The following is a 115,343-nucleotide window of genomic DNA, read 5'->3' as shown; positions in this document are numbered from 1 at the left end:
CTTTTCCATAAACTCAGACATGTCGATACGCACCATGGCATCCTCAGTATCAAACATGAAATTCGCCAATGCTTTTGTCAGCTCTGTTTTACCCACTCCGGTTGGGCCTAAAAATAGAAACGAACCAATTGGTCGATTCGGATCCGCAAGACCTGCCCGTGAGCGACGGATTGCATTGGCAATCGCATTCACAGCTTCGTCTTGCCCTATCACTTTTTGATGTAATTCATCTTCCATATGAAGGAGTTTTTCACGCTCCCCTTGAAGCATCTTCGCAACCGGAATACCTGTCCAGCGAGACAGAATTTCCGCAATTTCATCTTCTGACACTTGGTTTTTAAGCAAACTCATTTCTTGCATTTCTGCCTGAGATGCCAAGTCTAATTTACGCTCAAGTGCTGGAATGCGACCATATTGTAATTCAGACATGCGCTGTAGGTCGCTTGCCCTACGTGCCACTTCAAGATCTAAACGAGCTTGCTCTAGTTCAGCTTTGATGACTTGCGTCCCCTGTAAGGACGCTTTTTCAGCATTCCAAACTTCATCCAGCTCTGTGTATTCAGACTCTAATTGCGCGATAAGTGACTGCATTTCGGTACGGCGCTTTTGACTGGCTTCGTCTTTCTCCTTTGCCAAAGCATTGTCTTCTAATTTTAACTGGATAATACGCCTTTCAAGTTTATCCAGCTGTTCGGGCTTCGAGTCAATTTGCAAACGAATAGATGAACCAGCTTCATCAATAAGGTCAATGGCTTTATCTGGTAACTGGCGGTCACTTATGTAACGATGCGATAAGTTTGCCGCAGCAACAATCGCCGGATCAGTAATATCCACAGAATGGTGCAATTCGTAACGCTCTTTTAAGCCACGCAAAATAGCGATGGTGTCTTCCACTGTCGGTTCTGAAACAAAGACTTTTTGAAAACGTCTTTCCAAGGCTGCGTCTTTTTCAATATACTGACGATATTCATCCAGTGTCGTTGCACCAACACAATGTAGCTCACCACGTGCAAGTGCTGGCTTCAACATGTTGCCCGCATCCATTGCACCATCCGTTTTACCTGCACCAACCATGGTATGGATCTCGTCAATGAATAAAATTACACTGCCTTCTTCTTTGGCCAGCTCATTTAACACTGATTTCAGTCGCTCCTCGAATTCGCCACGGTATTTAGCGCCTGCAACCAATGCCCCTAAATCTAGAGACAAAACACGTTTATGCTTAAGGCCTTCAGGTACTTCGCCATTGATAATGCGTTGCGCTAACCCCTCTACGATGGCTGTCTTACCAACGCCAGGTTCACCGATTAGCACAGGGTTATTTTTAGTTCGACGCTGCAAAACTTGTATCGTGCGCCTAATTTCATCATCACGCCCAATAACAGGGTCGAGTTTGCCTTGCTCTGCACGCTCAGTGAGGTCAATGGTATACTTTTCTAGTGCCTGACGCGTTTCTTCCGCATTTGGATCATCTACCTTTTGCCCTCCCCGTATCGCTTTGATGGCCTTTTCAACTTTATCTTGCGTAATATTAAGGGTGCGGAATATATCTCCAAGCTCACCTTTGTCTTCACAGGCTGAAAAAACAAATACTTCGCTAGAGATGTATTTATCTTTACGCTTTTGAGCATATTTATCACATAAATTAATTAAGGAAATTAGGTTGTTAGACAGCTGTACATCACCGCCTACCCCCTCGACTTTAAACAGCCGCTCGATAGACTGAGATAACTTGGTATTGAGCTCATCTGCACTGACACCAGCTTGAGCAAACAGCGCTCTGACACTTGAGCCGGTTTGTTGTAACAATGCATACATTAAATGTACAGGTTCAATGAATTGATGATCTCTGCCTAAAGCAAGAGATTGAGCATCTGACAACGCACTTTGGAATTTGCTGGTAAATCTATCTAAACGCATGAGGCTCCACACCTAAGTAATCTTAACTACTTCTTTAAGTGGGTCCTTTAGCGAATTTGTTCAAGTAGCGGATGTAATTTATTTGCGCCAGATCACAGTTGCCATCCGACCACACTGACCATCACGTCGGTATGAATAGAAGTGTTTTTCGTGCTGATATGTGCAGTGTTCGCCGCCATAAATGCTATTGATATTGAGTGCATTCAACTGAATGCGAGCCAATAAGAAAATATCTGCGAGAAACTTATTCTCGCCGCTTGGCATAAATGCCTGAGCTTGCGACGGCATATTTGATGTAAAAGCCTCTTTGACCTCAGCACCGACTTCAAATGCAGTAGGCCCAATTGCAGGCCCAAACCAAGCCACAACCTCATTTGGTTGCGCACGAAAACACTTTAATGTATTCGCGATAATACCTCCAGCCAGTGGACGCCACCCCGCATGAATAGCAGCAACCTCATCACCTTGACGACTCGCCAATAAAATGGGCAAACAATCCGCCGTCATAATCGCTAAAGGCTGCTTTCTTAGCCGTGTATATAACGCATCTGCACTGAACGTATCCTCAATGGGTGTTTCTGAGTCAACCACCAATACGTCCGTCCCATGTACTTGGTTGACCCAAGTTGGTAGCGCAGGAAGAAACTCCGCCAACCGCCTACGATTACTATTAACATCACTTGCCCTATCACCTACGTGAAGTGCCAGGTTAAATTCATCAAAAGGCGCTTTAGAATAACCATCTAAGCGGGTGCTCGACAAAGCACCTACTTGATTATATACAGGCCATCGAGGCAATAACATAAGCTAGTATTCGATTTGTGGATTAGCTTTTGTATCAGCTCTTAATATCTCAGTCAGCGCTTGCATATCGTCAGGAATTGGCGCTTCCCAAGTCATTTTTTCACCAGTAATTGGGTGAGCGATACTGAGCTTAACAGCATGTAGTGCCTGCCTTTTGAAGCCACGTAATGTCTCCAAAAACTCTGCCGAAGCATTTTTAGGAGGACATGGACGACCGTTATATAGTTGATCCCCGATTAATGGGTGTTTTAAGTAGGCCATATGTACACGGATCTGGTGTGTTCTACCTGTTTCCAGACGTAACCTAAGTCGCGTATGTGCTCTGAACTTTTCAGCAACACGATAATGTGTAATAGCCGGCTTACCCATTTCATGAACAGCCATATGGGTACGTTTTGTAGCGTGGCGACCAATTGGCTTCTCAATAACACCACCGGCGGTCATTGTGCCATTACAAATTGCTTCGTACTCACGGGTGAAATTAGTACGCGCCTGCAAGTTTTTAACCAAGTGCGTTTGCGCCTGAATAGTTTTCGCCACTACCATCAAGCCAGTCGTGTCTTTATCTAGACGATGCACGATACCAGCACGTGGCACATTGATAATATCTGGGTGATGATACAATAACGCGTTTAAAACGGTACCATTAGGGTTGCCTGCACCCGGGTGCACCACCAAACCCATAGGCTTATTAATGACCAGAATATCGTCATCTTCATAAACAATATCCAATGCAATATCCTGCGCTTCGTATTCACGCTCTGCTTCTATTTGTGTTTCAATCTCTACGACTTCACCACCAAACAGCTTTTCTTTGGGCGTGCTCAATGTTTGACCATTTACAGTCACTTTTTCATCCAAAATCCACGTTTTTATTCTAGAACGTGAAAAATCAGGGAACAATTGCGCTAATATTTGGTCTAGACGTTTACCGCCTAACTCGATTGGCACTTCGGCTTGTAGAGAAATTTGCTCTGACATGTGTAACTTTACCTAAATTACCAGTGCAAGCCTCGCTCGACTGGGTTAGAATCGCATAAATGCATAGTTTACTCGGTTTTACCGACTTGGCCTAGCCGAAGACAACGAAGGTAGTAAAATAAAATGATAATGAAGTTGGGAAAACGCGCTGCAGCAGTATTTATTAGCGCATCTATACTAGGATTAGCCGCATGTTCTTCAGCACCAGAACAAGAAGAAATTGAACGTGTACCAAACAAATCTGTTCAAGCTTTGTATGAAGATGCCAAACGCACATTAGACTCAGGCCTATATGCCAGAGCCATTCAATTATTAGGTGCCATTAACGCACGTTACCCGTTTGGACCATACTCTAGACAAGTACAAATGGATTTGGTTTACGCACACTACCAAACAGGCAATATCGACCAAGCACTTGCCACGGTTGATCGCTTCATTCGATTAAATCCAAATCATAAAAACTTAGATTACATGTATTATATGCGCGGCTTGATCAACATTAAAGCTGATGAAAATGCGTTTCAGGAGTACTTTGGTGTAGATAGAGCTGACCGTGATGTAAGTAAAACACGCGTTGCTTTTCAAGACTTATCAACTTTGGTCAAAAGCTACCCGGACAGCGAATATACCCCTGAAGCAAAGAAACGATTAGCGTGGCTACTCAACAAAATGGCACGTTATGAACTGAAAATTGCCAACTATTACTTCGAACGTGAAGCATACTTAGCCGCTGCGAATCGTGGCAAGTATGTTGTGGAGCATTATTCACAAAGCAGTTATTTACTTGAAGCTTTGGATATGATGGAAAAAAGCTACGAAAAGCTTGGTTTAACTGAATTAAGTGAAAACGTCAGGAAGACTAAGGCGCTTAACCAACGTTAAATGCATCGGATCAGGCATCTTTGATGTGATGCCTGATCAAACTGACTGGCTTTAAATTGCTTCTTCGTCTTCTTCGCCAGTACGGATCCTTACCACACGCTCTACTTCAGTGACAAAAATCTTACCATCACCGATTTTTCCAGTTTGAGCTGTTTTTAAAATAACATCGATTGCGCGATCAACATCTTCTTCAGCAAGCACAATATCTAGTTTTACTTTAGGTAGGAAGTCAACCATGTACTCCGCACCACGATATAACTCAGTATGGCCCTTCTGGCGCCCAAAGCCTTTCACTTCACACACCGTCATGCCAGTAATACCGATATCAGACAGGGCTTCCCTTACATCATCCAACTTAAATGGTTTAATTATTGCTTCAATCTTCTTCATGATTATCATGCTTCCTCTGGTAATGGGTCGATTTTAGACAATAGGGGCAAGCATGGCAAACATAGCTGTTGAATAATATATTGAAAAAGCGCAAAATAAACTATCGACACCTGCCTATTTTGGGAGCTGATTATGCGACATCAACAGGGCATGAGCTTAATAGAATTGCTAATCACAGTGGCAATCTTAGGCACCTTAGCTAGCCTAACGTTTTTCTTTACGAGCTCTACATATCAAGAGAATCGTGCGCAAAGTTTTTTACTCGAGCTAAAGCGCAGTGTCACATTCGCTAGAGCGAAAGCAACAGCCAGTGATGAAATCGTCATTGTCTGCCCAGCTTTAGAGACCCAGCTGCTACAAAATCAAGACTTCACTTGTAGAACCGATTGGAAAAGCAATCGCATTGCGATATTTGTAGACCGTGATAACAATGGTGCATATACGGTCAATACCGATGATTTACTTAGGGTTATGGAGAAGGTTACAGATATTGATGATTTAGAATACCCTGTTGCATCTCTAAAGTTTGACTCTAGTGGTCGATTAGGCAATGGACAAAATGGCGTATTTGTATATTGCCCTGAAGGCGCAGCAACAAAAAATCAAAGCTTAAGCATCACACAAGCGGGTACGGCATTATTCACTGGTAATACAACACAAACATGCACTGGGTAATAAATAATTAGGTATAAATTAACTTTTTCATCCCACACTCCTTTAGAGTGTTTTCAAAGCAAAAGCATAATTATAACCAGCTAAAAGACGGCCTATTTAGTTAGACTTCCCCTCAAAATCACCCCTGTCACCTACTGTAGTCATTTTATAAAGGACTGGGGATAATGAACAAAAGGAAACGGTTCACGTTCGGATTTTCGCTATTCGAATTCATCATTACACTCTCAATTTGTGCCATTGTGGCCACGCTATCCATACCCTCGATGACGGAGATCTCCACCACAAATAGAGCAAAACATGCGCTTATGTACCTAGACAGGCTCGTCAGTTATGCGCGACTAAAAGCCGTATACTCAGGTGAACGCATTACTTTATGCCCATTGGTCGCTAATTGCTGCGCACGAAACTTTTGGCATCAAGAATTGACTTTATTTATCGATAGGGGCGCTTTAAAGTGCTTCGATAACAAAGACACCATTTTAACTGTGAGCCATAAAATACACGTGCTAGACGAGTTGACTTATCAAAGAAGTGCCCTGACCTTTATTCATACGGGCACACTTTGGGGGCTTGGTAATGGGACCTTTACATACTGTGTTAAACGCAAAGATGGACGCAAGTTCGGTAAAGCACTTTCAGTCAGTACCACAGGGCGAACACGGCTTAAAGACACTTCAAAATGTGACTAACCGCTAGCGCTCCCAGCAATGATCTGCAGTCGCAGTGCCAGTCACCGTTTTTATGCCCAAATTGTTAACCGATAGAGAGGTGCATTCTAAGTCACCTTTCACGGGGCCATTTGCAGCAGTTGCTGTCAAAGTATAGCCCCCATTACTTAAAGCAACTGTAATGTTGAAATACCCATTTTCACTTGTAGATGGTACGCCAATATCACTTAAGTTACTGGCATACTCTCGATTATCTACAAAATACTGTTCCTGCTTATTCGCTGCATCAAGCAAAATGGTCATTGCATCCGCCCTAGCACCCCGTTTGATATAACTTGAGTAATTAGGATACGCTAGGGATGCGAGCACCCCAACAATAGCAACCACTATCACCAACTCTATCAATGAAAAGCCAGCGACTGAGCGAATTCTATTTTTCATCATTATCCTCTTTTTTATAAATATACAGCTGTCTCGTTTCATACGTAATCGTCAATGGCGAAACACCAGGCACATTCGCAGAGCCATCTTTGTTTTTGTATACATTGGGTGGCTCAAGCTTTTGTGGGTCAATTCCATCAGCAGGATTTCCGCCAAACATCTCGTCCACAGCATCTTCTTTTATCACCGTTGGGCTGATAATCTTCGCCTTCACTGTTTTTTTCTTGGTAATAGGGTCTTCATATACATCGTAATGCGTTCGCGGCGTATCCGGCAATGTCGCAGTAGTACGATAACGGCGTTTTTGGAATACTTGCATGCCATAATGTAAGTGTACGATATATAAATAACCTGTCCCTTCCCCAATCGCACACTGGTTTTCTGAGACAGTTGTCGGTGAGAAAGACGTAAAATAGGCTAATCCCCCAATCGCGGTCGCTGCTGAGAGCGATTTTTCACCAGATTGCAGCTTAATTTTCCACCCTTTCGCTTGGCCCAATTCGGCTTCTTTATCCGTAAAATCTTCATAACTGTCTAAATTCGCCTTAAATGGGTCGTTTGTGACATTAAATAAATTACTTGCCCGTATCACGCTTGGCGTATTTTGTGAGGTGAAGGTCTGAGTTTTGGTATTTTCATCCCTCACCATAAATAAGAAGTTTTTAACATGAGTTGAAGTCGGCTTAGCTCGATTACCACTGCCAATCAAAATTCCCTCGTAGGGTACATCCCTTCTTACCTTGGTGGGGATACCATCAATTATTTCCACAGTGACCTTACTAAAGTAAGTCCTTGCTATCATTGGGCGGTAGAAAAACCTGCGTTTCGCGTCATCATTGCCACCGCTTAAGTTTGCTAACATAAAGTGTGACCAAGGGGCATCTTCATCATTGGGTGAACTACTTGGTAAGTCTACACGCCAGATCCCTCCTCCGGTGTCCGCAGCATAAATCCTATCGACAAAGCCATCGTAATCGGAGTCCAATACACTGACATCAGCAGCAATACTATGCTCGCCTTTAAAGCCCGTATCCGGTGTCAACGTCCATACCGGCTTACCACTTTCTAAGTCAACAATGTAAATGCCCCTGCCCTTATTGTCATTTGAAAATAAGGCACTGTCTTTGTTGGTATCATAGCCCGCACCAAATATGAGAACTGGTTTATCCGGTTGCGCAGTGATAAAAGAAACCACAGGCTTTGACCATGACTGACCTAATTCTTTATAGTCCCCTACTCCACCTTGAATTGGGCCACCCCATAGCATTCTGGGCTGATCAGGCGACGTGATATCAAAGGCAAAATATTCATTTCCCCCTCTACGCATGCCCGCTATTAACCAGACCTTTTCACCTGAATCGACAACCCCGCTGTCATTTTTATCCCAAAAATAAACGGTGATTGGCCCATCCATACCATATAATTTTGTGTCCTGTCTGCGGTCTCTCAGCGGCTTAATAATATCTAGCAGTGAATTGGGAATAAACGCCCAGCTTTCTTCAACCGTATCGCCTTTATCTTTGAACATATGTAAAAAGCCAGCATTGGTGCCCACAATCACTCTCAAATCATTGTTACCATAATCAATCGTAACCGGTCTTGAGTGAAGTGGATCACCAAAGATATCTTTGCGCCTCTCGATGGTATTGCGGTTACCATTTTGGTCATCAACATCCTGACCTCTTGCCCAAAGCATGGTTTTTTCTACTTCAGCGGTTGAAGTACCAAATTTCGCCGCTAAGTTAGTCAATGAACCTTGATGCGCCGTTAGTGCGGTTGAGTAGTCAAAATTGTATAAAGCGCCTTTACCAAAATCAGAGAACAGTCGACGAGTAGTCTGTCGCTCTGTCAATTGATAGTTGATCCCGCCCTCTAAAACAACATTGCCATCTTTGCTGCTAGGGGCAGACCAATAGGTTGTTACTGACTTATCAATTTGGCCTTGGTCATTGATTGCATTGGCAGTGCTGTTCGAACCATGTACTATGCCACCTGTCACTTTTAACTTTTTAAGGTTTCCCGCCCAGCGCGTATGCGTCTCCGGATAAAACATCGTAAAGTAAACCGAGTCGCCGCTGCGGCTTAAATCTGAGCTACTGGTCGATACTGACGGAGAAGAAAAGCTATCGCTTTGTTCTCTAATTTTAGAGATGGTTAATTTCAGTGCTTCTGAAAGTTGAGAAGCGGTATTGGCATGAAGGTATGCGCCCCCGCCATCAATCTCACCTGTTTGTTTCAGTAGCGCCTTACCGGCATTAGACATACCCGTACCAAAGCCGATGGTGTATACGCGTGCAAAATCTTGTTTATCTGACGTTGTAGGGTATAAATCGACTTGGGTTTCCGCCGTGCCACGCATTAATTTAGCCAGCGAATTTAGGTAACTATTGGATACGGTCGTAGGGTATGAGCCAAATTTATTGTAGTGCTCCGTGGCAATTGCTGAGTTCTTACCACTATCACTTGTCGGGTCACCATCTGTCATTAATATGATGTTGGTTGATGTGTCGCAGCGCTCAGGATCGCCAGAGACTGGCGCAAATGGCGACTTATAACGCCCGTTTGACTCAATGGTCTTATCGCGGTTATTACCACCGTTGTAACCATAATCAATTGCCCTACCGGTCAGGTATAAATAAGCTTCCCAAAGCGTTTCCGCAAGCGGCGTACTGCCACTTGCTCGCAAACTGTTTATTTTACTTATCACCACACTCGGGTCAGCACCGATGCCATTAAGTACATAACCACCAGAGCTGGAATACAAACGCATTAAACCGAAGTCAAAATCTGGGTTATCATTGACCAAAGAGACCATCGCATCTTGCGCGACTTTCAATCGGCTATCACCGCAATTTACCGAACGATAGCGTCCATTTATGTACTTATAACATGTTTTAGAAGTTTTCGAGGTGTCAAAACAATCTACAGAACGTAATCGCCAATTTTTGTATTCATAGCATCGTCTCCCATCATTAACATCCCAAGCCATACTGCCTGAGGTATCAAAAATTACAATCACGCGGGACTTTTCCGAGCCACTCACATCATGTTTAACATAGAGCTCGATGTCCTCAGCATATACGGCACCGCTTATTAGCAGACAAAAGCATAGTAGTCGTTTAAAATACATCATTGATTTGCCTTAACATCTTGAATTTCTTGACCAATACCAATAACTACTGTCACTTTGTGACGACCTTGATCGCCATATTCGACAGAGCTAGTCAGCTCAGTCATGTTACAGACAACACCCTCGGTATAGCCATATATACGAGGGCACGGTACTTCTAACTGTCCTTTGTTTAAATTTCTTAACTCATAATCAACAGGGCTTTCTTGGTTTTCATTATCAAACTTATGCACACCATTGTCGTTCGCATCAATTTTGCCATTGGTTAAGTGGAATTTACTCGCGCCAAACAACTGCTTTTGTTCTTTTACTAAGCGTTGCACTTCACCCATTAGGTAGGCTTCAGCTGTCTCTCGTTCTTGAGCTGCATTGGTGATCTTAATATCCAATGTGCTGCTGCTCATCAAAGTAACTGCGATACTCGTCACAGCCACAATGAGTACCATTGATACGATTAATACCATACCTTGCTGCTTCGATTGCCCTACCATGCTGACGACCCCATGTTGTATAGCTGTACTGTTGTAGAAAATACGGTTCTACGGTAACTATCAGAAAATGAATGAATCACTTTATCGGTATCATTTCCTAAGGTATATGTTTGATTATTTAATTTGATGCCAGGATCTGGCTCCAATGACCGAACCAACACAATCACTTGAACAGTCAGGACACCTTCAGACCTTTCCCAATCTGCTGCCGTCATTTTCTTCACACTACGGTAACCATCAACTCGGCTATCACCATCAATATCAATACCAAATAAAAACCGTATATCCTCAACCCCTTCAATGACGGTTTCAGTCGTCATTTGCCCATTGACGGTTAACCTTTTCCTCATCAATACCGGGATCGTGATCGGGGTGCTATCAATGGTGATTTGTTGATCAGCGATATAGTAAACGTGATGACTATAAGGCCACAGTGTTGAGTTTACATTGGGCAAAGCGACAATATTGGGGCCTGCAATGAATTCCGCTTGTTCCTGCTGAGCGATAAAATAATACTTGTTTGCGTTCACGGCACCCACGGCAATTTGTTCACCCTCTAGGAACTTAAGCTGCAAAACCTCAGTATTCTTTTTCGCACCAGTGATACACCCTAGCGCATTGCCATTGGTAGTAAAGTCTGCATAAATTGGACGAAAGTTGGTCGGTGTGACATCTGGAAAGCTGCCATTATTCAAGCCGCCAAAGCAATCTCCAGCGGGGTTTGCAGGGCCCGTTGAGTTGTCACTGCTAAAACTCTTATCATAAAACGTGCCCCAAAACCCTATTTGCTCCAAATCTCTGCGCAGCAAAGTTAATGACAAACGACCAATTTCTTGAAGTTCACCAATGGCCATAGTGTCTTTTGTCGTAACGCGCATACTGACATAAGTAGCTACAACACCACCTAGCAAAATTGCACCAATAAATAGTGAGATTAATATTTCGATTAAAGTAAATCCACGCTGGCGCATCCTTAACTCCTTACAAGCACAAAACTAGATAAAGACACCAGCCTTCTGTAATCATCTTTTGTACCACAGTTAATATTGGACGTAGCGCTATTCGCTTTTATTGCTTGCCTGCCAACCCAAGTAACGGTAACAGTGACTTCAAACCCATCCCCATCTCTGACCGGGGTAATGCACACCGTTGTGTCATCTAATGATCCCGTATTTTCTTTTGCTCTAATCGCTTGCTTCCATTGTTCTTTGTCTAAATTAGCAATAGCTTGATTATTACAAAAGTTCGAAAAACACGTTGTATCTGTATTAAGTTGAGTTTGGCTTGTAAACGACCCGCCATACAGGTCTATCATCGCAGACGTGTCGTTAGAGCGGATCCGTTGAATAATATCGCCAGCAAGTGCCACAGCTGCCGCTCGTTGCATTGAGTCAAAGCTAGCCTGCTTTGCCTTAGCTTGCAAAGCAACTGCACCAAGAAGCCCAAAGCTCAGCACCATAAAGGCGACGACCACCTCTAATAAAGTGAACCCTGACTGGACTTTTTTTGGAAACACATTACCCATGAAAAAAACTCAATGTATACTCTAATCTACATCTTATCGCTTTTTCGGTGTAACCAAATAGTCAAATGACTAAACGGTCAATCAATGTGGGTCAGTGGTTAAAACACAGATTTTAGGCTCGCATATGCACGTCGACTCACCATCACAGGGTCGTTTATCCCATCTAAAATAACTTTATGAGTTCCTTCATGACTCTCCAGCCTGACAATACTTGCTTTTTTAACAATCGTATTTCTGTGTACTTGTATAAAGTGATGTGGAAAGTCAGCCAACAGTTTCTTAAGTGGGGTATCAATCAATGCATCCCCTCCTTCGAAGTAGATATGTGTATACCTATCATCCGTTTGAGCAATTAAAATATCAGGCACATTTACCCATCTAATATCATGGCCAACTTGATACTGTATTTTCGCCAATGTATCCGGAAAAAGGTGATTCATTAACTCAGATATTTGTGTATTATCGATGGGTTTCACTAAATAGCCAGAAGCATAGATTTGATATGCTTCCAATGCGTGTTCAGGGTAAGCCGTCACATAAATAAGCTTAATGTTCACGTTACTATCACGTAGTTTTTTTCCCAGTTCAATACCGTCCATCCCAGGCATTGAAATATCCAAAAAAATGAGCTCGGGCTGCAGGGAGTCAACTAACTGTAATGCATGTTGCCCATCTTGCGCTTCTCCAACACATTCTAGTACTTCGAACTCTTTCAATAGCCTTTGTATACGTCGACGGGCAATCGGTTCGTCATCTACTACCAGATATTTCATTCAAAGCTCCTAGCGGCAACATCAATGTCAGGAAGAATCTACCACTTTTTTGCGATGTCTTCAAAGATGCTTTGTCTCCATAGTAAATAACTAATCGACGACGAATATTTGCCAAAGCAATACCTTGCCCAGAGCGAGATTGTGACCCTTGGATATATGGGTTATCGACTTTAAGCACCAACAGGCCTTCGACACAGCGTATATCTATATTAATTTTGCCGCCCCTCAAGGCAGGCTCAATACCATGAACCACGGCATTTTCTACCAACGGCTGTAGAAGTAAAGCAGGTACTCGTATATCTAAGTTGATGTTATCTGCAGACCAATCCACATTAAGGCGATGTTCAAATCGATACTTCTCAATAGCCAAATAGCCTTTTGTCAAAGATAATTCCTGACCTAAGCTGTGCGTTTTCCCGCTTGAAAAAGCAACTTGCATCAATTTAGCCATGGTCAAAGCAGCTTCTTCAGCATCATCAGGGTTTTCATGACACAGCTCAGCTAACGTGTTCAAAGCATTGTGTAAAAAATGAGGGCGAATTCTCGCTTGCAAGGCTTCTAATTCAGCATTGGCAGCGTGCGCAATGGTATTCAAATTGTCGATATAAATGGCCATGAAATGCATCAGCAAGATAACAACAAAGCCACATATGGCATTATTGTTGAATACAAATGCCCAATCTATCGGCTCAACGGGGGAAAAAAGAGAATACTGTACTAATAAACTAGAGAAAATACAGACTGACTGAAAAAAAATAAGCACAATGGTCAGTTCGGTTCTAAACGCCAATGCTTTAGCGTACTTCACGACAGCTGCAATCAAAGCAAGAGTAATAAACGCGTTCGCATGAGTAAAAAGGCTAACTAAACCCAAACTCAACCAGAAGTCTTTGCCGCTGGATAAGGTATAAATAAAGGCGACTGCCTGTGAAGCAATAATCATCGCGAGGATGCCACGCTCGGAAAGCATCGCCTTAAACAAACCACGGTCAATCGAAGCCGAATTAACCCATGGAGTCATGTATTATCTCAGCTCAACAGGCACTGCAAACACCACATTCTCTTCTTGACCTGGATTTTCTACAACCGTTCGGCCACCTAACTCTTTCAAGCGGGCAATCACCTGCTGAACAAGCACTTCAGGAGCAGACGCGCCAGCAGTCACACCTACACGCTCAACCTGTGCAAACCACTCTGAAGAGATGTTTTTTTCATCATCGATAAGATGCGCAGGTGTGCCCATTTTATCAGCAAGTTCACGTAAACGATTTGAGTTAGAGCTATTTTTAGCACCCACCACTAATAACAAATCAACCTTATCGGCCAAATCTCGCACCGCATCTTGACGGTTCTGGGTTGCATAGCAAATATCATCTTTTCGTGGTCCATGGATATCAGGGAACTTTTCACGAAGCGCATCTATCACATCAGCCGTGTCATCAACAGACAAGGTTGTTTGGCTGCAATAGAATAAATTGCTGGCATCTTTCACTTCTAAAGAAGCCACATCTTCAGGCGTTTCGACCAGATATATCCCACCATTGGCATTGTCATATTGCCCCATCGTGCCTTCGACTTCAGGGTGCCCATTGTGGCCAATTAATATGCATTCAGTGCCTTTTCTGCTCGCTCTGGTCACTTCCATATGTACTTTAGTCACCAAAGGGCATGTTGCATCAAAGACTTTTAACTCACGTCTTTTAGCTTCCTGTCTCACTTGTTGTGACACACCATGTGCACTAAAGATAACAATACTGTCGTCCGGAACTTGATGCAGCTCTTCAACAAATACAGCGCCTCTATCTCTTAGACCATTAACAACGTATTTGTTGTGTACTACTTCATGACGAACATAAATTGGTTTTTCAAAGATATCTAATGCGCGTTCTACAATGCTAATTGCTCTGTCAACACCAGCACAAAAGCCACGCGGATTAGCTAACAAGATTTCCATTAACTATGAACCTCTAAGATATCTACTTCAAATGTAACGATTTGACCTGCCAGAGGATGATTGAAATCAACCGTCACAGAGTCACCTGCCACTTCCCTAATTAACCCTGGTAATTCGGTGCCGTCAGGCTGTGTAAAGGCAATAATACTACCGACTTCAGCAGGCGTTTCGCTACCAAACTTAGTGCGATCTAAGTAATAAATGTTATCTGGGTTTGGCATCCCGAATGCGTCTTCAGGTTGCAGTTTGAAGGTTTTGTTATCACCCTCTTTTAACCCCAACAAACAGTTTTCAAAATTTTCGGTGAGGCTTCCATCTCCCATAAACAACTTCGCAGGCTTATTATCCACCTTTGTCGAGTCAGCAGCAGATCCGTCTTCTAGCTTGATAGAATAATGAAACAGAACTTCTGATTTTGGGCCTATGACTTGTTCACTCACGCCTCTGTCTCCCGAGAATTGGTTTTATCACCAAAAAATGCATCAAAAAGCAGTAAACCAGCACCACCGACAATCGCCATGTCGGCAACATTAAAAGCAGGGTAATGCCAATCTTGATAATAAAAATGTAAAAAATCAACAACGTAACCTAATGTCACGCGGTCATATAAATTTCCAATAGCGCCTGCTAGCACTAAAGAGTATGCGCCGCAAAGTACCCAATTATTAGCACGTAGGTTTTTAAGCCAAACCACTAATAACACGCTGATCACGACAGCAATACCACTGAGAAACCACCTTTGCCAACCACCTGCTTCACTTAAAAAACTAAATGCAGCACCGTAGTTATGCATATATGTGAAATTAAAAAATGGCAGCAGCTCGATAGATTCATACAGTTTCATATTCGCGACAACTAATGCTTTTGTGACATAGTCTACTGCAAAAAGCAGTAGACTGAGCCATAACCACACTAGACCACTTCGTTCGGTCATTTTGGTCACTTGCAACTCCCTTATGCAAACTTACGTTGTTCGCCTTCACCGTCAACATTGGTAATACAACGTCCACATAATTCTGGATGCGCTTCACTTGTACCAACATCTTCACTGTGATGCCAACAACGATCACATTTTGCAGCGTCAGTTGCAGCCACTTTGATGAATAAGCCATCTACTTCAGACGCGACAGATCCTTCAGGCTGACTTGATACCACTTCAACATGCGCTTTTGACGTAAGTAATACAAAGCGTAGTTCATCTTCTAAACCTTGTAGTTTTTCAGCTAATTCACCGCCTGTATATAACGTCACTTCAGCCTGTAGTGTTGCACCAATCACTTCTTCTTTACGTGCATTCTCTAGTACTCGGTTCACTTCATCACGAACGGTAAGTAGCTCTTGCCAGAACGCATTATCAAGTTGACCACACGTTGCGCCAGTAATTCCGTCATACCACACGTCTGTAAATACAAACTCATCACGTTCGCCTGGCAGTGCCTCCCAAAGCTCTTGGGCTGTAAAACTTAAGATAGGCGCCATCCAACGTGTCATCGCTTCTGCGATGTGGTACAACGCGGTTTGACATGAACGGCGTGCATGGCTGTCACTCTTTGCTGTGTACTGTCTATCTTTGATGACGTCCAGGTAGAATGAACCTAACTCACCTGTACAGAAGTTCATCAGCTTTTGTGTTACCACCAACATTTGATAGTTATCGTAGGCGTCTACAATTTCATTTTGCAGCTCTGCCGCACGAGATACAATCCAACGATCTAGTTCTACCATATCTTCAATGGCAACCGAGTCCGTTGCTGGATTGAAACCGCTTAAGTTAGACAATAAGTAACGGCTGGTATTACGAATACGACGGTAACGATCAGCTGAACGTTTGAAGATCTCGTCAGACACTGTCATCTCAGCTGTGTAATCGGTTGAAGCAACCCATAAACGTAGGATGTCAGCACCAAGCTTATTCATAATATCCTGTGGTGAAATTACGTTGCCCAAAGACTTTGACATCTTGCGGCCGTTTTCATCTACAGTGAAACCATGCGTAAGCACCTGCTTGTATGGTGCATGGCCGTTAATAGCCACAGATGTCATCATAGATGACATAAACCAACCACGGTGTTGATCTGAACCTTCAAGGTATAAATCAGCAGGGCCTGTCAGCTCTTCTCTTGCATCAACAACACAGGCATGTGTAACACCAGAGTCAAACCATACATCCAATGTATCTTGCACTTTAACATACTGCTGAGCGTCTGCTTCATTTAACAATGTGCTTGGCTCTAAGTCATACCAAGCTTGAATGCCTGCTTGATCAACTAAGTCAGCTACTTTTTCGATTAGGGTTTCAGTATCTGGGTGAAGTGCACCCGTGTCTTTATCAACAAATAGTGCAATTGGCACGCCCCAAGTACGTTGACGTGAAATACACCAATCTGGGCGACCCTCTACCATGTTAGCAATACGGTTTTCACCCCAAGCTGGGATCCACTGCGTTTTCTCGATTTCTTTCATCGAGTCTTTACGTAAATCAGCTTGATCCATGCTGACAAACCATTGTGGTGTTGCACGGAAGATAATTGGCGTTTTGTGTCTCCAACAATGTGGATAGCTGTGCGTTAATGCATGATGATGCATTAACATGCCTTTTTCAGTCAGAAGCTCGATCACATTTGCGTTCGCTTTGAACACATGCTGACCTGCAAAAATCGGCGTATCTGGTAAATATACACCGTTCGCACCTACAGGGTTTGCAACCTCTAGGTTATACGCTTGTCCTGCCACGAAATCTTCTTGACCGTGACCTGGGGCTGTATGCACGATACCAGTACCTGAGTCTGTAGTAACGTGATCACCAAGAATAACCGGTACATTAAAGTCATAGAACGGGTGCGCAACTTCAAGGTTTTCTAATGTGTCACCTTTACAGTAGCCTAATACGTGATATTGCTTGAAGCCAAAGCGGTCTACTGCATCTTTTACTAGCTCAGAGCCTAATACAAGACGCTGCTCTTGGCCTTCGTCTTCAATTTGGACTAACGCATACTCGAGGCCGCCGTGTACTGCAACAGCTCGGTTTGCAGGTAAAGTCCATGGTGTTGTTGTCCAAATTACAGTGCTGATGTCACCTTTGCCTTCATGGCCTTCAGCCAAAGAGAATGCTTTTTCTACCGCGGCAGCTTGAGTAAATACAAAGCGTACATCAATTGCAGGAGATTGCTTGTCTTGATATTCAACTTCTGCCTCAGCAAGCGCTGAACCACAGTCGGTACACCAGTGAACAGGTTTCGCACCTTTGTGTAAATGGCCGTTTTTAATGATACGACCAAGGACACGAATCGCATTCGCTTCAAAGTCGAAGTTCATTGTCAGGTAAGGCTTGTCCCAATCACCAAATACGCCCAAGCGTTTGAAATCAGTCTTTTGACCATCTACTTGCTTGCGTGCATACTCCCGGCATTTTTCTCTAAACTCAGCCACTGACACTTTTTTGCCAGGCTTGCCGACTTTTTTCTCTACCATTAATTCAATTGGTAAACCGTGACAGTCCCAACCTGGTACATATGGCGCATCAAAGTCAGACAATGTTTTTGACTTGATAATGATGTCTTTTAAAATCTTATTGACTGAGTGGCCAAGGTGAATATTACCATTGGCATAAGGAGGGCCATCGTGCAGTATAAATGGCTTTTTACCTTTTTTCGCATTACGAATTTGACCATATAGGTCTTGCTCATACCATTTTTTAAGCATTTTGGGTTCGCGTTGCGCCAAATTGCCACGCATCGGAAACGATGTTTCCGGTAAATTCAAAGTATGTTTGTAATCGCTCATTTAACTTACTTTCCGTTCGGCTACCTAATTTTAGAAAATACTGCTCTTGCTGCATCGACGTCTGCCGATATTTGCTTTGTCAGATGCGTCAGTGACTCAAATTTTTGTTCATTGCGAAGCTTATGAATAAGCTCCACCTTAATAAATTGACCGTAAATATCTTGGTCAAAATCAAATAGGTGTACTTCCAGTAAAGCACGCTTGCCATTTAGCGTCGGCTTGGTACCAACATTAGCTACACCCTGAAAAATCTTACTATTTATATAAACATTGACCGCAAATACACCTTGAACTGGACTAACTTGCCTTTTCAGTGCGACATTTGCGGTACGAAAACCCAGCTCACGGCCTTTTTTCCAACCATGGATCACACGGCCAGAAATAGCATAAGTATGCCCCAGCATCTCATGCGCTTTGTGAAGGTCTCCCTCTGCCAAAGCGTTGCGGATAAGCGTGCTACTTACCCGGCTGTTTTGTTGCCTAAAACTGAGCGTGTCTTTAACATGCACCCCAAGCTCTTGGCCAATACTCGAAAGCATTGCAAAATCGCCCTTGCGGCCTTTACCAAAACGAAAGTCATCGCCCACCGTTAATGCCTTCACACCTAGTCTCTGGCAAAGTACTTCTCTTATGAAATACTCTGCCTCTAAGTTTGAAAACTTGTCATTAAAACTCACACAAATGACACGCTCTATGCCATTTTCTGCCAACAATGCTAACTTATCGCGTAAACGTGTCAAACGCGCCGGCGCTTTGTTTTTGATAAAAAACTCTTGTGGCTGAGGCTCAAACAACATTACAGTACTAGGCAAGTTGTATTTCTCAGCGTCAGCTTTGAGCCCCTTTAATACTTCGGTGTGACCCAAGTGAACACCATCAAAGTTTCCTATAGTCAATACACATCCATAATGATGTGGACGAATATTATGGATACCCCTGATTAATTGCATACAACGCGTGCCTTTTGCTCGAGCCTTCAAAAAGCTCGATTATACCCAAGTTAGTTAGAAATGCGAGCTATGAAGCTCCCCATTCACGCCTATTTATTCTTCTATTGTCTTTATTTCTTTTATTGTTGACACCCTGACCCCCAAAATGAACAACACAAAAAAGTATAAAACAATTGCACTTGTTAAAAGACAACCCAAAACCCAAAGCTGAGTCGCGATGCTTTCACCTTGCCAAACCAAATATTCTGACAACAAATGTACACCTATAGCCATTATTAACGCGGCCACTAACGCTTTTGCTGCAAACCATAAAGTAAAGCGAGACAATGAATAAACTTGCTCTTTCTTCAACGCGCGATATAACAAAAACGCATTGCATGTTGCCGATAAAGACGTTGCCAAAGCGAGGCCAAGGTAGCCTATAAATGGCGCAAGCGCTAAATTAAATACCATGTTCAACACCAGTGCTATTATGCCAATTTTAACTGGTGTTTTCGTATCTTGGCGCGCATAAAAACCTGGCGCGAGCACCTTAATCAACATAAAGCTCACTAACCCGACACTATATGCCGTGACCCCAGCACTCACAGCAGCAATATTATCCACGTCACTGTTTGCAAACTCACCATGACCAAATAACACCGAAATAATAAGCGGGCTAATCACCATTAAACCGCCCATTGCAGGAATACCCAGCAAAAGAACAAACCGCACCCCCCAATCCATGGTGTGTTGAAATTTGCCTGCTTGTTCGTTGGCATGTAATTTCGACAACGTTGGTAAAATCACGGTTGCTATGGCGATACCAAATAATCCCAGCGGGAATTCAATCAAACGATCTGAGTAGTACAACCAAGCAATTGAGCCTGTCATCAAAGCGGCTGCAATGATGGTGTCGAGTAATAAATTAATTTGGCTAACTGAAACACCAAATATGGCGGGCAGCATTAACTTACGCACCTTAGTTACATGTGGTGCTCGCCAAGCAAATGTCGGCTTTGAGAGCATACCTAATTTGCCTAAAAAAGGGATTTGAAAAGCCAATTGAGCCGCGCCGCCAATAAATACACCGATCGCAAGCGCATACGCCCCTTGCTCAAAGTTGTCATGTAAAAAAATCGCACAGCTAATTAAACTGACATTGAGTAATACCGGTGTAAATGCGGCTACAGAAAAGCGATTGTATACGTTCATCACCGCGCCACACAAGGCGACCAAAGATACAAAAAATAAATAAGGGATGGTAAATTTTAATAAAGCGCTGGCCAGCACAAACTTTTCTGCACTCTCGCCACCATGCCACCAGTCCAAAAACCAAGTTGCACCAAACAGCGCCGCAACCACTGGAGAACCAATCACACCAAGCAGTGTAACACACAACAAAATAGTACCCAGTGTGCCCGCAGCCTGTGCGACAAAAACCCTTACTTCATCGTCCCCATGTTTCTCTTTGATTTCGGATAGCACGGGCACAAAGGCCTGTGCAAACGCCCCTTCGGCAAATAATCGTCTGAAAAAGTTTGGAATTCGATTTGCGAACAAAAATACATCAGCAGCAAGCCCTGCACCGAGAAGATTTGCCACCACGGCATCACGCACTAAACCGAGGATACGAGATAACATAGTCATGGCACTCACTATCATACCTGACTTGAATAACCCTTTTGCCACTAAACTTACCCTAACAAATAAAAATCAGCGCCAAGTATGCCATAGACCAGGCAGAACCATAACCACAAAACACGGCCATCAATTAGAAACTGTCATGTAACATTAAAGCTAGGCTTGGGTTCTGTGTTTTGCTACAATGCTTGCATTAATCATTAGTCTATTGGCTTTTGATTCATAGTCTGCTTATACCGTTAACAAGGACCTAAGGTTTTGGAAATGGTTTTAACAGACATAAAAAGGCAGCGCATCATACGTCTAACCCAATTTGTAGTCATGTCTGATGTGCCAGAGCCGTACTGAAATACTTAGGCCGGACAGGTTATTTTTTATTGACATTGGATCATAAAACAGGCATAGTCCTCGGCCTTTAAACTAAGCTTATTTTTAAAAGATTGTTAGGAGCATACCTTGGCTAACATCAAGTCTGCAAAAAAACGCGCTATCACTAGCGAAAAGCGTCGTCAGCACAACGCAAGCCGTCGTTCAATGATGCGTACTTACTTCAAAAAAGTTATCGCTGCTATTGAAGCTGGTGATAAAGAAGCTGCACAGCAAGCATTTGCTGTTGCAACTCCAATCCTTGACCGCTACGCAACTAAAGGTCTAATCCACAAAAACAAAGCTGCTCGTCACAAGAGCCGCCTAGCTGCTAAAATCAAAGCGCTATAATCTGTGGAAATGGATATAAAAAAACCGACGTAAGTCGGTTTTTTTATGCCTATCTTTCAGTTAAATTGCAAAACGCCCTACCGCGTTAAGCAATTTCCAACTTCGGGTAGAACTTTTTTAACATCGCTGCGATTTTTTTCGGTGAGAAAGGCTTAACGACAAACCCTTTAGCCCCACGTTCAATAGCATCTTTGACATTATCAACAGTTGAATGCGCCGAAACCATGACAACATTAATATCTGGATTAATTTGAGCTAATTCTGCAATTAACTCTTTCCCATCTCCATCTGGTAATTCAATATCCAAAAAGACAATATCAAAATGACGCTCTTCACAGGCTGCTATGCACTGCTTCGCAGTTGAGGCTTCTTTTACATTGTCAATTCCCAAGTGCATCAATGTCTGATGCAAAAAGCTTCTAACAGTTCCTACATCATCAACAATGAGAATAGAGATTTGTTGTTCCATATCCTTTCCCGTGGGCTAGTAATTAGAAATGCGCTATCATCTATAGCATAGAACTATTATAGAGTCCTGCAACCAAAAGGCTACACCTAAGCATGGCAATTAATCCAAAAAAACAAACACTACTGAATAAAAGTGACTTTCAAAAGCAACAAGCAAACAAAAATAAGAAGCGCCGCCTCTCTGCTCAACAAATAAAGCGACAACAAGAGATTGCACAACAACATGGCCACCAAGGAGTACAAACAGAACCCCCTAAGAAAAGCCTGACACCTCTGATTATAATTGGGGTGGTAACGCTCATTGCGATATTATTCCCGAAACCTCAGCTCATCACATACCAAAAACTCAATATGGTCACTCAGAGTGTCTATTGGCCCGGTTTGCCTGGCGTAAAACCTGTTTTATTTGACTCTCTTTTACAGCCCATCAAAGCATCAGAACGCAGTACACTTTATTTGTGTCAAGATGTGTCAAAACCATCAACATGCCAAAAATATGCAATATTAGAAAACCACGGCTTTATTGCCGCTCTAAAGTACCTAATCTTTAATTAAAAAAACTAATCCGAAAGAAGCAAAATTACTCGTTTGAGATGACTAAAAAAGCGGCGCATAATGGCGCCCCTTTTTAATCATATACGGAGTTAATGTAAGATCATGGCTAATGAGTTTGACTGGTTACTAAATAGTTTATTACTGGTACTAGGTTTTGGAGCTCTTTTTATTAATCACAAAACACTACTAAGAGTCTCGGCAGCTCTAGCTTGTAGCCTACTTTTCGTTTTGTTTAGTCTAGATCTTATGGATACTTCAGTGATTTCCAACTTAGGCCTTATCCTAATAAATTCATTTTACCTATTCAAAGTGTTCACACTTGAGCACTACGATACTAACTAACTTATTCAGCGGCTGAGGTGTTAATCACCTCGGCATGAACCATAAATAATATCTATTAAATAAAAGTTAATAACTATTCATAACAAAACACGTATAAGCTCCCCCCGTTACGTCCCATCATATAAATCGGATCACTCAAATATTCACTGACGACAGGCTATTCATTATCGTGTTGATAGGCTAAAATCGTGAAAATTGTCCCTGATTGGAGAATCATCATGGCGATGACAGATGAAGAACTATTTTTAGCTTCAATGGGCGATGTTGTACCGTTAGCACAAGACAATCGCGCACAACTTAAACAACAAAAAAATCAACCCACGGATGCGCAACTCGCTCGGCGAGAAGCTGCGCAAAAGGAACTCGATTTTGATCCCAATTTTTTATCTACTGAATATGTAGACTTACTAGATCCATACGATCAGCTTGGCTATAAAAAAGATGGCGTGCAAGAAGGCGTGTACAAGAACTTAAGATTGGGTAAGTATCAAATTGACGCCACATTAGACTTGCATGGCAAATCATTTGTTGAAGCACGTCAAGCGATGTTTGAGTTTGTTACAGACTGCCAAAAACGCAATATTCGTGTTTTGTTAATCCGCCACGGCATCGGGCTGAAAAGTAAACCATTCCCAGCCATTCTAAAAAGTTACTGCAATAAGTGGCTACAAGAAATGCCTAACGTGTTAGCTTTTCATTCAGCTTTAACATGTCATGGGGGAAGTGGATCTACATATACATTACTTAAGAAAAGTGATGAGAAAAAGCTAGAAAACAGAGAGATTCACGCAAAAAGATAATGCATCGATGGGGCATTCACGCCCCACAATGAACCTTGACGTACATTATTCTTGTTGATAAATGTACGTGTCTGTCAAGGTATCGGCAGCTTGGGCTTGATTAAACCAAGCAGAGACACCTAACGCGAGTACAGAAATAACGACAAAAGAGAGCTTTACACCACCTTGACCGTTTTTCATTTTAATTTCCCGTCTTATTATTGTTTTTTTCCTAACATACTGAATATAAAAAGATGTCTCAATATGTTTTTATATACAGTAATTTTGTAAGCGAGAATAACTATTACTTACATTTACTTACAAATCATGAAGTTACTTTGTTCCCCCCTCAATCTGCCACGGTCCCCTGCAACATGAGAGAATTTCAGCTAAAAGCCATTCTTTTCTCGTATCCTTTACTTTTAATATCCTTGGGTTACATCCACACCATTTTTAATTGGTGTCCCTGTGATACAAGCTCGAATATTATCTGCAATTTGTGCAACAACAGTGTCGAGGTTGGTAACTGCTGCAATATGGGGGGTCACAGTCACTTTCGGGTGAGACCAAAATACGTGTGTTTCAGGCAGTGGTTCAGTGGTAAACACATCTAACACTGCACCACCTAACTCTTGTTCATTTAAAGCGTCAATTAAGTCTTGCTCATTCAAATGCTGACCCCGCGCCACATTGATCAACAGACAATCATTGGATACATATTGGAATAACTGTCGATTCAACACCCCGTGCGTCGAATCAGTGAGAGGCAGTAAACAGACTAAATAATCAAGCCCTGACGCAAAAGAAGCCAGTTGCGCTTCACCACTATAACACGCAATATTATCCAACTGTTTCGCGCTTCTAGACCAACCTCTTACCGCGAAGCCGTTATTTGACAAACGCTGTGCTACCGCTTTACCAAGCTCACCTAAACCCAACACCCCAGCAGTCACCCCCTTTCTCGCTCGTCTTGGTTTCCAGTTCTTTATCGCCTGTTCAGCACAATAATTTTGATGCCTGAGTTTGTGGGCAAGCGCGTGAGAAAGTACATATTCCGCCATATCATCACTTAACTGCGGATCAACAATTCTCGCAACCACTGTGCCTGACGGCAATATACTCATTGGGATACCGTCTACACCGGCCCCAAAAGATTGCACCACTTTTAGATTCGGTAGATTGTGCCACAATTCTTGCGGCGCTTTCCAAGCTAAAACAAACTCCACACTCTCTAAATTAGCGCAATGCGGCCAAAGCTTTAACTCCACATCAGGCAAAGCATCTTGTAGTTTAGCCATGAGTTTTTCATTATTCCGCCCAGTAATACAAACCAATACAGACATGCTCTATCCCTACTTAAAATTAACGATTTTCATCTAACAGTATACCGTCTAGTGACAACGTGTTGATAGTGCACGATCACCATAAAACTGACATACCAACGCAACAAGATTGTCACACTACCTTTTTAATCTGCTATAAACACAGCCGTAGAGAAAAATTATGATCAGCGTTGATAAAGTGATCGAAGCCAACTTACCACAATTAGAAAACTCACCTAAAGTGAAAGGGTTAGTAAAAAAAGGGTTAGGTTACTTATTACATGAGCAGGAATTTGTCGCATTCGCTGACACTTACCCGCATTTAGAGGGACTTGAGTTTGTCGAGCAGGTACTTGAAGAGTTAGATTTTGACGCCCGGTTTAAGCCAAAACAAATTGAGCATATTCCCAGCGAAGGAAGTGCAGTGATTGTCGCCAATCACCCTATCGGCTCTCTGGATGCCCTCGCGCTCATAAAAGTGCTCGCTAAAGCAAGACCGGACTTGAAGGTGGTCGCCAATCGAATGTTAATGTCAATTACGCCTATGCATTCACTCTTGCTACCCGTGGACAACCTATCAAACGCAAGCCGAAAACAAGAACTTGCTAATATCCAACAACACCTTAAAGCTGAGGGTGCCTTACTTATTTTTCCTGCTGGAGAAGTCTCACGCCTGGGCCCTACAGGGATCAAAGACTGTAAGTGGAATACGGGCTTTTTACGTATGGCAAAAAAAGCAAACTGCCCCATCTTACCCATTTATATCAAGGCCAAAAATAGCCCTTTATTTTACGGTACATCAATGATTTATAAACCTTTAGCAAGCTTGTTATTGGTTAAAGAAATGTTTAAGCAACGCCAAAAGTCTTTAGAGTTTGAAATCGGTGCTAGTATCCCTCCGGAGTCATACCGCTTAGACAACCTAAAAGATAAAGAAATTGTTGCACTTATCCGCAAACAACTGTACCGATTAAACAGTAAGAAAGCGCTCCCGTTAAAAACACAAACCCCCATTGCCGTTCCTGAATGCAAAAAAGAGCTGAAAAGTGCGATTGAACAATGTGAGCGCCTAGGTGAAACCGCAGATGGCATGCAAATATACTTGTATCAATATGCTGGCAGCTCCCCAATCTTTAGAGAACTCGGTCGCCTACGTGAAATTGCATTCAGAGCCGTCGGTGAAGGCAGCGGTAAAAGACGAGACACTGACAAATATGATATGTACTATCAGCAGTTAGTGCTATGGGATGCCAAGCAACTTGAACTGGTGGGCGCTTACCGCTTGGCCAGTGCTCAGCAAGTTATTCAGCAACATGGTACCAATGGTTTATATACCAGTAGCTTGTTCTCATATACGGATGATATGGCCCCCTATTTTAATCAAGGTTTAGAATTGGGTCGAAGTTTCGTCCAACCTAAATATTGGGGCCGTAAAAGCCTAGATTACCTTTGGTATGGCATAGGTGCTTTTATTCAGCGCTACCCTGAACACCGCTATTTATTTGGCCCCGTCAGTTTATCAAATGCATTACCTGACAAAGCAAAAGCCATGTTGGTATATCATTATCAACATTACTTCTCGAAGCTGGATAATTTAGCTCACCCTAACAACGAATTTAAGCTGTCCCAATCTCAACTCGATACCTGTCGAGACCTATTTTGCGGTGGCAATATAAAAGAAGACTTTGCTGAACTTAAACACATACTGGCAAATATGGGTGCACAGGTGCCAACACTGTTTAAGCAATATACCGAATTATGTGAGCAAAGTGGCGTGAACTTTTTGAGCTTCAGTATTGACCCTGACTTCAACAATTGTATTGACGGACTAGTGCTTGTAGATCTAACTAAGTTAAAAGCAAATAAAGCCAAACGTTATCTTGGTGAAAATATATATCAGTCATAAACATTTTATGCCTGTTAAGGGCAAAGAGTTGACAACAAACTCCTTGCAACCCTGTTGCAATTTTTTATACTGGCGCTCGGTCTTCATATATATCAACGCAGATTAAGCGCCAGTAATGATTAAATCTCTCTTTAATATCATCGTTTTTATTGTCATTTTTGCTGCGGTTTTAACGTATCAAGAGCTTGGTATGTTGGAAGATGATGGCAAGCAGTCCGCCCCCTACTTCTCATTACCTTTATTAGAGAATACATCTCAAAGATATGATATTAGTCAGCTTCAAGGAGAACGTTCCGTCATTTATTTCTTCGCACCTTGGTGTAACATTTGTCGCTACAGTATGCCTAATATCGATAAACTCCACCGCCAAGGAAAAGTAAATGCGGTGGCCATCGCCTTAGACTTTCAAAGTACTGAGGAAGTGAAAGCTTTTAGTAAAGACTTAAACTTATCTATGCCAGTATTATTGGGCAATCAAAAAACGGCGCAAGATTACAAAGTAAAAGCCTACCCAACCTATTATGTCATGGATCCTAAACTTAAAGTCATTGAACGTTCTATCGGTTACTCGAGCGAACTTGGGATCCGACTTCGCCTGTAAGAAAGTGTATAGCTGAGATACACTTTCTTACCCAAATCCGCAATAAATCAACGCTTTTAGTCCGTACACTGTCAGCAAATTCGAAGTTAATCACTGCCAAAGGGACTCGATGATGTTTGCACTTACTGCGACCAAACGCTTTATTTTATCTCCAATCATGTTGTGTATGGCGATGTCTGCACATGCTCAAACCAAAAAAGATGACATTGAGCATATAGAAGTCATTTACAAACGCAGCTCTATTACTTCAGAAATTACGGAAGATACCGAAAAACTCATAGAAATGCCAGGCGCACTGGGCGACCCACTACGTGCTGTTTTTGCACTACCCGGTGTGGTCGCTGCTGGCGGTTCAATGAGCGAACCCGCGGTGAGAGGCTCATCACCTAGCGACAATATGTTTGAAGTCGACTTCATGCCAGCAGGGTATATTTTCCATGACTTTGGCAGCTCCATTTTTAATCGTCATATTATTCAAGATTTTCAGTTGTACTCAGCAGGCTACGGCGCAGGATACAGTAATGCCACCGGTGCGGTATTTGATGTCACATTAAGAAATCCAAAGTACCAACCTATCACCACCACTTTAGACTTCTCGATGTTTAATGCTGGTTTTTTTGTGGAAGGTCAGGCAACTGAAAATACGGCGTTTTATGTCTCCGGCAGAAAAAGCACACTCCCCCTGTTTTTCAGTGAAGGAGAAGAGCTTGATGACGACGATGGCGAGCCGTCGGGTGTAACCATTAACGATGCCCCTGATGACCATGACTACCAAGGTAAATTCTTGTGGGATCTCAATAACAATAATACCCTCACCTTTAATTTTACCGGTGCTGAAGACTCTGCCGCTGCAGGGTTTAGTGAGCGTGCTGAAATTGCACAAAAAACGCCTGAGTTTCAAGGTGACGCACGATTTATCAGAGACTTTAATAGCCAGAGTATTCTGTGGGATCACTACAACAAAAAGTTTCACTTAAGAGTCGGCATTGGTGCACTAGATCATTCTGGACGACTCGAATTTGGCAAACAACCCAACAATCTGGCGGGCTTTTTTGAACAAGAAGGTGAAAAGCAACTGACCTATAAAGCACGCTTAAACTATACCGTTAACCCACAGCATCGATTTGTATTTGACGCAGCCTACTTTGATAATGAAACGTCTTATGAATATGACACATTTCAATATTTGTGTACTGAGATTGATCCAGACTGTGACTTGAAAAAAGGTGATCGTATTTCGGGTAAACGTACCATAGATCTGGATTCAGGCTTTGTTGGAATCACACATATCTGGCAACCGCATGCAGACTGGCAAACCGAAGTGGGTGTACAAAGCCAGCATAACCGCTACACCGACGAAACATTCACTTCGCCCCGTGTCGCCGTAAATTACTATGTGACACCTAATAGCGTGATAAGCGCGAAAGTCGGTCGTTACAGCCGCATGCAAGATGTTGAGTACATTCTTCCTGAGATAGGTAACCCAGCGCTCAAATCACAAGTTGCAACACACAGCACCCTAGGATTTAAACAAGTGCTTGAAAACGAGTGGTCTTGGTCGATCGAAGGCTACTATAAAACCATGGAAGATTTACCTCTGGCAATCGATGCGGGTAGTAATGCACATCTTTTATACAGCAACCAAGTAGAAGGACGTGCATACGGTGTTGACCTGTTGGTGAATAAGAACAAAACCGATAACTGGTATGGCTGGGTAGCACTGAGCTACGCCAAAAGTGAACGGACTGACTTGAGCCGAAATGTCACGCGAGATTATTATGCAGATACACCGCTCGTATTTAATGCGGTCTTAAACTACGACATTAATGAACTCTGGCAAGGTGGATTTAACTTTACCGCACGCAGTGGGCAAGCTTATACCCCTATTGTCGGTGTAAGAGAGAACCCTGATCACGCTGGGCGCTTTTTGCCTGTTTATGGCGACCCGTTCTCTGAGCGCTTTAAGACTTACCACAGACTGGATGTGCGATTTGAAAGAAAAACCACCGTATTTGGTCTAGAGGGCAAATTAATACTTGAACTCATGAATGCCTATGGTCAGGACAACGTCGCCTACATTGATTTAGATTACGACAAGATCACATCGGTAAATGACCTACATATAAAAGAAGAAAATGACGACTTTGAAATGCGCCCTTCAATTGGTTTTAGTGTGACCTTTTAATATAACGCCGTCATCTGCACTGCAAAACCAGATGGCGGCTTGCGCTTTCCTGATAAAGGCGTGGCGAGCAAGCAATTGCCTCTTGCGTTTTTCGCTATCGCCTTGCATGATCCGCTCGTTAAACATGTCGGAGTATTATCATGCCTAAAGCTTGCGCGTATCACATCTTAGTCAAAACAGAAAAAGAATGCTTAGCCATCAAAGCCAAACTTGCAAAGGGGGGAGATTTTAATAAGCTAGCAAAACAGCATTCAACATGCCCTTCAAAAAAACGTGGCGGCGACCTTGGTGAATTTAACAAGGGCGATATGGTTAAAGCCTTCGACGACGTAGTTTTCAAAAAGCCGCTTTACGAGGTTCATGGCCCCGTTAAAACCAAGTTTGGCTTTCACTTAATTAAAACAGTGTACCGTTCGTAACACACAGTTCAGCCTGTTCATTTTTCAAATCGAAAAAACAGATTGGTGTAATAGCTTTTAATCAATTTTAATTCCAGCACACTCAACTATACTGAGTGTCATTGAAATCACTGAGAGAGTTATTATTATGTTTACTGTTATTTTTGGCCGTGAGGGTTGTCCTTATTGTGTACGTGCGAAAGAATTGGCGACACGTTTAAAAGACGAGCGTGACGATTTCAATTTTCGCTACATCGATATAAACAAAGAAGGGATCAGTAAAGCTGACCTAGAAAAGTCTGCTGGCAAGCCATGTAACACGGTGCCACAAATATTTGTAGACCAAGATCACATTGGTGGATTTGATGATTTTGAAGCCTATGCCAAGGCAAATTTAGGGTTATATCAATAACCCTAAAAAAAATACAGTTTATTTTTTAACCAATTTCAAACACCTACAAATTTAGTGCCAATTTATACAAGCAATTATCTTTTCTTTACTGTACAATGCCGCCTCTTTTAAATTGTTGAGGCGCATTAATGTCAGAACCAGTAACGTTTGAATCTTTAGACCTTTCTCCTGCAATCCTAAAAGCAGTCGAAGAGCTAGGGTATCAATCACCTTCTGAGATCCAGGCTCAATGTATACCGTTATTGCTAGAAAGAAAGGACGTGCTGGGACTAGCGCAAACGGGTACGGGCAAGACGGCGGCTTTCGCACTGCCGCTATTAAACAATGTTGACGCATCCGTTAAGCAACCACAAATTTTAGTACTGACTCCGACTCGTGAGCTTGCATTGCAAGTTGCTGAGGCATTCGAGCAGTATGCTAAGTACACCAGAGGCGTAGAAGTACTTGCGCTATATGGTGGACAAAGCTATGGCGTGCAGTTAAGTGCACTTCGCCGTGGCGCACAGATCATCGTGGCAACTCCGGGGCGTTTAATCGACCATATCAACCGTAAGACCATTGATCTATCAAACCTAAATGCATTGGTATTAGATGAAGCTGATGAAATGCTACGCATGGGCTTTATCGATGATGTTGAAAGCATCATGGAAAAAACACCAGAAGAAAAGCAAACATGCCTTTTCTCTGCAACTATGCCAAAGCAGATCCAATCTATTTGTTCTAAGTACTTAGATAACGCAGAGCAAGTAAAAATCACACCACGTAACTCAACTGTTGACACAATTGAGCAGGTGTACTGGCGTGCAACGACACATAAAAACAAAGCAATCGTACGCTTCTTAGAAGCGGAAGATTATGATGCTTCTATCGTGTTTGTACGTACTCGTAACGATACTGTTCAGCTTGCTGAGCTGCTTGAGCGTGAAGGTTTCTCCGCTGCACCACTCAATGGTGACATGAACCAACAGGCACGTGAGCGCACAGTTGAAAGACTGAAAAGTGGTTTACTAGATATCGTTATCGCAACAGACGTTGCGGCACGTGGTCTAGATGTTGACCGCTTAAGCCTAGTTATCAACTACGATATCCCACAAGACAGCGAAGCATACGTACACCGTATTGGTCGTACTGGTCGTGCGGGTCGTAAAGGTAAGGCTATCTTGTTCGTAAAAGGTAACGAGCGTTACTTACTACGTAACATCATGCGTCATACTCGCTCAGACATCGAGCAAGTAGAGCTTCCAAGTGCAAAAATCGTTGAGCAAAAGCGTATTGAAGCACTTCAAAACAAGCTTAGCATGTCACTTGATCACAAAGACATTGAGTTCTTCAGTGAAGTTGCTCAAGGCCTAGGTGAGAAACTAGAGCTAAGCCAAGAACAACTTGCAGCTGCACTACTTTGCCTAGCACAGCAACAGTCTCCGCTTAAAGTTGAAGAAATTAAAGTTCAGCAACGCGAGCGTCGTGACCGTGATGGTAACCGTGACCGCCGTGACGACAGACGCGGTGAACGTGGCGACCGTGGTGATAGAAAAGGCCGTCGCAATAGCTCGGCACCTATGGATACTTACCGCATTGAAGTGGGTCGTGAGCACGGTGTTCAAGTTAAGAACATTGTGGGCGCAATCGCTAACGAAGCAGATATCTCAAGCAAATTTATCGGTGAAATCCGTTTATTTGATGAGCACAGCACCGTTCAGCTTCCACAGGATATGCCTGCTGAAACGCTAACACACTTCCAAGGTGTTCACATTTGTCAACGCCCAATGAAGATGACTAAGAGCACACACCCTGCTGATCAGGCGCGTGGCAACGGTAATCGTCGTGAAGGTGGTAGACGTTTTGAAGAGCGTGGCGAGCGCCGTGATGGTGGCAGACGTTCTGAAGGTCGTGATGGTGGCAAACGTAGCTTCCGAGATCCTCGCAGTGACAAACGTCGTGACGGAAACAGAGATGGCAACCGTGACAACAGACGTAAAGAGCGCGGTGAGCGCAACGAAATCAACTTCTCATAAGTTGTAACCGTTATTAATAAAAGCCGCTGACTCAGCGGCTTTTTTGTTTTTGTTGACTCGTCCTGTCTTACGTTGTCACTTTTTCAAACTGTCCTACCCAACCAATCTCTGGGGTCAAACCTAAAATAACTCACTAACAGGTTAAACAGTTCAGGATTTTCTTGCTTCAGTTCAACTGGCTTTTCAATGAAGGTCTCCGTTAATACAGCAAAATATTCTGCTTCATTAGTCGCACCGTATTCATGGATAAAGCTGATGACGCATTTGATACGCTAGCTTCAACCTTTTTTATGTGCCAATTTTAAACCGCCCTACCCAACCAATCTCTGGGGTCAAACCTAAAATAACTCACTAACAGGTTAAACAGTTCAGGGTTTTCTTGCTTTAGCTCAACTGGTTTTTCAATGAAGGTCTCCGTTAATACGGCAAAATACTCTGCTTCATTGGTCGCACCGTATTCATGGATTACGTGAGGCATTTGATACGCTAACTGTGTTTTTAGCTGACGATAGGCACGACTTAGCACATCGGCCCAATGCTGGTAGCTGATCCCTTTTGGTAATTCTGGCGTGCCATTGGTATTGCCAGCTTGCTGATCTAATTGATGAGCAAACTCATGAAATACCAAATTGTGGCCATCCCCAGGTAAGCGATTCCCCTCAAGAACATCGTGCCAACTGAGCACCAAGGTGCCGCCCGGCCAAGACTCGCCTTGCCTCACAGCTGTGTGGTAACTTACCAGCCCTGCACTATCTTTATTGGTTTGCGGTGCATAGTACTGGCTGGGATACAACAATACCTCTTTAACATTTGGATATAGGGGCCAAGTTTGATTTAACACCAATAAACAGGCATCTGCAGCGATAATTAGCGACATGGGTCGTGTCACTTGCAAACCGTCGCGTCCAATCACACGCTTTTCACCTAAAAACCAAATGATGTGCTGCTCTAAACGCGTGCGTTCAGCATCTGTCATGTTGCGATAAATAGGCATGTATTTGCGCAATATTTTTTTATCTGCTCGCGACAGGGTTTGCTGCTGGTATTTTTTGTGCCAAAAGTAGCGTCTGATGTCGTTGAGGTACCAATAGGCCACCACAAACACCACTAAGAACACGATCAACATAAGATTTATCATACTTGCTCAATTACTGTGCTTTTTTATTTAAGTGTGTTCACTCTTGTCCCTTTTCAATCGTTTTTTGATAAAATCGACAAAAAAGTACCGAATAAAAAACAGCCATGACCTTGCCCATTGAATCCATCAAGTCAGAATTTCTAGCCACCATCACAAAGCAAGATGTTGTCGTGACCGCAGCCACAGGCTCCGGGAAATCAACACAACTGCCTATCTGGGCAGCCTCTATGGGAAAAGTATTGGTTGTCGAACCACGGCGAATTGCGTGTACATCGCTTGCTGAATATGTCGCTAGCTTATGCAACTCACAACTAGGCGACAAGGTGGGGTATGCTATCCGTTTTGAAACCGTATTTAATGAGCAAACGGATATCGTATTTGTCACACCCGGTGTGGCGCTCAGGTGGTATTTTGAGGACAAATTAGCCGCTTATTCACACATCGTGCTGGATGAATTTCATGAACGGCGTTGGGACATGGATTTGTTGCTCGCCCTGCTCAAACAACATGCTGAACATCGGTTAGTGCTCACCTCGCAACGCTTAATGCACAGCTTGATGAACATGCTGACATCGTGCTCACTCCGCAACGCTTAATGCACAGAGCTTGAGCCGCTATCTTGAAGCGCCCATTTTACATAGCGAAGGCAATATGTATCCGGTAGAGCAAGACTTTATCGCAAAAGATCAACGTGCAATGCCTAGTAAAGACCGACTGACAGAACGCGTAGTCTCTGCCTGCCAACAAGCGCTTGAAGACACGCAGGGCGATATTTTGGTGTTTTTGCCAGGTAAAGGAGAAATTATCGCCTGTGCCGCAGCCTTAAAATCTCTCGAAGTCATTATTGTCCCGCTATACAGTGGCTGTAGTAAGCAACATCAGCAACTTGCTCTATCGCAACAAGCAACGCAACGCATCATACTCGCCACCAATGTCGCAGAAACATCTCTGACAATTCCAAATGTTACCTGTGTCATTGATTCAGGATTAGAGCGCCGCACACACTTGAGAAATGGCAAAACCGTACTTGGATTAGATGCTATAGGCCAAGATTCAGCAAAACAACGACTCGGTCGCGCAGGCAGAACCCAAGCTGGTATCTGCATTCGCTTGTATGGCCAATATGCCCCCTTAATAGACCGTACTCCACCAGAAATTCAACGCGAAGCGCTCACCGAGCTTGTACTCGCAGCAGGGTGCGCTGCACAAGGTGTTGACTCGTTGCCCTTTATCGACCCCCTACCAGAGACGTCAAAGCAACGCGCAATTTCAACCCTCCATAGCATCGGTGCCATTGCCGATGACCAACGTGCTACCGACCTCGGTCGACTGCTATACCCACTCCCAGTCGATGCTGAGCTTGGCTATTTAGTTGGCAAAATGCCCTCTGGTGCGCTCAAACAGGCCATGATTGATTTAATCGCTGTGATCTCTGTGCCAGCACGCGTTTACCAACTACCGACTCACCTTGAACAGTTAGAGCAACTAAACTTATTAATGCCGAATCGATGCGATGTAGAACTTGCTATCGCGCTGATAAGAGGGAAGCTGGACGGGATTGTTCAAGCAGAACCAGAAGCCCTAACCGAAGCCAAGCAAATTAGTGAACAGTTAAGAGAAGCATTTTCACTGCCAAGTCTTGATAAGGCTGCTAGTTACGACCGCCAAGCTCTTCTCAAAGCCATCGCAGAGGCCCGCCCAGAGTGGATATTTATAAAGCGACAAAACCGCAGAGGCGGTTTTGGAAACGGTCACATGGAAATATCTCCTTCAAATACCTCTCGAGTAGATGAACGCTCTCAGGCAATGCTGGTACTGGATACCTTCGCTTTAGCAGGTAAGGGCACCAAGCAAGCTATGACCATGGCAACACTCGCCGCGCCATTGCCGATTAAAATGCTGGTTGAATTAGGAATAGGTGAACAACATGTTACTCATGCATTTGTAGAAGATGGACAGATAAAAATAGAATATAACTTAATTTATGCGGGCATTTCGCTGGCGAAAAAAGTGAGTCCTGCACCAAGTGATATGTTGATTTTGGCCTGTTGTATGCTAATTCAAAGCGGGCAGTTGTTTCCCGGTGTTAATGACATACTCGAAGAGTCGCTTTCATATCACGCTTTATATTATCAATACGAAAAAATAAACGAACGAGTGCCTACGCTAGAGGAACACTTAGAATGTAAGTTGCACGAGCTAGGCGTCAGCCATTTTGAAGACTTAGAACTAATTGAACCAGAAGATTTATATTTTCAAGCCATAGAAAGTTGGATATTAGCGCCTTTTATTGAAAAGCACCCTATCAAAGTCACATTGCCCGAATTAAGCATGTCAGTGACGTATAACTTTTTATCAAAACGAATTTTATTAGAATATCAAACGGGTAATAGAAAAGATGCGCCCAAAAGGTGGGAGCTACCGAGCTGGTCTGGTTATAAAATCCAGTATAAAAAAGCCAGCAAGGTAGTTGATGTAAGATAAACTGAAAAGTACTGAGCGCATTGTTGCGCTTGGGATCAACCTCCGCTACCAATCGCACTTGTTAGTACATTTCTTTGGGACTCTCTCACTTGATCTTGAGCATGTTTTCTTTCTTCTCGTCTTTGCTCTTTTGTTGTACAACGCTTGTTAGGAATACTTGTTCCTAAGCTACGTACCTGTTCACAACGATATCCATTATCTTCTGTTTTAGATAATTGATTTGACTGGCAAGCTGTAAGTAAAGGGAGTAAAGAGAGAGTTATAATACTCAATATTGCTTTCATGTTAACTTTCCTTTTAAAAATAAAATGTAAAATACCTTTTTGAAAAAACCACAGTAAAACCACAAAAAAGAAAAACCATATAAAACAACTCTTAATTATAGGTTAAACTAGATTAAATCCGATAAAATAAAACTAAAAATAATAGGGGTTATATTTAGCCTGCCCCACCACCACTCAGAGTAATCTGGCTTTCACGCAACTGTTCTTGAGCGTTTACACGATCTTGTCTACGCTGCTCTTTTGTTGAGCATCGCTTTTTAGGAATGCTTGACCCCAGACTACGTACCTGTTCACAACGATATCCATCCTTTTTTGCAGTCTCATCGGATGCACTCGTTGATTGACAACCTGCAACGAATCCCGTCGATATAAGAAATGCTACCAACCCTATTTTTTTTATCATGTTTTTTCTGCTTTTATTATAGACAATCCATTAATTAAAATTACAACGTACAAAAAAATAAATCAAGTGATTAAAAACAAAACAGAAAACATATAAAATAATTAATCCACATACAACCCCACCACACTTATTAATAAAAATGTTCTTCATGAACAACGCCCCACCAATAACAGCCAAAAATCTATATAAAACCAATTTTTAGATAAGGTAAGCGGGCGTATTAAATAGAAAGTATTTAAAGGTGTATATATAAAGCAATTAACTAAAACAAGAAAAATGAAGTGTATATAATTTAAAGGGGGAGTAATTAAAAAGAGCCGCATCAAGCGGCTCTTTTATAACTCAGCTCAATTTAGAAGCTGTAGTCAACACTTACGTAGAAAGTACGTAGGAACTGGTCATAGTAACGACCTTCATAACCTACTAAGTGACCTTCTGCATCGCCAAGTGAGAATGGAGGCTCTTTGTCAAAGATGTTCTTAACACCAGCTGAAAGTACGGTGTTTTCGAAACCATAATAATCAACTTTGTAGTTGAAAGTTGTGTGTGATGGAACTTCTAACTGTATGTCACGGCTGTGTACGCCACCAGTTAATGTACCATCATCAGCACGAATGTAGTCTGGATTATCAATTGTACCAAACTGTACTCCAGTTTCTTGGTCTTTCCAACCAGAACGGTAGTTAGCACGTAGCGTATGAGTGAAATCACCTGTACTCAATACTGTCTGCGCAGTGATAACGTTACGGAATACGACTTCTTCATCAGCACCATACTGGCCAAGAGAGCTTCTCCACTCGTCAGCTGTACCAGCTAGAGTGTATTCTTGCTTAACAAAATATGTACCTTGAAGTGAAGTCTTCAGTGTACCAAAGCTAAGATCGTTTGTTAGGTTAACTTTCCAGTCAATACCTTCGTTGATGCTCTCACCGATGTTAAGTGGTTGAGAGATGAAGTATAGACGTTCACGAGAACCACCATTTGGATCATCACCGATTACGAACTGTGCGTCATATAGACCTGGGTTAACTGTAAACGCGTATGTTTCTGAAGGCTCATCAACACGGTTTTGGATGTCAACTTTCCAGTAGTCCATTTCGAAAGTAAATTCGTTGCTTGGTGCGTAAACGAAACCAAGTGACCACTGATCTGAAGTCTCAGGTGCTAGGTTCGGGTTACCACTGTTATACAAGTTATACTGTACTGGCGCAGCACTACAACCACGTGTACGGGCATCAGTAACAGGACAAGTGTATGGTGCACGAGTTACACCACCGTAGTTTTGCGGCTGTGCAATTTGTAGCATTGTCGCTGAACGGAAACCTGTACCGATTGAACCACGAAGTACTAAGTCATCAGTCGCGTTATAACGCAAGCTCACTTTGTAAGTTACGTCGCTTTCGTCATCATTTGCAGTGATCTGCTGAACTGTTTCATTCGCATCGTTTTCATCAATGAAGTGATTGTTATCAACACCACCAATCATATCGTAACGAATTGCTGCAGAAAGCATCAGGTCGTCTAATACTGGAACCTGGAATTCAGTGAATGCACCGTACGTTGTACGCTCTAGGTCAAATATAGGGTCGCCACCTGAACCCCAACGTTCATCTTTAGCATTTTCAGCAGAAGGAATGTTTTCGTAAGAGTTCACGCGGTAATCTAAACCGTAACCGATGTATACTTCACCTGCTGGTAATTCAAATAACGCCTGTGATGCACGGAAATCCCAAGCAATTGAGCTTGTCTTCCATGTCTGGTTAAGGTGACGCCATTTACTTGCTTCAAGTGCTGCAAGACCTGCTTCACTCATTTCACCAGGAAGCGCGAATACGTCGATTGTACCGTTAGCAATATCACCTACCCAGTTTGCGTAGAAGTGGCCGTCAGAGAAGCTCTCATCACGCTCCGCACCTGAGATTGCAATTGCTGTACTGAAATCGATAGTATCGAAAAGTACACCTTCGAGACCGAAAGATGAGTTGAAAGTAGTTGTGTCGAATGTTGAAGTACGATTACCACCTGGTAGTGCACGCCATGAAGCATAAACTTCAGTTGCACGAGCTTTCTGATCTTCAGTTAGGTGAGGTTCAACATATTGCTTATAAGCTTCACCTGTTGTTCCAATTGGGATTGGACCAGTTGGGTTAGGCGCGATACGAGCAGTCATTGAGAAATCAGTATAGCTCACAGTAGCAAATGCTTTGATGTCTTCAGTTACGTCAAAGTTACCGTGTACCATGAATGAAGTACGCTCACTTTCAGGAACGATTTCAAGTGTGCTTGTGTAGTCGAACATACACTGATCAGAGCTTGGATCTTTAGCATTGTCTGGAGCACAAGTACCATTCTGAGATAGGTACGGGTTGAAGAAGTAAGCTGCATCACCGCCGTCAAGCTCTACTTCAACGTTTGCAGGAATAGCATTTGGAGAACCATTGATTGAGAAATAGCTTTGACCTTCATAAGCAAACTCTAAAAGACCTGTTTTTGCGAATTCACGGTCTTTAGAACGTAATGTCTCTTGAGTATCGTGAGATACTGTGAACAATAAGCTATAACCATCAGAGTCATAGTCACCGAAACCAGTTGTGAAACTTACGTTAGTTGTTTCACCACCGTCACGTGGACGGTCTGTTCTTACTGAAAGTGTTGATTGGTCTACTTCGTCCTTAAGAATGAAGTTAATTACACCCGCGATAGCATCTGAACCGTAGATAGCTGATGCACCATCAGTAAGTACTTCAACGCGCTCTACTGCTGCTAATGGGATACTGTTGATGTCAACAGAACTACCAGAGAATTGTGATGCAACACGGCGGCCGTTTAGAAGTACTAAAGTGTACTCTGAACCTAAACCACGTAAAGACGCTGTTGCAGTACCTGCACCACCGCCACCAACAGAAGAAGTTGGAGTTGTGAAACCCTGCATTGAAGGGATTTGAGTGATTAAGTCAGGAACAGAGGTAACACCAGTTGCTTTGATATCTTCTGCACTCAATACGTTTACAGGTAAAGCACCAGCAAGGTCTGTACCTTTAATGCTAGAGCCTGTAATTTCAATTTTTTCGATTTCTTTTTGTTCTTCAGCTGTTGCGTTAAACGCAGTTGCTGAAACAGCACCAAAAGCGATCGCTAAGCGAACTGCTTTTGAGATCTTACTATTTAACATTCAATTTCTCCCTGGGCTTTTGACAAAGCTTTTATTTTAATTATGCATTCAATACAAGGTTAAACACGTTACTTTTATGTGTACCTTATATGTAACAACGCAAGTATAGTAACCACAAAGTAAATACCCATGCAAGCTTGTAAAAACGAGTTAATACACATATTAATTGCATAAAACACAACAAAAGAGATTCATAAAGATCCCCGTTATAAATACAAACAACCCTAACTCAACACCACTCTAAAGAAGCTATTTTTCGCTTTATCATTTCGTCAAAACAAAAAATAAAAGCAAATAAAAACAGACTACTAATTGAAAAATATGAGTATAAAAACCTAGAAATAAACAAATAGTAAATTCAAAAAAGAAAGGAAGAAAAGAAATGAAACACGTCAGGCGCTGAAAATAGAACCAGTAAAAATCAACACAAAAATTAACTTAATAAACACCAAAAACACAAATAGGTACAAAAAAAGCAATAAAATAAATGAAAAAAAACCTGCGAATGCAGGTTTTTTAGACGAGAATATTTCAAGCTGAAACTTCAGCTACATAGCATCTACCTTTTTTACATAAATTCACTAAGCGTTGTTTATGAATAAAGTTATAAATGCTGCAACATGTTATATTTTCCTTCTAAATTCGTAACTTGGCTCTAGGTTAGACTAGAGCCAAGGGTCCTAATATTAGAAAGTGTAATCAGCTTGTAGGTAGAAAGTACGTCCATACGGGTCTGCATAGCGTGGGTCATAACCAACCTGGTGACCCGCTGCTGCGTTAAGCGTGAATGGCGGTTCTTTATCAAATAAGTTCTTGATACCAAAGCCTACATTTGCGTTATCACCCCAAGCATAAGCTAAGCGATAATCAACTGTCATGTATACTGGGATATGCTTTTGAATTACGCTACCATCAACAGCATCATTCCAATCATCAGCTTTTGCTACATAGAAACTTACATCTGCTGCTGCATCTGTGTAACCACTGCGAGCCTTAATATTTAAGCTGTGTGTGAAATCACCATGCGTGAAGGTATTATTAAAGTTCACGATGTTGCGGAATGTAACAGCTTCGTTAGTACCGACTTTACCTAAGCTAGAATCCCAGATATTATCACTACCAACACGTAAGCTTTCACTCTCAAGCATGTAAGTACCCATTAATTGAGACTTAAGTGTGCCGAAAGAAAATTCTGTCGTGAAATCAAAGTGCCAATCAATACCTGAATTTCTTGACTCACCCACGTTGTCAGCTGCCTGGATGATTGCAACAACAGTATCGCCTGTACCTTGGTCAATCTTAGTCGTGAACCACTCAGCGTATGTTACCGGGTCACCAAAGATTTGGTTCTGAGTTAGGCGTCTAACCTGGTTTTCCATCTGTACGTTCCAGTAGTCCATACCAAAGCTTGTGCCTTGGTCGCCAGACCATACGAAACCAAATGTGTACTGCTTAGAAGTCTCAGGTTTAAGTCCTGCATTACCTTCACGGAATACATCGTACTGAAGTTTGTCAGAGTAACAGAATTGTGCAATTTCTTGTCTCAAACCAGCCGGACAGTCATAAGGTGATGCTGTTACACCAAACTCAACACGTGGCTCTGCGATTTCACGCATTGTAGCCATTTTGAAACCAGTACCATAAGAAGCACGCAACAACCATTGGTCATTAGGACGATAAGAAACACTCAATTTATATGTCGTATCATCAGCACTGTCGTTAACAGTTTGGTTGCCAGTACGCTTAGAATCTGTGATTTCACCAATTTCGTCGTAACGTAATGAACCTGTTACTTCTAAGTTTTCAAGTACAGGTACCACGACTTCAGCAAATGCACCGTAGCTGTCACGCTCTAAATCAAACTCTTCACCAGCTGATTCAAATAATACAACTTCAGCATTTTGACCTTCACCATTAGTCAGTGAGTAGTTTGACATACGATAATCAAAACCAACAGCCATGTATACTGTACCAGCATCCAGCTCTGCGATTGGGCCTGATGTTTTACCTTCAATAGCGAACAAACCAGTCTCAGTTGTGTCCCACAAACCGTTAAACATCGTATTTCTAACAGCTGTGTTTTGCTCGTCAGTTAGTGAATCAGGATCTGCGAAAATATCTACTTCACCAGATGTAACAAGTTCAATGAACTCTTTCTCTAATGGGTAACCAGTTATACGAACTTGCTCACGCTCTGCATCAGACGCTGTAACGGCAAAATCATAGTTCCACTCGCCAAAGTCACCACGTAAACCAGCGACAAAATGTGTTGTTGTTGCCGTATATTCGTCCGTACGATTACCGCCCGGAAGTACACGCCAGCGAGCAGCGACTTTCGTCATATCTGCTAGCACATTATCCGGAAGATATGGAAGTACGTTATCTTTCACGATTTGTGAATCGTTAGCCAGTGTAAATGTACCTGTCGGGTAAGGTGCAATACGCGTAGTCATTTGGAATTCTGAAGCAGACGCTGTCACATATGCTTCTGTGTCATCGTTTACTGCAAACGTACCTTGTAAGAATAGGTTGTTACGTTCACTTTCTGGCTGAATTTCTAATGTACTCGTATAGTCAAATTGACATGCATTACCAGACGGTGCACTTGTCGTGTGACAAGAACCATTTGCTTCTTTGTAAGGGTTTAATGCGTAAGTTTTAGTAACATTGTTACCAGCGTCATTTAGAACTAAGTTCCCAGCCTCGTCACGCGTGTTGTAAGTCACGTAAGCGTTACCAGGGATCGCATTTGAAGAACCCGCAATCGCCACTAAATCTTGGCCAGCGTGCTCAAATTGAACAAAACCAGTTTTTGCAAAATCGCGGTCTACCGATCTCAGGTTGTCTTGCTCATCACGGCTAAAGCTCACCATAACGTTGAAGCCATCACTGCCTAAATCACCAAAGCCTGTTGTGATAGAGAAATTTGAGCTAGACGTATCTTTTGGCTTGTCATAACGAGCACTGATCGTTGTCTCTTGCACGTCATCTTTAAGAATAAAGTTTACAACACCTGCAATCGCATCAGAGCCATATAGTGCAGACGCACCATCTTTAAGGATTTCAACGCGCTTAATCGCTGATAAAGGAATTGAGTTAATGTCAATGCTTGAACCTGAGTCAGACGAAGCCATACGGCGACCGTTGATAAGAACAAGCGTATATTCAGCACCCAAATCACGTAGGGAAGCAGTTTGAATACCACCACCGCCACCGCCAACAGACTCACCAGCAGCGGTAAAACCCTGCATTGATGGAATGTTTGCGATTAAATCCGGCACACTTGTTACGCCAGACTTTGCAATATCTGTTGCATCGATTACATCTACAGGTAGTGCACCTTCAAGGTCTGTTCGCTTGATTGCAGAACCTGTAATTTCAATACGCTCAACTTCTTGCTCACCTGCTTCGTTAGCAGATACAAAAGCAGATGCTGATACAGCACCTAAAGCCAATGCTAATCGCACAGCCTTGGTTACTTGATTGTTTAACATTTGAATCTCCCTGGACCACCCTTTTGAGTGGTTATAATTATATAAATGGCGTAAGCCAATTTTTTATTGTTGCACTTAAAGCAACATGGTGCAGAAATACTAAACAATCCCTGCCCTAAGCGTCAACAATTTTATTGCACTTATACCTGAAAAAATCAACATCACAACACAATAAAAGTTACAAAAAAAACACAAGAACAACAACAACCTTATGTTTTTAAAGGTTTTATTATTTAAACCCAAAAGAAAGACAAAAAATTAATAAACAATAAAAACAAAAATCTAGCCAATTAGATCGAAAAACACAATAAAGGCACACGAAAAAACCAACATTAAAGCAACAAACACAAAAAACAAAAGTAAAATCAATTACTTAAACCCAAATCAAGCTCAAAAACAACAAAGTTATACAGATGTAAATCAATCTCATTTGATAAAAAATGGTAACCAAATAGGTCCAAACCCCTTAAAAATAAACTTTTATAAAACATGGCAACAAAATAGATACAAAAAAGACGGTTTAGATGGTTTTTTAAGCCAAAATAGAATTTATTGAAATAAACAAACCAATAGTGCTGTACGAAAAAAACATGCTATGTATTGAGTTCGAAATGGAATTCAGTCTATTAACGGCTCAACCGCTGAAGAGAGTTAAATTGGATATAAAATGGGAAAGTACGAAAGGAAGCTATAAAAAAACCTCGCATATAGCGAGGTTTTTAAGCTTTTTAAGTTAGGCAAATAGCTTAGAAGCTGATGCTGTAACCTGCGAAGATTTCACGGCCGATGTGAGCTGTGTGATAGATTGAGTAATCAATGTAGTTACCGTTATCATCATAGTTCACTTCTTTATCAAACAAGTTACGTGCGCCTAGAGTAAACGTACCGTAGTTTTCAGTGAAGTACTTCATGTTTAAGTTATGTGTAACGAACGTTGGAATGTTGTCTTCGTACGCTTTCACAGGTACTAGTTCACCATCACGAGATTCCGCTTTCACGTACTCAGTTTCATACGTATCAGCAATGATATCTGTCGTCCAGTTAATCGCCACATTATCAAATGTGTAGTTTACTGTGAACTGTGAACGCCACTCAGGTTGCTCAGGAGCACCTTTCTCGTTACCAGTTGGGCCTGAGAAGTATACGTCTTCACCAACTTCAGTCAGTAACGTTGTTACATTTCTGAACTTGAATTCACCAAAGCTTGTGTCTAGCTTGTAAGAAAGGTCAATGTCAAAACCTTTACGAGACATGAAAGAGCCGTTTGCGTAAAGTGTTTTAACTTTACCGTCTACAGCACCATTCGCATCACGCTGAATATCAACTTTAGGGAATTTAGTCGTGATTTCGTCCAGCTTACCAGCATTCTCGATGTAGATTAGATCTTGAACAGTGATTAGAGACACGACGTTTTCAATTTCAAGCTCGAAGTAATCAACTTTGAAAGACACATCTTCGAAACCTGAATATACTACACCTAGGTTAACATAAGTTGATTCTTCAGGACCTAAGTCTTTGTTACCTTGTCTTAGTTCTTCAAAACCACGTTCCTTACATTCTGAAGCAGCAGTGCCTTGTTGTGCACAAAGCACATAGTCTGTCGCTTGAGGTGCACCTTCAGAGTCAGTTGCATTCAGCTCTTTAAGTGTTGGTGCACGGAAACCTTCTGAGTATGAACCACGAATAAGTAGGTCATCGATTGGACGGTACTCAACTTTAATACTTGGGTTGCCCACGCTACCAAAGTCACTGTAATCATCGTAACGGTATGCTGCACTTACAATTAGGTTATCAAATACAGGCATCTGCATTTCATAGAATACAGCGGTTACATCACGCTCACCTAGGCCTGAACTACCAGCACTACCACCGATAAGTTTTGCTTCACTTTGCGCATCATATTTAGACTCAAGTACTTCTTCGAAGTACTCACCGCCGAAATAATGGCCGATCATACCACCAGGTAATTCACCAAATTCAAAACCAAGACCTGCGAAGAAGTGGTCTAACTCGCTTTGGTTCTCAGTATACGTCGTCGCACGCATGTTATCGATACCCTCTTCAGAGCCCATATCGATACCATTTTGCTGGTTATATGCAAGACCTGAGTAACTTAGGTAGTAACGACCAGCTGTACGGTAGTCAAGTTTCGCTTTGTGATAAGATACTTCCCATTCAGCTGAATCGCCGAACATGCCTTTAAAACCTAATAGGTAGTCTTGCTGATAATCAGTTACTTCACCGTCACGGTTCCCAAGTTGGTACCAACGGAACTGACCATTAACAACTTCATCAGTCGGGTTATGCTCATTGTCAGCAGCCATGCCTCTCCAAGATGCCGCTGGAGGTGCATAACGACCGAAAGAGTCATTTCGGCTAAACATACCACGTGCATATAGCTCAATATCGTCAGTAAGCTCATATGTTACGCTAGTCATGATTGAGTCACGCTTCGTTGAAGCAGAGTTCGCCGAAACGTCAGCAAATGCGTAACCACAAACTTCACCCTTGCCAATGCCACCAAGGCTTGAACCTTGGTCAAGTACACCAACAAAACCAGGAACTGTTTCTTTTAGCTCATTACATTTAGGTGAAGCTAGGTAACCATCAGGGCCTTTTACAGTCGCACCGAAGTAGCTAATACCCGTTGTTTCATCGTAAATTGAGATTTTGCCATCGCCATTTGTGTCTTCCATTGTTGCAGACGTATATGGACGATCACGGTCGAAGATCTCACCACGCTGTTGGTGGTCATATACAAAAGTAATGTTACCTTTGTCAGAGCTTACACCAAATGAAAGAGACATCTGTTTAGTATCGCCACCTTGTGCTTCTGGGCGACCTACTTGAATATCAAACGTAGCACCTTCAAAATCTTTCTTAAGGATAACGTTAATTACACCCGCAATCGCGTCAGAACCGTAAATGGCTGATGCGCCATCTTTTAGGATTTCAATACGCTCTACCGCTGCCATTGGGATTGAGCTTAAGTTTGCACCACCGCCATTTAGTGATGGAGAACCACCTAAACGCTTACCGTCAACCAATACCAGGGTACGGCCCGAACCAGCACCTAAAAGGCTTACTGTGTTTTGAGATTGTGCGCTGCTACCTGACGATGGAGTCAGTGAACCAAAGCTATTAGATGTAACGCTTTGTAGTGCTTCAGCAACAGATACTCGACCTTGGCTTTCAAATTCAGCAGTTGAGATGACTTCAACAGGGCTCGCACCTTCCATATCAACACGCTTGATACGTGAGCCAGTTACTTCGATACGTTCTACTTTTTCTGCGCCTTCTGCAGCCACTGCATTCGTCGCAAATGCAGCTGAAGAAGCAGCACCAAATGCTAGTGCAATGCGCACAGCCTTAGTTACTTTAGTGTTCAACATGAGATTCTCCCTGGGCTTACCGCTGTGCAATAAGCTTGAGTTTTATAAGTCTTTATTTCTGGCTCTAGTGGCCGGTTTTAAAAATTCGGCAAGGATACTAATCGGGACTCATGTTAAACGTCAAACAAGAGGGAGTTAACACCCACTAACAACAAATAAACACAAAGGAATCTATTTTTAATATAGTTTTGAAGTTAATAAACACTTACTACAATATGAATTAAATTATTAATTAAATTCACAGTCGTTATGTGCAATAAAAAAGCAAATTTTGTTCTAATTAAAAAAGGCAAGCGACAATCGCGTTAATAAAAATATTTTTATTTTTAGTTTAAGTGGGTACAAATTGACCAGAGAGTTCGGTTTAACACAAAAAATTTGCACAAGTGGGCATTGGCATTTACATCACGGTAAACGCAATTTTATCGATTGACTATCTGCTGTACGGTAAAATCTCGAATATTACAAAGCGATAAAAAATCGCTTCCTGACGTTTACAAATCAAAAGAACGTTGACCTGTCAAGTTGATGGCATTTTCATCTATATTCGGTAGCATTCTATAAATAGGTAAGATTTGCTTTTCTATATAGTGGGTATAATCTAGCTGCTTAATATTTTCAATGAAAAGCTGTGGGCCTGATTGGCTAATATAGTATGCAATTTGACTTCCCTTCCCAAGGCCATTGACAAGCCCTAAACGCGTTGCTTCTTTTGCTGCACGCACATGAGGTGGAATATTTTTGACATAGGCATCGAGAGGTTTACCCAAACGCTTTTTATATATCAACTTATCATCAGCTTGTCCTGACGTGATCAAGCTAATGTAGTACTCTGTAATATCAGTGACATTATTTCCATCAAATAGCGCTCTGATCAGCGCTTGTTGATATTCTTTTGCAATGCTTGTCCAATCACTGCGCACACTCTCCATCCCTTTAAATACCAATTCAGGCTGTCCGTTTTTTTCAATTTGGCCTACGTAGCGCTTTTTCGAACCCGTTTCTTGGCCTCGGATTGTCGGCATAAAAAATGGGCTGTAGTGTGTTTCAAACTCGATCTCTAAAAAGCTCTGTAAGTTATAACGCTCATTCAGCTCGTGCGTCCAGCGAGCATTAATTTTTGCCATCAGTGTTTTGCCAATATCTTGGCAAGACTCAGCACTCAAAGTGTCATTGACTTTAACAAACGTTGAATCTGTGTCGCCATATATCACCTCATAGCCCATTTCTTCAATCCAACGACGCGTCGTTTGCATAATTTCATGGCCACGCATAGTAATTGAACTCGATAACCTCGGATCGTAAAAGCGGCACCCTTTGGAGCCCAGCACACCGTATAAACTATTCATGATAATTTTTATTGCCTGCTGTAACATTTGCTCCCCTTCTAGCTTGGCTTGATGACGCGCCTCCCAAAGCTGAGCAACAAGCTGTGGTAAGTGATGATGTTCTCGTGAAAATAATCCCTTATTAAACCCTGGAATGGCACTAGCATCATCTTTACCGCCTTCTATAAGTCCCATGGGGTCAATACAAAATGATCGTATAATCGAGGGATATAGACTCTTAAAATCGAGTACTAGGACGTTCTGATATAATCCCGGTTTAGAGTCCATGACATAGCCACCTGGACTGTCAAAATTTAAGCCATGCTCACCTAAATTCGGGGCAATATAACCACTGCGATGTAAAAGTGGTAAATATAAATTTGTAAAGGCCGCAACAGAGCCTCCCATACGCTCAAGTTCCAAGCCGGTTAATCGTGTCCTTGCAATCGCAAAGTCAAGCAGTGACTGTTGCTGAAATATGTCCCATACTAGCTGGCAGTCTTCTAAGTTATATTTTGCTAAACTCAACTTGTCTTCATGGAATTGTCTAACAATTTCTTCTAGCCGATTATCCTGACTGATTAATTTATCTCGACCAAGTACTTCTTTAGCAACAAAGCTTAATTTAAATGTTTCAAAATGGTATGTGGCGTTTTTCATCGTATCAATACCATCTATCACCACTCGACCAGGGATCAGCACACGCGTATAATTGCCGCTGGAAACATGCATGGCTTCACCATCACGGCCAATATCCAAGGTGACCCCCAAAGCTTGGGCACGCTCATGTAGCACGACACAATCAAAGTCAATGACATTCCAACCGATCAATACATCAGGATCTAACTGTACAATTAACGCACACAACTTATGCAATAACGCAATTTCATCGTCAACCCAAACGATATTTATATCGCTTGGCTGCGCAGAACCTATCATGATCACAATTTTATCTTTACCAGACACCAGACCTACAGAAAATAAGACTCCATCACCGCTGCATTCAATGTCCAATGACAACATATTTAAACTAGGCACAAAGGTAGGATGCGCTTTTAACTTCGCATGCTGTAACTCGAGATAGCCATTACGCTTTACGGGTTGGCCAGTAACCCAAACGCCGCCTTTTATATATCGCTCCATCAAATACCTGTCAGCATGGCGGATATCTTCTTCATACATTGGCACATGCCCGCTCAGGGTTTCCTTCGCGGTATAAAAGTCGCTCAAACTGGCAAAGTAGATGGCACACACAGCTGATTGATCGAAATGTGTTAGCGGCACATTTGTCAATTGAAACTGGCAGCCAGCTTGCTCTAACCTCTGCCTTACTTGACCTTGATGCGCTTGCTTGACAAAAAACACACACTTTTCTTGTTCAATAAATGCTTTGATAACGCCTTGCTGTGTCTTTAACCAGTAACACAATCGTATCTTGCCTTTATATGAAGTTTGCTGCCGAGACAAAATAAAGCCCGGATATACTGCTTGTGCCAATTGTTAACCCCGCCTAAAATACACCCCTGTAATTATATCCATACTTTTTTGCTTAGGCGATCCACATGTTGTCAGACTCATTAAAAAAAACCGTACGTCATGCCCATCAAAATATCGCCCAGCAATTGGAGGACTATCGCCCTCGCAGTAGCCAGAACTACCTAGTTGCTGAAATAGCAAAAACACTCGCTGGTGAATACCACAAATCACAACGTATCTGTGTCATCGAAGCTGGTACTGGTACTGGTAAGTCATTGGCATATTGCTTAGGCGCACTGCCTTTAGCACTAGCAAAAAAGAAAAAGCTCGTTATTTCTACCGCTACTGTAGCCTTGCAAGAGCAGTTAATTGAAAAGGAACTCCCCTTTTTCAAAGCGCATAGTGGCATTGACTTTAAATTTGATTTAGTGAAAGGACGCCAACGATATATTTGCGTTCAAAAGTTAATGGCGGCTGTGAATCAAGACGATATGCAAATGTCTCTGGTCCCGACTACATCATCCCCACTGACTGACAAGGAGCAAAAATGCCTTCAGACGCTGGCCAACGCATATCAAAATAAACAATGGGCGGGCGATCGTGATAGCTGGGAAGATACCATTCCCGACAAAGTATGGAACCTCATTGCCTGCGATAAACATGCCTGTCAGCGACAGATGAAATCACATCATTTATGTCCATTCCACTTGGCACGACAAAAAATTGCCCAAATGGATGTGTTGGTGATTAATCACGCTTTACTACTCGCTGATTTAGAGCTCGGTGGCGGTACGATATTACCAGAGCCTGAAGACACGTTTTACGTCATTGATGAAGCACATCACTTACCGCACATTACACGTGACTTTTCATCGGCTGCCGCCACCATCAAGGGCACTATTGAGTGGCTTGAAAAGTTATTAAAATTTAGCGGTAAAATGGCCAACACCATTGTCTCGCAAAAAGCCATTGGACAGAACTTTAAGCTCAATGATGCTGCAAACGACACCAGTAAATACTTAAGGACGGTGCGTGACAGCCTTGATCAAGCAGATTTCGAATACAATGATAGTGATACCTATCGATTTATAAACGGGGATGTGCCGGAATCACTTACTACTCAAGCAAAAGACATTGCAGATGCCACCCTTGATGCACTGCGGGCACTCAATAAAATGCATGATGCACTGACAACAGATGTATCAGATGGTGACGTGCAGGCATTTCTCGCTGATCCACTTTTAGTAGAGAGTGGTCAATATATTAACCGACTAGAACAGCTTAATAAGTTGTGGTTTAGCTACGCGGCGAAAGGGGAAAGCACCCCGCATGCACGCTGGATTAAACGTATGGAATATAAAAACCATCATGACCATTTACTGTGTGATTGCCCCATCGAGGTCGGGTTTTATTTAAAAGACAAGCTCTGGCGAGAATGTGCAGGCGCCGTACTTTGCTCTGCGACACTGACTGCGCTTGGCAGTTTTGATCACTTTTCTAGAGAAGGGGGATTAACTGGCGAAGAGGGAGTGAAATTTATTAAAGCAGATTCACCTTTTGATTATCAACAACAAGCGACTTTGCATTTACCTAAAACAGCCGTAGAACCGACAGATAAAACATTCAGTGATTTTTTGGCCGACGCATTGCCGCTGTACTTGGATAAGAAAAAAGCCAATTTGGTGTTGTTTGCCTCTTACTGGCAAATGGAGCATGTTGTGACCGCACTGCGTAAAAAGAAACTGAATATTCTAGTACAAGGCGAAATGTCACGAGAGGCTTTACTGAACCGTCATAAAGCAGCCATTGACTTGGGTGCAGGCAGTATATTATTTGGTACACAAAGTCTCTCCGAAGGACTAGATCTGCCAGGCAAATATCTAGAAAACCTAGTTATTACCAAAATTCCTTTTGCCGTACCAACCTCACCTGTTGAAGAAGCGCAAGCTGAGTTTATTCAATCAAAAGGCGGAAATCCGTTTTTATCTATTACTGTACCTGATGCTGCAAAGAAATTAGTACAAAGCTGTGGTAGACTGCTGCGCAAGGAAACTGATTCTGGTCGCATTACGATACTTGATAGGCGTCTTGTAACCAAACGTTACGGAAAAGCCATGCTTGATACGCTGCCACCCTTTGCTAGACAAATAGATTAAGAATGCTAGAACTCGCTTTTGACCCACTCACATGGGCACTTTTATGTGCAGTTGCTTTGGCAGCTGGTTTTATTGATGCCGTCGCAGGTGGCGGGGGCATGCTAACTGTACCTGCACTGTTAACTGCGGGGTTGCCGCCTCATGTCACGTTGGGTACTAACAAATTAGCAGCCAGTTTCGGGTCTCTCACTGCCAGTTTTACTTATTATAAAAAGCAACTCTTTAATCCACGCTTTTGGGCAGCCTCTACGTTAGCAACAGCCATAGGTGCCATCCTAGGCACATTACTTGTAGATAAACTCAGTATTGAATTTTTAAATAAACTCTTGCCTGTGATCATCATCATCGTCGCTTTATACAGCTTATTTGGCAGTTTGAGCTCTACGGAACTAAATACTCTGCCTAAAAAAACCCCCATGTTAAAGGTAAAACAATGGCTACAAGGTTTATCACTGGGCTTTTTTGATGGCTTAGCAGGTCCTGGAACGGGCACCTTTTGGACTGCTTCAAATAGCTTACTATACAAGATGAGTTTACTCTTAAATTGTGGTTTAGCACGCTCAATGAATTTTGTGTCAAATTTTATTTCTTTGATCACATTTGTCGCGCTAGGACATGTCAATTTCTTATTAGGGATCACCATGGGGGCATTTCTCATGCTTGGTGCATGGATTGGCGCTCACTCAGCCATTAAATTTGGCAGTAAATTAATAAAGCCTATATTTAATACTGTGGTCATAATATTAGCGGGCAAGCTCATTTTTGAGGCATATATATCATGAGCCGAGCACTGATTAAGCTCAATAGTAAACTTGAACAACTGGGCACGCAGGCGCATCAGTTTGACAATGCAAAGTGGTTTGATAAAAACCGCTATATCCAAAATCAGCCAAGTTTATTCGATAGTCACTTGTTCCATACAAAAAGCCTATTACTGGGTGATTATGTCGACGAAATAAAACTTACACTTAAAAATCTGCCCCCAGAACAAAATCGCCACGCCTATCAATTTGCTGTAGAGCAAGTCGGTGAGCAAATGCAGGCCATCATTAAAGTGCTTAAATCCACCCCCGTGTGGGCCAAAGAAAATAAACTCAGTCAACCTAAAAAAGCCAAAGTATTTAAAAAAGCAGTGCAACGCATCATGCAGTCATCCCATGAACTTTATCGGGAACTGTCACAAAACCATGAGTTTGAGCGTCGTCTACAAGATATGATTGATAGTCGCCGTGCGCAGCTTGATGGCGCAAACGCCGAACAAAATGCAAAGCTCAACGCTGAAATTCTAGCACTTCATACCCGTTTAGGACGCTGTCGCAAGGCCATTTCTGCCACCGAAGAAAAAATACAACAGCTCGAAAAACAGGGTAATCGTTAACGTGCTGTTTTATGACTCTATCTACAGTAAGCTAGCACTTCCCCCTAAACATCGCTTTCCTATTTGTAAATATGAGCAGCTCAAATCGTATATTGAAGCGATGGGGTTGGGTCAATATATCAAACCTGTGAATAATAAAGCTTCTGTGCAGCAACTTATTCGCTGCCATAGTGAGACGTATATCCACGCATTTTGCACTGGCACAATGAGCCAAACTGACATCAAGCGTATGGGGTTTCCGTGGTCCGAGCAATTAGTTGAGCGAACTCTCACCTCTGTTGGCGCGAGTATTGAGTCAGCAAAATATGCGTTAAGGCATGGTTTTTCGGCGAATTTAGCGGGGGGATATCATCACGCGTTTGCTGACAGAGCGACAGGCTTTTGTATCTTCAATGACTTAGCCATTGCTGCGTGTGAGTTGATAGACACTGAACTGGTCGACAGTGTGTTGATCTTAGATTGTGATGTTCACCAAGGTGATGGTACAGCAGCCATTTTACAATCACGCCGCGATGTGATCACCTGCTCAATTCACTGCGAACAGAACTTTCCAAGATTTAAAGAAACTTCAGATTATGACTTTGCCCTCCCCTCAGGCACACAAGACAGTGAATATTTGACGACGCTAAAGCAAGCCTTAGATCTATGTGTGCGGGTCCATCAACCTGACATTATTTTATATAATGCGGGTGCTGATATATTCCACAAAGACGAACTGGGGCACTTCGATATATCACTTCAAGGTGTTTTAGAACGTGAGCAAATCATTTTAGACTATTGCTATCAGCATCAGCTCCCTTTAATGTGTGCATTGGGCGGTGGTTACCAGCGTAATACCGACAGTTTAGTCACAGTGCATCAGCAACTTTTCAATGCCTTAGCCTCATCCCACTTTCTCACCGAATAGGCTTTATCATTGAGTTTTAGTATGTGCCCATACAAATTTTACCTTACCGTTAAGTCGCGCAGTCAACTTTTATGATATAAACTTTAGAGTGTAAAAAAGGGGGAAGCGATATTATGAAACTGCATGATGATTTACATAATTATTATGAAAAAATTATGCTCGAACAAATCGTGGAGCGGAAGTTACATGAGACATATGACGAAAACGTCATGGCTGATTTCTGTTGTACGGTCCTCAATCAATTACCTGCTCGTTACATTCGATATGATGTCGATATGGAATTTTACCTTCCTCAAGCTGAACGACAACAAATGGAAGAACGTGTTAAAATCGCCATCGAAGTTGCTGTAGAGCAAGTATCCAAAAAGAGACAATTTAACACATGAGTAATCCCTCCTCACTAGACCAAGCGCCGCAGCATGTAAAACTCGCTATTGATTTGATAATGCTATTAGAACAAAACCAAGTGCCCCCTCAGCAAGTCTTAGATGCACTTGAAATAGTCAAACAAGATTATCAACAAAAAGTCACTGCCGAAGTTGAGTAACAACTCAATTTCTAACATTTTAAATACATTTAGTCATATTATGGCGATAAGATACCTGTTTACTATGTGCACATAAGCGCTCTGATAACGCTATATCGTCAATAACAAGGAATATTATGACTAACAAAATGATTCATTCAGCACTTTTGCTAAGCTGCATTACTTATAACACCAGTATAGAAGCAAATGACTTCGCCGCTCTCAACGAGGCTCTCCCACCAAGTTATATAATTAATAACACAGAGCCCGTTTTTGACTTTGACGGTGATGGCTGTTTCCCAAGTGCAGGAATAAGTCGGACAGGGCAACAAAACGCTGGGCTGAAAACCTCTGGCGCACTCGGTGGCAGTTGCCGTGATAGGGCGTTTTTATCAACGTCAAATACAGTCCATAGATATGCGTGTAAAACGACCAATGAGGGGCAGTTTTGCGCTCACTTTTACGCTTTATATTTCAAAAAAGATCAGATCATTCCATATCTTGGCGGCGGGCATCGCCATGATTGGGAGTATGCCGCTATTTGGACCATAGATGGCAGTGTGACACATGGAAGTTACAGTGCCCATGGAGATCTATATACAAAGCCGGCCAATCAACTTCCCTTCGAAAATGGACACTTGAAAATTGTTTACCATAAAGATGGTTTGCTGACCCACGCGTTTAGATTTGCCAAACCCAATGAAGTCGCCGAAAACAATTATGGATACTTTGTCACCCCCCCTATCATCAGCTGGTCTCACATGATAGGAGATGGGATAAGTAATCAAGTTTTGCGTGACAAGCTCAATACCTATGATTACGGCTCTGCTACTTTACCTGTCAAAGACAGCCGTTTTTTACTCAACTTAAATCGTTTCAAACCAGATAATTACCCAACGTTTTCAACACAAGATATTTAAAAGTTCGTGAGGGCTGCAACTTGCCCTCACCTTTCCAATACTTCAAGCACTATGCAATAAGCACTGGCCTGCCATCATCAGCTTGTACTGTGCAAAAAACTGACTATCCAACTCAGATTCATAAGGACAGACAAAGTACGCGACGTCATCCCTCAGCGGCGCGCCTGCGAGGTGTTTTCCATCCTCCCAATATAGAACGGCATGCTTCACTAGCTCTTCGAGATAAGTGTGGTCCCATTGATAGTGTGCATAGCCATGATGATCAGACAAATAAGGGGAATAATCTTGTTCACACAAGACACTTGTGACACCATTTTTATGATCTGCAAATGCCTGCGCATCTTGCTCCGCAGTGTGTGGATTAACAAAGTAGGCTATATCGCGACGCGGCGGGATCGCCTGCGGTAAGCCAAACTTTTCACGTACAGCAGAACACTCAACCACAACCCAAGACACAAAATGAGCACCAATTTGATGATCCCATTTCAAAGCAACAAACATGAAGATACTCCTTCCAACAGTATTAATACATCTAAGTACGATTGCTTGTTTGTCCTTAAACCTGCCTTTTTGACGTCCTATATCATTCCTTTATCACACATCATGACGATATAGCTTCGATGTAAAAAGGCTGTTCCTAATCTATTAACGCGATTCTAGTCTAGCGCTGATAGCAGATACAGCTAAACTTTCTGTCAAGAATATATTATTTAACCTATATCAATATCTCGATAGTTTACTGTCCTACCACCCGTTTTCGTATTAACTTTTTATATATGTATCAATCATCAATTGGGGATTAATACAAATCAATTTTCTCGATAAGTTACATCTTGAAATAATGGGCACTTAAATTTCTCTGTCAACTCAGCTCAAAATACCTATTTCAAACAATGATAAATTGTTACAGCTTATTGCAGAAATGCAATCAACCGCTTTAAAACAGCCGTTTATCGCGCGAAGTCATTATGGGCTTTTCGTTGGGGCTGGCACTTTTTCACCCAGTCGTTACACTCCATCATGTACAGTTAAACTTGGATGTTGTGATGAATTTAACGCGTAGCTCCCTTAAAAATCCTGCCAGTATCATTGTCATATTGGCGCTGGTAATGGTATTTGGATTATTAAGTATTTTTAAACTCCCAATACAACTCACTCCTGATATTGAACAACCTCAAATCACCATCTTTTCCGGCTGGCGGCAAGCCGCGCCAGAAGAAATAGAATCGGTCATCATTGAGCCACTAGAAAATGCAGTTAAAAACACGCCAGGAGCACTTGAGGTAAATACAACGATTAATCGGGGTAATGGTTCTATATCACTCACTTTTGCCATCGGCACCGATATGCAGCAAGCCATGCTCGATGTACTCACTAACCTCAATCAAGCTCCCCCACTGCCACTTGATGCCATTGATCCTGTCGTATCCGCAGGTGGCGGTTTTGGCGGAGGTGGTGCAGCCGCCGCTACTTTACTGGTCACTCCACTCGACGCTGGCGATCAAGGTCTGAGCCTAGATATGGCTCAATACCAAAAACAGATAGATGAAATCATTGAACCGAGATTATCTCAAATACAAGGCGTTTCCCGTGTAGACCTCGCCAGTGAACGTTCAAAAGAGTTGCGTGTCACCTTTGACCCACATAAAGCAGCTGCTCTGGGCATTAGTATCAATCAAATTAGACAGACGCTACGAGCTTCTCAAGATACCTCTGCGGGTCTCGCCAATGTAGGGCGCAGACAATACACCGTGCGCTTCACAGGCCAATATGATTTACAAGATATGCTGCAAATGCGCGTCGGTTACTCAGGTGAAAGGCCCATATATCTTGGGGACATTGCCACGGTAAAAGAAACCTTTTCTGACCGTTTGGGTATGAGTGGCAGAAATGGGCAACCCGCCTACTATATTCGCGTAGCACGCATCAATGATGCCAATACCGTAGCGCTACTGGATGAGATTAACATTGCAATAAATGAGCTTAATGCTGGTCCATTGAAGGAAGCAGGGTTGAGCATAGAGCTCAGTTACGACGCCTCGGTACACATTCGTAACGCCTTGCTGCTGGTTAAAAGCAATTTGGGTTTAGGGGTCCTCTTGTCCTGTATTATTTTGTGGCTGTTCTTTCGTGGTATAAAAACAACGCTGATCATCGCAGCAACGATCCCCGTCTCTTTAATGGTGGCATTTCTCGCACTCAACATCTTTGACCGTAGCATTAATGTTATTTCTCTGGCAGGTTTAGCATTTGCAGTCGGTTTAGTATTAGATGCAGCCATCATAGTACAAGAGAACATCACACGGCTAAAATCCACTGGCTTTGATAATAATAAGGCGGCACTCAAAGGCGCGACACAAGTCGCTGGGGCGCTGTTTGCATCGACTGCCACCAGTGTTGCTATCTTCTTACCCATCTTATTCATGGCTGGTATTGAGGGACAATTATTTTCAGATTTGGCTTTAACATTATCCATTGCCGTGATCGCCTCTTTACTAAGCGCCCTTACAATCATCCCCATAGCTAATCGCTATATTCCTGACAGCAAAGCAAAAAAAGACCCATATCAAGCATATTGGAAAAAACTAACCAAGTTTATCATGCAGCTGACCAACACCAAGCTCAAACAAATCTCTTGGATCGTCGGCTTATTGGGCGGCTCATTACTCATCACTGTCACCATGCTGCCTAAAACAGATTTTATGCCTCAAGCACCCACTGATGGTTTTTTCTTTTCCCTCATTACACCGCCAGGCGGGAACGTAAACTATATGGAAGAAGAGTTGTTAAAGCGGGTCAAAGCGCGACTTATGCCTCACTACACAGGAGAAAAGCAACCGGGTATCAAAGACTTTAATTTTTATCTATTCGGCACAAATGCCGGTGGCTTTATTTACTCTGCAGATCCACAGAGAGTAGAAGAGCTAATGAAAGTCACCCGTGAAGAAATCTTGGTAGACCTGCCTGATACCCAAGTTTTCCTCTTTAGAGGCTCTATGATCCAAGTTTCCAATGGCGGAGATGGACGAAATATAGACATTGAGATCACAGGCCCTAATATGGATGACCTCATCTCAGGCGCACAAGTGGCATTAACGGCGGTGAAGGAGGCTCTGCCCGAGGCAACAGCGCAACCTCAACCTCGACTAGATATGGCCGAGCCTGAGTTAAGGTTGCATCCAAATGATCGCCGAATCACACAAGCAGGCCTCACCCGCCAAGACGTTTCTCAAGCTGTACAAGCTTTTACAGGAGGATTATTCGTCAACGAGTACTTCAATGGTAATGACCGTATGAATGTGATTTTACGTGCCACCAGCTGGGATTCACCCGAAGCATTAAAAGCTCTGCCTATCGTCACGCCGGATTCAGGTATTCAAACCGTCGGGGAGCTTGCACATGTCGAACGCACAGTTGGGCCAAGTCAATTGCGCCGCGTCAATGGTCGCAGAACGGTCAGCGTTGTGGTTACGCCACCAGCTGATATGTCACTTGAACAAGCACAGCAAATTTTGCTGTCGCAAGTCATTCCTAAAGTCAAAGCCACACTTCCTGAAAATGCAGGAGTTATCCTGTCGGGCAATGCACAGAAAATGAACTCAGCTATTCAAGAGATGGCTATCAATTTCGTCTTAGCCTTATTCATCTTGTTTTTATTAATGAGCGCGCTATTTAAATCTGCCAAAGACAGCCTATTAGTGCTTTTGGTGATGCCATTAGCTGCTGCGGGCGGCGTTATCGCTTTATTTGTCCTTAACTTATTTACTTTTCAGTCCCTCGACTTGCTCACAATGATTGGCTTTATCATTTTACTCGGATTAGTAGTGAATAATGCCATTTTACTTGTCGACCAAACTCGTGTTGCCGAAGCTTCCGGCATGCTTAGACAAGAGGCGGTTAGACAAGCCGTCTTAATGCGCGCAAGGCCAGTGTATTTGAGCACATTAACCAGCCTTTTTGGCATGTTACCACTGACATTAGTGCCGGGCGTTGGTGCTGAGATCTACCGCGGTTTAGCCACGGTGATCGTAGGCGGTATGGCAATAAGCGCCCTGTTCACCTTGATATTGATGCCTAGCTTGCTGCAACTTGGTCAAGGAAAGCAACCGAAAGTTAAGCAAAATAATAATTCAAAACCCTCTCTCAATTTAGTGTCGAATCAATAAGGAATTAGCAATGCGTAAAACATCTTTAACTGTGACATTATTTTCCTTGGCTTTGACATGCAACTCGCTATTGTTTAGCGCAACCAGTCGTGCAGCCCTGCCAGTTACTGTAGAAGCGGTGACAGAGGCCCCGTTGACCAGCTCACTGGCCGTCAGTGGCACCCTTTTTGGTAAGCAAGATGTTGTGATTACTGCTGGGCTTGCAGGGCGTCTGCTCTTTGTTGCCGAGCCTGGACAGCGAGTTGAACAAGGTGAGGTACTCATTCGAATGGATACGCTACCTTTAGAACTCGAGCAAGCGCGCCAGCAAGAAATGCTAAAACGTGCACAAATCAATCTAAGATTCCACCAGCAAGAACTGACCCGACTGCAAAAACTCGCTAAGACTAACAGTGCTGCGGCGACTCAAGTAGATAGCGTGCAGAATCAACATGATCTGGCATTATCTGATATCGCATTAGCTAAAATTGAACTGAACGTCATCGCAGATCAATTATCTCGGGCGACAATAACAGCGCCTTTCACCGGCATTGTCAGCGAGCGATTTAAACGCGCAGGTAGAGAAGTCAGCCGAGCCAGTGAATTGCTGAACTTTGTTGATATTCATAATTTAGAGGCAAGGCTATATGTCCCAGTAAAATATTTACATTATCTCAAGCAGGGCATTGTTTTGCCTTTCCAAACTGGAGACTTGAACAATCCAGTTACAAGCTCAGCAACAATTAGCCGCGTTATCCCTGCCACGGATCCTCGCTCACAAACGGTCGAAGTCAGAGCCGATTTGCCCACAGACCACAAGCAAATTTATGCGGTTGGACAGCTTGTTGATGTCACCGTACCGCTGCAATCCAATCAACCCGTTTTACTGGTTAACCGTGATGCGCTCATCATTCGCCAAAACGGGATCCATGTCGTCAAAGTTGGCCATGACAACACTGTTCAGCAAATACCAGTCCAAGTTGGTAAAGGTGAAGGCACATTTGTCGAGGTCAAAGCCATAGATAACACGCGTCAACTTAACATTGGCGACCAAATCGCGGTCAGGGGTGCGGAACGTTTAACAGATGGACAGGAAGTTGACGTGCAGGCCCGCAATTAATTGTCAGATTACTAGCCCAATGAGCCTACTTATGGAAGAGTAGGTTCATTTTTATATTCTTATAATTCATTGGTTTAATATAATTTAATAAGACTAAAACCGTTAATTTCAGTAAGTTTAATTGGCACTTCTTACGCGCTTTTTACAAGCTACTCCACATAGACATAACGGAGTAGATAACATGCTAACAAACAAAATTTTAATCACGACACAATTGGGCTTATTAGTGGCTGGCACACTTGGCGTAAGTGCCAACGCCCCCGCAGCCAATGCAATATCATCTCAAATCATGTTCGATGACTTTAGCTATCGTCAATTTGAGGATGCACAGAAAAATGGTTGGCAGATTCGCGATGAAGTAGGTCACCCCGGTATTAAAAATGCGACCTGGTGGAAAGAAGGCGTCACATTTCATCCTGATCCCATCAACCACAGCAATACTGTGATGCGTATTACCTCGAAAACCGATGGCTCAGCGGAAAATACCCGCCACACTCAAGTCTGCCACAATAGAAAGTACAAAGAAGGCACATACGCCGCTAGAGTTTTCTTCAATGATGCGCCGCAGTATGGACCGGACGGCGATGCGGTTATCCAAACATTTTATGCTATCAGCCCGTTAAAGGCACCGATGGATAAAAACTACAGTGAAATGGACTTCGAATACCTACCAAATGGCGGCTGGGGGACTGAACGGCTCGCTTTATTTGCGACCTCTTGGGAAACCTTTCAGTTAACACCTTGGACGAAAGTAAACGCATACGATTATCACATTGAATCTTTACAAGGCTGGAACACACTCGTTTTACAAGTCGCCGATAATTCACTGAAGTACTACATCAATGGCCACTTATTTGCCGAGCATGGTGCCGACGTTTACCCTGAAGTGCCTATGTCCATTAACTTCAATCAATGGTTTGATCCAAATAAATTGGTTCAGTCGACACAAATGCGCCAATACTATCAAGACGTCGATTGGGTGTATTTCGTGAAAGATAAAGTCATAGCGCCTACGGCTGTAGTGCAAGCAGTTGAACAACTCAGGAAAGACAAAGTCGCTCAACGCGACACAGTACCAAATTGGAAGCCAAAACAACCAGACTACTGTAGCCTTTAATTAATCGTGTGGATGGGCACTTGAGCAAACCACGCTTGCACACGTGCAATTAATTGGGGACTATCTGCTTGGTGTGCAATATCCAGTGCCTGCTGTGCAATCCCATGTGCACGGCTCTTTTCCCCCAACTCTCTATACATGTCAGCCTGCGCTAACAATACCCAAATTTGGTTAGGGCTGGCATTGCTTTCATTTGCCACTTGCATCGCTTTATTAAAATAGTGTTTAGCTTCATTTATCTCTTGCTGTGCGATGGCTATTTTTGCCAATTCTATCAATGCCGCTGTTTGACCATATCGCCCGTGAAAGCTTTGATGATACTCAAGCGCGGCTAAAAGCCACCTTGTTGCTTCACTGTATTGCCCTTGCAAGCGCTTGATTTTGCCCAGTTCCTCATAAGAATATGCAATGAACAACTTATCTTGGCTAGATTGTGCTAAGCCCTTTGCTTTGGCAATATACTGCTCAGCTAAATCTAACTCTTGCTGCCTGTTTTCGCCTTGTGGCCAATGTATCAATAAATAACCTATCAACAAATTGGCCCGTAAATGTTCTTTTTGACTCGCGGAGTCGTCTGTTAATAACAAGCTGCCCTGCAACAGGCTAATTGCTTGCTCCAACTGATAGGTATTTGCCAAACTCCCCGCCAAATAACGTCGTGCGGCGAGCATATTCGGTTGTTCTACCAACGCACTGCGAAACAGTGCTATGGCATCTTCATAGTCTCGCTGTAAAAATGCGTTCACCCCTTTGGCAAAAGCTTGATTGCTAAATGCACCATGATAAGACCCAGAAGCCGTTATTTCTTGCTGTTGGTATTTGTCGGCCAATACGTTGACCAGCTGATTTAATGCATCTTCTACACTTTGGGACAATATTACCCCTTGTTGCGGACCATATTTTGAATGCAGAGTGTAGTGTAATTGTAAATCTTCAGGATAGCCGGTCAGTCGAGTCTGGACTACAAGCTGCACATCCAACTTTTGCTGCAACTTAAATATTTTCCCCGACAGCGAGCGTACGCCCCGAGTATCTAGCTCCTGCAGATACTCTATCGCCAGAAGCACATCATCGGTATTACTCACAGGTAAGGTTGTTTGCTGAGCAAGTGCCCGTGTTAAGTGATCCATGCCTTTAATCGGTACCCAATCATGCAGCTTATCAGGCATATTGTTTTCAACAGGTAAGAACGCCACACGGGGCAATTGCTGAGAGTCAGCTCTGTCCAAGATAAAATGTGCTAACCCTACCACTAATATCAATGCTAAAAAAGCGAGCGCTAACATACGTATTGTCATGAACTGTTTAAACTGCGCTGATTTGTTTATTGGTTCAATCTCTGCGACCCAACGATATCCTATTTTAGGGAAGGTCTTAATGGTGCTGGCCCCAAGCATATCCCTGATCTCTTTGATCGACTGAACTAACACTTGGTCTTGTACGACAACGTCACACCAAACATTGTTTAGTAATTCTTGCTTGGTAACAACACGGTCTGGATTTTCGACTAACAAGGTGAGTACTTGCAACGTTTTTGCTCGTATATCATGTCGTTGTTGTGAGCCTTGGGTATAAATCACCCCACGGGTCAGGTCGACTTCCTTGTTATCAATTTTAAAGCGCATGATTTAACACCATTGGGTCAGCCTTCGCAGACACCTATTCATAACCATCTGTTTTAAATGTAGTTTGCCCTAATGTTTACGTGTACTCAAGTTTCATAAGATAATCTTCAGAGGGAACTAGAGGAATAAAATCCATATCACCACACTGACTTTTCATTACATGATATCTAAACGTCACAAAGTTAACCTTTGTGCTACATTTAATGCTGGATTGTCCCAATGCATCATTCTGTTATTAAAACAGAGTGAATTTAAACACCTGCATAAAAAGTAAAAAATTTATGCAAATCGCAGATTTAACCATCTGCTTTGCAGCACAGTCGCAGTAGTTGTTTTATAGGAGCAGTCGTCTGCCAAAGTAGGCTTAACCATCAAGGCTAAGGAAAAACTATGACACATTACACATTTGGCAAAGAAATTACGGATAAACCCCTCCCTACAAAAGTCAAAGTGGCCATCGTTGGCGCGGGCATGTCAGGCCTATATAGTGCTTGGCGATTACAGCAAGAAGCGCAGATACAAGATCTTGCTATATTTGAACGTTCAAATCGAACTGGTGGACGTTTAGACTCAGATCTAATTGAGTTCAATAACCTACGCTCAGAACACCCTAAAACGATTACCGTTAAAGAGGAGCAAGGGGGGATGCGCTTCCTTTTCGATGGGATGGATGATCTGATGGCGTTGTTTTTAAAACTGAACTTACAGAACGACATCGTTCCATTCCCTATGAATAGCGGCGGCAATAACCGATTATTTTTTCGCGGTGAGAGTTTTAGTGTGGAAGATGCTCAACAAGATGACTACGCCATTTGGTCTCATCTATACAATCTTGACCAATCTGAGCAAGGTGTGAACCCCAAAGACATCGTCAACGTCGTCTTCAATCGTATTTTAGAAGCCAACCCTCAGTTTCAACAACGTCCTGAAGTCAGAGGCCCTGAGTTTTGGCAGGCCTTTAGATTGGAGTGCAAGTGGCAAGGACAAACGCTTAATGAGTGGACACTGTGGGATCTCTATACCGACATGGGTTATTCACAAGAGTGTATAAATATGCTCTACCGAGTGCTTGGCTTCAATGGTACATTCTTATCACAAATGAACGCAGGTGTGGCATATCAGCTGTTAGAAGACTTCCCTGCCAATGTACAATTTAAAACCTTTAAAGACGGCTTCAGTACATTACCCAATAAGTTGGTTGAAGAAGTGGGTACTGACAATATTCACCTGCAGACCAGTATCGAAGAGATTGATTACGCTGAAGAATCAGGACTATATTCACTGCATTATAGCCATACCGACGAGCACGGTCGAACGCACAAGGGGGTTGTGCAAGCGGAAAAAGTCATATTAGGCTTACCACGACTTGCGCTTGAAAAGCTATTTGTTCGTTCTAATGCGTTTAACCAACTAGACAAGGATAAATCAGAGCAGCTATGGAATACACTACAATCGGCCAGCAACCAACCATTACTTAAAATCAATTTATACTACGATTCAGCTTGGTGGGGACGTGGCACAACAGGCAGACCTGCCGTGGAGTTTGGCCCTAACTTTGCCGATTTACCCACAGGCTCTGTTTATCCCTTCTATGCGGTGAATGATGAATTGGCTGCTGCACTGATGTACCAAGAACGTTCGACAAACCCATCTAAAGATGTTCAAGCCAAGCTAGATCGTATCGGTAACGAAAAATATGAGCGACCTGCCGCACTGACCATCTACTGTGATTATTTAAATATCAACTTCTGGAGCAACCTACAAAATATTGGTGAAACATATCATCACCCACACCAAAGCGATTATGTGCAAGATGTCCCAGCTGATATCTACCCAGCTTCTACAGCTGTTGTTGCACAAGCAACCAAGTTCTTTAAAGAAATATTTAACACTCACTATGTACCTGAGCCTATCCTAACCAGTGCTCGTATTTGGGAAGGCAGCACTAAATTTGATATTCCTGCAAGCCGACAATTCGGTTTCGGTGTTCACCAGTGGGCGGTGGGCGCAAATGACAAAGAGGTCATGGAAACACTCAGCGAACCACTACCAAATTTGTACACCTGCGGTGAAGCATTTTCTGATTACCAAGGTTGGGTTGAAGGCGCATTGCGTTCAACTGACTTAGCATTAGAAAAAAGCTTTGGCCTCAAGCCATTTAGCCAAGTGTATTTTGAAAATACCAACATCCATGCTTCAGATGCCATCAAAGCGATTTACGAGGAAAACTCCAGTAAGCTCATCAACCAGTATATAGAAACTAACTTCTCAGCCAATACAGCACCAATTGACCGCACTCAAGACTTTGATAGCGTCATTGGCGTTGATCTCTGCTACTTCGATACTAAGTGATAACTAGCACCAAAATAAGCGGCTATGTAATTTGCATAGCCGCTTTTTGGCCAATAAAACGGAGAGTCATTATTTATGAGTACATGTTTCAAAGAATATACGGTTGCAGATTATTTCAAAGACCGCTTAGAAGAAATTGGTGTTGACCAAATGTTTGGCGTCGCAGGTAATTACACCGCTGGCCTATTGGATACAATTTTAGCCGACAGCCAATCTCCAATTACCATTAAAGGCAATGCAAATGAGATTTGTGCCGGTTTTGCTGCAGATGCTTATGCTCGACTAAAAGGCCCTTGTGCATTGTATGTCACATATAGCGTCGGTGCATTTAGCCTACTGAATACCATTGCAGGTTCTTATGTTGAACAAGTGCCCGTTATTTTAATTAATGGTGCCCCTACCAATAAAGAGGACCAAATCTCAAAATGCCAAGGATTGCTTTACTCCCATACTACAGGCTACGAATTCGTCGATATTCATATGTTTCGCCCAATTACGGTGGCCGCAGAACGCATCAATAACGCTTTACAAGCTCCCTACCAAATCGACTCAGCAATCACAGCACTGCTGAGCGAGCAACGTCCTATCTATTTTGAAGTTACTGAAGATATCTGGCGCAGTCCGTGTCAAAGACCACAGGGACGAATAAGAGAGCGCACAAACGATACGCTCACGGTCAGTTGTGCTAAACAAGCTGCTGACGCCACCTTGCAATTGATGCTCTCTAAGCCCAAAAGCATCTTTTGGGCAGGTATTGAATTACAACGCCTCGAGTTACAGGATGAGTTTCTCAATTTGATGGAAGTGATTAATCGCCATCACTCCATGCCGGACGGGCACATCCATTTTGTCACTTCTGCTTTAAGTAAATCAGTCATTGCAGAAACCCACCCCTGGTTCGAGGGCTGTGTCACACTCTCACCCTCTGAAGTACAGGATCTGGTCGGTGAGGACGGCGTATTAATAGGCATAGGTGCATGGACAACGGGTAAGGATACCGGAAATCAGGATATTCGTAGCAGCAACACCATACTATCTGCTCACCAAGGCGTCTATGTCGGTGCTGACTTTTACCCATCTGTATTGCTCAAAGATTATTTATACTACCTCACAGAAGCATTTGAGCAGTTGGCCAAACACAACCCTGCCCAATTGGCCGGTATTCGCAAACCCATGACTGCGAACAATATGCCTATGCCTGAACAGCAATTAGGTTACGATAGCTTTTTTGCCGCGATGAGTAGCTGGATAACAGAGGATGACGTATTAATTGTCGATGCGGGCTTCCCACTCATCGGGGCTCAACGTGTCAAAATACCTTCACGAAATGGCTTTGTAGCCCAAGCTGCGTGGTTATCAATCGGGTACTCAGTCCCTGCGGGTACTGGTGTGAAGTGCGCTTACCCTGATAAACGGTCGATTGTCGTTGTTGGTGATGGGGCATTTCATGAGACCTGTCAAGCCGTTGCCGATCAACATGCTTACGGGCAAAACACGGTTGTCTTTGTCTTAGCCAATGGCATTTATGGGATTGAACAATACCTCGTCAACCCCAACCCATTTCGTAAGCCACCTGTTGATTATCAAGATAAGTTACTCAATCAGGTGTATAGCTACAATGACTTACCGTCATGGGAAATCGCCAAGCTACCTGATGCGTTCGGCGGCAAAGGGATTAAAGTAACCAGCGTTGGACAATTACTCAGCGCAATGGAAGAAATTCGTCATAATGATCACATCAATTATGTCGTCGAAGTCTGTATCCCCAAAGAAGATACTCCATCAAGTATCACTGCCGAAGCCCCAACAGCCGTCGGTGAAGATGAAATATGCAACCCACAATGGCCACCCGCAAATAAATTTTAGCCCCAGTAACCAGCCTATATGGCTGGTTTTTTTACATATATTAAAAAATGATCTTGCTGTGATACATTTGTGATAATTGAGCGAGGCTTTCGCGACAATTGCCCTGCATGATTACTCTTGTCAATTACAAACAACAAGAGCCAATTATGAAAACACGTATTCTATCACTCATCGCAGGCACACTTCTTAGCTCCGGTGCTGCACATGCAGCCTCGCTTGAAGTGAAGGTTACGAACCTAACCCAAGGAATATACTTCACCCCTTTACTCATTACTGCGCACACCAAGGATGCCATGTTATTCAATGTCGGCGAGAAAGCATCTGATGAGCTTCAAGCCATGGCAGAAGGCGGCAGCTTAGACGGCCTTAACACCATATTGACAGGCATAAACGCCAATACTGTCAGCAACCCAGCTGGTGGCTTACTTGCACCAGTTACCAGTACAATGACTGATTTAGAAACCAGTGATGGCAACGACAAGTTGTCAATCGTTGCGATGATGCTACCGACCAATGATGGCTTTATTGGTTTAAATAGCTGGCAGATCCCAACTGAAGCGGGCACCTATCATGTTTACCTGAACGCCTATGATGCCGGCACAGAAGCCAATAATGAGAGAGTGGTAGCTGATTCTGGTGCGCCTGGCGTACTCGGTATTCCAGCCTCACCAGGTGTTGCACCAGGCACTGGCGGCGATGGTGTGACGACTGAAGAGGCCAATCAAATGATACATATTCATAGAGGTAACTTAGGCGATGATAATCCAACCGGTGGTGACAGTGATTTACATAATACAGTACACCGCTGGTTAAACCCCGTTGCTAAAGTGACTATCACAGTAAAATAAGGTGGCTATCATGAAACTCTCTAAATTGATTATACCGATTGCTTGCCTGACCTTAGTTGCGTGTAGTGATAATGACGATGAACCAACAACGGTTGTCGAAACACCGGCACCAGCACCGACACCGGATCCAACTCCGGACCCAACTCCGGATCCGACCCCAGACCCAACGCCGGATCCCACACCTGATCCTGAACCAAGTGAGGCGATGTTAACCGTAACGGTTACCAATTTGACCTACGCACAACCGCTATCACCAGTCGGCATTGTGCTGCATCAAGAAGGACAGTTATGGCAAATCGGAGAAGCGGCAAGTAATGCACTAGAAAAAATGGCGGAAAGTGGTGATAACAGCGACCTACTCTCGCTAGGTGTAGTACAGAGCAAAGTGTCGGGAGAAGGTGTCTTACCTCCGGGTAATAAAACGGAATTAACACTGAGCCAATCTTCACTTGATGGACAAAAGTTATCATTATTTACCATGATGGTGAATACAAATGACGGCTTTACCGGTCTTAATGCCTTAGATGTATCTTCTATGGCTGTCGGTGACGAAATGCACTACGTCACCTATGCGTATGACGCTGGTACTGAAGAGAACTCAGAAACCAGTGGCACTATTCCTGGACCCGCAGACAGTGGGGAGGGATTTAATGCGCAAAGAGAAGAGCTGAACAAGGTTGCCATGCATCCTGGTGTTGTTGGTAAAGACGATGGTCTTACGAACTCTGTGTTAAGCAGCATTCATAAATTTGACAACCCACTGATGTCAGTGACCATTATGAGAACCAAGTAGCCTCCTACTCGCCCCGGCAACGAGTAGCTGGGGCGTGTTTGCTTGTGTAATAGCACAGGCAGGAGGTTAGTCTATGCATCAACGTGTGCTCATTGTCGAAGACGATTTAGACATCGCTCGTTTGCTTCAAGTACATTTAAACGAACTTGACCTTGAAGTTGATCACCTTTCGACTGGAGAAGGTGTTATGTCTCAGCTATCAAATCAAAAATATGCCATCGTGTTATTAGACATTATGTTGCCCCAAGTCGATGGGTTAACACTGTGTCGAGAGATAAAAACACTACACCCCAAAATTAGTGTTGTCATGTTGACTTCAAAAAGTAGTGAGATGGACCGCATTATTGGTTTAGAAATGGGGGCTGATGACTACATTTGCAAACCCTGTAGTTATCGAGAGTTTCAAGCGCGTATCAAAGCACAGCTCAGACATATTAAATTACTAGAAGCACAGCAAACCATTGAAATCCCCAATGGGACTTCACACCCCATTACCCTGGGTGATTTGCAAGTTGATCCGCATTGCCATGAAGTCTCCTTGCACCAAAAGCAACTGGATTTAACTGCCACCGAGTTCGAGCTAATGTTGTTTTTTGCCAAACACCCTAATCAAGTATTTTCACGTGCTCAGTTGCTCGAGTCGGTTTGGGGATACGACCACCTTGGTTATGAGCACACAGTAAACTCGCATATTAATCGTATTCGCACCAAACTAGAGAAACTCACAGACCAAGCGATTATCGAAACGGTTTGGGGAGTGGGGTATAAACTCAATTCGAAGCCTTTACAACAGGAACGGTTATGACCTTTTCACTCTATCATCGCCTTGCATTGATCATCACCGGCGTGTTTATGCTGACAGTCTCCGCATTTGTGTTTTGGACACAAGACCTCGCGTCAGTGTCTCGCTCCCAAGCAGAGCAGCAATTGCATTTAGGGCTCGCGGAACATTTGGCACAAGATAACCCGCTGCTAAAACAAGGGGTATATGATTACAAAGCACTGGAAAATCTGTTCCATACTTTGATGGTGCTGGGCCCTGCCTTTGAATTTTACTTTGTCGACCCCAGTGGTAAGCTGCTCACCTACTCCGCTAAACCCGGCGAAGTGAAAAGACAATCGATAGACCTTAGACCCCTGATTCAATTGATAAATGAGCCCAACAAACTCCCTGTCTATGGCGAAGACCCACGCTCAATTGAACAAAAAAAAATTTTTTCCGTCTCGCCCGTTTATAACGGGGACACGTTGCAAGGCTACTTGTATGTGATTATCGGTTCAGCCATCGCAGACTCGATTAGTGCGCAAATTAAAAGTTCTGAACAGCTGGCTAAAAGCACCGCATGGTTAGTTGCAATGGGGGTCTTTCTATTTGCCATTCTGTTGTTGCTATTTAGAACTATGACCCAACCTTTACAACGTTTGAGTCAATTTATTCAAACTGTCGAGCAAAACAACTTTGATACACAATCCTCCGAAAAAATCGCTTGGCCATCAAAACACAATGAAATTCACCTTGTCGGCCAAAGTGTCAATAGTATGCTGGACACCATCCACCAGCAAATGACGCAGCTCACCGCCATCGATGAGCAACGCCGAAAATTACTTGCACACTTATCTCATGACCTTCGCACCCCACTGGCGTCATTACAAGGCTATCTAGAGTTAATAGAAAAAACGCCGCCTGCTGGTATCAATGAACAAGAGTATCTCGCCATTGCACTTAAAAACTGCAACCAATTAAAAAGTCTCATTGACCAAATATTTGAATTGGCACACTTAGAATCTGGTCAGTCTAATGTCAACTTTGAAGTCTTCAATCTAGGGGAACTCATCTATGATATTCTCGCTAAGTTTGCACTTAAAGCGCAACAAGCAGATATATCATTGAGCATCTCACCAACTGACTGCGACTTTACCGTTTTCTCTGACATTGCCAAGTTGGAACGCATTTTAAGTAACCTCATTGAAAATGCCCTGCGTCATACGCCTGCCAAAGGTAATATCTGCATTTCAATATGCGCGATGGATAAATCATATAGTATCGCGGTGCAAGATACCGGAGTTGGGATCAGCCCAAAAGAATTGCCCTATATTTTCGAAGCTCGATATCAAGCAAGTAATACCCGTGGATGTAAAAAGTCTCATGCTGGACTTGGCCTTGCAATCACAGCCAGGTTAATTGAACTCATAAAATCAGAGATCAAAGTGAACAGTCGCCTTGGCCAAGGCAGTGAGTTTATATTCCAAGTAAGAAGTGCTGACGCTTCTTAATACGGCGTCAGTACGGCCTTATTCGGCGTTGTGAGATGGGTGCTTGCGTGTATCCATTTCATGTTATTCAGCAGACTGTGGTCGCTGTTTTACCGTTTTCGTCCAAGCAATATAAACCGGATAGTCGCTCGTGCATAAACCAAATCTGCATCAATCAACAAGGTGGTTTAAACGCCCATTGGCGTATATTAAAAAACCCTCATTGACCTAGAAAAATACGCCCGGCCTGATTGCTATACAAGAACATGCCGCCCACATATTACGCTGTAGAGAAATGACTCCACTGTTCAGCTAACTCTTTATAAATATTACCTAATTTATAAAAGTTAACTATCACACCCGAATCTTGAGCCCGATCAATAATACAAAAGCAAAAGGCGATAAACTCAATAACAACTTCTAAATTAATAAGGCACAAACATGAAAGCTGCTGTCGCTCATCAGTTTAAAGATCCACTGCGTATCGAAGACGTCGCACAGCCTGAAATAAGGCCTGGAACCGTGCTAGTAAAAGTGGCTGCCTGCGGTGTATGCCATACAGACTTGCACGCATGTCATGGGGATTGGCCTGTAAAGCCTAAAATGCCCTTGATCCCCGGCCATGAAGGCGTGGGGACTGTCGTCAAAAAAGCGGATGACGTGACGCATATCGACATTGGTGACAAAGTCGGGATCCCATGGCTACACTCTGCATGCGGTCACTGCGAACACTGTTTGCAAGGCAATGAAAATCTGTGTCCCGACCAACAAAATAGCGGCTACTCCGTTGATGGCAGCTATGCTGAATATTGCTTAGCGGATGCGCACTACGCCATCAAAATTCCAGAAAACCTAGATTTCGTTGCAGCCGCACCGCTCTTTTGTGCCGGTGTAACGACCTACAAAGCACTCAAGGTTAGCGACGCAAAACCAGGCCAATGGGTATCCATTGTGGGGGTCGGGGGGCTGGGCCATCTCGCTATTCAATATGCCAAAGCCATGGGGTTAAATGTTATCGCCGTAGATACCGGAGAAAATAAACTTGTACTGGCAAAAGAGTTAGGCGCGGATATCTGTATCGATTATGAGAATACTGACCCTGCACAACACATCCAAGCACAGTTTGGAGGTGTGCAAGCGGTCATATGCACTGCGGCATCAAAAGCCGCTTTTGATAGCGCATATCAGAGCGTCAAACGCGGTGGAAAATGCGTATTAGTGGGCTTGCCAAATGATGCGCTACCTATTCCCATTTTCGATACTGTTTTGAAAGGGATCAGCGTAATCGGCAGCATTGTAGGTACACGACAAGATCTAATCGAATGCTTGGAGTTTGCAGCCTCCGGTAAAGTACGAGCTATTGTGCAAACCCAGCCACTGACCAATATTAATCAGGTCTTCGAACAAATGATCAAAAGTGATATTCAAGGCCGTATTGTCTTGACCATGGATTAGTTTTTTATCCCAACTTGCTAGGCTGCACCGCAGCCTTTTTTGAGGTTATCTCGCCACCTACTTACTTTGATTCTCTCGAGACAACTTGAGTAAACATTGCAGCGCTTTATCGGCACAGCTATCTTGTACAAAAATATGATCATGGTAATACCCAGCAACCACATTTGCGCTGATCTGATTTTGGCCCAGTACAGTAGCAAATGCAGCCGTTAAACCGACTGCTTCCAAACTGGAATGTACATTAAGCGTAATACAGCGATAATCTCCCTGATATTTTATACCTCGCGCTTGAGCATACGTTTTGGTGGTGATCACCGTCATGCCTTCTTTTTCTCGAAATAGACCCTGTATATTAGCCATATCAAGCTCTTTAAGTTGCCGTTCAGACACAACCGCGTACACATAAAGATCCGAAGATAACACCGGCTCCATACTGGCAAGTAATACCGTTAAGTTCATCTCCCCTTTCATAATAGTGACCCCTTTTATTCTTATTTCGATTTATTAGTAAGTTTACTCATCTTCTTCAGTGCGCTGTTTTTTCCTTTGCTCCTGCTTCGCCTTGGCAATATTTTTAAATTGTGGCGGCGGAATTGGGAATAATGCTATTAATGGCATTAAAGCCATAAATAAAAAAGCACCTTTTGGCATTTTCTTTGCCCAGAGTATCGCTCGATACAACAATACAATCACTGCACACAGCAGCAAAAATACACCTATTTGCCAGACCATACTTGATACACCTTATTACCAGTATGACAATGCTATAGGGTCGATGCGAATACTTTTCAAGCGCCAAGCAAATTACTCTGTTGGTAATACGCGTTATCGAGTAAAGTGATGATGTGTAATGTGCAGGCAGTTTAGAAATGAGGATAGACAATGACGCAGGTACCCAATAACAATAGTAATGAGCAAGCCGTTGCTGAACTGCTCTTGGCTATTCGCAGCAAAGATTTAGCAAAAATATGCGCGGTCTACCAGCAACAAAATGACCTTGGCCGTGCTGCGCAGCTCAAATTTTGCTTTGAAATTGCTGAGTCACAAACAACTCGCTATGCAGATTATCAAAATATCGCAGCACAATGTATTGTGGCTCATGGTCTCCCCTCTGGCATAATCGCGGGATTAAACAACAGTGATAGGGTGAACTTTTTTATGCCCGCACTACAAGCTGCTGACGCATTTTCACAAACTAACCATCAAGGTAATACGTTTTTGCATGCGCTATTTGCCAACGCAGAGCAATCACCACCGCCGTTTAATTTTATTCGCTCACTCTTACTATTTGAGCGCAATGAATCATTGGCTAAAACACTCCGAGTACGTAACCAACATGGGTTAACACCGTTAGAATGCTATTTCGTGTACAACTTGAATAACAAAGACTTACCCGAACACGAGCTTACCGCACTATTTGCGCTCATTGAGGCAGAACAAGCGGGCAATACCTCCCCTCTAAGTAGCAACCTCAGCCATGTAAAAGGGGCGATGAAAAGCCATAAGATAAACCTTGATCCAAAAAATCAAGTTTTACTCATTATTGCTAGCTATTATCAGATTGATATCAATGTGTTGTGCCAACTACACTAAGTTTAGCTTTTCAAATTGCTGACGAGTAATTGCATATAAGCAGTGAGCTTGCAAAGCATGGCCACTGGGTAGCGCTGGGTGCGCAAAGTCTCGATTTTGGTTTTGCATTCCCAAGCGAGTCATCAACTTTTGAGAAGGGATGTTTGCCGTCGCCGTAAACGCATAGACTTGATTTAATGTTAAAGTCTCAAAAGCAAAAGCGAGTGCCGATTTTGCAGCTTCAAGTGCATAACCTTGGCGCCAAAAATGCCGATGCAGTCGCCAGCCAATTTCCATAAAAGGCTGATCAGGCATCACCTGTGTTTGCCAATGCAGGCCAACAAAACCAATAAATCGATTGGTCGTTAATGTCGTAGGCACGTGAGGTATATTTTCCTTGAGTGAAACAGCCCAAAAACCATAACCACGCTCATCGATTAAGGCCTTGATTTTTTGGCTCAACGCGTCACTTTCATTTTTGTTTAGCTGCTCGGGAAAGTAGCGCATCACTTGGGGATCTGAACACAATTGGGCAAAAGGTATTTTGTCCGTTTCCTGCCATTGCCGCAACACTAAGCGCTCCGTCTCAAGTTGAGCAACCGCAGCCAACTTAGGTATGGTCGCCAATTTCAATATACTCCTTTGCAGTCATTGGAAAATACTTTACATGACTGTGCATAATGTGAGCCGGATTAGGGTCTACGACCTCTACAGGTATATCCTTGTGACGCGCTATATCCAAAGCCATCTGTGTGATATTAACACTGAAAGAAGTGCCCATGAACACCATTTTACTGGCATCCCACATCCGCTGCTGTGCCCTATTTATGCCGTATAAATCGGTATAAAACTCATCAAAAAGCAAAACAAACGGCTTGAGGGAGACGTTAAGCTCAGGCCCTTGACTAGAGATCTTGAACAACTCCAGCAACGATTCAGTCAAATTACGTTCATCAACTTGCGCCCACGGTGTCGTTTCAATGCCCACTTCTTCACCTTGGACATGGTATAGGGTCATTTTATCAATTCGCCCATGAATAGAAATAAAGTCGTTATTCCCCGCTTTGCCATCTAATCCATCAATATTCTGGGTGATTAATAACTTATCAGCTAGCCAATGATGCACTGTATTTGGACCGTGATGACGATACGTCACAAAACGATGATAATACCACTTTAAAAATTCAGCCGGATTTTGCTCATACATCGCTCGAGTTGCCATTTGCTGAGGCGTATAATTGCGGCTGCCAATCGTCCAATAGCCATCCTCGCCACGGAAAGTAGGAATGCCACTCTCAGCACTGACACCTGCACCAGTAATATAAAGCGTCGTCATGTGTAAATCGCTCCGAAATCAAACAAACAATCAGTGTACCTATGCGAATAAGAGATAGCTAGATTTCTATTTTTTGCAAATGCTTGACCTCTGGTAATGCGATGAGATGTTTTTGAGTACAACCCAAAGACAACCAGCTTGCCGTCTGTTTTAAACTGAACGAATGCACCTTCCCTCCTGTGGATTTATCTCTCGTACAAGCATATTGAACGGCTTCCAGCGCGCTCTTACCAAAGTCCATTGCCGCTATTGCCCAATTAGCACCAGAGCCAATTGCCCAGTTCATTTGCAACGGTTCCAAGAAGCGTTTGCCGTGACGTATTTCTCCGTAAAATACCTGATCAAACTTATTAATAAAGAAAAATGTACACCCTATCGCTTCAAAACAATTTTTTTGCCAATTACTCAATAGGTGATAAATTTCCGTACAATTACCGGATGCAAAAATAAATCCGTTGTGTACTTTTTGGCATTTTTGCGCATCATGGGTGACAATGCTTTGCGATGTGGTGGTCAAACTATCAACACAAATGGTTTGCGTTGGATGATGGTATGCTATCGTAGTCAAAAAAAACTCCTTTTGGTCAAAATAGCCTCAAGGGCAGGCTAACTTAATAGTACCAATAACAACAGGTCAAATATGCCCTTAAATAGCTCTTATAGACTTAACTTTCGACAGTAAAACCTTAAATTAGTTCAATTATTTAACCTCCAACCACCTGCATCACGCCAATACGAAAAAGCCAAGTTAAACGCTGTCCAAATTGCTTTCAGCCCCGCAAAACTGTCGGGGCTGATTTTACATCACAACCTAGGCACCGAGTTACCAACTTTAAGATAGCGTGATAAAGCCTCCAACCGCAGCCAGCGCAACTAGCATAGGTATAATCATTGTCCACGGAGGCTGTATGCCGTTTTTCTCATTGGGGTTTTGAGTTGAAGCACGGTCATTTGAATGGTGTTCAATAGTAATACCATTCGCAGCAAGCTCTTGTAAGGCGCTTTCTACTGTGTCGCACGGCAATTGCCATTGATACCCTTTTTTTGAGAATGTCTTGATGGATTGATCTCCAAAAAGCGCTCTCAAATGACCAATGTTCTGAAATACAACTTGCTCAGTGACGGTTCTGCCAGGCCAAACTTTTTCTAAGATCTCCATTTTACTGTGGATCTTATCTGGCTGAGTTATCAACATAGCAAGAATTTGTGCTGGCTTTTCTTTTAATGATATTTTTCTTCCGTCTTTCGACAGTGCCAACGCTTGAATATCAAACTGAAAGTCTTCGAATGCTAATTTCATTGTCCCTAAACTTATAATTATATTTTGATTCAACGATGTTACTATTTTTACCACATATTGTTAGAGGAATTAAACCTGTTATTTATACGCGGTAATAAATTCATCTCACTTGTTGTAAAATGACTTGAGCCAATAATGTGCTTTATCTTGTTAGCGCTTTTTGGGCTCAGGCTTACACCTTTACTTAAGACGCTTTCTTCTTCATCAAATTAACCAATCTCAACGAATCGCCAAATTGATAAAGTGCCAAACTAACAATTATGGTGATCGCACCTATTAATAACAGTGGTGTGATCGTTTCATCATTCACCCATGCGCCTAATGTCATTGCTAGCCCTGGCGTGATCAATGTTGTTAACGCTACAGTACTTGCCTTCAACTTTTGTAATATATGAAAATATGCGAGAAAGCCGAAAAACGATCCGAATATTCCCAAATATAAAGTCGACAACATAGACTTTTCGCTCCAACTAGCAACCTCAAACGGTGCACCGCAGAGCAACCACATAATAAAAAAGCAAGGCGTAGCAACGAGCAGTGAACCAAATGTTGTCGCCATAGGGTGAATAGCAATTTTGACCCGTTTCACCAAGATACCGCTGATACTAAAATTTATAGTCGCAAGCACAACGAATATCAAACCCAGTGGCTCTAAATTCAATTCTTGTAGCTGTGTAAAACACACTAAAAACATGCCAACTAAAGCTAACCCCAAAGCACTCTTTTTGATGATAGTAAGCTTATCTTCTCCTAGTAGCTTTTGGGCCAAGACACCGGAAACGATGGGGGCTAAGCCAAAAACCAAAGAGATCACCCCTGATGGAACGGTTCGAGAAGCCAAATAGGATAGCATCATGCCAATGAAAATTCCGCCACCTGAAAAGGCGTATAAAAGCCACGCTGTTTTTGTCCAACGCATTTTTATTCTGCTCATTGTCACCACAATCGCTGCCAAAATCAGCGCCAACAGCATTCTCAATAAAACACTCGTTGTAGGTGCCATCGTCGAACTACTCCAGACTATCGTCAACGGAGTAGTAGACCAAATTAAGACTACAAATGCATAAGACAGTTGCACGGGCATTATTATTAATCCTTGTTGTAAAAAGGACGATAAATGAGGTGATTTTTCAGAATTAACTAACCGCACTTATCATCGCGGTTAGAAAAATAGCTAAACCGCTACACAATAAGCCATGTGACTGAACGCCACTGACAATTATCTTGTGTATTGGAAAGCAAATTCATGGTTATTTCTTATTATCCTGTGAAGTAGAACGACTACTATGTATCCTTCAGTGTACTGAGTCAATATGATCAACAAATAAAAACTGATAACCTCGCAAAGCAATTCAGATAGACAATTAAAACAGCTCTGTCATAGCATCGCTCTGTCATTGATTAAAAGTGGTTTACAGATGTTATTCGGATATATTCTGGTCATTGCGCTGATCAAAACTTCATTGCTGGGTTTAGGTATTATTAGTATCTCAGTCGCAATGCTTGCCATCTTAATTTTGAAGTTTGCGCCTTTAGGCATCCCAGAAGTATCTAAAAAGCAATTTAAACGTGTATACAAGATAGCGTTGTTCGGCCATTTAAGTGCATATATTGGATTAATCGTTAAAGCGTTTTTCATCGATGGTATTGAAGATATTCCGACATTTATAGTCAGTCATTTGGTGTTACACCACCTTCTTTGCGCGGCGATCGCAGGCATTGCAACGTTTATGTCTTTACGCATATTCCTCGCACATCGTCATCAAGGCAGCGTAAAGTCGTGCGCTAACTGATTAGATGCGACACGGCATTGTTCATACTCTAAACACCCCCCCCTAAAGAAATGACCGATTTAGCCGACAAGTAAACTAATAAATCAGATGCTAAGGATAAGGTGATGATTGATAGATTGGCAAAAACAGTAACAGGTACTACCCTCGACTATTTGCATCATGGTAAAAGCAAACCACTCCATTCGGCGATCAAAAAGGCAGAATCAACATATCAATCAACTACTCTGCCCAGTGGTGGCGATTACCGTGTGTCACTAACAACGACTCAACCAGACCACGACTTTTTGAACAGTTTCAAGGATAATATCTTCACCAAAGCAATACCGAACCTAGTTTCTTTTGGCTATTTCAGCCTATACCGAATTCAAGCTGATCATGATGAGGAAAATAAATTTCAATATGGGGAGCTTACTGAGCAAAGTGATATTGACGCTTTCCTAGCACAAAAAGACAGGCTGTCAGCAGACGGACAAATTAGATTTACATTTATAAAACCCACCAAGGAATTACTTGAGCTGAGCCAGCGGTTAAATGACGATGAACTGGAAAAGCTGGCTGAAATCCTGACATCAGCACCGCGTTATAATGAAAAAACGAATTTAATCAGCGATAACAGTGAAACAATCATCTCGACATTAAGCACATTATCAGATGATGTGCTCAGTAGTTCGCTGAATGCGCTGACTCACCTTACTCAACAAAATAAAGTACATGATAGAGCAGCCCCTTTTACACCTGAGGGACTGCTAAACGAAGATGGCATTGAAAACCCATTGCTGCGAGTGGAATACGCTTCTTTTGAAGACTCCGGGTGGATGGAGTTAAACGATTACTCCTCACACCTGATGCAATACATCAAATTGCTCGATAACAACAAAATGCCTGATGGCCAATTATTAGAATTTAATCAGCATATTAGCCAAGGTGACTTCGCAACAAATGCCGGAATGATTGATATGGCCATCACCATGAAACCATTTGAGCATCAACACTTTTTTGCCCTGTTACAAGAGGTCGATAAGTCCAACACGCAGAATATTTTCGCCATGCTTGGACAGCAAACAGATAAATGGGCACATACTCAGTACTTTATGAATGATGATGGTGAATTTGTTGTACACCATGATCAAGATACCAGTGAAAGCGACCGCAGAGCTTTATATAAAAACGTCTTAAAAGCGTATGAGAGTAATGGGATGGGCTGGATGAATGACGTTGTAGCACTCACCTTCAATGAGCCTGCCGCTATGCATGGAGAAATTTGGCAGCAACTTTTACACGATTTAGAGTCGCGGCCAGATAAATTCCTACGCTCAGATTCCATTGAGCTGTGGACCAATGCCAACCTAGATATTATCAAGCAAAACTTTGTACAACAGCAGTTACAAAAGATTTATGAATTTAATCTCGATTTACAGGTCCCTTATGAACTCGGTGAACTCCAGTACATTGAGCCAGAAAGACATACGGACTCCCCTAAGAACAAAGCGTCCCAAACACCAAAAAATACCGTGCTTGAATGAGATTTATAAATCAGTTCAGCACCTATGTCACAACCGCAAAATGCAGCTTTCACATTATTTGCGCAATTAGTGTTCAAACTAGATGGGTTCATTTTTATGGAGGCTATGGCCCATGATCACACCAGCTACGCAATCATACACACAAACTGCGCAATCAAATCGCCCTCAACCCACTTTATCTGAGCAACAAACCAATACCATTAAAGAGACGCTGGCGCAGTTTGACGCAGATAACTTGTCAGAAGCCGATGCGCAAAGCATTGTTAATAGCTTCAGCGAAGCGGGAATTAAACCATCAAAAGCACTCGCAGAGCAAATGTCTGAATTGGGCTTTGATGCCAAAACAGTCGGCGAACTCGCTGGTGCGCCAGCGAGGCCGCCAAAAGACAAACCCGCTTTAGAAGTAGATTTAAATCAAGTTGTGGACTATTTAAGTGACGCTTTGGCGGATCAAGACACCAACACATTAAGTGATGAGCAAAAGCAAACGCTATTATCTGACTTAAAATCTCAATTTGGTTTGTCCGATGATGCGCACTTAGTCAACATTCATGTTTGAAATTTAAACGCGGTTGTGTCATTGTAGCGCTATCGATTGGGAACCATTCGATAGCCACAACGTAAGCGGGATAGACCTGCATCGCGTTTTACAATAACAGCAAGGGGTTTGCTGCAATGACACGACAACACGATCAAAAGTACGACTTTCTCGTATTTATTGGCCGTTTTCAACCTTTTCATCAAGGTCACTTAGCTGTGATCAAAGAAGGGTTAAAACGTGCTGAACATATCATCATTTTGTGTGGCTCGGCCCACCAACCAAGAACAGTTAGAAATCCATGGACAAGCTCAGAGAGAGAGTTAATGATCCGCGGGACACTTACTGCTGAAGAAAACAACCGCATTCACATTGCTCCTCTAATGGATACAGTCTATAACGACGATGCTTGGGTCCGCAATGTACAAACAACCGTGAATGGTATCATTACCGCGCAACATAAAGTACCACACAAAACACCTCACGTAGGCTTAATTGGCCATAGTAAAGATCAGTCTTCTTACTACTTAAACTTATTTCCTCAATGGGGATCTGTGCCAGTAGCAAACTATCAGTCTATCTCTGCCACGCCACTTCGAAAGCAACTTTTTTCATCTCAAGGTGAAGATTTTTTAACTTCTCAAGATGCTCAGGTATTGCCACCTTTTGTCCGTGCTACGTTGGATAAGTTTATGAAAACCGATGATTATCACGCCATTCAAAGTGAACATGACTTCATCGAAAAGTATCGCCTAGCTTGGCAAAACGCGCCTTACCCGCCGACATTTGTGACCGTCGATGCGGTGGTTGTACAAAGTGGCCATGTACTATTAATTGAGCGAAAAGCACGTCCAGGAAAAGGCCTTTGGGCATTGCCCGGTGGTTTTGTTGATGGCAGAGAAAAACTCATAGACGCCTGCTTGAGAGAACTTAGAGAAGAAACCAAATTAAAAGTGCCAGCGCCGGTCTTAATGGGGTCGATTAAGCAACAACAAGTCTTTGATGATCCAAACAGATCTGCGCGAGGACGCACCATAACTCATGCATTTTATTTTGATTTGGCGCCGAATAAATTACTGCCCAAAGTCAAAGGTGGGGACGACGCTAAACACGCTATGTGGGTGCCGCTAGCAGAGTTAGAACCGAGTAAATTATTTGAAGACCATTACTTTATCATTCAAGAATTAACAGGCATGTAAATGCCAAATGCGGATTGGGATAGACCCAGTCGGCAAATAGATAGGAGGAACTCCATCATGACCAATATTATACTTAACGCAGATAGCTATAAAGCTTCACACTTCAAACAGTATCCAGAAGGCACCAGCCAGGTATCTAGTTACATCGAGCCTCGCGGCGGACAATATGATAAAGCCCTGTTTTTTGGTTTGCAGATGTTCATTAAACAGTACCTTACCACACCGCTGACTCATCAAGATGTAGATGAAGCAAAAATGATTTTAGAAGCGCATGGTGTACCGTTTCATGAGGCAGGTTGGCGACATATTGTCGACAAACACCAAGGTATGCTGCCTATCAAAATTCAGGCATTACCTGAGGGGTCTGTCGTGCCCATCAGTAACGCATTGGTCCAAGTAATCAATACCGACCCCAAATGCGCATGGCTAACCAGTTATGTTGAAACCGCCCTATTGCGCGCAATTTGGTACCCAACCACAGTTGCGACGGTATCTTACCACTGTAAGCGCATTATTCGACAGTATATGGCAGAGACTGCTGAGTCACTTGATGGGCTTGAATTTAAGTTACATGACTTTGGCGCACGTGGCGCGACCACTGAGGAAGCTGCAGCTGTGGGCGGGGCTGCACATCTACTCAATTTTATGGGCACCGATACGCTCAGTGCCGTCGTCGCTGCAAGACGTTTTTATGGCGCAACCATGCCTGGATTTTCAATTCCTGCAGCAGAACACAGCACCATTACTGCGTGGGGTAAAAACGGCGAAAAAGCGGCCTATGAGAATATGCTCAAGCAATTTTCAGGCCCAGGCAAACTCGTTGCGGTGGTGAGTGACTCATACGATCTGTGGCACGCTATTGATAATATTTGGGGCGAGGAGCTGAAAGAACAAGTAGAGCAAACAGGCGGTACTTTAGTGATCCGCCCAGACAGCGGCGAGCCTGTCGAAGTGGTCACCAAAACCATCGACAAACTGATGACAAAATTCGGCTACCGTATTAATAGCAAAGGCTATCGTGTGTTACCCGATTGCGTTCGCGTGATCCAAGGGGATGGCATTGCAGAAAACAGCATTCGTGAAATTCTCCACACCATGAAAACCAAGCAACAAAGCGCAGAAAATATTGCGTTTGGCATGGGGGGGGCGCTGCTGCAAAAACTCGATAGAGACACCATGCAGTTTGCAATGAAAGCCAGTGCCGTCAAAGTGAAGGGCCTATGGCATGATGTCTTTAAAGACCCCATTACCGATCACGGTAAACGCAGTAAAAAAGGCCGTCTTGCCGTGATCCACGATACGGTTAAAGGGGTTAAAACCATTCGCGAAAGTGATTTGGGCAATCGAAAAAACTTACTGAAAACCGTATTCAAAAACGGGGAATTATTAATTGAGTACAGCTTTGATGACATCAAAGCAAATATTAGCTAATCAGACTCAGAGTCACATATTGGCGGCTGCCCTTGTGTGACTCTGCTCTAATTACCATCAACAGTGAGTTCCGAAACTGGCCAGTAACCTGCGATAATTCGCATATACTTACCCCATTAACGAAGAAGGACTGGTTTGATGTTAGATGTAGAAGTCTGTAAAAAAGCACGCTATTCACGAGATCCACGCTTTGATGGTAAGTTTTTTATTGCGGTAAAAACCACCGGCATATACTGCCGTACAACCTGTCCTGTGCACCCGCCTAAAGAAGAAAACGTCAGATATTTTAGCTCAGCGATGTCTGCGGCGCATGCAGGGTTTCGTCCATGTTTACGATGCAGGCCAGACAGTGCACCAGGCTCAGCACCATGGAAAGGGGTTGGCACAACATTGGACAGAGCGCTTAGCTTAATTGACCAAGGGGCACTACAACACGGTTCTTTACCTCAAATGGCGAGCCGGCTGGGGGTCAGTGATCGATATGTCCGCAAGTTATTTCGTCAGCACCTTGGGGTGTCACCAAAGGCTTACGCACTTTACCAACAGTGCCTGTTCGCCAAAAGGTTACTTCATCAAACTCAACTTCCTATCACAGAAGTTGCTTTAGCAAGCGGGTTCGAGAGCATACGTCGCTTCAATGACTGCTTTAAAAGTCAGTTACAGCTAACACCGACGCAAATGCGCAAACAACAAGGCCATACCAACTCAAGAATTACTTTAACACTATATTTTCGGCCACCTTTTAATTGGCAACACATGCAACAGTTTTTAGCCAAACGACTTGTTGACGGTCTTGAGTGGACAACGGATGACAGTTATGGTCGCACGTTTATTTGGCACGGTTGCAAAGGGCAATTCACCGCCAAGCACGTGAGCAAAAAGCACTGTTTTGAAGTGGATATAGAAATTGACGACATTAAGCATCTCAAGCCGGTGGTAAATAATATTCGTCGTATTTTAGATTTAGATGCTGATTTAAGCCAAATTGAAGAGGATTTAAAACAGGCATTACCCAATGAATTCACTTTAGTAACAGGGCTGCGCTTGCCTGGTATATGGGGGCTGTTTGAAGCGGGTGTGCGCGCTATTCTTGGCCAACAAGTGTCTGTACAAGCAGCAAAAAAACTGGTATCTCAACTGGTACAAACGCTGGGAGAGAAAAATGCAGAGCATGCTTTTTTCCCTACGCCACACGCAATGGCTAGTAGTGACTTAGCTTTTTTGAAAATGCCCACTGCGCGCCGACAAACACTGATCCGTTTTGCTGAGCATTTTTCGCAAAATCATGTGACCGACAATGCAGATGACTGGTTACCTATCAAGGGAATTGGCCCTTGGACAATTTCCTATGCCAAAATGCGTGGGCAAAGCGACCCTGATATTTTTTTAGCTTCTGATCTTGGCGTCATTAAAGCCCTTCAAGCACAACAAAAATTTGATGATAGTCGGCTTTCCCCTTGGCGCAGCTACCTCACTTTTCAATTATGGAGTCAACTATGAGCTTGTACACTGATTATTTTCAAAGTCCACTCGGGCTGATTGAGATAAAGGCATCTGATGTCGGCATTCGCCAACTAATATTTTGTGGAGAGAAAACATCACAGGTGCATAGCAATGCCTTACTACAAGAGTGTAAACAGCAACTATCCGCTTACTTTGAGCATAAGCTCACTCAGTTTAACCTCGATCTCGACTGGCAAGGCACCCCGTTTCAACAGCAAGTGTGGCACGCTTTAACAACTATTCCCTTTGGTCAGAGTTTATCTTATTTAGAATTAGCCCAGCAGCTTAATAACCCCAAAGCAGTGCGTGCAGTTGGCGGTGCGAATGGACGTAATCCAATCACCCTGATAGTGCCATGCCATAGAGTAATTGGTGCCAACGGTAAAATGACCGGATATGCCGGTGGTGTATTGCGTAAGCAATGGCTGTTAGCCCATGAAGGCTTAATAGATCAAAAACCAAATGCTCAAGCCCTCGCACAGCTGGCCTCCCAACGCCAAGCAAAAACCGAATTTTTACAATAATCATTTTGGCGTTAAGTCATTTTCCAAACCAATAGGTATATGATTCACTCCGCTGCCACGGTACATGTCGTGATTTCGCAGCGGATTAACCAAACATCTGCCAAAACGCATACAACACACTGACTTAGCTCAATCATTGAGACACAAGACTGAGCTAAGTACTTACCATGTCATGAAGACACAAAGAGTTATCAAATAATTAACACAAAAAACCTTTAATGTAAGAATAAATTATATATATTTATAAGGGTGGCAGTGCATAATTTATGGTAGAGAGTATGTCGCGTGGCAGTAAAAAATAACAGCAAGTATTCACTGCGTTTAAACACCTATTTTGATGGCAAGGGTAAAGTATTCCCACTCTTATCCCTGATCATTCTGGCGGTGTTTACCCCTTTAGCAATCAAAAACCTGATTATAGGTGAGCATGCACTTGGCGCACTCATTATGATTTTTGTATGCGCATTTATTGTCGATGCTTTTGCACTGATCAGAGGCCGCGCTTTGCCTATTCATGAGTACATTATTGCAGCTCTGGCGATTTCATGTGTCGCGTTGTCTCTATTTACTCTGGGCGCTGGCACAATCTTTTGGGTATTCCCGGTAAGTATCATCATTAGCTTTGCCTTCCCTCTTGTGCCATCCATCCTCTTCAACTGCATGTTATTACTCACCGCCACCACATACGTATTTTTGAATTATGATATGGCAGATGCACTCAGGTTTTTCTTCGCTTATCTGCTCACCGCTTGCTCAGTTCACTTGTTGCTCAAGCATATCGATGCGCTGCACACTTTATTAAAAGAAGAGTCAAGTAAAGATGCCCTCACAGGCGCGCTTAACCGAAGACAACTAAACCTGTTTTTAAAAGATGCGTTAGCCAATAAAATTCACTACCACAATGACTCGACACTCATCATGATTGATGTTGATCACTTTAAGCAAATAAATGATTTATATGGTCATGCCAAAGGGGATGAAGTCCTGATCAACCTCGTATCTGACATACGCGCACAGATCAGAGAAACCGATTTGCTTTTTCGTGTGGGCGGTGAAGAGTTCGTGGTGTTATTACCCAATACGGAGTTAAAAATCGCGGAAAAAGTGGCTCAAAAGCTCAGAGCTAACATCAAAACACTCGCTCTATTAGATAACCGCCCCATCACAGTGAGCTTAGGGCTTTGTGCAACTGCGAACGACCTTACCCAAACCAAATGGATGAACTGTGCTGACAAAGCACTATATGCTGCTAAGCAACGAGGCAGAGACAGGGTATGCTTATATAATTTAAACCATAATCGCATAGAAGATGTAGCTGCTTAGTCATTTAGATAAATGCGCTCACATTGTGATATAGCACTTAATCCAACTCTTGCTATACTCTCACCAAGCCAAAAGCGCAAAGGAAATATCATGAATAAAATCTTTCTGTTCATCCTCATATACACTTGCAGTTTTATCGTCATTGCCGAAGAAGAAAAAAAAGAACTCCCACCGTTGAACCCAGCCTATCAAGGCGAACATGGTATGGTACTGATGAATCGCGGTTCCAAAATTTATGCCACAAATTTTGCTTCTTACAAGTTACCCAGCGATATTCAAATTGTGTATCAAATAGATAACCCTGACGTCGCTTTTTTAAATCTAGTTAGAGACTCAGACCTCATAACCATCAAGCCAAAACCATTTAACTTGCAGCGTCTAGAACGTGGAGAGGAGGTCAATATTGTCGCCGACGTCTATGAAGGACACTACAAACGCGACGGCTTTAAAGTCTATAGTGACCGCACCATTGTATTTAGCAAAAAACTATATGCTCGGAAGCTAAAGGACTTATCTCCAGCATCACAGTGGCAGGAATATGACAGCATTGAGATCAACAAATCAGAACGCATTTACATCCACAAATTAACCCAACCACCGAGTTTCAATCATCTTATTTTTGTTGATTTAACCAACGCTTGCATGCAGAAATTTAAAACATCAAAACGCGTACCTAAAAGCTCTGAGTTGATGTATAAGTTTGTCAATTGCGGTACATTAAAACATCTATATTTTGACGCTGAAGACTACCGTTAAATCATTAACTTCACGAAAATATACGGGGTCGATTTGTCACTTAATTTACACTTGAATTGCGTATTGGTAGTTTAATGACAAATCGGCACCCTTGATTGTGCGCGCTGTGACAGGTAATTTCACCATGCAGTTTTTGCGTCACAATATTATACACGATATGCATGCCCAAACCGGTTCCGCCAGCACTGCGCCTTGTAGTATAAAATGGGTCAAACACCTTTGCTAACGTCTCCTTACTCATACCCACGCCATTATCCTCAAAGCACCACTCAATATGAGATGCCGTACGTTGTAAACTGATGTCAATTTTGCCCGCTTTTTTACCCTCTTCAAAGCCATGCCGTACGGCATTTTCAATCAGATTTGTCAGCACCTGAGCAAATGCGCCAGGATAAGTAGAGAGTACCGTGCTGTCATCAAAATCTGTCTCAACCACTATCTCAGTATGCTTCCATTTTGGCTTTAAGCTCATCAGGGTATCTTCGAGGTATTGGCCCAAATTCACCTCCCCACGTTCCTCTATGGACTGATCTACTGCAACTTGTTTAAAGTTTTTAACCAACTGTGCAGCTCGAGATAAGTTTGACTCAAGTAAGTACAAACTCTCATTCATCACCTCTAAGAATGCATGCAGCTTATTCTTTGTCAGCTTACTGCTATCAAATAGTCCTTGGCATTCACCCAGCTCTTTCATCGCATGGGAACTTGCCGTAATGCTTATCCCTAACGGCGTATTAATCTCATGGGCAACACCTGAAACTAAACGCCCCAAGCCCGCCATTTTTTCCTGTTGAACCAATTGATCTTGTGTTTGCTGAAGATTTTCATGGGCCTCTTTTAGCTGCGCAAAAGTCGATTCTAACTTCTCTACAGACTCCGCATTGGCCAGTGCAATCGCTGTGTAATTAGCAATGGTACGTAACATTTGAACATCATTGTCACTGAATGCTGATTTTTTGAAGCTCTGTACAGTGATACAACCCAAAACTTGTTTATCAATCAGTAAAGGTAAATAAATTAAAGACTCGGTGTTCGCGCCGCTGACGGGGGCAGCAACATATTCAACGTACAGCTTCAACTCTTCTACGCGATTAATAACAAGCTCGCTTTGATTATTGATACACCAAACAGCTGGACGACGTAAGTCAGTCAATGAATATTCAAAAGGAGGCAACTTTTCACCTTGCTCAATCGCCAATTGACATAAGATCCGCTGCCCTGGTGCATCCAAAATGCCAACGACAAATACATCGGCGTTCATCAACTCATTAACGTGCTTATAGACCCGCTCTAAGACTGAGCCAAGATGCAACGTTGAGGTGATCTCTTGGCCAATTTTACCAAGCATAGAAATATTCTCGGTGCGAGACTGGACCAAAGAATCAAGCGCCATTTGTTGTTGCTTCAGCTCTTTCACGCGCCAGCGGTAAAAACCATAAAATGCCAGTGCAATCAATACAAATAGCGACAGCTTTATCCAAATAGTTTCAAACCATTTAGGCTGTTGCACGATGAGCAAATCAATTTGATGGTCGCTCCAGTTGCCTTTGCGATTGCTCCCTTTGATGTGTAGGTGATAATTACCTGGTGGCAGACGGGTATAAGTTATTCGGCGTTTAGATGCATCAGTGTAAATCCACTTTTCATCAAACCCTTCGAGTTTATAGGCATACAAATTGTGCTCAGGAGACGTAAAGTCTAAGGCTGCAAACTCAATAGAGAAGCTCTTCGTATCGGCAGGTAATACGAGTTGTTCAGGGATTGGAATGACTTGATTATCAATTTCTAACTCACTGATCACGAGTTTCGGCTGATATTGCCAACTTTGCCAAAGTAATGGGCGCATTAATAATATGCCTTTCGTCCCACCAAACAGCATGGTGCCATCACGAAGCTTGATGTAAGAGCCAGTCCACATGGTACCCACATCCCAATCGTCTGCTCGCGCTAAGTTTTGCCATGTGCCCTGATTTGGATCTAGCCAACCATAACCATTCCAAATGCGCCCCTGTGCGTCTTCGAGCAAGTTTCCTGCGGTGCCCACAGGCCTACCAACCAAGGTATTTAATGATTCAAACTCAGCATAACGGCCATTAAAATTAACCAAACGATCTAAACCGTGCGGCGTCGCGACAATCAAATTTTGCTGACTATCTAGTAGCAAGCTATTTATATAGTTATCAGATAAAGTAGTGGTGGTATCCGCTTCAAGACTAATTTCGAGTACTTTTTTAGCTTTGATGAATATCACCAAAAGCCCATTACGCGTACCAACCCAAAGTCTGTCATTATGATCGTAGGCAAAGCTTAAAATCGACTTACCCATAAAGAGTTCACTCCCTGAAAAATCAGAAATATCCTCAACTTGATTGGTGTGCGTATTTATCAGCGCGACCCCTTCGCCGGTCCCAACCCAGAGCTTATCTCCAGGAGTCTCTTGTAACGTAACGATTTGTATACTTGGCAAACCGTCGGCTGTGTTGTAGCGAAAAAATCGCTGCTGTACAAAGTCATAGCGATGAAGCCCTTTGTTCGTCGTGCCAACCCACACACTGCCATCGCTGGTTTGCCGCATCACACGCACATAGCCTTCCGCTAACGCCTTGGGGTTCTCTGGCTCGGGCCTGAAACCGCCAATAACGCCTAATTGAGGTGAAATGATATCAATACCTGATTGCGCTGTTCCCACCCAAATTTGACCATTATTGAGCTCTACAAACGATCTTACATCTTCATGTGTCAACATATTTGTGCTATCAAGGCCGCGCACAAACTTTCTAAATGCTCCGTTTTGCGGGTTATATCGACTCAATCCACCACCCCAAGTGCCGACCCATACAACGCCAGAGTCATCCACCAGCATGGCCCCCATAGTATCTAGGGGAATGCTATATTCATTCAAAGGTTCATGGCGTATATGTCGCTTTACTCGCGTTGAGGATGCATCAACGACAGTGATCCCACCACCTGATGTGCTTAGCCAGATTTCATCAGAGGCTGGTTGAACAATACCATTCACCCAATGATGGCTTAATGACTTTAGGTTATTAGGCGTGTGTGATACCCATTCCACTATATTGTCATTGGTACTCACCTTAGCCGCACCATCATCCGTTGTACCAACCCAAACAGCATTATCGTCCGCCAAATAAAGTCGAAACACATTTTTGCCATTAAATGCACCATAGGTTTTGCCAGTCAGTGCTGGCGAGCCTGGCTTGATATTATGAGATATCGGATAAGGTAGCGTAATTTGACACAGTCCGAGCTGTGTACCTAACCAAAGTGTACGATTTTCTCCTAGAAGCACTGAGCGCATACGGGAGGTTTTTAAAGGTTCATCACACCCCAATATATTGTCTAACCTTGTCACCTTTCCTGTTGCGCTATCTATGTGATCTAACCCATCATTACTGGCAATAAAAATATTGCCTTGATTGTCTCCGACCAATGCACGAATATTGTTATTTGATAAGCTATTTGTGTTGGCTGCATCATACTTATAATGATGAAACTGATTGTTATTAGGATCAAACATAGCGACCCCGTCAGAAAAAGTACCGATCCACAATTTACCATTTTGGCCGGCCCACAGAGCACGGACAAAATTGCCGGGTAAAGAGCTAGGGTCTTGAGGGTTGTGCCCAAAACGTTTGAAACGATAACCATCGTAGCGAATAAGCCCAAACTGAGTACCAATCCAAATAAACCCTCTGCTATCTTGGGTCATTGCCGTGATCACGCCCTTAGGGATTTTTTCGCTATCTCCAACCTGTTGAAAAATCAGTTCACCTAAATCAAAAAACGCGCCCTGACCTGCATCCAAATTTTTCTGTGTATTAGCTAAAGCAATAGAAGAAAAGCACACATTCAGTGTAATAAAAAGACAAATTATAATTCGTAAGGTCACACCGGCATTCACTGCAATATCCGCTTGAAAGGTTCAACGAAGGTAAAGCTTGCATAGTCATTGAGTATAGATAAGGGATGAAAAGTTGGAAAGAAATCACAAAATGGAGATGTCATGCTTGGCACAACAATTTAGTCAAATCCACCTCCGTCTTTACCTCCAGCCATAAAGCTTAAAAAACGGTATAGCAAACGTGAGACCCTAACGACACAGTCCACTGGAAACGAAATAATCGTGTAAATAACATCCAACACAGTCGAATCTTTACCCTGGTTTTCTCGTCTTGGCCAAATAAGATAGGCGCTTAAAAAACAAAAGGGTATTAATGCGCAAAATAGCAGGTTAAAGTTATCCGTAAAAAGGATATACGAAGCGACTAAGGCAATAATAAACAGCACTGTCGCAATCACTTCACGTATAATATCAGACACTCATGACTCCTATACTGACTTTAAACAAGACAGCATACTCACTTTATTAAGTAAAACGAGTCCTTTCGTTCACTTTAAGCTACGGATCATTGGTTTAATTTGCTAAACGGATCCTTTCGCCCACTTTGAGAAACAAGCCATGTCGCTCTCTGTCAAAACGAGTCCTGTCGTTTCTATCAAAACGAGTCCTGTCGTTTCTATCAAAACGAGTCCTGTCGCTGCTATCAAAGCGAGTCCTATCGCTGCTATCAAAACGAGTCCTGTCGCTGCTATCAAAACGAGTCCTGTCGTTTTTATCAAAACGAGTCCTGTCGTTTCTATCAAAACGAGTCCTGTCGCTGCTATCAAAACGAGTCCTGCCGTTTCTATCAAAACGAGTCCTGCCGTTTTTATCAAAACGAGTCCTGTCGTTTCTATCAAAACGAGTCCTGTCGCTGCTATCAAAACGAGTCCTGTCGCTGCTATCAAAACGAGCCCTGCCGTTTCTATCAAAACGAGTCCTGCCGTTTCTATCAAAACGAGCCCTGCCGTTTCTATCAAAACGAGTCCTGCCGTTTCTATCAAAACGAGTCCTGCCGCTGCTATCAAAACGAGTCCTGCCGCTGCTATCAAAACGAGTCCTGCCGTTTCTATCAAAACGAGTCCTGCCGTTTCTTTCAAAACGAGTCCTGCCGTTTCTATCAAAACGAGTCCTGCCGTCTGAAGCGGTGATGACCCTTTTGATTTAATTCAATAAACGCAACAAAAAACAAAAAATAACATGCTAAGCCAATTAATTTTAAAAAGTTTAATGAAAGTGCCTCGATTGCGTATCAAAACCTTGTAAAAGTGGACTTTTATCAATCAATCGTCCTGCAATAACATGAATAACATTGCCTTCTTTTTCAACAATCCCTTTCACTTCCAATAACTTTGCACCTAGATAAGCTTTCTTTTGAGCTCTAGCAGTCCCTGCCCACACCACCACATTGATATTCCCTGTATCATCCTCAAGGGTAAAAAAGGTAACACCAGCTGCAGTCCCTGGAGATTGCTTTCCTGTGACCACACCAACCACAGTAACCATACTTTTATGCGCTTTTTTGCAAAGCTCATTCATTCTTGTAAATACACCAAGTTCTCCCCTCTCATCCAATAAAGTGATCGGGTGTTTGTTCAAACTTATTCCCATGGCAGTATGATCTTCTAATAACGTTTCAAAATCGCTCGGTGATTGAATATCTGCTGTTTGTTTAGAAGGTAAGTCAGTAAACAGCGGCAAGGTGACTTCTTGGTTCATTAACTGCCAACGAGCTGCATACCTATCTTGGCTAAAGTCCCTCAACGCATTTGCCGATGCAAGTCGTTCAAGCGCTCCCTTATCGACACCTAATTTAGACACACTCTGAACACTTGAGTAGCCATTGTTTGGACGCTTTTCAACGATTAAATTCGCTATCGACTGCCTTAGCCCTTTAATGATCTTCAACCCCAAACGGATCGCCCACTGACCTTCAACTTGATGAACTGTGTGCTCATAACTAGAGTGGTTTACACATACAGGCAAAATAAAAACATCGTGGCGTTTTGCATCCTGAAGTAATTGGGATGCACTATAAAACCCCATTGGTAAGCTATTAAGCAAAGAAGCATAAAACATGGCTGGATAATAAAGCTTTAGCCAAGAAGACGCGTATGCCAGTACTGCGAAAGATGCCGAATGACTCTCTGGAAAGCCATACTCACCAAACCCGCAGATCTGCTCAAAAATACGCTCTGCAAATTGGTGCTCATAGCCTCTTTCTGTCATGCCTTTGAGTAATTTATCTTTGAACTGCATCAACTCGCCAGTTTTTTTCCAAGATGCCATGGCGCGTCGTAACTGGTCCGCTTCGCCACCAGTAAAGCCAGCCGCGACCATTGCGAGTTTAATGACTTGCTCTTGAAAAATAGGTACCCCAAGCGTACGTTCAAGTACGGCTTTTACAGCTTCAGAGGGATAAGATACAGCTTCTTCACCATTGCGACGCTTCAAAAAAGGGTGAACCATATCGCCTTGAATAGGGCCAGGACGAACGATGGCTATTTGCACCACTAAATCATAGTAACAGCGCGGTTTTAACCTAGGAAGCATACTCATTTGCGCACGAGACTCAATTTGGAATACGCCTACAGTGTCTGCTTTTTGAATCATTTCATAAACTTTAGGGTCATCTTGACGTTGTGTTAAATAAGCAATGCTTAAACTACGCCCTGTGTGCTGATACACCATTTCAAATGTTTTTCTGATAGCACTGAGCATCCCCAGAGCCAATACATCGACTTTTAACAGCGCAAGACTTTCAAGATCATCTTTATCCCACTGGATCACTGTGCGCTCTGGCATGGATGCATTTTCAACCGGAACCAAGTCATGCAGAGGGCCTGCTGAAATAACAAAGCCACCTACATGCTGAGATAAATGCCTAGGAAACCCCATAATGTCAGTGATCAGCTCAATAAATTGCGCCCCTTTTAACGAACTGGGCTCCAACCCCAACTCAATAATTTGCGCTTGCCAGTTCAAACTTCGATCACGACGATTAACATTTTTAATGAAATATGTCAGTTGTGACTCACTGATCCCAAGGGCTTTACCAACATCCCGAACTGCACTTTTAAATCGATAGGTGATCACTGTGGCGGCCAACGCCGCGCGTTTACGCCCATATTTTTGGTAAATATATTGGATGACTTCTTCGCGCCTTTGATGCTCAAAATCAACATCAATATCTGGTGGCTCATTGCGTTCACGACTAATAAAACGTTCAAATAATACGGCCACTTGACGCGGATCAACCGCCGTGATCTCCAAACAATAACAAACCACCGAGTTAGCCGCAGATCCCCTACCTTGGTATAAAATACCTTGCGACTTAGCGTACATAACGATGTCATAAATGGTTAAAAAGAAATACGGATAATCCAGCTCCTCAATAAGTTCCAATTCTTTTTTTATGGTTTTTGCAATGTCTGAGGGAACGCCATCGACAAACCTACGTTGTGTACCTTGCGCTACAAGTTCACGAAGATATTGCATGGCCGTTTTACCCTGTGGCACTAATTCGCTCGGATACTGATATCGCAACTCATCTAAATTAAAATGGCATAGATTGGCTATTGTGTTTGTTTCCTGCAACCAAGATGACTTGAATAACTTAGCTATCTTATCCTTAGTACGCATTGAGCGCTCACAGTTCACTAACAGCTGACCTTTACATTCCTCAACACTTTGATTGGCTTTAATTGCCGTCAAAACATGTTGAAGCCGAATTCTATTTGCACAGTGCATTAACACTGCACCAAGGGCACATATAGGTATGTCACATCGCTCAGAGAGCATTTCACAATGTTTAATATGTTGTCTTTCAAGGTTGCTAAGCTCTCTTTGCATACCTATCCAGCTACGATTTGGGTGATATCGCTTTAACCAAGCTCCCCACTGCGCATCTTCGTGCTCACCCTGAGGTAACCACAAAATAAAGCAATGCTTTAAAGACAGTAAGTCCCACTTTTCAAGTTGATACGCCCCTTTATTGGCACGGCGTCTGGCATTGCTGATCACTCGACATAACTCACTATAAGCCGCTTTATTTGGACAAAGTAGGACCACTTTGAGTGATTCAAAACACAGCACACTACCAACTATCAGTTTTAAATCCAGCTCGGTGTTTTTTATCAAAGTGTGCGCACGCACAACCCCCGCCAATGAGCATTCATCTGTGACTGCCAATGCTGAGTAGCCTAAAAAGTGCGCTTGCTTAACCAGTTCTTCAGGGGAAGAGGCACCTTCTAAAAAAGAAAAGTTACTTTGACAAAATAGCTCTGCATACCGCATTAACTAAAGATCCCATGAACAAACCAACGCTGTTGTCTATCTCTAAATACCCATAAGCGCCTAAGTTGCTCATCTTGTGCAATAAAATAATCGCGTTCGATATTATGTCCATCCCACCACCCCGTCGATATCCGCTCAGGCCCTTGCAATAGAGTGACTTTGTCATGCAGTGGTTGGATTTGAGCAAGCAAAAAGTTAGGTCTAAGTAAGGAGGCCTTGTTCTCGGTGAAAGAGGAGTGTAATGCCTGTACACTTGGCTCACATCGGCTCGTTGCATACTCAGGCCTCGCATCGGGTAAGACCGTTACTCCGTAAACCGCCTGCTCTCCAAGCTTTGCGCGCAACAAACTCAACAAACCTGCATGCGTCATGGTGCCGATTGGCTCTGAAAATAAATCTTCATTTTGATTATGCGATTCACAAAACTCATCTACTCTTAACGTAATGGCTTGCAAAGGCGCAGATAGCTGGGTCCGCTCAAGCATAAGCTGACATAACTCTTGCCATTTTTTAGCTCTGTACTCGCCTTGTGCACTGCCCACTTTTAAACACAGCGATTCGGCATCCCTTTGTACCAAGGTCAGTACGATTTCGAGCGTCAATTTATCGCGTAACTTTAAGAATGCTTCAAGTTGTAGTAGTAACGTGTAAAGTGGTTTTGTTAAATAGGTCAGATTTTCTAATTCAAATAGTAATATGAGGTCACGCTGAAATGTCTCCGTTGGTTGATAAAACTCAACTGGATGATGGAGCTTACCTTGTAACCTGCCAACATACTGCACCAACTCAGTATCAAAGCGCCTACCCAATTCAACCAAAGGGATATCCAACAGCGCTTGTACAGATTTAATACCAACTCGCAAAAGCTGCTGTTTTTGCCGTGTATTTAACGTCAAAGCATCAATAGGTAATTTACCTACTGCTGCAAACAAGGACGCCTTGTCTTCATCTATTTTGTCATAACCAGCCTGAGCAAGCAGCTGCGCTGCCAAAGGCGAATGCCCTAGACCATAATGATATTGTACATTTTGAGGCAAAAGCCGTGCCTGAATGGTTTCCAAGTAGTGGGTCAAGTTTGGATACAAAGACAACATATTAGACACTTTAAGCAATAAACCGCAAGGCGCTGAAATATGAATGTCAGCCGTATCCAAATACAACCATTGAGCCAGCTCTTCTACTCGCTGTTGCTCATGATCCACTTTAAACTCATAAACAGACAATGAAGTACTCATCGCAGCTGCCGCCCCAAGGCCCATACCTATCTTGACGCCTAGCTGCCGAGCAGCATCGTTCAACTGCACAACAACATGCTGTTTATCAGATACTATAATCGTTGGCGGCAACGGGGCACTTTGCGCCAACAAGCCATCTAACTGTAGCTGGGGAAAATGCAAGTAAAGCCACAGCACTTTATACCTACCTTCTAGCAGTGCTTGCAAAAGGCAACACTTGTCCGGACCGCTCAGACTCAGAGTGAGTGATAAGCTGTGGCCAAAGTAATGACCAAGCTAGGGTGATTTGAGGTTTGGCCCAACCCCCTTTTAGTTTTGTCACTTTAATATTCAGCCCTTCGCTTCTAGGGGACAACTGCATAGATAGACTCACTGGTAATGACCCGACTTGAACACGGTTCTCCCTTAATAAACAGCACAGACTTTGCCCGGTTTGCGCACTCAACATGAGTCGTTTTACTTGGTGGACCTGTAGCGCTTGATGCCACAACAGTACACTGCTGCACACGCCACTTTTTAAACATTGTTCAGCTGCCCAAAGTGCATTGTTCGGTTCAGATATTGAAAGTACCCAAATTAATTCAGTCGCGATATTTTGATGTTTTAATGCGTGCGCATTCACATTAGCAGGCGGGTTTATCATCACACATAGACGTGTTTGTGCGCGGATGAAAGGTATTAATAAAGCCACCTCTCCCATACCGAGTTGGCATTGAATATCGACGATACCTGGCATGGGAAAACCGCCCTCAAGGCAAGCATCCAATGCGTCATAGCCGCTACTTTGCTTCTCAACTAACCGCTGCGATAATGGTGCATTACCAGTCCCATGCCACACAAGATTCTGGTGCTGTAAAAAATCGATTAAATTGGCCATACCATACACCTTACTGTATATGCATACAGTATTATAGATCATAATTAAAAGTGCAAGTATGATCTTTTTCTCTTCGGCATCACTGAACTATAGTTACACTCATCAATGCCAAAACAGATGATGGAACAAGCGTATGTGCGGCCGGCTCAATATCACTGACGATCCATTTGTTATCCAAATTTTATTAGATTTAGGCATCAAAGATCCGCATAAAAACATGTTATTTTCTCGTTTCAAGCGCGCAACGGATAAGGTGAGTATCGTTTACCAAGATAACCATGAGCGAAAAGTCGCCGAGGCAACTTGGTGGCTGCTGCTCACCCAAACTCAAACAGGGTTTAAACCTTCAAAATACACCTCATTTAACAGCCGTTACGACAAACTTAATGTTAAAAATAGTGCCGCTTATCATCCTTATCGATATCACCGCTGTATTGTGGTGGCAAAAGGATTTGGTGAGACTCAGTCCATATCAGGAAAAGCACCGCTCTATCATGATTTCCAAGCTCTCAATGGTGCGTTATGCTTCGCTGGGCTTTATAAAAAATGGCACCACCCGATCACAGATCAGCATGTGATTTCCTGTTCAATTATCACCCTTGCTCCTCATCCTAAGCTCATGCCATTTCATAATAAAGCCAGCCCATTTATATTGCCGCAACAGCCAGCCCTATTAAATGCTTGGTTAGACAGCTCTTTTTATGATGTCAGTTACTTTTCTGATCTACTACAACCTCATTTACCGAACACACTCATCGCACAACAAATTGACAAGCCCAGTCAATGTAACCCCATGAGTGAAGAAATAATCATTGAAAGAGACATATAACCCACCAAAACCATGATTAACTCACACCAAACTCCCCTTAAAAAGCCATACTAAATGGGTATTTTTATTGCATTAAAAAATAAATTTCTAAATATTTTATTTTAATTACCGACAAATGCTGTGGCAATAAAACAAAATTAAGGAGAGAAATATGACAATTAAGCCATCAGTCATTGCGTTAGCATGCTTGGTAACTAACCTGACTTATGCCCAACCAATCGCAGAATTAAACTTTGAACACTCTAATGAAAACATGACAGTTAACTACGGGGATATAACTTCGATAACCAGAACTAACATAACGCCAATCACAGGCAACTATAGCCTACAAGTTAACGCGCACAGTTATTTTGAAATAGAGCGGACTTTTGAGTTAAGCCAAACTTTTACAAAGCCCACTCCCTTTGAAATCAGTTTTGATGTACAACTGCCAAAGCTCACATACTCCCAGATTTCTGACAATACATTTCTACACACTTCATTCACCCTCGAATTTGACGATGGTAGTATAGTGCAAACATACGGTTCAGATGCTCACATCATTCCACCACAGGTGCAAAGCATCCACTCTTTTGATACTCGAACAACGCTACCTAAAAACAAACTTATAAAACGAATATCAATTCAATGGAGAGTGCATTTGCTTGAGGAGATGCCTATCGTTTTTGATAATATCAAAGCATCTTTAGGTGAAAATCACGGCGAAGACAGTACAGTTATCACGCACTTCCCTTTACAAGGTCACTTTGAATCTGCAACCCAGGCTGAATTGGATAAGTACTTCATCGGAAACCCTTCAATTGTCACTTATCCAACTGTTCCTGAGCAACATGCTGTACAAATTAACGCAGATAGCAATGGGTACTTTAAACTCAGATTTGAAAAAAACAATTTATTCCTTGCTCATTCCACACCAGATTATTTAAGTACCATTGTCTCGCTCCATAACCCTAGCAGTGAATCGCGCGTGGTGCGTTTCTCAGGCTATGCGGATTACACCAAGGTGCTTTCTGGAACAGCTCATACAATTACAAACTATAACACGCTTGTACTGGCAGCAAATGAGACTAAATACGTTCCTTTAATGTTGGATTTTAGCGACGACGACGATACTTCTGCTATTTCTGCAGTAAACTTTGAGATTGAATCTAACGACGTTATTTTGCTTGATAATGTACAGATGTACAGCGCTTCAACAACGGGTGATGGCGCGATAACTCACGTATCTAATAACTATGAGTCTGGGCAAGTCGACTTCTCGTCACGCTACCCAGACGATGTGTCTATTTCAATTGATCAAGATACGCCCATTTATGGTGCCAACAGCCTTAAATTAGTGCTATCTCCATGGCGGCAAGCAAGTTACTCTCATTTTTTCCCTTGGGGTCAAGATATTTTTGCCAATCAAATACACGCTCAATTAGACCTCAATGCCACCCAAGCAGATTATGGCAAACCCATTCAGGTGTGTACGGATGTTTATTACCACGGTGGGGAGCGAGATTCTTTTTGTGAAGAGCGCGTATTGGGTAAAGGCAGTTTCCAAATTAATCAACTTTATACGCTCGACCAAACCAAAGCACTTTACCGTTTAATAATGAGAGTAAGGTCCTTTAGCAGCGTGCCAGCAACCGTAATTATTGATAATTTTTCACTAAAATATTGGCGACATTTTAACTAACTCACACACCCAATATTGAAGCTTTCTGTAAATGTAGCTTAAGGAATAAAAAAGCGGAGTCACGACGACCCCGCTTTTTCTTAGCAAATTTCAATATGATGCTTATAAATAAAAACCAATTTACTGTCTAGCAACCACTAAAACAACTTATGCAAAAGTGCCCTCTGCCAACTTCGGCTGCGAGCGCGATTGGCAAAGCCACTTTCTCGTTACTCAACAGAGTAAGCATTTCGATTTTATGTTTTAACTCCATTGCAAAACCCTTTTATTTTGCAACGATGTAAAAGTATGCGGAAAATACAATTACCAGCACAAAATAACCAAATAAAGGTACAAACACAAGCAAAGCGCGGTCAAATCAGAAAATAGAAAGGAAATATAAATATAATAATAAAATCATTTATTTCATAGCTTTATAAAAAACATTACGACTTAAAAGGCACCAAAATGACCGAGGACATAATTCTGACACGATTTTGAAAACGCAGTTTCACTTTTGGGAAATACACTGTTTTCACTAAGCAGGAAGCACCCCGAAAAAGCAAATTTTAGGGCTAAGTCAACAAGGAGGAAAAACCGTTATCTCTAGGAATTACAATGAAACATGCCAATCTCGTATTTATGTCCAGCCTTTTAGGTGCCGTCAACTTATGTGCTGTCGCCGCACCCGAAGTCCACTATGAACAATGCCAATCCACTTTCAGCTATCAACTTGCTCGCTACCAAGGTACTACAGACAAAAATAACAGCAGTAGTCAGTGGTGCTATTTAAAACAGGCCATTGACGGACAAACTTGGGGAAATGTGCGCACTGAGACCATCCCTGAATTCAAAACAGTCTCAGGAAAGTCATGTCAAACCCCCTCTAACTATCAAGGCGAACATTTTTATGGTTGTGCGACCATTAATCATGATGAACCCTGGTGTTATACCGATGATCAAGGTAACTGGGAAGCATGTGCGCCTGTCGAAAACGAACCGTTACTATCTCATACCCACCCTCAAGCAAGTAAACGTTTAGATAGAGTTGCACTCGGCTCCTGTTTTAAAACCAAAGGAGATATGCCTCAAGCGCTGGCCAAATTGATTGCACATCAACCGGATTTATTTCTCTGGTTAGGTGACAATATTTATGCCGACACCACAGATATGGACACGATGCGACAAAAGTATGATGATAAAAAACGTAATATTGATTATCAGAAATTCTTGGCTGCAAACATACCTGTCATGGCGACATGGGATGACCATGATTATGGTGCAAATAACGATGGCAAGCACTACCCTCAACGTGCCGCGAGCCAAAAAGAATACCTTCGTCACTTTGACGCCCCAGCGGATGATCCAAGGTTAAATGGTCAAGCTGGTGTTTATGAAGCCAAGATGCTTGGACCTGCCAACGAAAGCACTCATGTGATCACGCTAGATGCCCGCTACTTCCGCTCACCTACATTTACTAACTATGGTGCCTGTGAAGGAGATAAAACGACGATTTTAGGTGAACAACAATGGCAATGGCTTGAACAGCAACTCAATACACCTTCTGAGATTAAGTTAATAGCCAGTGGTATTCAGTTTTTACCGCCACTGTATCAGGGTAGAAGTCGAGATAAATACTGTGCATACGGCGATGGGAAGAAGTTTGAACAAGCCATCGCAGCACTCGATGAAACAGGTCTATCTGGGACCAGTTACGAATCTTGGGCTGAGGTGCCTACAGAGCGGGAGAAATTGCTACGTTTAGTACAAAAATCGATAAATTCAGGTAAAACCAAAGCCGTTATTTTCCTTTCCGGCGATCAGCATTGGGGAGAGTTGTTGCAAAAAACAATTCCAAAAAGCACCGAGCACGGCGATGCCGTCACCGTATACGAAGTCACCGCATCAGGTTTTGGTCAAAATTGGCCATATCATATTGAAAACCCATTAAGATTGCCTGTATATGCGGATACTAAGGGCAATGGACAATATGACCAAACTTGTCAGTTTCCATTTGCTTATGGTGGAACCACCTACCGAGGGTGCACCACAAAAGATCATACACAACCTTGGTGCTATACCCAAGTAGATAACAGTGGTAAAGGTATCGCTGGCCAGTGGGGCAATTGCGCGCCTTCAGGGGCTTCAATTCCCACAGGAAAAGTGGGGATTGTCAGTAATAACGTCAGTAACTTAACCACCAGCGACAGGCATCTCATTAATAAGTCTGGTAGCAACTATGGTATGGTCGATATCGACTGGCAAAAAAAACAAATTAAGCTGTCGATTCAGACGACTGAAGAAGAGGCAGTGTCGACCATCATCAACTTCTAATTCATAAAAAAGCTCCCATCACGGGAGCTTTAATCCTTGGCACTTTAAGCTACCCCCTAGTCACTTGCACTTTCTGCTAACTTGTAAAGGTAAAGTGCTTTTAGACTGGCAATTGCCATCGCAATGAACAACACAGCCCCACTGCCCCAATCGAGCAGTACACCGCCAACAAGTGGCGCAAATGCAAAGCCCAATGAACATAAACCAGCAGCGCCAAAATAACTTGCTTTTAAATGGGAGGGTGCCATACGGTCTATATAAATATTGATATTTGAAAACATAATGGCTTCGCTGAAACTCAGCACTGCAATCGCACCTATCCATCCCCAAAACCCTTCAACTGGATTTATCGCCATCATCACTTGAGATAAAACCAAAATACCTCCGCCAAAATATAGGCGAGATTGAATTGACCAATTGCGCATAACATGTAACAAAGGGAATTGGAAAATAACAATAACCAATGAGTTGGTAATAATCAAACTTGAAATAAGCACTGCCAGCTCAGGAACTTGCGCTCTAGTCAGATACTGAACTAAGCTTGAATCTCCCTGTCCATATACCATATACACTAAGAATGTCGCTAATAAAACCCATAAAAAACGCGTGTCTTGACGCAAAATAGCAAGCCAAGATTTAAAACTTGGCACCTGAACTTGCTGCGCATTTTTATCGTTTTTCGCAGCGCTAGATTGCTTTAAAATTAATGCCAATAGCAGCCCTAAGTACGCAAATGCCGTATAAATAAAGCTAAATTGCTCACCATTAAGTCCAGCCCACAAACCAAACAATGGACCGATTGCAGCGCCTACATTCACTAAGAAATACAGTAAATGCAGAGCAAGCTCTCTATCTTCGCTATTACTCAGTTCATCACTTAAAAGTGCCTTACTGGGTGCATCCCATAACGTTCTTGGCATACATGCAAAGAAGACCGCTAAGCAAAATGCCCATAGCTGCTCTGCTAATGCTAAGGCTGCAAAAGCGAGTACACCAACAACAGCTGCCGTGTATAGCAACGCAAATCGGCCAAATCGATCCGCAAGATTACCCGTATAAAAACCAAGTAATACCGCAAACACCGCAGACCCTGTCAACAATACACCCACCTCAGTGGCACTGAGGCCATATTTGCTGTAAAGCATCACCGCGAGAAAAGGCCAAACCATATAGTAGCTGGCTCTGACGAAAAAATTACCAAGTAACATGACCCATACGAGCGGCGTGAATCGACCTATTTGCGAAGAGAATTGAGTGAGTTCCATCTGAATATCCTGTTGTTTATTATTTATCTTTTACGGCCAGACTAAAACCTCAAGTTAAGTTTAGGTAAAGGTATTTTTTGTAAAAAAATCCCCCGCAGATTAACAAACGGGGGAATGCGCTTTTACATACGGCTTTTAACTTTATTCGTGGCAGTCGCTGTCGCGGGGTCATCGGGCCAAAAATGCTTGGGGTACCTGCCCTTCATTTCCTTTTGTACGTCTTTGTAGCTTGATTGCCAAAAATGTGCGAGATCTTGCGTCAATTGCAACGGCCTTTGTGCAGGTGATAACAGTTCCATCAAGACGCTCACTTTCCCCTCGCAAAGTGTTGGGCTTTGCAACATCCCGTAGACTTCTTGCATTTTAACGGCCAAGCGCGCAGGCCCCTCTAGTTGATACTCAACTCGGATCTGAGAACCACTAGGCACCTTAATTCGCTCTGGTAACAACGTATTTAATTGTTGCTGCTTTTGCCAATCTAGGCGAGTAAGCAAGGCATTTTTCAAATCGAGTTTTTTAAGCTGATTATACTGTTTAACCTCACTCAAAAACGGCGCTAACCACAGTGATAAATCTGCAACTAAATCAGATTCAGTGCTGGCCGGGAATGCATCCGGAAAATACTGCGCAGCCAATTGCATGCGTATAAGTAACTGCTCAACATCACCATAAGCAGAGAAGATGCTTAAGCCCTTTTCTTTAATAATTGACACCCATGCCTGTGTTCTTGCAGCTTCATTTAACGGTGATGAGCTCGGCTTAGCACTGAGCACCCATTGCCCTAAGTACACTCTGTCTTGATGTAAAAACTGGGTCTGCTTTTGGTCAAACTCGCAAACCGTTTTTTGTTCAAATAAGTAAGGTAAAACCGCTTCAAGCACAGCCGGTTGAAACTCAGTTGCACTAAAAATGGTTTGACCTTGTTGACCGCCCAACTCTGCAATGGCCAAATAATCGCAATCTTGCCAAAATTCACTGTGAGCGTTTACACCCGCACCATTTGCTAAAACAAACCCATTGCCACGGCGCTTTGCCAACCTATCAGGATAAGCAAGTGCCACCACAATGGCCAAATGCTCAAGTGCGAGCTCATTGGTCTTATACGTTAAATCAGCACGCTTACACCAATATTTTAACTGCTTTGTAAATGCTTGAGGTGCACTATGGTGCAATTGATTGAGCGCAAGACTGAGTTCTGGCGCACATTTCACTCGGCTGTCTTGCAGCGCCATAAAATAACAGGTCAGTAAGGTAATACCTGGCAACTGAGATTCAAGGGCTTTTACCTTAAGCAGCATATGCGCAAATCTAGGCTCTGCGCCCATTTGTTGCATGCGTTTACCAAGGTTCATTAGCTTCCCTTGGTTATCAATGGCTTCTAAATTTATCAGCAATTGCTCAGCTTGCTTGCGCTGGGGATCTGTTGGCATATCCAATAGTGGTAAATCAGATATCTGAGTGCCCCACACCTTGGACTCTAAAATCAACCCACTGATATCTGAGCTCAAAATATCCGGTTTGTCATGCGCATCGCGTCGCTCAAACAATGCTTGACTCCCTAAACGGTACACTACGCCTGGCTCTATTCGTCCAGCACGACCTGCTCGCTGCACTGCGGATGCTCGCGAAATAGAGACTGTTTTTAGTTCGGTAACGCCCGTTTTTAAATTAAATACGGCTGCGCGTCGCTTTCCTGAATCTACCACTACTCGAATCCCTTCAATGGTCAAAGAAGTTTCCGCCACATTCGTCGTGAGCACAATCTTGCGTTCTCCAACGGGGGCCGGTGCAATGGCTGCTTGCTGTGCAATTTTATCTTGTTCACCGAATAACATCGCTAAGTGCACCTTAGGTTCATCATCGAGCCCCCCCTGCAATGCATTGGCCACGTAACGGATCTCTTTTTGCCCGGGTAGGAAAACCAAGATACTGCCACTTTCCTCTTTTAGAGCTTGGCGAATCACTGGGGCTATTTGCGCCAACCACTGGCTTTCGTCTTTCACAGGAACATATTTGTGTTCAATTGGATAAGTTCGCCCTTCAGAACATATCAATGGACATTGTAAAAATGCTTGATAGCGCTCACTGTCAAGGGTGGCCGACATCACTAAAATTTTTAAATCATCTCTGAGTGCAGCTTGGGTTTCAAGCGCAAATGCCAAAGCCGTATCGGCAGCAAGTGAACGTTCGTGAAACTCATCAAAAATCAATAAATCAATGCCTGTAAGCTCTGGGTCTTGCTGTATCATTCGCGTCAACATTCCCTCAGTAACAATCTCTAACCGGGTTTGTTCTGACACTTTAACGTCTTGACGTATTCTCAAACCAACTTGCTGACCTAGTGACTCATTGAGTTGACTTGCTAAAAATTGAGCAATATTACGTGCAGCTAAACGACGAGGTTCCAGCATAACAATACGCCGATATTGACCTGATTTCATGAGGTGAAGGGGGAGCCAAGTTGATTTACCAGCCCCTGGTGGGGCTTGCAATAACACAGTTTCATGTGTGTCGAGATGGTCGACTAACTCTGAAAAAACAGCTTCAATTGGGAGCACAGCAGTCTCAAGCATTAACAATATAGATGCCTGTAGTTTACCATGCCCAAGGCAACTTTATGCCAGCTTTTCAGCTCAGTAGCTGGTTGACGCGACTACTTGGCCGCTATTGATTAAACTTCGATAGTCTTCATTCAATTGCTTAATAGATGAATTTAACGGTTGATTAAGGCTGTGAAGCCCAACCCAAGCATTGCGATGCTCTTTTTTCGCCATATATAAGCCATTATCGGCAAGCTCGATAACCTGCTCCCAGCTGAGCGTATGATTTGCACCGTTGGTAAGTGGATACGGCGCAAACCCAATGGAGCACGTCACTTGAATAGGTTGCTCGTTAACTAAAAATGGAAAACACTCAACTTGCCTGCGCACACGCTCTACAGCCTCAATGGCCTCATTATGTGTCATATTCGGCATTACTATCAGAAACTCTTCTCCGCCCCAACGGATCACCAAATCACTTTCTCGCGTGCATTGTTTTAAAATATCCGCCACTGTCTGTAACACAATATCACCAGCTGCATGGCCATAGGTGTCATTGACCTTTTTAAAATGATCGATGTCCAATAAACAAAATATCATCTCTTGTTTTTCATTGTTCTTCGACGGATCAGGCTTGATCTGCGCGTCGATCACACTGAAAAAATAATGGCGATTGTTCAACCCCGTTAAGCTGTCAGTAAAGCTAAGGGCCTGTAATCGTTTGTTACGTTCAGCGAGCTCAGCAGTCCGTTCTGTGACCTGCTGCTTTAACGTAATAAGATATCGCTTGTTTTGCCACCTCCAATATCCAAAACCAACCACCAGCGCTATCAGTAGTAACCCTAAGACACCGCGTTGTTGTGCAAGGTGTGCATTATCAATTTGCTGTTGGTGCTGAACAAGCTGCTGAGCCTGGAGCGCGTTATCCTTCTCTAACACACTCAATTGCTGTTTTTGGGCCGCGAGTGAATATTGTGCCTCGAGTTGTAAAAGCTTGTTATTACGCTTTTGCAAATTAAGGGCTTGCTGAGACAATGCAAAGCGCTTTAAGTACAAGTGCGCTTGCTCAAAATCCCCAAGCTGTGCATACGCCCCTGCTAGAATATTTTGCAACATAGACTGCTCGGTCAAAAACCGTGTTCCAAAAGTCTCATTTAAGGCGTGTTTGGCCGTATTGATTGCCATTGCAAAATCACCCGATTGCAAAGATGCAGTCGCACTCATTAATTGATAGCGAACGCGTAGATGTAAGTTACGTTTAAGCTCAGCCAACTTCACAAAGTCAGAGCTGATCAGTCCCTCAGCGCGCTGATACTCTCCGATGCTTAAGTATGCCCATGCCCGAGCCAGTGCCAGTTTGCTTGAAAGCATTTTATATTCGATTAAATTCGCATCGCTCAGCATTGCAAGGGCCTGGCGGAAACTGCCTTTGAGCAAATACAGCGAACCTTGCCACAGGATGTACTCTCCCATTAATGCATGCGCTTGCTCAGCAAGCACCTTTGTGGTGATTAAGTGATAGGCTTGATCCAATAATTGTTGAGCATAACGAAATCGTTCCAAATCCATTTCAAGCTGCGCCAACGCGAGGTAGATTTGTACCTCCAAGGCTGGCATATCTAAGTTTTTTGCAATGTTTAACGCATCGTTATGTAAAACTAAGCTATGTTTATAATCGCCAAAATGTTGCCGAATAAGCCCCTCTAATAATAAAGAACGCGCCTGTAAATTTTTTGCCCCTAATTGCTTTGACTGTTCTCTGAGTACGCGTACTTGGGGTAATAAATTTAGGTCGTAATCCTCTTTGAGACTATCCGTTAAATGCATCAGCATTTTAGATAAATCTTCGCGCTGTGATGATGACTCAACACTCACGCTTGCCCAAGTACCAAAACTCAGTAACCAATAAGCCAGTAACCAAGACAGTCCCTTCATTATGGTGCGCCCTGTATTGGGTTAAGCATCTGTTGGTTTACATAACGCCAGTCATCTACTAAATGGCTGATAAAACCGGATTGCTTTAACGCTTTATCAAGCACTCCCTGTGCCCTAAGTATTTTTAGTCCCCGATTCAACGCGGCAAAAATCATTTCCCCTTGCGGGTGATTCTTACTGACGATAAAGTGTCGGGAATCGGGCAACATCATTTTGATATTTTGAATAGGCACGTATTCACGCCCTTCAAAATTTAGTAGTAAATCTTGGCTGACACTAAAATTAATTAACATGGCGTCGACCACTTCAGTCTCCACCATATTGAGCATGGTCTCCCAAGGCCCAATAAAGCTCACAATATTAATATCAGTATTATTCAGAGCTCGCCAGTCTACTCGCCACCGAGGGTTGGCAACAACCGTTAATTGCTCTAACTGTTCTTGCGGTAAATTTTGCAGTGCTACGTTGCGTTTCGTGACATAGAGCCCAGCCTCATATTGACCGAACTTAACCACAGGATCACTGACATACAATGATCCTCGGTAATTAATGATATCTTCATGCCAAACACTTCGCGCCAGTACCAAACTCTCTCCTGATATCATATCTGAGAATTCAATAATATTGACCGACGGTTTCGGATTAAAAACGACTTCTCGAGTTTCACCACCAAGAAAGAGCGCTTGCTGAAGCAACACCATCTCGATGATCTCGATATGAGAGCCTTTAGTCGTGGGATAGAAGGATTTCACATCCAAAGGCGAGCGACCGTTTAGAAATTCGGTATAACGTTGACTGAAGTTTTCACTGCTCATTATATCAACCACCAACTGGTTGTGAGCATACAGGCTCCCAGAACACAAACTGAGCCATACCCATATCAGCCACTTCATGCTTACCCCGCAATTTCTTACTTACTCGACTATGAGTATACTAAAATAGATTGCCAAATGTTAACTTAAAGCCAACACAAAAATAAGCTTTTTTTACTAAATTTAAAAATCAGACTCAATAACAAGCACATAAAGATAAAGGTAACGTATTCGAAGGGAACAGGTCGAGGAAATATAGATTATTGTGTATCACACTCTATCAAACCAGTAAGCTTTAATAGAGTGTGTGTAAGTCACTACACAGAACGTGTTGCGATTGCAGGTGAAGTATTGGCAGCGTTATATGCTGTTGGTATAACCGCGATCAAACTGGCAATACAAACTCCAACCCCACCATATAAAAAGTACTCATACGGAACAGCGTCCTGGCGAAACAGCTCAATTAATTTAACATTCGCTATCATGGCACAGAGACTACCTAATAGGACCCCAGCCCCCACCACTATTAAGCTTTCTAGAATATAAAATCGCATAATATGGAATTTACTTGCCCCTAATGCCCGTCTAGTACCAATTTGGCGACGACGCTTCATCAACGTAAAACGCGCTTGCCCAAACACCCCTAGCATTGTCAACATTATCAGGGCGACGGTCACACCCGCCAAGATTATAAATGATGACTCCATCGCTTTATATCCAGTCTCACGAGTATATTTAAAAGTATGTAAATCTGTGACAAACTTGCCTGGTTGTTGCATTAAAAGCGCTTTTACATCAACCATTGCTTGCTCAAGTTGCCCAGACTTCGCTCTCACCATAAATATGTTCTCACCAGCCATAATATAAGTCGGGAACACAACACTACGCTCATTACCTCGCCATTCGGGCCAAGTGGCAATTAACCTATCGATAATCCCAACAATTTGATAGGCTCGACCATTCATATACACAGCCTTCCCAACAGCAGTGGACCAATCATCTGGGGCAATTTGCTCAGCCATTGCCTTGGTTACTAGAATTGAATTTGAACGATCACTGTTGCCTTCAGTCGTAAACTCCATCTCACTTTCTTCGAACCACCGCCCCATAATAATATCTAGGCCCAGCGTGCTGATATAATCCCGAGATCCCACATAAGCACCAGCTTGAGCAATATAACTATCAGGGTCATCACTTGCATTTAACGAGTAGAATACCCCCCAACCAGAGAGTGGAACTGAATTTGTTACAGTGACACTTTCGACACTATTTAAATTTTTAATGTCAGCTAAATCTTGCCGTAATAGCGCAACATACTCTTCAGATTCGACAGGTAAGTTACTCCGGAATGAAAACAAGACCTCTTCATCAAGGCCACTAGACTCAGTCAATTCATGCAGCTTTGAAGAAGCCATAAATGAGACATTAATGAGAATGGTAAAGGCCACAGCAATTTGCACAATCAGTAATAATGGGCCAGTTTTACTTTTCCACAGTGTTTTAAGTATAGGGTTGAAATCCTTCATCAAATACTCCTACAGACTCTTAAGCTGGCTTGATAATTGGATACGCGTTGCTCGATAAATTGGCCACAATCCAAATAGCAGTGAAGTGCCGACAGCTAATGCAACCGTACTGACCATCAAAGTAAAATTCATTGTCATCACATTCGCATGGTATTCTGGGTACATATCAGTTAAAGCAGATAGGCCTAACTGGGCAAGCGCTAAACCGATAACCCCTCCTAAAAGCCCAACTAATATAGATTCACAACCAAATTGCACTGCAATATCTTTCTTTGTTGCCCCGACAGCTCGGCGCAACCCCACTTCACCACCCTTGCCATAAAATTTAGTCATCATCAAACTCATGACATTACATAAACAGGCCAGTAAAAATGCCAAGGCAAAGACAATGCCGAGTTTGCTCTCTTCAGTGATAGCCCCCTCTTCTTCTAAAAACTCTGTAACAGACATCAAACGATTCGGTTCAGGTCTCAAGAATCTCCCCACCTTCCTCTGTTCTTCGGTATAGTCGGCCATAAACTGGAAATACTCATACTTTTTTGCTTCAGATTCGAATTCCACCCAAAAACGGATCCATACACACTCAGATGACATGACATCTTTTAGAGTGGACGTTGCATCATCCCCCCAGCAATACCACCCCATAGTCGCTGGGGAAAAGAAATCGTTTCTTATTTGCGACTCTAGCGGAACGAAATAAGGCAAGGTTGGGGTATACATATGAAAAGAGTTTACATAAAACTTCGGCGTTGGTTGCCAATCATCTATCACCCCAACTATACGGTACAATTTGGAGTCTAAAATGATACTTTCTCCAACCGAGTTTGCACCATTAAACAGGCGATCATTCTCTCGTTTAGACAAGACAATAACGGACTGCCCTAGCTCATCAGCTTCTTCACTCCAAGTCGCGCCGTAAATAAAAGGCGCACCAAAAACGCTAAAAAAATGCCTGCTTGTTGAACGTATATTATGCATTTCTGCACTTTTTACATCCTGAGTTTCAGTGCGCACCAATGTACTAAATGAAACAAATGGCACATGTTTATCCGCTTTATCTGCGGTTAGTAAAGCCATTGCATCTTGGTATGTCAGCATATTTGGAATATCCGCTTCACCATTTCTTCTGTAGCTGATCGGCTCTGCTGGATCCCAAGAATTTAGATGTACCATAGCCACACGTTCACTTTTGTGGGGTAAAGGATTTTTACCCATCATATATCCCACCGTAATCGTGATCATGGCGGCAGCGATTCCAATGGCTATGGTGCCGACCATTAATAGGCTCAACAAAGGCGTCTTTTTAAAGCTAAGCCAAGCCAGCTTAAAATAATAATTGCCCATATGACCCCCTACGCGGTCATCGCAATTTTTTGTTCACTTAAATGGCCATCTCGTATCTCCACAATACGACCAGCCTGCTTAGCTTGATCCATATCGTGAGTTACCATTAAAATACTGGTACCTTGTTGATTGATATCTCGTAATAATGACATAATGCCATCAGCCATCTTCGAATCTAAATTACCAGTGGGTTCGTCAGCAAGCAGGAAAGATGGACTACCAGCAAGGGCTCTTGCAATGGCAACACGTTGCTGCTGCCCCCCCGATAACTGCTGAGGATAATGTGATTTTCGCCCTGCAAGCCCGACTTTTTCAAGCGCATTTAACACCCTTTCAGTTCGTTCTTTGGCACTAAAGTCTCTATACCTTAAAGGCATTTCCACATTATCAAATAGGTTGAGTTCGGGGATTAAATTGAAGCTTTGAAATATGAAACCAATCTTTTGATTTCTCAGCGCTGACTTATGCTTATCAGATAACCCTGTTGTATCTTTGTCGTCTAAAAAGTACTGCCCTTCAGAATATTCTTCCAGTAGACCTGCGATATTCAGAAACGTAGTTTTACCCGACCCCGAAGGTCCAACTACCGCAACAAATTCACCTTGCTCAATATCTAGATCAAATGGCTGTAATGCCTGAGTTTTGACCGTATCAGTGACAAAAGACTTTGCAACTCCTCGCATTTTTAACATGACATTTCCTTTAACGTTATTAACTAGTTATTCTACAGCGGTTCACTATTCTTACTAACGGCATCGCGTAGTGAAAAGAATACAGCTTGCTGTTCCATATGCTTTTTATTAAATACCCTGCCAATTTGGGAAAACAAGTACCCAAAAAAACAACTAGAACATTGTAGTCGATAACCATAAAAATAAACACAAAATTAATATAAATTTCACCAGAAAATCAATTCTTCGCATCTTTGCTCAATGTAAGAGCAACGAAGCAATTACTACAGTGAGTAATCAGGTTAGGAATAGTAAAAGCTCACATCGAGTGAGCTCTTTGGTAAGGTTACACAGAACGCGTTGCCTCTGCCGGGGAGACATTTGAAGCTTTAATTGACGGCTGAATAACCGCAACTAAACCTGCGATAAAAATAATAACTCCACCATAAATAATATACGGTACAGGTACTGGGGATAATGCAAAGTGCTCAACAATTAAATTATTAGCTAAGATTGTCAAAATCACACCAATTGCAATGCCACACGCGGTTATAAAGGCATTTTCGAGCGTAAAATACCGTATTATTTCCACTCTGCTGGCACCCAGTGCTCGCATTGTGCCTATTTGCTTGCGACGCTTCAATACAGTGAATCGCGCTTGACCAAAAACACCTAACATTGTGATCAGTGACAACCCTAAAATTACTGCCTGTAAAGTCGTATATGCTGCATTTTGTGCTTGATAAGCTGTTTCTTTCAATTCACTCATAGATTTCAACTCATCTATGTAACGTGACGGGTCCTGCATCAACAGCTCAACAACATCTCTCATACTTTTCTCACGCTGCCCTTTATGTGCTTTAACAAGCACATTCATATCACCCATTATGAAAATAGTCGGATAGATCACATTATTATTCTTCTGCGGCCAAAAACTCCAAGGGCCAACCATATGTTCAACTATGCCTCGAATAGTCTGTGGTGATTGATTTAGATAGACAGTTTTGCCAAGCGCTTTATGCCAATCTTCAGGGTATAGCTCTTGAGCAAGTGCTTTAGTAATCACAATGCCGACAGCTCTATCCGCTAAAAAGGTGCTCATGACACCTTCATCAATGAGCGAAAACCCCTCTCCAGCAATCAAATTTAATTCCATTGTTTCAATTATTTGATGCCCACCGGTAAAAAATGCAGCTTTAGTGATATAACCAGACTCATTAGGGTCTAATCTAATTTCAAATCCACCACCTCGATGGGAAAGTGGAATTGAACTCACGGTTGTTACCTCTGCAACACTTTCAAGCGCTCTGATTGACTCTAAATCCCGATACAGGTTTGCTACCTTTTCATCCATATCTTCGCCGTTGATCGACATTTGAAATGAAAAAAGACTCTCTTCCGCTAAACCACTTGGGTTATTAATATCTGCATGTTTCTCCACCATTAAATAGATAGAGTTGACCAAAATTGTAAACGTCACTGCCACTTGCAAAATAATCAGCAATGGGGCCATTTTTGAATGTAAAAGCGACTTAATGATGGGTTTAAGATCTTTCATTTGCGTCCCTTTTTATAAACTTTTTAACTGACTAGATGGCTGAATTTTACATGCTCTATATATTGGATAACCGCCAAATAAAATACTCGTCGCAACAGACACCAATATCGTTATCATCACAAGCTCAATATTCATTGTCATCAACTGAGCATTTAAATGGCTATACACTTGCGCAGTCACTGATAAACCAATATTGGCAAGCACTAAACCCAAAACCCCACCAGCGAAGCCGATAAGTACTGCTTCACACGTAAACTGACAAGCAATATCCTGTTGACTCGCCCCTATGGCTCGCCTTAGCCCAACTTCAGAGCCCTTACCATGGAATTTGGTCATCATTAAACTCATGCAATTAAGTAAACAAGCAATGAGAAATGCCACCGCTAACCAAACCGCAATTTTACTATCGCTGCTCACAACCTTACTGTATTTAATAAACT

At 42.8% G+C, this 115,343-nt stretch carries 95 protein-coding genes and 1 pseudogene (2 of these 96 running past the window's edge); 45 read left to right on the top strand and 51 right to left on the bottom strand.

Annotated features, from left to right (window positions below; genetic code table 11):
• From clpB to rluD, 3 genes are all read right to left on the bottom strand, one after another.
• On the bottom strand, nt 1-1,920 hold the 5' portion of the coding sequence (gene clpB / locus JF50_RS06820) for an ATP-dependent chaperone ClpB (RefSeq protein WP_039608665.1). The gene continues 657 nt to the left of window position 1, outside the view; the window shows 1,920 of its 2,577 coding nt (coding positions 1-1,920); its start codon is at nt 1,918-1,920; its stop codon lies beyond the left edge, outside the window.
• Nucleotides 1,921-1,998: 78 nt separating this feature from the next.
• Nucleotides 1,999-2,724 carry a peptidoglycan editing factor PgeF gene (pgeF, locus tag JF50_RS06815; protein WP_039608664.1) on the bottom strand — a complete coding sequence of 242 codons (726 nt, stop codon included), beginning with the start codon at nt 2,722-2,724 and terminating at the stop codon, nt 1,999-2,001.
• 3 nt (nt 2,725-2,727) lie between these two features.
• Nucleotides 2,728-3,705: a 23S rRNA pseudouridine(1911/1915/1917) synthase RluD gene (gene rluD, locus JF50_RS06810; RefSeq protein WP_039608663.1), complete on the bottom strand. Its 978-nt coding sequence runs from the start codon at nt 3,703-3,705 to the stop codon at nt 2,728-2,730.
• 123 nt (nt 3,706-3,828) lie between these two features.
• Between rluD and JF50_RS06805 the strand changes: the two genes are divergently transcribed.
• Nucleotides 3,829-4,587, top strand: a complete 759-nt coding sequence (locus JF50_RS06805) for an outer membrane protein assembly factor BamD (RefSeq protein ID WP_039608662.1) — start codon at nt 3,829-3,831, stop codon at nt 4,585-4,587.
• A gap of 51 nt (nt 4,588-4,638) precedes the next feature.
• Here the strand turns inward: JF50_RS06805 and glnB are convergent, their stop codons facing one another.
• A complete protein-coding gene (gene glnB / locus JF50_RS06800; RefSeq protein WP_010382451.1) occupies nt 4,639-4,977 on the bottom strand; it encodes a nitrogen regulatory protein P-II in 339 nt (112 codons plus the stop codon).
• A gap of 132 nt (nt 4,978-5,109) precedes the next feature.
• On the opposite strand from glnB, the gene JF50_RS06795 reads away from it, so the two are divergent.
• Both JF50_RS06795 and JF50_RS06790 read left to right on the top strand, forming a co-directional pair.
• On the top strand, nt 5,110-5,652 hold the full coding sequence (locus tag JF50_RS06795; RefSeq protein ID WP_039608661.1) for a pilus assembly FimT family protein: 543 nt from the start codon (nt 5,110-5,112) through the stop codon (nt 5,650-5,652).
• A 164-nt stretch (nt 5,653-5,816) separates the two neighbouring features.
• Entirely contained in the window at nt 5,817-6,341 is a 525-nt protein-coding gene (locus JF50_RS06790) for a GspH/FimT family pseudopilin (protein ID WP_080760136.1), read from the top strand.
• A 3-nt stretch (nt 6,342-6,344) separates the two neighbouring features.
• On the opposite strand, the gene JF50_RS06785 is transcribed toward JF50_RS06790, so the two are convergent.
• The 13 genes from JF50_RS06785 to murJ all read right to left on the bottom strand — a co-directional run bounded on the left by JF50_RS06785 (nt 6,345) and on the right by murJ (nt 21,038).
• Entirely contained in the window at nt 6,345-6,764 is a 420-nt protein-coding gene (locus JF50_RS06785) for a type IV pilin protein (RefSeq protein ID WP_039608660.1), read from the bottom strand.
• A complete protein-coding gene (locus tag JF50_RS06780) occupies nt 6,751-9,894 on the bottom strand; it encodes a pilus assembly protein (RefSeq protein ID WP_327077591.1) in 3,144 nt (1,047 codons plus the stop codon). Before JF50_RS06780 ends, JF50_RS06785 begins: the two co-directional genes overlap by 14 nt.
• Complete coding sequence (locus JF50_RS06775; protein WP_039608659.1) at nt 9,891-10,382, bottom strand: pilus assembly PilX family protein; 492 nt, start codon at nt 10,380-10,382, stop codon at nt 9,891-9,893. The genes JF50_RS06780 and JF50_RS06775 overlap by 4 nt, the downstream gene beginning before the upstream one ends.
• Nucleotides 10,376-11,353 carry a PilW family protein gene (locus tag JF50_RS06770; RefSeq protein WP_039608658.1) on the bottom strand — a complete coding sequence of 326 codons (978 nt, stop codon included), beginning with the start codon at nt 11,351-11,353 and terminating at the stop codon, nt 10,376-10,378. Before JF50_RS06770 ends, JF50_RS06775 begins: the two co-directional genes overlap by 7 nt.
• 2 nt (nt 11,354-11,355) lie before the next feature.
• Nucleotides 11,356-11,907: a type IV pilus modification protein PilV gene (pilV, locus tag JF50_RS06765; protein ID WP_039608657.1), complete on the bottom strand. Its 552-nt coding sequence runs from the start codon at nt 11,905-11,907 to the stop codon at nt 11,356-11,358.
• A gap of 98 nt (nt 11,908-12,005) precedes the next feature.
• The gene (locus JF50_RS06760) at nt 12,006-12,680 is read right to left on the bottom strand and encodes a LytR/AlgR family response regulator transcription factor (protein ID WP_039608656.1); all 675 of its coding nucleotides are present in this window, start codon (nt 12,678-12,680) and stop codon (nt 12,006-12,008) included.
• Complete coding sequence (locus JF50_RS06755; RefSeq protein WP_052262158.1) at nt 12,658-13,701, bottom strand: sensor histidine kinase; 1,044 nt, start codon at nt 13,699-13,701, stop codon at nt 12,658-12,660. Before JF50_RS06755 ends, JF50_RS06760 begins: the two co-directional genes overlap by 23 nt.
• 3 nt (nt 13,702-13,704) lie before the next feature.
• A complete protein-coding gene (ispH, locus tag JF50_RS06750; protein WP_039608655.1) occupies nt 13,705-14,634 on the bottom strand; it encodes a 4-hydroxy-3-methylbut-2-enyl diphosphate reductase in 930 nt (309 codons plus the stop codon).
• Entirely contained in the window at nt 14,634-15,074 is a 441-nt protein-coding gene (gene fkpB / locus JF50_RS06745) for an FKBP-type peptidyl-prolyl cis-trans isomerase (protein WP_039608654.1), read from the bottom strand. The genes ispH and fkpB overlap by 1 nt, the downstream gene beginning before the upstream one ends.
• The gene (gene lspA / locus JF50_RS06740; protein ID WP_039608653.1) at nt 15,071-15,577 is read right to left on the bottom strand and encodes a signal peptidase II; all 507 of its coding nucleotides are present in this window, start codon (nt 15,575-15,577) and stop codon (nt 15,071-15,073) included. The genes fkpB and lspA overlap by 4 nt, the downstream gene beginning before the upstream one ends.
• 11 nt (nt 15,578-15,588) lie before the next feature.
• Nucleotides 15,589-18,417: an isoleucine--tRNA ligase gene (ileS, locus tag JF50_RS06735; RefSeq protein WP_039608652.1), complete on the bottom strand. Its 2,829-nt coding sequence runs from the start codon at nt 18,415-18,417 to the stop codon at nt 15,589-15,591.
• Nucleotides 18,418-18,437: 20 nt separating this feature from the next.
• A complete protein-coding gene (gene ribF / locus JF50_RS06730; RefSeq protein WP_039608651.1) occupies nt 18,438-19,367 on the bottom strand; it encodes a bifunctional riboflavin kinase/FAD synthetase in 930 nt (309 codons plus the stop codon).
• Nucleotides 19,368-19,460: 93 nt separating this feature from the next.
• Entirely contained in the window at nt 19,461-21,038 is a 1,578-nt protein-coding gene (gene murJ / locus JF50_RS06725) for a murein biosynthesis integral membrane protein MurJ (RefSeq protein ID WP_268747810.1), read from the bottom strand.
• A gap of 408 nt (nt 21,039-21,446) precedes the next feature.
• Here murJ and rpsT point away from each other — a divergent pair, with 408 nt between their 5' ends.
• A complete protein-coding gene (rpsT, locus tag JF50_RS06720; protein WP_010382487.1) occupies nt 21,447-21,707 on the top strand; it encodes a 30S ribosomal protein S20 in 261 nt (86 codons plus the stop codon).
• A gap of 85 nt (nt 21,708-21,792) precedes the next feature.
• On the opposite strand, the gene JF50_RS06715 is transcribed toward rpsT, so the two are convergent.
• Nucleotides 21,793-22,176, bottom strand: coding sequence for a response regulator (locus JF50_RS06715; RefSeq protein ID WP_023396984.1), 384 nt, complete (start codon nt 22,174-22,176; stop codon nt 21,793-21,795).
• A 92-nt stretch (nt 22,177-22,268) separates the two neighbouring features.
• Between JF50_RS06715 and JF50_RS06710 the strand changes: the two genes are divergently transcribed.
• The 3 genes from JF50_RS06710 (at nt 22,269) to smrA (ending at nt 23,872) form a co-directional block, all read left to right on the top strand.
• Nucleotides 22,269-22,730, top strand: a complete 462-nt coding sequence (locus JF50_RS06710; RefSeq protein ID WP_039608650.1) for a hypothetical protein — start codon at nt 22,269-22,271, stop codon at nt 22,728-22,730.
• A gap of 102 nt (nt 22,731-22,832) precedes the next feature.
• Nucleotides 22,833-23,072: a hypothetical protein gene (locus JF50_RS27505; RefSeq protein ID WP_039608649.1), complete on the top strand. Its 240-nt coding sequence runs from the start codon at nt 22,833-22,835 to the stop codon at nt 23,070-23,072.
• A gap of 218 nt (nt 23,073-23,290) precedes the next feature.
• The gene (gene smrA, locus JF50_RS06700) at nt 23,291-23,872 is read left to right on the top strand and encodes a DNA endonuclease SmrA (protein WP_039608648.1); all 582 of its coding nucleotides are present in this window, start codon (nt 23,291-23,293) and stop codon (nt 23,870-23,872) included.
• Between the two features lie 45 nt (nt 23,873-23,917).
• Here the strand turns inward: smrA and JF50_RS27765 are convergent, their stop codons facing one another.
• A complete protein-coding gene (locus JF50_RS27765; RefSeq protein ID WP_268747809.1) occupies nt 23,918-24,052 on the bottom strand; it encodes a hypothetical protein in 135 nt (44 codons plus the stop codon).
• Nucleotides 24,053-24,273: 221 nt separating this feature from the next.
• Nucleotides 24,274-25,194 (bottom strand): 2-hydroxyacid dehydrogenase, encoded by a 921-nt coding sequence (locus JF50_RS06695; RefSeq protein ID WP_039608647.1) that lies wholly within the window; start codon nt 25,192-25,194, stop codon nt 24,274-24,276.
• A 160-nt stretch (nt 25,195-25,354) separates the two neighbouring features.
• On the opposite strand from JF50_RS06695, the gene JF50_RS06690 reads away from it, so the two are divergent.
• From JF50_RS06690 to JF50_RS06665, 6 genes are all read left to right on the top strand, one after another.
• Complete coding sequence (locus JF50_RS06690; protein ID WP_039608646.1) at nt 25,355-27,079, top strand: GNAT family N-acyltransferase; 1,725 nt, start codon at nt 25,355-25,357, stop codon at nt 27,077-27,079.
• 115 nt (nt 27,080-27,194) lie between these two features.
• Nucleotides 27,195-27,680: a TlpA family protein disulfide reductase gene (locus tag JF50_RS06685; RefSeq protein WP_039608645.1), complete on the top strand. Its 486-nt coding sequence runs from the start codon at nt 27,195-27,197 to the stop codon at nt 27,678-27,680.
• Nucleotides 27,681-27,792: 112 nt separating this feature from the next.
• Entirely contained in the window at nt 27,793-29,865 is a 2,073-nt protein-coding gene (locus JF50_RS06680) for a TonB-dependent receptor plug domain-containing protein (protein ID WP_039608644.1), read from the top strand.
• A 140-nt stretch (nt 29,866-30,005) separates the two neighbouring features.
• On the top strand, nt 30,006-30,284 hold the full coding sequence (locus JF50_RS06675; RefSeq protein ID WP_039608643.1) for a peptidylprolyl isomerase: 279 nt from the start codon (nt 30,006-30,008) through the stop codon (nt 30,282-30,284).
• 127 nt (nt 30,285-30,411) lie between these two features.
• Nucleotides 30,412-30,675: a GrxA family glutaredoxin gene (locus JF50_RS06670; protein WP_039608642.1), complete on the top strand. Its 264-nt coding sequence runs from the start codon at nt 30,412-30,414 to the stop codon at nt 30,673-30,675.
• 128 nt (nt 30,676-30,803) lie between these two features.
• Complete coding sequence (locus JF50_RS06665; protein ID WP_039608641.1) at nt 30,804-32,690, top strand: DEAD/DEAH box helicase; 1,887 nt, start codon at nt 30,804-30,806, stop codon at nt 32,688-32,690.
• Nucleotides 32,691-32,773: 83 nt separating this feature from the next.
• On the opposite strand, the pseudogene JF50_RS26675 reads toward JF50_RS06665, so the two are convergent.
• Together JF50_RS26675 and JF50_RS06660 are read right to left on the bottom strand one after the other, a co-directional pair.
• Nucleotides 32,774-32,938 (bottom strand): annotated as a pseudogene (locus JF50_RS26675) (zinc-dependent peptidase); the annotation flags it as partial.
• Between the two features lie 53 nt (nt 32,939-32,991).
• Nucleotides 32,992-33,828: a M90 family metallopeptidase gene (locus JF50_RS06660; RefSeq protein ID WP_039608640.1), complete on the bottom strand. Its 837-nt coding sequence runs from the start codon at nt 33,826-33,828 to the stop codon at nt 32,992-32,994.
• 110 nt (nt 33,829-33,938) lie between these two features.
• On the opposite strand from JF50_RS06660, the gene JF50_RS27500 reads away from it, so the two are divergent.
• Both JF50_RS27500 and JF50_RS06655 read left to right on the top strand, forming a co-directional pair.
• Nucleotides 33,939-34,424: a DEAD/DEAH box helicase family protein gene (locus tag JF50_RS27500; RefSeq protein WP_235423402.1), complete on the top strand. Its 486-nt coding sequence runs from the start codon at nt 33,939-33,941 to the stop codon at nt 34,422-34,424.
• Between the two features lie 10 nt (nt 34,425-34,434).
• Nucleotides 34,435-36,312, top strand: coding sequence for a helicase-related protein (locus JF50_RS06655; protein ID WP_235423401.1), 1,878 nt, complete (start codon nt 34,435-34,437; stop codon nt 36,310-36,312).
• Between the two features lie 35 nt (nt 36,313-36,347).
• Here the strand turns inward: JF50_RS06655 and JF50_RS06650 are convergent, their stop codons facing one another.
• The 5 genes from JF50_RS06650 to JF50_RS06625 all read right to left on the bottom strand — a co-directional run bounded on the left by JF50_RS06650 (nt 36,348) and on the right by JF50_RS06625 (nt 49,882).
• Nucleotides 36,348-36,596 (bottom strand): hypothetical protein, encoded by a 249-nt coding sequence (locus JF50_RS06650; RefSeq protein ID WP_039608639.1) that lies wholly within the window; start codon nt 36,594-36,596, stop codon nt 36,348-36,350.
• 755 nt (nt 36,597-37,351) lie between these two features.
• Nucleotides 37,352-40,171: a TonB-dependent receptor domain-containing protein gene (locus tag JF50_RS06640; protein WP_039608637.1), complete on the bottom strand. Its 2,820-nt coding sequence runs from the start codon at nt 40,169-40,171 to the stop codon at nt 37,352-37,354.
• Nucleotides 40,172-40,857: 686 nt separating this feature from the next.
• Nucleotides 40,858-43,665: a TonB-dependent receptor gene (locus JF50_RS06635; RefSeq protein ID WP_039608636.1), complete on the bottom strand. Its 2,808-nt coding sequence runs from the start codon at nt 43,663-43,665 to the stop codon at nt 40,858-40,860.
• A gap of 746 nt (nt 43,666-44,411) precedes the next feature.
• The gene (locus tag JF50_RS06630; protein WP_039608635.1) at nt 44,412-47,057 is read right to left on the bottom strand and encodes a TonB-dependent receptor plug domain-containing protein; all 2,646 of its coding nucleotides are present in this window, start codon (nt 47,055-47,057) and stop codon (nt 44,412-44,414) included.
• Nucleotides 47,058-47,551: 494 nt separating this feature from the next.
• Nucleotides 47,552-49,882 carry a DNA polymerase II gene (locus JF50_RS06625; RefSeq protein ID WP_039608634.1) on the bottom strand — a complete coding sequence of 777 codons (2,331 nt, stop codon included), beginning with the start codon at nt 49,880-49,882 and terminating at the stop codon, nt 47,552-47,554.
• A 65-nt stretch (nt 49,883-49,947) separates the two neighbouring features.
• On the opposite strand from JF50_RS06625, the gene dinG reads away from it, so the two are divergent.
• The 7 genes from dinG to JF50_RS06595 all read left to right on the top strand — a co-directional run bounded on the left by dinG (nt 49,948) and on the right by JF50_RS06595 (nt 55,748).
• A complete protein-coding gene (gene dinG / locus JF50_RS06620; protein WP_039608633.1) occupies nt 49,948-52,017 on the top strand; it encodes an ATP-dependent DNA helicase DinG in 2,070 nt (689 codons plus the stop codon).
• Nucleotides 52,018-52,019: 2 nt separating this feature from the next.
• Nucleotides 52,020-52,799 (top strand): sulfite exporter TauE/SafE family protein, encoded by a 780-nt coding sequence (locus JF50_RS06615; RefSeq protein ID WP_039608632.1) that lies wholly within the window; start codon nt 52,020-52,022, stop codon nt 52,797-52,799.
• The gene (locus tag JF50_RS06610; RefSeq protein WP_039608631.1) at nt 52,796-53,395 is read left to right on the top strand and encodes a primosomal replication protein; all 600 of its coding nucleotides are present in this window, start codon (nt 52,796-52,798) and stop codon (nt 53,393-53,395) included. The genes JF50_RS06615 and JF50_RS06610 overlap by 4 nt, the downstream gene beginning before the upstream one ends.
• Before the next feature lies 1 nt (nt 53,396).
• Nucleotides 53,397-54,302, top strand: a complete 906-nt coding sequence (locus tag JF50_RS06605; protein ID WP_039608630.1) for a histone deacetylase — start codon at nt 53,397-53,399, stop codon at nt 54,300-54,302.
• A gap of 113 nt (nt 54,303-54,415) precedes the next feature.
• Nucleotides 54,416-54,688, top strand: coding sequence for a late competence development ComFB family protein (locus tag JF50_RS06600; RefSeq protein ID WP_039608629.1), 273 nt, complete (start codon nt 54,416-54,418; stop codon nt 54,686-54,688).
• On the top strand, nt 54,685-54,849 hold the full coding sequence (gene rsmS / locus JF50_RS26670; protein WP_080760135.1) for a pleiotropic regulatory protein RsmS: 165 nt from the start codon (nt 54,685-54,687) through the stop codon (nt 54,847-54,849). The genes JF50_RS06600 and rsmS overlap by 4 nt, the downstream gene beginning before the upstream one ends.
• A gap of 116 nt (nt 54,850-54,965) precedes the next feature.
• On the top strand, nt 54,966-55,748 hold the full coding sequence (locus tag JF50_RS06595; protein ID WP_039608628.1) for an NPP1 family protein: 783 nt from the start codon (nt 54,966-54,968) through the stop codon (nt 55,746-55,748).
• A gap of 42 nt (nt 55,749-55,790) precedes the next feature.
• Here the strand turns inward: JF50_RS06595 and JF50_RS06590 are convergent, their stop codons facing one another.
• Nucleotides 55,791-56,249 (bottom strand): hypothetical protein, encoded by a 459-nt coding sequence (locus tag JF50_RS06590; protein WP_039608627.1) that lies wholly within the window; start codon nt 56,247-56,249, stop codon nt 55,791-55,793.
• 545 nt (nt 56,250-56,794) lie between these two features.
• Here JF50_RS06590 and JF50_RS06585 point away from each other — a divergent pair.
• The 3 genes from JF50_RS06585 (at nt 56,795) to JF50_RS06575 (ending at nt 62,130) form a co-directional block, all read left to right on the top strand.
• Nucleotides 56,795-59,914: an efflux RND transporter permease subunit gene (locus JF50_RS06585; RefSeq protein ID WP_039608626.1), complete on the top strand. Its 3,120-nt coding sequence runs from the start codon at nt 56,795-56,797 to the stop codon at nt 59,912-59,914.
• 10 nt (nt 59,915-59,924) lie between these two features.
• Complete coding sequence (locus JF50_RS06580) at nt 59,925-61,013, top strand: efflux RND transporter periplasmic adaptor subunit (protein ID WP_039608625.1); 1,089 nt, start codon at nt 59,925-59,927, stop codon at nt 61,011-61,013.
• A gap of 181 nt (nt 61,014-61,194) precedes the next feature.
• The gene (locus JF50_RS06575; RefSeq protein WP_052262157.1) at nt 61,195-62,130 is read left to right on the top strand and encodes a glycoside hydrolase family 16 protein; all 936 of its coding nucleotides are present in this window, start codon (nt 61,195-61,197) and stop codon (nt 62,128-62,130) included.
• On the opposite strand, the gene JF50_RS06570 is transcribed toward JF50_RS06575, so the two are convergent.
• Nucleotides 62,127-63,755: a tetratricopeptide repeat protein gene (locus tag JF50_RS06570; RefSeq protein WP_039608624.1), complete on the bottom strand. Its 1,629-nt coding sequence runs from the start codon at nt 63,753-63,755 to the stop codon at nt 62,127-62,129. The genes JF50_RS06575 and JF50_RS06570 overlap by 4 nt on opposite strands.
• 390 nt (nt 63,756-64,145) lie before the next feature.
• Here JF50_RS06570 and JF50_RS06565 point away from each other — a divergent pair, with 390 nt between their 5' ends.
• The 7 genes from JF50_RS06565 (at nt 64,146) to adhP (ending at nt 73,322) form a co-directional block, all read left to right on the top strand.
• On the top strand, nt 64,146-66,107 hold the full coding sequence (locus JF50_RS06565; protein ID WP_039608623.1) for an FAD-dependent L-amino acid oxidase: 1,962 nt from the start codon (nt 64,146-64,148) through the stop codon (nt 66,105-66,107).
• A gap of 75 nt (nt 66,108-66,182) precedes the next feature.
• Nucleotides 66,183-67,973: an alpha-keto acid decarboxylase family protein gene (locus tag JF50_RS06560; protein ID WP_039608622.1), complete on the top strand. Its 1,791-nt coding sequence runs from the start codon at nt 66,183-66,185 to the stop codon at nt 67,971-67,973.
• A gap of 146 nt (nt 67,974-68,119) precedes the next feature.
• Nucleotides 68,120-68,821, top strand: a complete 702-nt coding sequence (locus JF50_RS06555; RefSeq protein ID WP_039608867.1) for a spondin domain-containing protein — start codon at nt 68,120-68,122, stop codon at nt 68,819-68,821.
• 10 nt (nt 68,822-68,831) lie between these two features.
• On the top strand, nt 68,832-69,614 hold the full coding sequence (locus tag JF50_RS06550) for a spondin domain-containing protein (RefSeq protein ID WP_039608621.1): 783 nt from the start codon (nt 68,832-68,834) through the stop codon (nt 69,612-69,614).
• Between the two features lie 73 nt (nt 69,615-69,687).
• Entirely contained in the window at nt 69,688-70,419 is a 732-nt protein-coding gene (locus tag JF50_RS06545; protein WP_039608620.1) for a response regulator transcription factor, read from the top strand.
• The gene (locus JF50_RS06540) at nt 70,416-71,888 is read left to right on the top strand and encodes a sensor histidine kinase (RefSeq protein WP_039608619.1); all 1,473 of its coding nucleotides are present in this window, start codon (nt 70,416-70,418) and stop codon (nt 71,886-71,888) included. The genes JF50_RS06545 and JF50_RS06540 overlap by 4 nt, the downstream gene beginning before the upstream one ends.
• Before the next feature lie 420 nt (nt 71,889-72,308).
• On the top strand, nt 72,309-73,322 hold the full coding sequence (gene adhP, locus JF50_RS06535; protein ID WP_039608618.1) for an alcohol dehydrogenase AdhP: 1,014 nt from the start codon (nt 72,309-72,311) through the stop codon (nt 73,320-73,322).
• Between the two features lie 57 nt (nt 73,323-73,379).
• On the opposite strand, the gene JF50_RS06530 is transcribed toward adhP, so the two are convergent.
• The gene (locus JF50_RS06530) at nt 73,380-73,793 is read right to left on the bottom strand and encodes an ACT domain-containing protein (protein ID WP_039608617.1); all 414 of its coding nucleotides are present in this window, start codon (nt 73,791-73,793) and stop codon (nt 73,380-73,382) included.
• Between the two features lie 42 nt (nt 73,794-73,835).
• Nucleotides 73,836-74,054 carry a hypothetical protein gene (locus JF50_RS06525; protein WP_039608616.1) on the bottom strand — a complete coding sequence of 73 codons (219 nt, stop codon included), beginning with the start codon at nt 74,052-74,054 and terminating at the stop codon, nt 73,836-73,838.
• Nucleotides 74,055-74,204: 150 nt separating this feature from the next.
• On the opposite strand from JF50_RS06525, the gene JF50_RS06520 reads away from it, so the two are divergent.
• Nucleotides 74,205-74,915 (top strand): hypothetical protein, encoded by a 711-nt coding sequence (locus JF50_RS06520; protein ID WP_039608615.1) that lies wholly within the window; start codon nt 74,205-74,207, stop codon nt 74,913-74,915.
• Here the strand turns inward: JF50_RS06520 and JF50_RS06515 are convergent.
• The 5 genes from JF50_RS06515 to JF50_RS06495 all read right to left on the bottom strand — a co-directional run bounded on the left by JF50_RS06515 (nt 74,907) and on the right by JF50_RS06495 (nt 78,614).
• Entirely contained in the window at nt 74,907-75,527 is a 621-nt protein-coding gene (locus tag JF50_RS06515; protein ID WP_235423400.1) for a GNAT family N-acetyltransferase, read from the bottom strand. The genes JF50_RS06520 and JF50_RS06515 overlap by 9 nt on opposite strands.
• A complete protein-coding gene (locus tag JF50_RS06510; protein ID WP_039608614.1) occupies nt 75,505-76,230 on the bottom strand; it encodes an SIR2 family NAD-dependent protein deacylase in 726 nt (241 codons plus the stop codon). The genes JF50_RS06515 and JF50_RS06510 overlap by 23 nt, the downstream gene beginning before the upstream one ends.
• A gap of 58 nt (nt 76,231-76,288) precedes the next feature.
• Nucleotides 76,289-76,798: a proteasome subunit alpha gene (locus JF50_RS06505; protein WP_200890380.1), complete on the bottom strand. Its 510-nt coding sequence runs from the start codon at nt 76,796-76,798 to the stop codon at nt 76,289-76,291.
• A 264-nt stretch (nt 76,799-77,062) separates the two neighbouring features.
• Complete coding sequence (locus tag JF50_RS26665; protein ID WP_080760133.1) at nt 77,063-77,530, bottom strand: winged helix-turn-helix domain-containing protein; 468 nt, start codon at nt 77,528-77,530, stop codon at nt 77,063-77,065.
• A 184-nt stretch (nt 77,531-77,714) separates the two neighbouring features.
• Entirely contained in the window at nt 77,715-78,614 is a 900-nt protein-coding gene (locus JF50_RS06495; protein WP_039608613.1) for a DMT family transporter, read from the bottom strand.
• A 334-nt stretch (nt 78,615-78,948) separates the two neighbouring features.
• On the opposite strand from JF50_RS06495, the gene JF50_RS06490 reads away from it, so the two are divergent.
• The 9 genes from JF50_RS06490 to JF50_RS06450 all read left to right on the top strand — a co-directional run bounded on the left by JF50_RS06490 (nt 78,949) and on the right by JF50_RS06450 (nt 88,120).
• Nucleotides 78,949-79,323 carry a hypothetical protein gene (locus JF50_RS06490; RefSeq protein ID WP_039608612.1) on the top strand — a complete coding sequence of 125 codons (375 nt, stop codon included), beginning with the start codon at nt 78,949-78,951 and terminating at the stop codon, nt 79,321-79,323.
• Between the two features lie 104 nt (nt 79,324-79,427).
• Entirely contained in the window at nt 79,428-80,846 is a 1,419-nt protein-coding gene (locus tag JF50_RS06485) for a hypothetical protein (RefSeq protein WP_039608611.1), read from the top strand.
• A gap of 112 nt (nt 80,847-80,958) precedes the next feature.
• Nucleotides 80,959-81,405: a hypothetical protein gene (locus tag JF50_RS06480; RefSeq protein WP_039608610.1), complete on the top strand. Its 447-nt coding sequence runs from the start codon at nt 80,959-80,961 to the stop codon at nt 81,403-81,405.
• Nucleotides 81,406-81,521: 116 nt separating this feature from the next.
• Complete coding sequence (locus JF50_RS06475; protein WP_039608609.1) at nt 81,522-82,583, top strand: bifunctional nicotinamide-nucleotide adenylyltransferase/Nudix hydroxylase; 1,062 nt, start codon at nt 81,522-81,524, stop codon at nt 82,581-82,583.
• 57 nt (nt 82,584-82,640) lie between these two features.
• The gene (locus JF50_RS06470) at nt 82,641-84,014 is read left to right on the top strand and encodes a nicotinate phosphoribosyltransferase (protein ID WP_039608608.1); all 1,374 of its coding nucleotides are present in this window, start codon (nt 82,641-82,643) and stop codon (nt 84,012-84,014) included.
• A gap of 138 nt (nt 84,015-84,152) precedes the next feature.
• Complete coding sequence (locus tag JF50_RS06465; protein WP_039608607.1) at nt 84,153-85,514, top strand: DNA-3-methyladenine glycosylase 2 family protein; 1,362 nt, start codon at nt 84,153-84,155, stop codon at nt 85,512-85,514.
• Nucleotides 85,511-86,041 carry a methylated-DNA--[protein]-cysteine S-methyltransferase gene (locus JF50_RS06460; protein ID WP_200890379.1) on the top strand — a complete coding sequence of 177 codons (531 nt, stop codon included), beginning with the start codon at nt 85,511-85,513 and terminating at the stop codon, nt 86,039-86,041. The genes JF50_RS06465 and JF50_RS06460 overlap by 4 nt, the downstream gene beginning before the upstream one ends.
• Before the next feature lie 285 nt (nt 86,042-86,326).
• Nucleotides 86,327-87,364, top strand: a complete 1,038-nt coding sequence (locus tag JF50_RS06455; protein ID WP_039608606.1) for a GGDEF domain-containing protein — start codon at nt 86,327-86,329, stop codon at nt 87,362-87,364.
• Between the two features lie 90 nt (nt 87,365-87,454).
• The gene (locus tag JF50_RS06450) at nt 87,455-88,120 is read left to right on the top strand and encodes a hypothetical protein (RefSeq protein ID WP_039608605.1); all 666 of its coding nucleotides are present in this window, start codon (nt 87,455-87,457) and stop codon (nt 88,118-88,120) included.
• Between the two features lie 40 nt (nt 88,121-88,160).
• Here the strand turns inward: JF50_RS06450 and JF50_RS06445 are convergent, their stop codons facing one another.
• From JF50_RS06445 to imuA, 6 genes are all read right to left on the bottom strand, one after another.
• Nucleotides 88,161-91,946 carry a two-component regulator propeller domain-containing protein gene (locus tag JF50_RS06445; protein WP_152614469.1) on the bottom strand — a complete coding sequence of 1,262 codons (3,786 nt, stop codon included), beginning with the start codon at nt 91,944-91,946 and terminating at the stop codon, nt 88,161-88,163.
• Between the two features lie 215 nt (nt 91,947-92,161).
• Nucleotides 92,162-92,461 (bottom strand): hypothetical protein, encoded by a 300-nt coding sequence (locus JF50_RS06440; protein WP_039608603.1) that lies wholly within the window; start codon nt 92,459-92,461, stop codon nt 92,162-92,164.
• Nucleotides 92,462-92,563: 102 nt separating this feature from the next.
• Nucleotides 92,564-93,145, bottom strand: a complete 582-nt coding sequence (locus JF50_RS06435; RefSeq protein WP_039608602.1) for a hypothetical protein — start codon at nt 93,143-93,145, stop codon at nt 92,564-92,566.
• Nucleotides 93,146-93,248: 103 nt separating this feature from the next.
• Complete coding sequence (locus JF50_RS06430) at nt 93,249-96,317, bottom strand: error-prone DNA polymerase (protein WP_039608601.1); 3,069 nt, start codon at nt 96,315-96,317, stop codon at nt 93,249-93,251.
• Nucleotides 96,317-97,729, bottom strand: coding sequence for a Y-family DNA polymerase (locus JF50_RS06425; protein WP_039608600.1), 1,413 nt, complete (start codon nt 97,727-97,729; stop codon nt 96,317-96,319). The genes JF50_RS06430 and JF50_RS06425 overlap by 1 nt, the downstream gene beginning before the upstream one ends.
• A 7-nt stretch (nt 97,730-97,736) precedes the next feature.
• Complete coding sequence (imuA, locus tag JF50_RS06420) at nt 97,737-98,429, bottom strand: translesion DNA synthesis-associated protein ImuA (protein WP_039608599.1); 693 nt, start codon at nt 98,427-98,429, stop codon at nt 97,737-97,739.
• Nucleotides 98,430-98,562: 133 nt separating this feature from the next.
• Here imuA and JF50_RS06415 point away from each other — a divergent pair, with 133 nt between their 5' ends.
• The 3 genes from JF50_RS06415 to JF50_RS06405 all read left to right on the top strand — a co-directional run bounded on the left by JF50_RS06415 (nt 98,563) and on the right by JF50_RS06405 (nt 103,252).
• Nucleotides 98,563-99,258 carry an SOS response-associated peptidase family protein gene (locus JF50_RS06415; RefSeq protein WP_039608598.1) on the top strand — a complete coding sequence of 232 codons (696 nt, stop codon included), beginning with the start codon at nt 98,563-98,565 and terminating at the stop codon, nt 99,256-99,258.
• Nucleotides 99,259-99,409: 151 nt separating this feature from the next.
• Entirely contained in the window at nt 99,410-100,939 is a 1,530-nt protein-coding gene (locus tag JF50_RS06410) for a hypothetical protein (protein ID WP_039608597.1), read from the top strand.
• A 597-nt stretch (nt 100,940-101,536) separates the two neighbouring features.
• Nucleotides 101,537-103,252: an alkaline phosphatase D family protein gene (locus tag JF50_RS06405; protein WP_039608596.1), complete on the top strand. Its 1,716-nt coding sequence runs from the start codon at nt 101,537-101,539 to the stop codon at nt 103,250-103,252.
• 56 nt (nt 103,253-103,308) lie between these two features.
• Here the strand turns inward: JF50_RS06405 and JF50_RS06400 are convergent, their stop codons facing one another.
• The 9 genes from JF50_RS06400 to JF50_RS06360 form a co-directional block, all read right to left on the bottom strand.
• A complete protein-coding gene (locus JF50_RS06400) occupies nt 103,309-104,517 on the bottom strand; it encodes an MFS transporter (protein ID WP_039608595.1) in 1,209 nt (402 codons plus the stop codon).
• Between the two features lie 122 nt (nt 104,518-104,639).
• A complete protein-coding gene (hrpB, locus tag JF50_RS06395) occupies nt 104,640-107,075 on the bottom strand; it encodes an ATP-dependent helicase HrpB (RefSeq protein ID WP_039608862.1) in 2,436 nt (811 codons plus the stop codon).
• 75 nt (nt 107,076-107,150) lie between these two features.
• Nucleotides 107,151-108,992 (bottom strand): GGDEF domain-containing protein, encoded by a 1,842-nt coding sequence (locus tag JF50_RS06390; protein WP_052262155.1) that lies wholly within the window; start codon nt 108,990-108,992, stop codon nt 107,151-107,153.
• The gene (locus tag JF50_RS06385) at nt 108,992-109,885 is read right to left on the bottom strand and encodes a hypothetical protein (protein WP_039608594.1); all 894 of its coding nucleotides are present in this window, start codon (nt 109,883-109,885) and stop codon (nt 108,992-108,994) included. Before JF50_RS06385 ends, JF50_RS06390 begins: the two co-directional genes overlap by 1 nt.
• Before the next feature lie 236 nt (nt 109,886-110,121).
• Entirely contained in the window at nt 110,122-111,330 is a 1,209-nt protein-coding gene (locus tag JF50_RS06380; RefSeq protein ID WP_039608593.1) for an ABC transporter permease, read from the bottom strand.
• Between the two features lie 9 nt (nt 111,331-111,339).
• On the bottom strand, nt 111,340-112,674 hold the full coding sequence (locus JF50_RS06375) for an ABC transporter permease (RefSeq protein WP_039608592.1): 1,335 nt from the start codon (nt 112,672-112,674) through the stop codon (nt 111,340-111,342).
• An 8-nt stretch (nt 112,675-112,682) separates the two neighbouring features.
• The gene (locus JF50_RS06370; RefSeq protein WP_039608591.1) at nt 112,683-113,366 is read right to left on the bottom strand and encodes an ABC transporter ATP-binding protein; all 684 of its coding nucleotides are present in this window, start codon (nt 113,364-113,366) and stop codon (nt 112,683-112,685) included.
• A gap of 325 nt (nt 113,367-113,691) precedes the next feature.
• Nucleotides 113,692-114,903: an ABC transporter permease gene (locus JF50_RS06365; RefSeq protein ID WP_039608590.1), complete on the bottom strand. Its 1,212-nt coding sequence runs from the start codon at nt 114,901-114,903 to the stop codon at nt 113,692-113,694.
• Between the two features lie 12 nt (nt 114,904-114,915).
• On the bottom strand, nt 114,916-115,343 hold the 3' end of the coding sequence (locus JF50_RS06360) for an ABC transporter permease (RefSeq protein WP_039608589.1). 904 nt of this gene lie beyond the right edge of the window; 428 of the gene's 1,332 nt are visible here — the last part of the coding sequence; its start codon lies off the right edge, out of view; the stop codon is at nt 114,916-114,918.

Source organism: Pseudoalteromonas luteoviolacea, from assembly GCF_000814765.1.
In the GTDB taxonomy this organism is placed as follows: domain Bacteria; phylum Pseudomonadota; class Gammaproteobacteria; order Enterobacterales; family Alteromonadaceae; genus Pseudoalteromonas; species Pseudoalteromonas luteoviolacea_H.
The sequence above is the reverse complement of the archived record's forward strand: the minus strand, read 5'-3'. Positions and strand labels throughout refer to the sequence as shown.

Bases quoted from the DNA above. Each gene is read 5' to 3' on its own strand.
- JF50_RS06795 (WP_039608661.1), top strand. From the start codon at position 5,110: ATGCGACATCAACAGGGCATGAGCTTAATAGAATTGCTAATCACAGTG.
- JF50_RS27505 (WP_039608649.1), top strand. From the start codon at position 22,833: ATGGCTAATGAGTTTGACTGGTTACTAAATAGTTTATTACTGGTACTA.
- JF50_RS06640 (WP_039608637.1), bottom strand. From the start codon at position 40,171: ATGTTAAATAGTAAGATCTCAAAAGCAGTTCGCTTAGCGATCGCTTTT.
- JF50_RS06580 (WP_039608625.1), top strand. From the start codon at position 59,925: ATGCGTAAAACATCTTTAACTGTGACATTATTTTCCTTGGCTTTGACA.
- pgeF (WP_039608664.1), bottom strand. From the start codon at position 2,724: ATGTTATTGCCTCGATGGCCTGTATATAATCAAGTAGGTGCTTTGTCG.
- JF50_RS06560 (WP_039608622.1), top strand. From the start codon at position 66,183: ATGAGTACATGTTTCAAAGAATATACGGTTGCAGATTATTTCAAAGAC.
- JF50_RS06450 (WP_039608605.1), top strand. From the start codon at position 87,455: ATGAATAAAATCTTTCTGTTCATCCTCATATACACTTGCAGTTTTATC.
- pilV (WP_039608657.1), bottom strand. From the start codon at position 11,907: ATGGGTAATGTGTTTCCAAAAAAAGTCCAGTCAGGGTTCACTTTATTA.
- JF50_RS06610 (WP_039608631.1), top strand. From the start codon at position 52,796: ATGAGCCGAGCACTGATTAAGCTCAATAGTAAACTTGAACAACTGGGC.
- JF50_RS06540 (WP_039608619.1), top strand. From the start codon at position 70,416: ATGACCTTTTCACTCTATCATCGCCTTGCATTGATCATCACCGGCGTG.
- JF50_RS06475 (WP_039608609.1), top strand. From the start codon at position 81,522: ATGACACGACAACACGATCAAAAGTACGACTTTCTCGTATTTATTGGC.
- smrA (WP_039608648.1), top strand. From the start codon at position 23,291: ATGGCGATGACAGATGAAGAACTATTTTTAGCTTCAATGGGCGATGTT.
- JF50_RS06480 (WP_039608610.1), top strand. From the start codon at position 80,959: ATGATCACACCAGCTACGCAATCATACACACAAACTGCGCAATCAAAT.
- JF50_RS06695 (WP_039608647.1), bottom strand. From the start codon at position 25,194: ATGTCTGTATTGGTTTGTATTACTGGGCGGAATAATGAAAAACTCATG.
- JF50_RS06385 (WP_039608594.1), bottom strand. From the start codon at position 109,885: ATGAAGTGGCTGATATGGGTATGGCTCAGTTTGTGTTCTGGGAGCCTG.
- JF50_RS06680 (WP_039608644.1), top strand. From the start codon at position 27,793: ATGTTTGCACTTACTGCGACCAAACGCTTTATTTTATCTCCAATCATG.
- JF50_RS06685 (WP_039608645.1), top strand. From the start codon at position 27,195: ATGATTAAATCTCTCTTTAATATCATCGTTTTTATTGTCATTTTTGCT.
- JF50_RS06390 (WP_052262155.1), bottom strand. From the start codon at position 108,992: ATGAAGGGACTGTCTTGGTTACTGGCTTATTGGTTACTGAGTTTTGGT.
- JF50_RS06660 (WP_039608640.1), bottom strand. From the start codon at position 33,828: ATGATAAATCTTATGTTGATCGTGTTCTTAGTGGTGTTTGTGGTGGCC.
- JF50_RS06650 (WP_039608639.1), bottom strand. From the start codon at position 36,596: ATGAAAGCAATATTGAGTATTATAACTCTCTCTTTACTCCCTTTACTT.
- JF50_RS06405 (WP_039608596.1), top strand. From the start codon at position 101,537: ATGAAACATGCCAATCTCGTATTTATGTCCAGCCTTTTAGGTGCCGTC.
- JF50_RS06785 (WP_039608660.1), bottom strand. From the start codon at position 6,764: ATGATGAAAAATAGAATTCGCTCAGTCGCTGGCTTTTCATTGATAGAG.
- JF50_RS06365 (WP_039608590.1), bottom strand. From the start codon at position 114,903: ATGAAAGATCTTAAACCCATCATTAAGTCGCTTTTACATTCAAAAATG.
- JF50_RS06470 (WP_039608608.1), top strand. From the start codon at position 82,641: ATGACCAATATTATACTTAACGCAGATAGCTATAAAGCTTCACACTTC.
- ribF (WP_039608651.1), bottom strand. From the start codon at position 19,367: ATGCAATTAATCAGGGGTATCCATAATATTCGTCCACATCATTATGGA.
- JF50_RS06485 (WP_039608611.1), top strand. From the start codon at position 79,428: ATGATTGATAGATTGGCAAAAACAGTAACAGGTACTACCCTCGACTAT.
- JF50_RS06575 (WP_052262157.1), top strand. From the start codon at position 61,195: ATGCTAACAAACAAAATTTTAATCACGACACAATTGGGCTTATTAGTG.
- JF50_RS06780 (WP_327077591.1), bottom strand. From the start codon at position 9,894: ATGATGTATTTTAAACGACTACTATGCTTTTGTCTGCTAATAAGCGGT.
- JF50_RS06555 (WP_039608867.1), top strand. From the start codon at position 68,120: ATGAAAACACGTATTCTATCACTCATCGCAGGCACACTTCTTAGCTCC.
- rluD (WP_039608663.1), bottom strand. From the start codon at position 3,705: ATGTCAGAGCAAATTTCTCTACAAGCCGAAGTGCCAATCGAGTTAGGC.
- JF50_RS06690 (WP_039608646.1), top strand. From the start codon at position 25,355: ATGATCAGCGTTGATAAAGTGATCGAAGCCAACTTACCACAATTAGAA.
- JF50_RS06510 (WP_039608614.1), bottom strand. From the start codon at position 76,230: ATGACGACGCTTTATATTACTGGTGCAGGTGTCAGTGCTGAGAGTGGC.
- JF50_RS06490 (WP_039608612.1), top strand. From the start codon at position 78,949: ATGTTATTCGGATATATTCTGGTCATTGCGCTGATCAAAACTTCATTG.
- JF50_RS06465 (WP_039608607.1), top strand. From the start codon at position 84,153: ATGTTAGATGTAGAAGTCTGTAAAAAAGCACGCTATTCACGAGATCCA.
- JF50_RS06665 (WP_039608641.1), top strand. From the start codon at position 30,804: ATGTCAGAACCAGTAACGTTTGAATCTTTAGACCTTTCTCCTGCAATC.
- JF50_RS26665 (WP_080760133.1), bottom strand. From the start codon at position 77,530: ATGAAATTAGCATTCGAAGACTTTCAGTTTGATATTCAAGCGTTGGCA.
- JF50_RS06380 (WP_039608593.1), bottom strand. From the start codon at position 111,330: ATGAAGGATTTCAACCCTATACTTAAAACACTGTGGAAAAGTAAAACT.
- JF50_RS06400 (WP_039608595.1), bottom strand. From the start codon at position 104,517: ATGGAACTCACTCAATTCTCTTCGCAAATAGGTCGATTCACGCCGCTC.
- JF50_RS06775 (WP_039608659.1), bottom strand. From the start codon at position 10,382: ATGGTAGGGCAATCGAAGCAGCAAGGTATGGTATTAATCGTATCAATG.
- JF50_RS06415 (WP_039608598.1), top strand. From the start codon at position 98,563: ATGTGCGGCCGGCTCAATATCACTGACGATCCATTTGTTATCCAAATT.
- JF50_RS06570 (WP_039608624.1), bottom strand. From the start codon at position 63,755: ATGCGCTTTAAAATTGATAACAAGGAAGTCGACCTGACCCGTGGGGTG.
- JF50_RS06755 (WP_052262158.1), bottom strand. From the start codon at position 13,701: ATGACTCCATGGGTTAATTCGGCTTCGATTGACCGTGGTTTGTTTAAG.
- JF50_RS06760 (WP_039608656.1), bottom strand. From the start codon at position 12,680: ATGAAATATCTGGTAGTAGATGACGAACCGATTGCCCGTCGACGTATA.
- JF50_RS06525 (WP_039608616.1), bottom strand. From the start codon at position 74,054: ATGGTCTGGCAAATAGGTGTATTTTTGCTGCTGTGTGCAGTGATTGTA.
- JF50_RS06600 (WP_039608629.1), top strand. From the start codon at position 54,416: ATGAAACTGCATGATGATTTACATAATTATTATGAAAAAATTATGCTC.
- JF50_RS06460 (WP_200890379.1), top strand. From the start codon at position 85,511: ATGAGCTTGTACACTGATTATTTTCAAAGTCCACTCGGGCTGATTGAG.
- JF50_RS06495 (WP_039608613.1), bottom strand. From the start codon at position 78,614: ATGCCCGTGCAACTGTCTTATGCATTTGTAGTCTTAATTTGGTCTACT.
- JF50_RS06430 (WP_039608601.1), bottom strand. From the start codon at position 96,317: ATGCGGTATGCAGAGCTATTTTGTCAAAGTAACTTTTCTTTTTTAGAA.
- JF50_RS06675 (WP_039608643.1), top strand. From the start codon at position 30,006: ATGCCTAAAGCTTGCGCGTATCACATCTTAGTCAAAACAGAAAAAGAA.
- JF50_RS06550 (WP_039608621.1), top strand. From the start codon at position 68,832: ATGAAACTCTCTAAATTGATTATACCGATTGCTTGCCTGACCTTAGTT.
- JF50_RS06585 (WP_039608626.1), top strand. From the start codon at position 56,795: ATGAATTTAACGCGTAGCTCCCTTAAAAATCCTGCCAGTATCATTGTC.
- JF50_RS06770 (WP_039608658.1), bottom strand. From the start codon at position 11,353: ATGCGCCAGCGTGGATTTACTTTAATCGAAATATTAATCTCACTATTT.
- JF50_RS06545 (WP_039608620.1), top strand. From the start codon at position 69,688: ATGCATCAACGTGTGCTCATTGTCGAAGACGATTTAGACATCGCTCGT.
- ileS (WP_039608652.1), bottom strand. From the start codon at position 18,417: ATGAGCGATTACAAACATACTTTGAATTTACCGGAAACATCGTTTCCG.
- JF50_RS06670 (WP_039608642.1), top strand. From the start codon at position 30,412: ATGTTTACTGTTATTTTTGGCCGTGAGGGTTGTCCTTATTGTGTACGT.
- JF50_RS06710 (WP_039608650.1), top strand. From the start codon at position 22,269: ATGGCAATTAATCCAAAAAAACAAACACTACTGAATAAAAGTGACTTT.
- JF50_RS06590 (WP_039608627.1), bottom strand. From the start codon at position 56,249: ATGTTTGTTGCTTTGAAATGGGATCATCAAATTGGTGCTCATTTTGTG.
- JF50_RS06805 (WP_039608662.1), top strand. From the start codon at position 3,829: ATGATAATGAAGTTGGGAAAACGCGCTGCAGCAGTATTTATTAGCGCA.
- adhP (WP_039608618.1), top strand. From the start codon at position 72,309: ATGAAAGCTGCTGTCGCTCATCAGTTTAAAGATCCACTGCGTATCGAA.
- JF50_RS06715 (WP_023396984.1), bottom strand. From the start codon at position 22,176: ATGGAACAACAAATCTCTATTCTCATTGTTGATGATGTAGGAACTGTT.
- JF50_RS27765 (WP_268747809.1), bottom strand. From the start codon at position 24,052: ATGAAAAACGGTCAAGGTGGTGTAAAGCTCTCTTTTGTCGTTATTTCT.
- JF50_RS06595 (WP_039608628.1), top strand. From the start codon at position 54,966: ATGACTAACAAAATGATTCATTCAGCACTTTTGCTAAGCTGCATTACT.
- JF50_RS06615 (WP_039608632.1), top strand. From the start codon at position 52,020: ATGCTAGAACTCGCTTTTGACCCACTCACATGGGCACTTTTATGTGCA.
- glnB (WP_010382451.1), bottom strand. From the start codon at position 4,977: ATGAAGAAGATTGAAGCAATAATTAAACCATTTAAGTTGGATGATGTA.
- imuA (WP_039608599.1), bottom strand. From the start codon at position 98,429: ATGGCCAATTTAATCGATTTTTTACAGCACCAGAATCTTGTGTGGCAT.
- dinG (WP_039608633.1), top strand. From the start codon at position 49,948: ATGTTGTCAGACTCATTAAAAAAAACCGTACGTCATGCCCATCAAAAT.
- JF50_RS06630 (WP_039608635.1), bottom strand. From the start codon at position 47,057: ATGTTGAACACTAAAGTAACTAAGGCTGTGCGCATTGCACTAGCATTT.
- JF50_RS06790 (WP_080760136.1), top strand. From the start codon at position 5,817: ATGAACAAAAGGAAACGGTTCACGTTCGGATTTTCGCTATTCGAATTC.
- ispH (WP_039608655.1), bottom strand. From the start codon at position 14,634: ATGGAAATCTTGTTAGCTAATCCGCGTGGCTTTTGTGCTGGTGTTGAC.
- JF50_RS06635 (WP_039608636.1), bottom strand. From the start codon at position 43,665: ATGTTAAACAATCAAGTAACCAAGGCTGTGCGATTAGCATTGGCTTTA.
- rsmS (WP_080760135.1), top strand. From the start codon at position 54,685: ATGAGTAATCCCTCCTCACTAGACCAAGCGCCGCAGCATGTAAAACTC.
- JF50_RS06530 (WP_039608617.1), bottom strand. From the start codon at position 73,793: ATGAAAGGGGAGATGAACTTAACGGTATTACTTGCCAGTATGGAGCCG.
- JF50_RS06375 (WP_039608592.1), bottom strand. From the start codon at position 112,674: ATGGGCAATTATTATTTTAAGCTGGCTTGGCTTAGCTTTAAAAAGACG.
- JF50_RS06370 (WP_039608591.1), bottom strand. From the start codon at position 113,366: ATGTTAAAAATGCGAGGAGTTGCAAAGTCTTTTGTCACTGATACGGTC.
- JF50_RS06520 (WP_039608615.1), top strand. From the start codon at position 74,205: ATGACGCAGGTACCCAATAACAATAGTAATGAGCAAGCCGTTGCTGAA.
- JF50_RS06565 (WP_039608623.1), top strand. From the start codon at position 64,146: ATGACACATTACACATTTGGCAAAGAAATTACGGATAAACCCCTCCCT.
- JF50_RS06410 (WP_039608597.1), top strand. From the start codon at position 99,410: ATGACAATTAAGCCATCAGTCATTGCGTTAGCATGCTTGGTAACTAAC.